Here is a 115,343-nt window from a genome sequence, read left to right on the forward strand (position 1 = left end):
TTTAGTGAAGAAGATGCACTGGCGTCTATGGCTGGCGAACCTGCGTTAGAAACGTCCGAGTCCGTTGAGCCAGAACAGGTTGAAGCCGACTTGCCAGCTGAGTCCGAAGAAGAGTTCAATTTTGATGAGCTCGATTTGCCAGAGTTCAGCGAAGAAGATGCCTTGGCGTCGATGGAAGAAGAGCCAGAATTACCGAGCTCTGAGACTGCAGATATAGAACCAATCTCCGGTGAGGATGAAGAGTTAAGTTTTGACGACCAAGATCTTCCAGAGTTCAATGAGGAAGATGTTCTCGCGTCAATGAACGAGGGTGCGCCAGAGAGCCCTAAGGTTGAAGCAGAGACATCGAGACCAGCTATTCAAGCCGATAACGATCATGATGCTTTGTTTGAAGTATTTGCGCAGCAAAACGGCTTTGATACTGACCCAGAAGTGCAGCCAACAGCGACAGAGGGTGAGCCGCTCAGTAATTTGGATGATGAATCATCAATGGCTAACCTTCTTGCGGAAGACGCAAACTCAGAAGTATTTGAAGGTAAACTAGACAGTGACACCATCGCAAGTGCAGGTATGGATTTTGAAACCATGCTTGATGTTGGAGATGATTGGGATGGCTTTAAACCCGCTGCTGATAACGTAAGTTCTACTGAAGAAGTGCCTGAGGACCAGCGTGATGTTTGGAATTCGAGTGATGCACTAAGTCAGCCAGAGATCGCGCAAGAAAACTGGGCAGAGCAAAGCGACTTGGATGACTTCGACCCGAAGAAAAATCAATTTATGACGATTGATGAATTGATGGCTCAGGTCGACAGAGAAGGTGGTGAGTTCGAAGAAGAAGACCTTAAGCTCGATGTCGGATTGAACGAGTTTCCAGATGTTATCGGCGAGATCGGCGATATTGACGTAGATAACAATGCTGAAGCGGCTGGGAAACTGGATTTGGCTAAAATCTATCTCGAGATGAACGATTCTCAAGGGGCGATTAAACTACTAGAAGAGGCGATTGTTTACGGTGAGGATGATATTCGCCGCGAAGCAAAAAGCCTGATTGACGCCATTAATGGCCGATAAACCGAAACAAAAGGGTAGCGTTTGCTACCCTTTTTGTGTCCCGTTAGTAGGATGCTACCTTTATGTCACCCTTGGTGAAACTGGCAACTTGAGGTGACTTGAGTATATACTTCCCGCCCCATTTTAGAGTTCGAAGGTTAAGATGAGAATCGCATTAGGTATCGAGTACAACGGTACAAACTACTTTGGTTGGCAGCGCCAAAGAGAAGTGAAAAGTGTCCAAGAAGAGCTAGAGAAAGCATTGTCCGTCGTCGCTAATCACCCAGTTGAAGTTCAGTGTGCTGGTCGGACAGACGCAGGCGTGCATGGCACGGGACAAGTTGTGCACTTTGATACCAACGTTACTCGAAAAATGGTAGCTTGGACCATGGGCGCAAACGCGAACATGCCAAGCGATATAGCGGTTCGTTGGGCTAAGGAAGTTTCAGATGATTTCCATGCAAGATTCTCAGCGACAGCTCGCCGTTATCGTTACATTATTTTCAATCATGCTTTACGTCCAGGCATCTTAAACTCGGGGGTTAGTCACTATCATGGTGAGCTCGACGAGAAAAAAATGCATGAAGCAGGGCAGTTCCTACTTGGCGAAAATGATTTTACGTCGTTTCGCGCGGCGCATTGTCAGTCTCGCAGCCCATTTCGAAACTTGATGCATCTGAACGTTACGCGCCATGGAAACTATTTGGTTATTGATATTAAAGCCAATGCGTTCGTGCATCATATGGTTCGTAATATCACGGGTAGCTTGATAAAAGTTGGACGTGGCGAAGAGAGTCCTGAATGGATCAAGTGGTTATTAGAAGCCAAAGATCGCAAACTAGCGGGTGCGACAGCGAAAGCGGAAGGTCTGTACCTGGTAGATGTAGACTACCCAGAAGAGTTTGGGTTACCTGAAGTGCCGATCGGTCCACTGTTTTTACCAGATAATTTGAACTAATTTTACAAACTTATTTCAAAATATCGGTAGTGTTTACATTGAATGTGAACGGAAAACATACGCTATTTACGATATCAAAAATAGGTACAACCAGTTTTTTATCTACAGTAGCTGCAAGATATGGTTTAATCCGTCGGTATTATGTCGAATTTATATCTTTCGCAATGAAGCGGAAGAGTTGAGAGAAAAGGTCTTCCATGAGTTGGCTTGAAAAGATTTTAGAGAAAAGCAATCTAGTAAGTTCACGCAAAGCTTCTATCCCAGAAGGTGTGTGGACTAAATGTACCTCTTGTGAACAGGTTTTATACCATGCTGAACTAGAGCGTAACTTAGAAGTTTGTCCAAAGTGTAACCATCACATGCGTATGAAAGCGCGTCGTCGTTTGGAAACATTTTTAGATGAAGGTAATCGAGTTGAATTAGGTTCTGAACTTGAGCCACAGGATAAACTGAAATTTAAAGATTCTAAGCGATACAAAGAGCGTATCTCTGCTGCACAAAAAAATAGCGGTGAGAAAGATGCGCTAGTTGTGATGCAGGGTGAATTGCTTGGTCTGCCGCTTGTGGCGTGTGCGTTTGAATTCTCCTTTATGGGTGGTTCAATGGGTTCAGTCGTTGGTGCTCGCTTTGTGAAAGCAGTGGATGCAGCCATTGAAAATAACTGTGCGCTTGTTTGTTTCTCAGCAAGTGGTGGTGCTCGTATGCAAGAGGCTTTAATGTCTCTTATGCAAATGGCAAAAACCAGTGCTGCGCTTGAGCGTTTATCAGAAAAAGGTCTGCCGTTTATTTCTGTTCTAACTGACCCTACAATGGGTGGTGTATCAGCAAGTTTGGCTATGTTGGGTGATATCAACATCGGTGAACCTAAGGCCCTCATTGGCTTTGCTGGTCGTCGTGTAATCGAGCAAACTGTACGTGAAGATCTTCCTGAAGGTTTCCAGCGTAGTGAGTTCCTGCTTGATCACGGTGCTATTGATATGATCGTTGACCGTCGTGAAATGCGTCAGCGTGTGGGTGGTCTTATCGCTAAGATGACTAACCACAAGTCTCCTTTGGTGGTTTCGGTTAACGAATCTCCAAATGAAGAGCCATATTCTGTACCAGAAGCGGACGAAAAAGGGTAAAGTATCAACTAACATAAAAACCAAAGAATTTAATGGTTAAAGTTAGATGACCCAAAACCCAATTCCTCAAGCCACATCTTCATTAGAGATGTGGCTTGATTATTTAGCAAATATTCATTCCTCAGCAATTGATCTAGGCTTAGACCGTGTCCAAGCGGTAGCAAACAAAGCCAATCTTACCAAACCAGCTCCAACCGTAATCACCGTTGCCGGAACCAATGGCAAAGGCTCAACGTGTGCGTTAATGGAAGCCATTTTACTTGATGCTGGCTATTCAGTCGGTGTTTATAGTTCTCCGCACCTGATTCGTTACAACGAGCGTGTACGCATTAATGGCGTTGACGTTGTAGATGCCAAGCACTGTGAAGCATTCGATTATGTAGAAAAGCAGCGTGGTGATGTTAGCCTTAGCCTCTTTGAATTCGGTACGCTTGCTGCGCTACGTATTTTCCAAGTAGAGAAAGTTGACGTTGTCTTACTTGAAGTAGGACTTGGCGGCCGTCTAGACGCCACTAATGTTGTTGACCATGATGTTTCTGTTATTACGAGCTTAGCGATCGATCATGTGGATTGGCTTGGTGATGACATCAATGTTATTGGTTTTGAAAAAGCGGGCATTTACCGTTCAGGGAAGCCAGCAATTTGTGGTCAACCGACGCCACCAGCGACCGTGGCGGCTCATGCTGACGATATTGGTTCTGAGTTCTTCCAAGTAGGTATTCAGTACGATTACCAACTAACTGATAATGGTTGGAAATGGAGCAGTGGGGCATTTGAGTTAGAGGATTTACCAATCCCATCGCTACCATTACAAAATGCAGCCACTGCACTGATGGCACTAGGGGCTTCGGAATTGCAAATCACTGACATAAATATTGTCAATGGCTTGAATAATGCGCGTTTGGCGGGGCGTATGCAAGTACTGCATCACGAACCTGAAATAGTCCTTGATGTCGCTCATAACCCGCACTCTGCTGAGTATTTGGTAGAAAGAGTGAAGCAACAATATCTGGGTAAGAATATCCATATTGTGGTTGCAATGCTGCATGACAAGGACATTAAAGCAACCATTGAAGCGCTAACTCCAGTTGCAACACAATGGTATCCAGCGTCGCTTACTGGACCGAGAGCGGCGACCGCTGATGAATTGTGCCAATACTTACCTGATGGGCAAGTTCATTTTGAAAACCCTGTTGACGCCTTCGAGAGTGCGAGAAGCCACGCAAAGGCAGGAGACGTTATTCTGGTGGTTGGCTCATTCCATACCGTCGGAGAGGTATTGGAACATTGGCAATCAAATAATAAATAAGTAAAGGTATTTTGATGGCAAGTAAATTCCAAAGTCGTTTAGTCGGCACCATCATTCTAGTCGCAGTCGGAGTCATTGTTCTTCCCGATGTGCTAGATGGTAAGAAACTGCACTACAAAGAAGAATTTGCCAGTATTCCTATCAAACCAGAACTTGATAGTGATGTGGAAAACTTCGAAATATTAGAGCCAGTGGAAGACGACATTACGTTACCGGATTCTCCGGTTGAAGCTGTAGTGCAAGAACGTGAGGATGCTCAAGTAGCCGTTTCTGAGCCCGAGCCAGTGCCAACATCTAAACCTGAGGTCATCAAACAACCAGAGCAAGTTGAGGTCGTCACTCGTCCTGTTCAAGAGAAAAATCAATATGAAGATTCAGCTTGGATCATTCAGTTGATGGCACTTAAGAATCACGAAAATGCTGTCGCGCTTGTCGCGGATTTGCAAAAGCGTGGTTATCAAGCTCACACAAAGAAAGAAAACGAGTTTACGAGAGTGATTGTTGGCCCTGATGTGTCAAAAAGTAAACTTGAACGACAAGTTCAAGAATTACAAAAAATTACAGGTTCAAAAGGTCAATTGCTTAAATTTAAGCCATTAAATCCATAAGAAAACGTTTGCGTCAGCATTTTTTCTGTTAAAATGCGCGCCAACTTAAGATGAAGAAAAGATGAATTGGATAGATTTTATCATTTTAGGTGTGATCGGATTTTCAGCTCTGATCAGTTTAGTTCGCGGTTTTGCTAAAGAAGCTTTGTCTTTGGTGATTTGGTTCGGAGCGTTTTTTATCTCCAGTAATTACTATGCCAAATTGGCGGTGTACTTCACCAACATCGAAGATGATATGTTTCGTAACGGAGCGGCGATTGCGGCGTTATTTGTCGCAACCTTGGTAGTTGGTGCAGTGGTGAATTACGTCATTGGTCAACTGGTACAAAAAACAGGGCTATCAGGTACGGACCGAATTCTCGGGATTGTATTTGGTGGTCTACGCGGAGTCTTAATTGTTTCTGCGGTGCTGTTTTTTATGGATGCGTTTACTGCATTCCCAAGCTCGGATTGGTGGAAAGATTCACAGTTGATCCCTGAGTTCAGCCGTATCATCGCCCCATTCTTCGAGCATTTACAAGCAACATCAAGTTTTCTGTCTGGCACTATCTAGTAGTGCCAGCTACTGTCGCAAATCGAGGATTAGGACATGTGTGGTATTGTTGGAATCGTGGGCACAACGCCTGTAAACCAGTCTATTTATGACGCGTTAACGGTGTTACAGCATCGTGGCCAAGATGCCGCTGGTATTTGTACCATAGAAAGCAATCGTTTTCGTCTGCGTAAGGCGAACGGTTTAGTCAAGGATGTATTTGAAGCAAGACACATGCAACGCCTGCAAGGCGAGGTCGGAATTGGTCATGTTCGTTACCCTACAGCAGGCAGTTCAAGCGCTTCAGAAGCTCAACCTTTCTACGTAAACTCTCCTTTCGGTATTACACTTGCCCACAACGGTAACTTGACTAACGCTAACGAAGTTCGTCAGAAGCTGTTTGAAAAAGATCGCCGTCATATCAATACCACTTCAGACTCTGAAGTATTACTAAATGTACTGGCGCACGAAATTGACTCAGTAAAAGGAAATGTCACGACCGAAGACGTATTCCGCGCAGTCACCAATGTTCATCGCACAATTCGCGGTGCTTATGCTGTGACAGCTATGATCATTGGTCATGGTATGATTGCATTTCGTGACCCACACGGTATTCGCCCGCTGTGTTTAGGTAAGCGTGAAGTTAACGGCAGAGCAGAGTACATGGTTGCGTCTGAATCGGTGGCATTGGATGCGGTCGGTTTTGATTTCGTCCGTGATGTTGCACCTGGTGAAGCGATTTACGCAACGTTTGACGGTGAGCTTTACACGAAGCAGTGTGCAGATAATCCTAAGCTGAACCCTTGTATTTTCGAGTTCGTGTACTTTGCTCGTCCAGATTCGTTCATCGATAAAATTTCGGTATACAGCGCTCGCGTTGAAATGGGTAAAAAGCTGGGCGAACGTATTCGTGAAGATTACGCAAACCTTGATATCGATGTTGTCATTCCTATCCCTGAAACGTCTTGCGACATTGCACTGCAAATCGCTCAAGCGATCGATATCCCTTATCGCCAGGGTTTCGTGAAAAACCGTTATGTTGGACGTACGTTTATCATGCCTGGCCAGCAACAACGTAAGAAATCAGTACGTCGCAAGTTGAATGCTATTCGTTCGGAATTCAAAGGTAAGAACGTGTTGCTGGTGGATGACTCTATTGTTCGAGGTACAACGTCAGAGCAGATTATTGAGATGGCTCGTGATTCTGGTGCCAAGAAAGTGTACATGGTCTCAGCGGCTCCTGAAGTTCGTTTCCCGAACGTATACGGCATTGATATGCCAAGTGCTACAGAGCTTATTGCCCATGGCCGTGACAACGATACAATTTGTAAGCAGATTGGTGCCGATGCGCTTATTTATCAACGCCTAGAAGATTTGGTAGAAGCTGTAGGTCTTGGAAATCAAGACATTACTCAGTTCGATACTTCCGTGTTTAACGGCGAATACGTAACGGGTGATATTGACCAACAATACCTAGATTTTTTAGATGGTCTTCGTAATGATGATGCGAAAACACAACTTGAAATCCAACAGGATTTAGCAAATCTAGAGCTTCATAACGAAGGCGCATAGGATGCGCTTTCTTAAGTCGTAAAAAAACCAGAGCTTTGGCTCTGGTTTTTTGTTTTCGCTATCTAGTTAGTGAATGTTATAAGCGATCACAAAGTCAATAAAGAGGCGAACTTTCTCTGGCAGGTGGTCTTTGTGGTTGTAAAGCATATAAATGTCGCGCGGGTTTGCACTCCAATCTGGCAGTACGCGTACCAAATCGCCGCTCTCGATGTACTCTTTGATCATGACATCTGGCATTAGTGTGATGCCTAAACCTTCGGAACAAGCACTGCGCACCACATTGAGCGCGTTTGCTTGAAAACGACCACGGTCAACATTCACCACAGACTCGCCTTTGCTATTAATCAAGGTCCACTTAATAAGCGGGTACCCTTTTAGCAATGAATGGTTAGAGAGCTCTTCTGCATGATGTGGCGCAGGATTCGAGGTTAGATAGTCAGGGCTTGCAACGAGAATATCCTTCACTTCGCCAATCTTACGCGCGATGAGGCTAGAGTCGCGTTGAGGTCCCACTCGAAAAATTACATCCCATTCAGTAGGGTCAAGCTTGTCCGCATTATTCTCTGTCGTTAGCTCAATGTTGATGTCCGGGTACTGCTTCATAAAGCTGTTGAACATCGGCATCATCATTCGTTTAGTTAAGTTGTAAGGCGCGGATATCTTAATCTTGCCGGATGCTCCTCGGCAGTCGTCAGTGATTTCCTCTGCTGCGGTTGTTAGCCTTTGTAGTAAAGGAGAGCACTCATGGTAAAAACGTTCCCCTGCTTCAGTGAGCGAAAGTTTGCGAGCATGACGGTTCAATAGTCGAAGATTGACAGAGTCTTCTAGCGCTTGAATGCGTCGGGTGATGGTCGCAACCGGGATCATGGTTTTTCGCGAAGTTGCGGTGTAGCTCCCATTTTCGACAACCAGTCGAAACAGGTTTAAGTCATCTAATTTCATATTTCCAGACACATTAAATTACCGATTACGGTTAATTTATAATTAACTTTGTGATCAAAGCTTGCTTTAAGTCAACATGTTGCATCATTTGAACACAGCAACCCTGTTTGAGTAAATACTGTTATACGCCGTAATATTTGTATTAATGCAGTTTCCGAGCTAAGTTTTATAACAAGGTAAAGCGGCCTCAGGTCTTGCTGTGACACGTTTTGCTGGAAGTAAACACAACAAAAATAATGACTTAATAATAAATCTGTTTTTTTGACTGAGCTTTGTGAGGGATAAAGGTATGTTTAAGACTCACAGTCAAACGGCAATGGTCTCGGCACAGGAAGTGATTAATCAAAAACTAATAATGTTGGTGGACGATGATCCAATATTTCGTAAAGTAACCAATGCCTATTTAGAAAGTCAGGGTTTTAAAGTAGTAGAAGCAGAAAACGGCCTAGAAGCGCTTCAACAACTCAGGGAATGCCAACCCGATCTTATCTTATGTGATTTATCGATGCCGGTCTTAGATGGTATCGAGTTCGTCGAAGAAGTTAGTCTCGAATACCCATATATGCCGCTTATCGTGGTATCAGGCACGGATGAAATGTCCGATGTCGCGAAAGCGTTGCGATTTGGTATTAAAGATTTTCTTCCTAAACCGATAGGTAATTATGAGCACCTATCTCAGGCGATAGAGAATACGCTAGAAGATACCGATAGCCACTTCTCAGAACAACGTGACTTTTCAAGTCAGTGGTTCAGGGTTGATGATGGTGGTGAAATCCCAGATGAACAAGAGCTGTATTGGCATCTGGAATATTTACAACAGAATCCGAGTGCGGCAAGAGATTTACTGCAAGCTCTATTGCCAGAAAAGGATGCTGCTCAGGGAGATTGGCGCTGCTCGTACCGTTTATTGCAATCGACGGATGTGATGCCCTTGGTTTTCGATTATCGTTGGTTAATGAATGGTCAATTTGCGTTTTATCTAGTTGATTCTGCTTCCCAAGCTAATGATGGAGTTGCGACGACATTGCTCGTTAGGGCATTGTTTGACGACTATCTCCGTAACTTGAAAAGTTTCAGTGCTGATCTCAAGGACATGGTAGGGATCATTGAAAAAGGAATTGAGTGTTCGGAGTGTGCGGGTGCAGTCAATGCTGTGTTTGGTGTCGCCGACCTCGCTTCATCCTCGGTCTCTATATTGCCTGCGGGTTTAGATAGCCATTGGTCTGACGGAAATACGAATCAACACATCGCAGCAGGTAACCGTTTAGGGGGAGGAAGTATGAAAAACTTCATCACCCGCGATTTACCGCTTAGTGTTGCAGGACAGTTATCTATCGGGTGTTTAGGTTCTTCAAGTTTTAGTTTAAGTATTACCCGGAAATCCCGACTAGTATAATTATGACTTGCAAACCAACAATAAGCAGCGTCCTGACGCTGCTTATTATCTTTTTAGAACCACCAAAACAACATACGTTTAGTTCAATAACCTTACTTTTTACTGGTGTTTAGATTTGGCTGTTTAATGTATAGTCAGCGCTTAAAACAATAATGACCCATTTGTGCAACGATAATTTAACGCTGTGCCTTGGGAGAAGCAAAGTCAACTAGTGAGAAGACACATCATGGCAGACAAAGATTTTAAAGAGCCTTATAATATTTTTTACTTTTTAGGTTTTATTGCAGTTCTTTTGATCCCAACACTTCCTGCAACGCTAACCTGGCTTCGTGTAATGAATGGTTACGCAGGCTTTTAATCTAGCAATTTTGTACCGGAGTTCACCATTCGTATTAAGCGTTACTTTTTCAATACTGTTGGTGGACTCTGTATTGTGCTCGGCATAGCCGGCATAGCCCTTCCACTGTTACCCACCACACCTTTTATTTTGCTTGCTAGCGCATGTTTTATGCGTGGTAGCCCCGCATTTCATCAATGGTTACATAACCACAAAACGTTTGGACCCATTCTCGACAATTGGCATAAGCATCGGGCTGTTACTTCAAAAGTAAAAAAGCGTGGTGCGATTTTTATTGCGCTTAGTTTCATGGTTTCAATCGTTGTTGTCCCCCTCGTTTGGGTAAAAATTGGTCTTTTAGTGATGCTAATCGTTTTACTCAGCTGGTTTATGCGTCTGCCTGTGATTGAGTTGGTTGCTGACCGAGAAGAAAATCACTAAGATTGTAGAGAATAGTGTGCCCGCTCTTCGAGTGGGCGTTTGTATTTTCAGCGCCTGTGACTTTTACGAAAATAAGCACATAGTGGTGAAAACCTATTGTTCGTTGCCCTCGTGATACTGCGATTAGAGAGGGTGATGAGCCAATCTAAGTAAATCGGTATTATGACTACAGAAACAATTTCACTGATCAAATCTAGCATCAAAAGCATCCAAGACTACCCAAAGCCAGGCATTCTATTTCGTGATGTGACGAGCCTTCTTGAAGACGCGAAAGCATACCAAGCGACGATCAACTTACTTGTTGAACGTTACAAAGATATGGGCTTTACCAAGGTTGTGGGTACGGAAGCCCGTGGCTTTCTATTTGGCGCGCCTTTAGCGCTTGAGCTAGGTGTTGGTTTTGTACCAGTGCGTAAACCAGGCAAGCTACCACGCCCTACTGTTGCTCAATCTTATGAGCTTGAATACGGCGTTGATACACTAGAAATCCATACAGATGCCATCGTTGAAGGCGACAAAGTACTGGTTGTCGACGATTTATTGGCAACGGGCGGTACTATTGAAGCGACGACTAAGCTGATTCGCCAACTGGGTGGTGAAGTTGAGCACGCTGCGTTCGTTATCAACCTACCAGAAATCGGTGGCGATAAACGTTTAGAGGCACTAGGTCTAAACGTGTACAGCATCTGCGATTTTGAAGGACATTAATACATTCAATGAGTTATTTAGCTTTAGCGCGAAAATGGCGTCCTAATCAGTTTGACCAAGTTGTCGGACAAAAACATGTCCTGACGGCGTTGGAAAACGCACTGGCGCAAAACCGTTTACACCATGCTTATCTGTTCAGCGGGACTCGTGGTGTGGGTAAAACGAGTATCGGTAGGCTGTTTGCCAAAGGCTTGAACTGCGAAACCGGCATTACCGCGACACCTTGTGGTAAGTGTGATACTTGTCGTGAAATTGATGAAGGTCGCTTTGTCGATCTTCTTGAAATCGACGCAGCATCACGTACTAAAGTTGAAGACACTCGTGAACTGTTAGACAACGTTCAATACAAACCTGCTCGTGGACGTTTTAAAGTGTACCTCATCGATGAGGTGCACATGCTATCGCGTCACTCTTTCAATGCGTTGTTGAAAACCCTGGAAGAGCCGCCAGAGTATGTGAAGTTCTTACTCGCAACAACTGATCCACAAAAGCTGCCTGTCACTATATTGTCGCGTTGTCTTCAGTTTCATCTGAAACCAATCAGCGTTGATGATATTCACCAGCAACTTGACTACATTTTGGGTCAAGAGCAAGTATCGGCAGAACCAAAAGCACTGGGTATGATCTCACATGCTGCAGATGGCAGTATGCGTGATGCTCTCAGCTTGACTGATCAAGCAATTGCTTTAGGTAACGGTGCGGTGCAAGCCGATATTGTCAGCCACATGTTGGGGACGATTGATACCGACCAAGCGATTCACTTACTAGAGTCAATCAGCAGCAAGAAACCTCAACAAGCTATGGATAAAATCCAACAATTAGCGGCAAATGGTGTTGAGTGGGATGGTTTGTTGCAGCAAGTCGCAACACAGTTACACCGAATTGCGATGTATCAAGCGTTGCCCGCGTCGTTAGACCGAGCACAACCAGATGCAGAGAAAATTGAGCTGTTGAGTAAAGCTCTAAGCCCGCAAGACGTTCAGCTTTACTATCAAATTGCATTGAAAGGTCGTGAAGATTTGACCCTCTCGCCAAATGGGCGAGTCGGTCTGGAAATGATTGTGCTGCGTATGATGGCGTTCCGCCCATCAAGTAACAGTGGGGCAAATGTTGTTTCCAGTAACTGCGAATCAGCTTCAGCCCCAGTTCAAAGTACCAGTCAACCAAAGGCTGCACCAGCTCAGACAGTAGCAGCTCCTCGAGCTCAGCAGCCGAGTCCAGCACAAAGCTCACCACAAGTGGCGCCTCAACCTTCATCCAATTCACAACCTGAATATCACGCGAGTGGATATGAGAGGGTTCCGCCACAGTATGATATGGCGCCGCCGATGAGCGAAAACCCTGCACCGCAGCATGAAACGCCACCTCAACAAGTGCAAGAGAGCGTTTCAACACCGGCGCGCGGTGGTCTAAGCGGTTTACGTCACCAATTACGTTCTCAGCGTCAAGGCCTACAACAGAACACTCCTCAAAATGGTGGCTCAAAAAAGCCTAAAGCGGCATCTGCACAACCAGAATCGGTTATCGACCGAGTAGCGCAATTGCATGGCAATTCCGCGCAGGTGTCGCCAAACTCAGCTCCGAAGTCGACGGAGCCACAAGTTGAGGAAGCGTATCGCTGGCGTCCAAGCAAGCCTGTTGAGACAAAAGTAAATACAAAACTGACACCTACGCAGCTCAAGCAGGCACTTGAGCATGAGAAAACGCCTGAAATGGCACAAAAGCTCATCGATGAGTCATTAGAACATAATGAATGGGCGAAGCTCATCAGCTTAATGGAGATCCCTAAGCTGGTAGAGCAACTTGCGCTAAACTCTCATTATAGTAAGCAAGGAACAACCGTTTCGTTACTATTGAGAAGCAGCCAAGCTCATTTGAATACTGATAGAGCTCAAGCCGAATTGCTCAAAGCACTTAATACCGTGTTAGGTGAAGAGTGCCACATGAGCATCGAAATAGGGGAGAGTGGAGAAACACCACTTGAACTGAGAGATAGGCTCTACCAAGAGAAATTACAGCAAGCGCTGAACAGTTTAGAAAACGATCCAAATGTTCAATTTATTGAACGTCGTTTTGCTGCAGAGCTTGATAAAGATAGTGTGCGCCCTATCTAATAATCGAATGGAATGGGGTTGAAAACCCAAAGGTATAACCCCATTAATTGATGCAACACCTCATTAAACCAGAGAGATAAACATGTTTGGTAAAGGCGGTATGGGCAACCTAATGAAGCAAGCCCAGCAAATGCAAGATCGCATGCAAAAGCTTCAAGAAGAAATCGCGAATATGGAAGTAACTGGCGAGTCTGGTGCTGGCCTAGTTAAAGTTACTATCACTGGTAGTCACAGCGTACGTCGTGTTGACATCGATGAAAGTTTGATGGAAGACGACAAAGAAATGCTTGAAGATCTGATCGCTGCGGCGTTCAATGATGCAGCCCGTCGTGTTGAAGAAACTCAAAAAGAGAAAATGGCTTCTGTAACTGGCGGTATGCAACTACCACCAGGTATGAAAATGCCATTCTAATCTGCTGATATTTAATTAAGCGGACTTTTAATGCGTACCAGTCATATGCTGGAACAATTGATGGAGGCCTTACGTTGTCTACCTGGGGTTGGCCCCAAGTCAGCGCAGCGTATGGCCTTTCATTTGTTACAGCGCGATAGAAAAGGCGGTTTGCAGCTTGCAGATGCGCTTAGTCAGGCAATGACAGAAATAGGTCATTGTACTGAGTGTCGAACCTTCACCGAAGAAGAAGTCTGTCACATTTGTACCAACCCAAAACGCCAAGAAAATGGTCAAATTTGTGTGGTAGAAAGCCCGGCAGACATCGCAGCCGTTGAAGCAACAGGCCAATATTCTGGTCGGTATTTTGTTCTTATGGGGCATTTGTCGCCATTAGATGGTATTGGTCCAAGTGATATTGGATTGGATGTCCTTGATTACCGCTTACGTCGCGGTGATATTACCGAAGTGATTTTGGCGACAAACCCAACAGTTGAAGGTGAAGCCACTGCCCACTACATCGCAGAGCTATGTAAAGAGCACCAAGTTGATGCCAGCCGCATCGCGCATGGTGTGCCTGTCGGTGGGGAGCTAGAGCTTGTTGATGGCACGACGTTGTCACATTCGCTATTAGGTCGACACAGAATTTAATAAAAAGCCGCTGAATTCAGCGGCTTTTTTGATTTTGGGAGTTAGGAACGATTAATCGTTCGATTCTTTACCAAGAAGATTTTTGTAGATAACCGCACCAAACACGCCACCCACAATAGGAGCAATCCAGAACAGCCATAGCTGAGAAACCGCCCAGTCACCCACATATACTGCGACTGCCGTGCTACGAGCAGGGTTTACTGACGTATTGGTGACAGGAATGCTGATCAGGTGAATGAGAGTCAAACACAGGCCAATTGCGATAGGTGCAAAGCCTTGTGGCGCACGTTTGTCTGTTGCACCCATAATGACAATCAGGAACATCATCGTCATGACAACTTCAGTCACAAGTGCAGCGATCATCGAGTATTGGCCTGGAGAGTGTTCACCATAACCATTGGCGGCAAAGCCAGAACCCACAACATCGAATCCTGCTTGTCCAGATGCAATAACGTAAAGCACGCCACCTGCGATAAGCCCGCCGATAACCTGTGAGATGATGTAGGGAGCAACGTCTTTTGTCTCAAAACGACCGCCAGTCCAAAGGCCAACTGTCACTGCAGGGTTCAAGTGACAACCTGAAATATGACCGATAGCAAATGCCATCGTCAGAACGGTTAAACCGAATGCCAAAGAAACGCCCAACAGACCAATACCCACTTCAGGGAAACCCGCAGCCAACACCGCGCTACCACAGCCGCCTAACACTAGCCAGAACGTGCCAAAAGCCTCAGCCAAATACTTATTCATGTTCTTTCCTGATCTTTAATTAAATGACCCGCTGAACATAGTCGAGAATTGTCAATAAATTGTGAGGGAGATCGCGCAAAAACCGCAAATGGAACGCTATGTGGCAAGAGTTCTCAAGGGTGAGATAAAAGGCTGAGGGGGGGAGTGCTAAATCTTGAGTTTGCTTTGATTACTGCCTCGGAGAGAAACAACCGAGGTACTAACTTTAAACGTGTGGTCTAGAGTCGCGTTACGTCAATTGTTCTAATTCAGTGATGTTGTCGAGTGCTTCTTGATTGGTGTTGCCGCATACAATCGGACACGGTTTAAAATCGTGACAGACTTTGGGGCGTTCAGGCTTACCAAATAGCTTGCACAAATTGTCGTCGTTGAGTTGCACACAACGAACACCTGCAGGTTTGCCCTTGGGCATTCCAGGTATTGGTGAAGAGATACTTGGCGCAATACAGCACGCTCCACATCCTAATCGACAATCCATAATGTAAACCTCTTAAAAATTAAGGGGGCAATTATGGTCATTTTGACGTGGATTGGAAGAGTGAAGAAAGAAAAAAATAAAAGGGCGCGCTTAACATTACGCTCCCTTTTTGGTTTTTTGCTTTTAAATCATCGTGATTATTTTAAGAAACGGTTATAAACAAACAACAGAATAAATGCGCCTAGTGTTGCGGTAATGATACTACCAATGTTGACGCCAGTTGCTCCGCCGAAACCGAGAATGCCGCCAAGGAAGCCACCGACAAATGCCCCTGCAATACCAAGTAACATTGTTGCAATCCAACCGCCCCCATCTTTTCCTGGCATGAGCCATTTAGCAAGTGCGCCGGCGATTAAGCCCAAAATAATCCAAGAAATAATACCCATGAAAACTCCTTAATGCCTTCTTGATCAATTGAGTAATGGAAACTTGTTTAAGGATAGAACAGTAAAACGAAAGTAGTTGAATATCTCCACCGTTATGTGGGAAGGATGCAAGATCTTCTCAAAACTTGAACTTTTGCGTTGAGAAGAGTATAAATCGCCCCCTAAATTCCCTTGGTGAGACCTGAAGTATGAGCACTCCATTTTGGCAAAGTAAATCGTTAGAGCAGATGACAGAAGAGGAATGGGAATCTCTCTGTGATGGTTGTGGCAAATGTTGTTTGCATAAGCTGATGGATGAAGATACCGATGAAATCTACTATACCAATGTGGCTTGTAGCTGGCTGAACAGTAAAACGTGTTCATGTAAGGATTACCCAAACCGTTTCACTTCGGGTGAAGAGTGCACCAAGCTGACCCGAGAAGACATCGACGATTTTACTTGGCTGCCACACACGTGCGCTTACCGTCTGTTGGCTGAAAAGCAGCCTTTACCAGAATGGCATCCGTTGATTACCGGCTCTAAGTCCGCAATGCATGCGGCAGGGGAAAGTGTCCGTAACAAAGTTGTTTACGAGATTGATGTGGTGGATTGGGAAGACCACATTTTAAATCATCCCAACCGTCCTTAGTCGAATAAAAACAAGCCTTTCATTGATTAAATGAAAGGCTTGTTTGCTATTGGGGCTCCCAACTTTGACGTCTCGCTAACGAAATGCTGCTCAGTTTATTATTTAGTGTTGTAAACTTAGGAGTATGATTTCAACGCTTTACACTTCTATTCCTGATTGTTTTGATCAGGATTGTTCCCTATGAGGTAAACATGACGTTTCATTTCCCCCAGAAACTGCGCCTGACATCTTGGGTGACATTATTCGCACTTGCCGTCATTATGTTCTCCCCAATCGCTGTTCATGCGACTGCTACTGACGATATCCAAGAGCCTTCTGCTGCCGAAATCTCGATTGACAACTTGAACCGAGAGATTGTGGATTTATCCCAAAGCCTCTCGCAAGCGAGTGGCGACGAGCGTGACGCCCTTCAACTGCAACTATTCCAAAAGAATGAAGAATTAAGAAGCCAGTTAGCGTCAGCGATTGAACGTGAAACTATCTCTCGCGACAAGCTGATCTTGCTAGTTAAAAAACAAGAACAATACTCTGAGGACGCGACGAACTATCTATCGGAAAAAATAAAGAAAGTCGTCGAGGATTTAAATAAGGCTAAGGATGAAGAGAAGCTTGCTCTTGTTAACGATTATCGAGAGCTACAGCGTTATCTTGATGTTAGCTTCGATTCGAGCTGGCAAAATCTCGCTTGGTTGAAGGAGCTAGGGGCCCAAAACGAGCGCGCAGAAGCGGAACTAAAAGATAAAATTGATAAACGTATGCGCTTACTGTCTGCTTCAATTGAGTACTTGAGTCAGCAAAGTGAGATCATTGGCTCCCAACTTTCGTCTAGCCCAGAGTCGGAAAAAGCGTCGTTGCAACTTAGTCAGCTCATTACTAAACAAAGGCTAAATATTGCGACAGAAAGCTTACGCAACCTGATTTCAATTGGTGATAAAGTCGGTTTAGAAACGTCTGAATACAAACGCCAAATTTTTGAAGTGACGGGTAATATCACCCATGATTTACTGAATACCAAAGTTGTGTGGTCAATACTGAGTCACTGGTCCAACTCGGCACTGGATTGGTTTGCCGAGAATGCACCGCAGCATATCTTCCAGTTGTTTGTTTTTGCGCTGATTTTATTGATCGCTCGCGGACTGGCTAAGTTAACTCGCAAAGTCGTCCGTAAAGCAGTTGCATCGAAAAACTTAAAACTTTCCCACTTGATGCAGGACTTCTTTATCTCGATGTCCGGCAAATTCGTGTGGGTGATCGGTATCATGGTGGGCTTATCTCAGCTTGGTTTGAACCTAGCGCCAATCCTAACCGGTTTCGGTATTGCTGGTGTGATTATTGGTTTCGCGTTGCAAGACACGTTATCCAACTTCGCGGCGGGTATGATGCTGCTTATTTATCGCCCATTTGATGTTGGTGATTTTGTGTATGCTGGCGGTGTGGATGGCAAGGTAAGCCATATGAGTTTGGTGAACACCACAATCCGTACGTTTGATAACCAAATTATTATTGTGCCTAACAGCAAAATCTGGGGAGATGTTATTAAGAACGTCACGCATGAACGCATTCGCCGCGTGGATATGGTCTTTGGCATTGGCTATGCGGATGACCTCTTAAAAGCGGAGTCAGTATTGTCTGATATCATTACCTCTCACCCTTCGGTACTTCGCACTCCAGAGCCAATGATCAAAGTTCATACATTAAATACGTCTTCTGTAGATTTTATTGTGCGTCCTTGGGTAAAAACGGATGATTACTGGGATGTATACTGGGATGTGACAAAAGAGGTGAAACTACGCTTCGACCGAGAAGGTATTTCGATTCCTTTCCCACAACAAGATGTGCATTTGCATATGGTGGAGAAGCAAGACGCTTAATCACAGGTCCCAACTAGTGAAAGGCACTCTAGATAGAGTGCCTTTTTTGATCTTCGGTTAGCGCTATAGTTACAGTTCGTTAAAGAACACCAGTTTAGGCTCGCATTCTAACAAGTTGTCGATCTGGCTAATCAAAAGAGCAAAGTGTTCTGTTTTACCATGAAGCTCAAATGCTTGTTGGTTTTTAAATTGCTCCTGAAAAACGAAGTGGCATGTATTGTCTTTATCTTGGAACAATTGATAACGAACGCAACCTTCTTCATTGCGAGTAGGTTCAAGCGCTCGGGTAAGTACCTCTTTCAACTCTTGTTCTTTTCCCGGTTGTGCATGAAAGGTAGCCGTCAAGTGAATCATAATGTTTACTCTTTTTGTTATAGGTAACGCCCTTGGCGTTGCAGGAACTCAATTTTGTAACCATCAGGGTCGGTTACAAAAAAGAACGTTGCTAAATGCTTTTGTTGATGGTCAAAGGCTTTGATGTCACCAGTTTCAATGCCGAGAGATTTAATGCGTTTGTGGGCTTGTTCAATGTCCTCCACGCTGACGGCAAGGTGGCCGTAACCTGAGCCGTGAGTGTAGGGCTCACTTTGGTCGTGATTGTGCGTCAGTTCCAATTCAAAGCCAGTTTCTTGGTTGGCTAGATAGGTTAGAGAAAAGCCATCAAAGATGTATTGATCAGCGACTTCTAGTTCAAGTACGTCACAGTAAAATTGTAGAGAGCGGTCCAGATCACTTACTCGGATCATGGTGTGAATCATTTTTGTCATAGGTACTCCTTGATAGTCCGCACAGGTTAGCGATTTCAAAAGGAGTCTGGGTAGTACTCTAGTACGACAAATTAGAAGATGCTCAAGGGTTTATAATACGGATGCATAGCCTAGGATGGTTATTGCTCGGTTGGTTGCTATTAACTGTTAAGTTGCGCAAGTGCTTGACGAGTGGTCTCTTGAGGTTGGCGGGCGTAAGTGAGGCAAGCGCATCGAAGTAAGGAGGCAAAGTTGTTCACTTCACCATTGTATTCGAGTGCTTCTTGATAAACAGTGCTTATGAATTTAGGAACCGTCATGTTTTGAGCACTAGCGATTTCCTCAAGAATTGTCCAAAAGCTCGCTTCAAGTTTTACACTGGTCGCGTGACCATCAATACGGATAGAGCGGGTGATGAACTGATAGTTGTCTTGGGGTTGCTTAGCAAAGATTTCGCACATTTTCTTTATTCATATAATTAAAGACCCATAATTATTGTGGTGTACGATTTAAAACGTCAACTGTTTTCATGCATAAAAAAACGCTCCCTTGCGAGAGCGTTGAAACATCACGAGTTGTGAAGTAAGTGCAAGTTGATTATTTAATTTGTTGCTTCAAGTACTCGCCTAGTTGCGAGTGGTGCATGATTTTTGATACCGGAAGGATAGTTTCTGCAGGTCCCCAAGCAAATACGTTGACAGGAGTATGCGTATGAGTACCCGTCCCCCATACTGTGTTTTGCTTTGTTGCATGCTCACGCGCTAGCAAGTTGCCACGGTCGTTGTAAGGAAAGAAAGCATCAAAGTCATTGATTGTCGGTACGTTCTCTTCGCTTAAGTATTTGTGTCCAGCGAGTCGGTATGGATTTGGTTTACTTGCTAATACGCGTTCTGCTTGCTCAGGCGTAATCGAAAAATCGCTATTTGCGTTCACGACTTCCGCAAACTTCTCTGGAGTTTGCTCTTTCTTATCAAGCGCTTGGAATTCACTGATCATGCCGTAGTAACTTTTCTTTTGGTTGTATAAACCATCGAGGATCTCGAACTGACCAAAGTTGAAGTTTGGCGCGTAATCCTGATTTTTGAATGCTTCGCCGTCGCGTTTTTGTGGTTTAGGCAAGTTTGCTGATGAGTAGCTAAAGCCAAAAGAGCCGGTTTCGTGGTCAGCAGTAACAATGATCAGGGTGTCATCACGGCCTTTTGCCCACTCATAAACTGAGTTTACCGCTTCATCGAATTTAAGCATTTCATGCAGCATCGTACCTGCATCGTTACTGTGGCCAGCCCAGTCAATTTGGCCGCCTTCAACCATCAAGAAAAAACCGTCTTTGTCTTTTGAAAGAATGTCGATTGCTTTGGTGGTCATTTCTTTCAGCGATGGCTGCGTGCGTTTTGGATCGTTTTTGCTTTGACTGTAGGCAATACCATCGCTCATGCCCGAGTAAGCAAAAAGTCCAAGTAATTTGTCACCTTTAGCTTGTGTGAGCATATCGCGGCTGAAAGCTAAGCTATAGCCTTGGTCTTGCGCTTCGGCAAGCAAGTTGCGTTCGTCTTTGCGTTTCGATTTTAGGTAGACATTACCTTGAGTGAGCTTTTCAAGTTGCTCGTATGTCTCTCCCTTGTCGTTTGTCGACTTTGGAATCCAATGACGAAGTCCACCAGACATCATCACGTCTACGCCTGTTTCGAGCATATCCGCCGCAATATTGTTTTCTAGGGAGCGATGTGGTTGATGAGCGGCAAATGCTGCTGGCGTTGCGTGGGTCATACGCGTATCAGAGACGAGCCCTGTCGCTTTACCTTTACTTTTGGCTTTTTCCAAAATAGTTTCGACATGGTTGCCTTGGCTATCAATGCCAATGACTTCAGAAGCGGTAGGGATTCCTGTCGCTAGCATCGTAGCTGAGCACGCAGAGTCGACGACAATTGCGTCTTCTGGATTGGTCAGTGATGATCCAATCACACCTTCTTGAGAGAGTTTGTATAACGCTGTGCTTTCGCCTTTGTAAACCGAGTTAGGTGCGTGTTTTGCGTAGGTCTCGAGTAAACCAACTTGTTGAGGACCCATGCCGTCGCCGATCATCAAAATGACGTTTTTGATTTCAGCTGAGAGTGCGTTGAAAGAGAGGGTAGATGCAGCCACTGCCGTAACGATTGGAGATACTAAGCGCTTCATTATATTTTCCTTGTTTATTGAAAGCGCAGGCATTAAAGCAATGATTTATGAAGGTTTTGTGTCGGTAATAAAAGTTTAACCAAATTGTCGTTTTTGTTTGGTTTTGCAGAAAAAATGAGTCGCTCTCTAACGTTCGTTAGTTTGGAAAGAAGAAAGCCCACAAACGTGGGCTTGGATTACGCTTAGGAGTTGAAAGCATGGACTAAAGTTATCCATTCAGTGCCTTCACAAGAAACCTAGTTTAGGGAGCAATAAACGAGCATGTATTATCGGGCCACAAGAGCGGTCGAATTCACTTACGTTTGCATCATATCGTTCTTTGGCTTATTAAATTATGGGCTGCAGTAAGTGTTTGGTTCAAATAGGATTTGTTGTCGTGACGATTATCAGACTGGTTATCAGACTAATGCCAGTATGATGCCACCAACGGTAAGTGCCGCAGAAAGGTATTGACCCGCAGAATATGAGCCATCCTCTTCTTTCTCGATTTTATCGGGGTGATCCATGCCAAGCGCACCATGCGTGAAAGATTCGACCTTTTCACCAACAGATTTATCTTCTGCTTCTATTTTCTTGCTGTCGTGCTCGATTTGTTGCAGAGCGGCAAGTAGCGCTTTGCCTTCGGTCGAAAGCGTCACCTTATTGTGTTCGACTTTCAGCGGCGAAGCACTAGTTTCTTCTTGTGCAATACTTGCTTGTTTAGAGGCGACAGATTGTTTGGCATAGCTATTAACAGAAGTGCTTCCTACTGGATTCATCGAATACTCCTTGGAACATCGACACTCGGTCACTGAGTGCGGGTAAAAAGCAGTTATATTTTTATCGGCGGCAAAGTTTATTTCTGAAGCTATTTGGATAAAAACAGGTCTGCTTTTGCCGCTTCTAGTTTCTATTGGTGATCATTAGCAAAAAATAGACCAGCAGGAAGCAGACCCTTGTCACTCGATGAACTCGGAGCGGTGTGATGATGCAACGCAACGACAAGGTAGTAACTTAAATTGAAGACCAGCTACTTACATTGAAGATCGTTATTGCGTTTAGTTAGATGTTGATATGCCGCCATGCGGTGAGCATCTTGTACATACCGTACTGGTGGTGCGAGAACCTCTAACTGATAGTCTGTATTATCAGAAAGCACGTTATCTGTTGGGCTAATTACAACCACTTTTAAGCTCGGGTTGCGGCTTAAGATTGATGCTGCCGTACCCAACCCTTGCTCGGTGTGAAACTTGCCTGCAACATGGACAACCTGAGCGCCTGGGTTGTCGTCTAGGTAGCTAACGATAGATTCCGCCATAGTTTCATCCCAAGTAACTTGAGCTGCAAACTGTTTTTCCGTCTGCTCTGGCTTACCGTGATGCATGGATGCCATGAACTTTTCTTTGTACGGACTACTACCAGTGTTGATGGCTTGTGCAATGAACATCCGCTGATCATCATCGAGCTTGTTAATGTAATCTAGCCCTTGTCGACCAATGCATCGGACAATGCTCTTTGGTGCATTTGCTGCAATGATCGGGAGATTTTTCTGCTTAGCAAACTCCACGAGAGGGCGATAGTCGCTTTCATAATTGGGCCAAGCGTTGGCTTGTTTCATTAAGTACTGTTCGCCGATCTCCCCACGTAGGTAAGCGTCAACAACAGGTTGTTTGTCGCGGGTAAATTGTTCCATAGATAACGCGAGTGAGCGGTCGTAGGACGTAAGTTGTTTGAGCATATCGGTTTGAAAGCGATGAACGCCGGCGTGTGTGTGCCATTCACCAATAAGAATGACATCTGCTTGTTGCAGCTCAATTGGCAGTTTGCTTAGAGCGATGTGCTCGCCAGAAGGGGTGTATAGTTGGTAGTCGTAAAAACTAGTGACTTCCGCTGAGGTTGCGTGAGAGTCGGTGTGCGTATATGAAGAGCAACCAGTAAGTAAGCCTGCAAAGAGCAAGCTCAAAGTAGAAAAGCGCATTGAAAAGCCTCCAAAAATGTCCGGATGATATTAATGGAGGCTGAGCAATGAATCAATATAAATGATAACTATTTGCGTTTGTTGTTTTTTTGACTTATTAATTGAGTGTTTTTTTGCGATATACACGCAACATAAAATCAGCCTCACATTGGAAAAGTGTAGCGGATTTCAACTCTTCACGAAGAGCATCGGTTGCTTTCCATGCGAATGGCGTCATTTGCAATAAATCGATTGCGGCTCCGTTTTTCAAGTCCATAACATAGTTAAGATGCTGCTGGTGCTCTAATTCAAACCCTTCAATATGTTCTGGTTCTTCATTGTGAAGACGAACTTCTTGATAAATGCGCTCACGCAGTTGGTATAAGTGGCGGCTAGCAGGAGTAACCGTGACAACAACGCCGTCGTTTTTTACAACGCGCTGCAGCTCCTCAGCTTTACACGGGGCATAAATGCGCAAAATGGCATCTAAGGATTCATTTGCGAAGGGAAGTCGGTGACTAGAAGCCACACTAAAGTTGCAGTGCGTGTAACGCTTCGCCGCGTAACGAATGGCAACTTTGGAAATGTCTAAGCCATAAATCGTGGCATGGTTCGCTTGTGTTTCTATCGTCTTTTGTACTTGATCTGTGTAGTAACCTTCACCACAACCAATATCTAATAATTGATGGGTGCTCCCCTCAGTGTATGTTGCACACAGCTGCGCCACTTCTTGGCGCATTGGGTTGTAGTAATCTCCTTCGAGGAATCGACGACGAGCTTGCATCATCTCTTTGTTGTCACCAGGATCTTTAGAACGTTTGTGGTGCGCTGGCATCAAGTTAACGTAGCCTTCTTTTGCTAAGTCAAACTGATGATTGTTTTCGCACTTAAACGTTTTTTCATTTAACGCTAGAGCTTGGTGGCATAGAGGGCATTGATAGTTCATGACGATCTCGAACAGAAAGTAGGGCGGCAAATTCTATCAAAAAGCATGGTCTCAAGTGAAACAAAAAGAGCCGACTGGGTCGGCTCTTATTAAGTATTAGTGGAAGAAGTCGACTTGCTCTTTCAAGTTTCGTGCTTGTTGTTGAAGTTCAATGGCACTTTGCGAGGTTTTTGCGCTCGTGTTGCGGCTTTCTCGGTTAAGTTCACTGATAGAATGGGCATTTGCTGCAATTTCTTGTGAAACTTGAGCTTGTTCTTCTGAAGTCGCTGCAATGGCGTCGGCTTGAGAGGCTATCGACTGCACTTGTACTGCGATGGCTTCTAATGCTGTGCCCGCGTCTTGTGCTTTGTCCAAGACCTGGTTTGCACTGCGTTGGCTGTCTGTCATCATATTAACTGCATTATGAGTCGACCCTTTTAGTTTCTCGATAATTTCCACGACATCCTGAACTGAGCTTTGGGTTCGGTGCGCAAGTGTGCGCACTTCATCTGCTACAACTGCGAAGCCACGACCTTGTTCACCTGCTCGTGCTGCTTCAATGGCGGCATTCAAGGCAAGTAAATTGGTTTGCTCAGCAATTTCATCAATCATTTTAGTGACGGTTTGAATACTCTCGCTATCGCGATTTACTTGCTCGATAGCCGTTGCTGATTGATCCAATTGATCGTTAAGTTGAGCAACGTCGATACATACGCCTTCAACAATCGCGAGACCAGACTGGCTATCGGTATTTGCTGAGCGTACGTTTTCCGCAATGCTTTCGACTTGTTGTGCGACAGATTGAGCGGAAGAGGCCATTTCTTCAATCGCTGTCACAACTTGCTCGACTTCTTGTTGTTGTCGGTCGGCTTGGGTCAAATTGCTATGTGCATCGTTGGCAACGCTGGTGGAGTTGCTCTCCACTAAGTCGCTTGTTGAACGGATCTTACCGACAAGTTCATTGAGCTGACTTGCCATACTGGCGACACCTGAGCTCAGGTTCGTAATTTCATTCTTTGATGCTTTACGAGACGCTGGGATGCTCAAGCTGACTTCGCCGCCGGCTAAGCGAGTCATGTATGAGTTTAGAGTCGTGAGAGGTTGTAAGCTGTGATTCAAGAAAAGTGTCAGTACAACAAAAGTAATGATTGCCGCTACCGAAGAAATGATGGCAATGAGTGTGAGAAGCGTGTCGCTACCTTTTGTAACTTCTTTGATAAACGTACCGCCTAGCAGTTTCCAGTTCCAACCTGGAACCTCTGTGTAGACAAGATACTTTTCGCCTACGTTACCTTGGTACTCGAAAGGGTAGCGAATTAATCCACTAGATTGTTCGAAAATCTGACCAAAAGGCTTGTGACCATTGTAGTCGGCGACTTCTAGTATTGACGAATCTGAGCCGCTTTTTGCTGGATGAAGTAGGTATTTACCAAGATTGTTTTCGTCGTTATCAACGATAATGGTGTAACCAGTGTCGCCCCATTTTATCTCTTCGAGTGCATCGAACAAGGTTTGTGTCGCTTGGTCTACTGGTAAGCCAATAAACGATAGGCCTGCTACCTTTCCTGTCGCATCTTTGATTGGGGCATAGTAGGTAATGTAGCGCTCGCCATACAATTTAATTTGAGCGTAATACGGTTGTCCTGCTTTAAGTTGCTGATAACCAGGATGGTTGATGCCTAGCGTGGTTCCGACCGCTCGTTGACCTTGTGGATCTTTTAGGGAGGTGGACACCCGAATAAAGTCGTCACCCAACGGTGCGAATAGCGTTGCTATAGCGCCGGTATCACGTGTGAAACTGTCGACCAACTTGGTGTCATTAATTAAGCTTTCACTGTATTGAGTGATGTTTGGTACTTCATGTCCCATGAAGTCAACCGTGTAATTTTCGACATAGACACCGGCAAGGTAGCCATTGCGAAAAGTAGATTCGAGGACTTTAGCGGTGTGCAGGTAAGCATCGAATTGGCCAGCAATGGTTTTTGCCATTGATTCTACTTTAGATTGGTGTTCTTTCAGTGTGCTTTCCAATAGAACATCGGAAGCGTTGCGGTAAACAAGCGCGGCAATACTGCTGAAAGCAATGAATAGGCACAAAGTGATCACCAGTTTCAACTGGAATCCGACACTTTGATTTCGGTATCTCTCTAACATAGACTAATTCCTGATATTTTTATTATTTATGAGTTTTGTATCGGTATGCTATCGGTTTATATGATCAATTTTTTTGATATTTATTAATGAAACCGTCAAAAGTGACCAGTAACCAATAAGTTAGTAAAGATAGGACCATCTAAGCAGAGCTTTTATTACAAAAAAAAGCCGGGTATCCCCGGCCTTTATATGGTGATTCTTACTGCGCTGAAATGACAGTGACAAGTTCATGTGTCTCACCTGGTTGGAGCGTTTGACCTTGCTCAATACTTGGTGCATGAACAGCAGACTCCACACACAACATGGTTTGATAACCATCGTCAGCCATGTCACCCATGCTTTGCGCACCTTCTGCCCAAGGGTTCCATAATACTGCTGAGTTGTGGCCTTGGTTGTGTACGCTTAGCGTACGATCCAATACCGGGTCTTTTACCAAAATTTTCGCTTCTGGTTGCGTGTAAACGCGATCAATCGTGTCAGTTAGTTGTAGAACATTACCACCTTGGCATACCGCATCAGCTTTCAAGCTATCAATGTACTCGGCACCCATGCCTGTCGTTTGTGCTTGCTTAATGTCTCCAACGTTTAGGTAAGTATGTAATGCGCCAGAGAAGGTCCAAGCCTCGTCATCAATGTTCATGACTTTGAGCGTCACTTTTAGCTCATCGCCCACTTCAATCACCAAACGAGCGTCAAACATATGGGGCCAAATATCGTGGATTTCTTCTGTCGGGAACAGAGCAAGTTCAACAATCACACCGTTATGGTTCTCACGATGTTCAACCAACTCCCATTCTGCGGTGCGGGCAAAGCCGTGAGCTGGAGCAGCAATACGCCCAAACCAAGGCCAACAAACCGGAATACCACCGCGAAGAGCAGCTTTACCATCGAAGACAGCTTTTTCGCTCATCCAGATCAGATCTTCTTGACCTACAGGCGTGAACGACACGACATGACCACCGTGTAGCGAGATGCCTGCCGTCGCTTTGTCATGAATCACGCGGACGATTTTTATCTGATCAACTTCAACGATAGTGACGTTATCAGATAGCACCGTTAGGGCTGGGAGAGTTTTTAAATCCATGTGTAGTTTCCTATCGCTGGGGGAGAGCTTTTAGACGCGCTTCGCACATTAAATGCAACATCGAGCCTGCATTCTCTCAAATTCCAGATACAAAAAAGGCGACTCTAGAGCCGCCTTTTCTTTAACGAAGTTATTCGCTAATTGCTAACTTTCTAATTACTTAGAGATGTGAGCGATTAGGTCTAGAACTTTGTTTGAGTAACCGATTTCGTTGTCGTACCAAGATACAACCTTAACGAATTTGTCAGTTAGCGCGATACCAGCTTTAGCATCGAATACTGAAGTGCAAACTTCGCCGATGAAGTCTTGAGATACAACTGCATCTTCAGTGTAGCCTAGAACGCCTTTTAGTTCGCCTTCAGAAGCTTCTTTCATCGCTTTACAGATGTCTTCGTAAGAAGCACCGTTAACTAGGTTAACAGTTAGGTCAACTACAGAAACGTTAGCAGTTGGTACGCGGAAAGCCATACCAGTTAGTTTGCCGTTTACTTCTGGAAGTACAACGCCTACAGCTTTAGCAGCACCAGTTGAAGATGGGATGATGTTTTGAGAAGCACCACGACCACCGCGCCAGTCTTTAGCAGAAGGACCATCTACAGTTTTTTGAGTTGCTGTAGTTGCGTGAACTGTAGTCATAAGACCAGATTCGATACCGAACTTGTCGTTAAGAACTTTAGCGATAGGCGCTAGACAGTTAGTAGTACAAGAAGCGTTAGAAACGATGTCTTGACCAGCGTAAGTGTCGAAGTTTACGCCGTTAACGAACATTGGAGTAGCGTCTTTAGAAGGACCAGTTAGTACAACTTTTTTCGCGCCAGCAGTGATGTGCTTACGTGCAGTCTCGTCAGTTAGGAAAAGACCAGTTGCTTCAGCTACAACGTCAACACCGATTTCGTCCCATTTTAGGTCTTCAGGGTTGCGCTCTGCAGTAACACGTACAGTTTTACCGTTAACGATTAGGTTACCGCCTTCAACTTCAACAGTACCGTTGAAACGGCCGTGAGTTGAGTCATACTTAAGCATGTATGCCATGTAATCTACATCGATAAGGTCGTTAATACCTACTACTTCGATGTCGTTGCGCTCTTGCGCTGCACGGAATACGAAACGACCGATACGGCCAAAACCGTTAATACCTACTTTGATAGTCATTATAGTTGCTCCACAACTTAATTTCTGATTAAAGATAACTGGTAGTAAAATTACAGAATCCAGTAAACATCTGCAAGTGATAATCGGACTTAACTTGTTTAAAGTCAAAAAAAAGCGACGCTTTTTTTAACAATTCTTTGCAAATGTACGTTTTTTAAACTTTTAACTGATTCTTCTGTAGCCCAGTTGGCGTAATATAACTGGTGAGATAAGTGCTCTTATCAAATTAATTACGCATGGTGTCCTGGTGAGAAAGTATGTGCTACAACTGTTAAGAGAAGCAAGTTTTTTGCTAAAAAAGTCAATACCAAGAACAGTAAATAAGGAGCCGAAAGTCGTGGAACAAAGCGGGAAAAAAGTGACGAAGTCAGATGAACAGTGGCGTGAGCAACTGTCTGATGAAGAGTTCCGTGTTTGCCGAGAGCAAGGTACAGAGCCTCCTTTCAGCGGTAAGCTACTGCATAATAAGGAAACTGGTGTTTATGCTTGTACTTGTTGTAATGCCCCTCTCTTTGTCTCTGATAACAAGTATGACTCTGGCTGCGGATGGCCAAGTTTTGATGCGCCTATCAACGATCAAGCGGTGCGCTATTTAGAAGATCTAAGTCACGGAATGGTACGTACAGAGATTCGTTGTGCAACGTGTGATAGCCATCTAGGGCACGTTTTTGAAGATGGTCCACAGACCACAGGAGAGCGTTTTTGTGTTAATTCTGTGTCGTTAATTTTCAACAAATCAGAATAATAACGACAAAATTGTGCTCGAGATTGTTTTATCCTTTCAGGATGATTCATGCTCAACAGTGATCTGAGTGTCGCTCGACTTAAATAAAAACTCCCGCTCATTGCGGGAGTTTTTCGTTTATATCTCACTGGGTATCATTGCTGGGGAATAGATACCTTTCTCTATGGCTTTCGCCACCGATTCGGCTAATTCATCCAACTGCTTATATCGCTCTGGATGACTGAAATTGAACATACGTTGGAGCTGCTTTTCATCAGCAAGCGGTACGTCGAATCTCTTCGCGACCATTGCCCATAGATACGCTTGCTCTTTGTCTCCAAGCCCCTGATGAATACTTGCCATTGACTTGAGAATGACCGGATTGATGTTGTCTTCATCAGATAAAGACAACGCGTTATTAAGAAGCTCCAGGGTTTTCTTGGTATCTCGGTTGGTATAAAAAGTGGCTAATGCATATTGCATCTCAGCATTATTTAATTGGGGAGACCCTTCCATTTGTAAAAATGCGCGCCGAGCTTGAGTATCTCCCGTTTGAGACCATAAAAAATACAAAGTAGCCGGGTCTTCTGAGCCTTTTAACTCGTTTACAATGCGCTCTAGCTCATCAATACTGTGTACCAATGCATTAAAGCGTTGTCTTTTGAGAGCACTTTGATCAATAGGGGTGATCTGGGAGGCGAGTTCTAAGCATTTCCTATATTCAGCGACCAGACCGTATTCGATGATTTGGTTTGCTTCCGATGGGTTTTTCAATTGCTCAAACCGATGCCAAACCAAATTTGTTCTTGGAATTCGACATTGGCCGTCATCCATATTGAGCTGCTCGCAACGCAGTTCTGGTGTTTTTTGGCACAACTCTTCGGTTGTCACGTTACCTTCAAAACAGCCCGATAGCACAAAACATGCGAGGCTGAGAAGTAACCAGTTTGTTTTTTTCATGGTTTTGCTTGTGATCCGTTACACCAATTCATTTTCGTATTCTTGACTCAATTTCTTAACCCGTTATGTTCTGTAAATAGAATGTAATAAGAAGGTACACTATGGACGCAGAACAACTATTACAAGCGATGACTCCAGAAGTTTATGATCGCTTAGTGTATGCAGTAGAAACGGGAAGATGGCCTGAGGGTACAACACTTTCTAAAGAGCAGCGAGATTCGTGTATGCAAGCTGTGATGTTGTATCAATCAAAACATAATACTGATGCGCAGCATATGACGGTTGCAGTCGGTGGTGAAATCAGTTTTAAATCAAAACAAGAGCTTAAAAAACAATTCAGCGGAGAAGAGAGCGATATTGTTCGTGTCAATCCGAACATTGATTAATCCTTTCGCCTTATTTCTCAAAATTTTATTATTTTGATTTTGAAAGAAAAAAGCCCAAATTGTATTGGGCTTTTTAGATCGTAGAAAGCTTGAACTTACAGGCTCATTTCACCACGCAGTACTTGTTGCATTCTCTCTTTTACTTCTTCGTAAGAAAGGTTTTGGCTTAGAAGGTAGTGTAGTTTTGCCAGCGCCGCTTCGGGCGTCATGTCAAAGCCACTGATAACACCAGAGTCTGCGAGAGCACAACCTGTGGCATATCCGCCCATATTCACTTTACCTGCCAAACACTGAGTTAGGTTTACGACAATAACGCCGCGCTCAGAGGCTTCTTTCAGGTGACCAAGCAGCTCAGGGTTCTGAGGAGCATTACCGACACCAAAAGTCAGAAGAATCATCGCATTCACGGGCTGACGAAGCGTGTTGCGGATAACTTCGTGTGAAATACCAGGGTACATGGTGATCACCCCGATTGGTTGTGGCGTGATGTTGTGAACCTTAAACTCACCTTCTGGTTGTGCACCAACGGTTACGCTGTTGCTAACTTGAATATTGATCCCAGCTTCCAATAGTGGAGGAAGGTTTGGTGAAGTAAAGGCATTAAAACCGTCTGCATGAGATTTTGTGCTGCGGTTACCACGCATCAATTGATTATTGAAGAACAAAGTTACTTCGTTGATCGGGTAGTTTGCCGCAATATGTAGCGCGTTTAATAGGTTTGCTTGGCCGTCAGAACGCAGCTCTGCGAGAGGGATTTGTGAACCCGTTACAATCACTGGCTTACCAAGGTTTTCAAGCATGAAAGACAATGCGGACGCTGTGTACGCCATGGTGTCAGTACCATGTAGGATAACGAAACCATCGTATTTGTCATAGTTGTCACGAATATCATTCGCAATCTGCTGCCAGTCAGCAGGTGTCATATCTGATGAGTCAATCAGAGGGTCGTATTCGTGGATGGTGTAATCCGGCATTTCAGGACGATGGAATTCGGGCATGCTTGCTAATTGCTTTTCCATAAAGCCAGCAACAGGCACATAGCCGTGGTCGGATTTTTGCATTCCGATGGTACCACCGGTGTAAGCGATGTAGATGTGTTTTCTAGTCATCGTTTTTTCTTTCGTGTAGGGGAACAGAGGCGGGGATTATATACCTAAATAACCTTGAGATGCGAGGCTATACGCACAGCATCAGAAAGTCATCTGAGGAGATGCAAAGCCTAATAAAAAGGGCACTTCAAGTAGAAGTGCCCTTTGTAATATTGATGGAAAAACTACTGCACTTGGCAGTTCAAACAAAATGCGTATTGACCTTTAGGATCGTTGAAGCTTTGGAGCAAGCTTGCGTCTTGTTCGAATTGTTGAGCTACGGGTTGAAGACTTTTTGGTAGCAAGCTTGTTGCATCAATACCTAGAGAGACTTTCACCTGTTTCATAAACTCTTGTAGAAATAGTTCAGTAGGTGAAAGAGGCTCTTCTACCCAGTAAATGCCGTAATCGGTTACGTTCGCTAGTTTCGCCGCTAGCTCTACAGCATCATCAAAGTCACCCATTTGATCGACAAGACCAAAGGATAGTGCATCTTGGCCAGTCCAAACTCGACCTTGAGCAACTTTGTCAACTTCCTCTAGAGACATATCGCGATTCTCGCCAACTAGAGAAATAAAGCGCTTGTAACCGTGTTCGATACCTAATTGGAACACTTGAGACGCGCCCTCAGAAAGGCCAGTGGTAATACCGTCACCTGAGAACGGCGATGTGCCAACGCCATCAGTATTAATACCTAACTTGCTAAAGCCTTTTTCAAACGTGGTGATGACACTAAATATACCAATGGAGCCCGTCAGGGTTGTTGGCTGAGCAACGATTTTGTCTGCGCTCATTGAAATCCAATAACCACCAGAAGCGGCCAAACTCGACATGGACACAACAACCGGCTTACCTGCTTGCTTCAGAGCTTCTACTTCGTTACGAATCACTTCAGAAGCAAAGGCACTGCCTCCTGGACTATCTACTCGTAATACGACCGCTTTCACTTTTTCATCATTGCGTGCTTGACGCAGCAAGCTTGCGACCGTGTCACCACCAACAGTTCCGCGAGGTTGTTGACCGTCCATAATCGCGCCACTGGCTAGAACAACGGCGATGTCGTGCTGAGGTAGTGTGTAATCGGGACGAATCGTTGCAAGGTAGTCGTAGTAACCAATCGCGTTGTAGCTGTCTTTGCCGTCACTACCAAACTGTTTTGCAAATAGAGTGCGAATGTCTTGGCGTGTCGCAAGTTCATCCACGAGCCCCAGTTTGACTGCGAGCTGAGCAATATCGCCATTTACAGACTTCATCTCGTTAATCAGCTCATCCATGGTTGGATTAAGCACTTTCGCATCAATGTTTCGGTTTGTTGTTACGTCATCAACAAAAGCACTCCACAATTGAGTAACCCAGCGTGTTGCTGACTCTTTCGCCGCATCGGACATGTCATCACGAATAAACGGTTCGATAGCGGATTTATAAGTACCTACGCGAAAAACATGAGTGGAAACGTCAAGCTTTTCAAGTAACGTTTTGTAGTACATTGAGTAAGCGCTGTAACCTTTAATCAATACACCACCATCAGGTGCCAGATAAACTTTGTCAGCGTAACTTGCCAAGTAATATTGGCTTTGGTTGTAGAAATCACCTACGGCGTAAACGGGTTTGCCTGACGCTTTAAATTCGTTCAACGCTTTCGCGATGTAACGTAGTTTCGTGAGATTTGTTTCTGGCATGTCTCGCAGTGCTAGCACTAATCCAGATACTTTAGGATCGTCTTTCGCGTAGCGAATAGTATCAACGATATCGAAAAGGACGTTTTCTTTCGGTAACTCATTACCCAAAAGGGAACCAGCAAAAGAGTCCATTGGGTTTACATAACGTCTTTGTTCGACAATTGGGCCTGAAAGGTTCATCACCAATGCCGATTCTTTTTCGACGACAGGTTGACCGTCTCCGGTATAAGTAAAGGCAAAGTAGAAAACGGCAATCATCAGCAAGAAAATTAGGTTTGCCAGTGCGAGTCTGATGAAAGTGATACTTTTCCATATCCCTTTAAATATCAAACCAATAAATTTGAAGAGTTTTTTCATCTTGTCTCCATAACGAGATAGTTACGCCGAGTCTAACAAAGTATGGGTTCTTATCTCTAAGATCTCAAAAGATAACATTTTTTTAGCTTATCACGACCACTCAACAATTGGCATATTTTCACACGAGATTGATCGGTGTTACAAAAATGTAAACGCTTGTTTGATTTTTTGGTTGAGCAGGCTTAATCTGGTCAGACCATGATAATAACAATGGATGTTAAGTGATGTCTGCCATGTACCCAAACCTATTAAAGCCACTGGACCTCGGTTTCACACAATTACGAAACCGAGTTCTGATGGGATCAATGCACACGGGCTTAGAAGAGCACAAAGAAGGATTACACAAGCTCGCTGCTTTTTATGAAGAACGCACGAAAGGCGGTGTCGGACTGATTGTAACCGGAGGTTTTTCTCCTAACTTACGCGGTCGTTTACACCCGTTGAGTGCTGAATTCAGCAAGCCAAAACATGCTAAAGCCCATAAAGTTGTGACAGAAGCGGTGCACAAGCACGGTGGTAAAATTGCGTTGCAAATTCTCCATGCTGGGCGTTATGCAATGCATCCATTCTCGCAAAGTGCATCTGGCATTAAAGCGCCAATTGCTAAGTTTGCTCCGAGTGAAATGAGCGACCGCCAGATAAAGAAAACCATCGACGCGTTTGCTAATAGTGCGGAGTTAGCACAGCTTGCTGGTTATGATGGCGTCGAGTTAATGGGCTCGGAAGGTTACTTGATAAACCAATTCTTATGTAAACGTACTAATATGCGTTACGACGAATGGGGTGGCAGCTATAAAAAACGTATGCGTTTTCCGCTAGAAATTGTTAAAGCGGTACGCAAGGCGGTAGGTGACAAGTTCATCATCATCTTCCGTCTTTCTATGCTGGATCTTGTCGAGCAGGGCAGCACTTTTGAAGACGTTATCGAATTGGCGAAAGCACTTGAAGAGGCTGGCGTCACGATTATTAATACGGGTATCGGTTGGCATGAGGCTCGAATTCCGACAATTGCGACTCAAGTACCACGCGGTGCGTTTACATGGGTTACGGAAAAAGTTAAACCTCACGTTTCGGTTCCTATTATCACTTGCAACCGTATAAATACGCCAGATGAAGCAGAACGTATTTTATCTTCAGGTCATGCCGACATGGTTTCGATGGCGCGCCCATTCTTGGCCGATCCTTACTTTGTTGCTAAAGCCGAACAGGAAAAAGCGCAGTTTATTAATACGTGTATTGGTTGTAATCAGGCGTGTCTAGATAACGTGTTTAAAGGTAAGCGCGCCAGTTGCTTAGTGAACCCTCTAGCGTGCTATGAAACCGAAATTGTTGTTGAACCAGCCTTTAAAAAGAAAAACATTGCAGTTGTTGGTGCTGGACCTGCGGGCTTGGCTTGTGCGACCACACTGGCTGAACGTGGCCATAAGGTTGATCTGTTCGAAAAGAACGACCGCATCGGTGGTCAGTTCCGTCTTGCGATGCAGATCCCTGGTAAGGAAGAGTTTCGAGAGACGATACGATATTTCGCTAACCGTATTGATGAAACAGGCGTGAATCTGCACTTATCGACGGAAGCGAACTATGACTTACTCACAGAATACGATGAGATAGTGATGGCATCGGGTGTTGAGCCACGTAAAGTCAATATTGATGGAATTGATAACCCAGAGAAAGTCGTCGACTATCAAACTCTCATTCGAGACAAAACGCCAGTCGGTGAGAAAGTGGCTATCGTTGGTGCTGGTGGCATTGGCGTAGATGTCGCGACCATGCTCACAGAGCCAGTTGGACAAACGTTGGATGACTGGTTGCATGAATGGGGAATTGACAAGGAGATGTCTCAGCCGGGTGGTTTATACCCTTACCCTGATGCGGTCAGCGATAAAGAAGTCTGGGTACTTCAGCGTCGTAAAGGTCGTGTAGGTAAAGGTCCGGGTAAAACAACAGGTTGGATCCATAAACGTACCCTTGAAAAACGGGGCGTACATTTAGTCGGTGGTGTGTCTTACGATAAAATTGATGATCAAGGTTTGCACATTCATGTAGACGGAAGCGCGCAGGTACTTAATGCAGACAAAGTGATCATTTGTGCTGGACAAGAGTCTGTACGTCCGTTTGAAGATAAATGGTCTGAACTTGGAGAGAAGATTCATATCATTGGCGGAGCTGACCATGCGGGTGAACTTGATGCTGTGCGTGCGATTCGTCAAGGTGTTAAATTGGCGGTAAAACTCTAGCCTTTTAATGTGTGTTTACCATAAAAGCTGCGCTTTGAGCGCAGCTTTTTTGTATAGAACTAGTCACTGATATCTGGCAGTTGTTTGGCCATTACCACGCCAGAAAAAGTAATAAAAGAGAACACTAACACCACAGCTGAAAGGCTCAAGAAGTTCGACATAACACCAAGAGAGCTCATTAGAAGCAGCATTATCCCAACCACTGTGTTACTCACGGCTACATAGCTCGTTCGTTTGTCACCTTCTGCGATATCAACTAAATAGGTTTTTCGTCCGACTCGTATTCCGTCGTGGGCAATACAAACACAAAAGTAAAGCAGAGGAATCACGAATAGGAAGCTTTGGCTAGCGGTGACCCATGTATCGTAAACAAATAACACAACACCAAGTAGCGCGCTCATCATTGCGCCGATGACCATCACACTGCGGCTAGAGCGATCGGACATTCTTCCCCAGAAAGGACCTGACACAAATGAGGCTAAGCCACTCGCAAACATAAAGAGAGCTAGCACCCAGAGCTGTCCACCCAGAGATTGCTGTGCCAGCACAACGTAGTACGGTGCACTCAGCGCAGAACATAAAAATAGTGTCCGCGTGATAACGAATCGACGAAAGGTCACGTCTGTCTTAAGTAACGCGAGTTGTTTAAATGCTTCGAGGACGCCATTTCGACCACCGTCTACCTCACCGGCATACTCATTAATTCGCGCATAGACGAATGCCGCGATGAGCCATATGACGCCCGCTAAGCCTAAACTCAGACCGTAAAAGCGCTCTGTCGGCTCTACGTCCCATAACCAGGCTAGTGCCAGAAGGCTCGCGAAAAGCAGCGTAACCAGGCCAGCAGCGCTTGAAGACCAGCCGTTGACTTGACCTCGTTGGTTTTTAGGGATGGTTTTGCCCAATATATCTTTTGATGCGACGGAATTTAAACCGCGTGAGAGGCTGAAGATCACAAGGCATGCAATCACACCATAACCCGCAGCTGCTCCTGTTAGAGTTAATGCGACCAATCCGATTGCAAATATGGAAAGAGCCTGCAAGATACTGCCAATTACCCAGACCCATTTTCTTACTGGAATGCGTCGGATGTAGTGCGCGATGCTAAGTTGTGGGATAAGGGATCCTGACTCACGAATAGGAACCAGCCAACCAATTAAGTAAACCGGAGCCCCGAGACTTTGTAGTATCCACGGCAACGTGACTTTAGGATTGATTAACGCATCGCCGACTTTCGTTAAAAACTGAGCGAGAATGATTTTAAGAAAGTTGCCGGGAACTTGATGACAAGCTGATTCAGGAATCGCCTTACAGGCACGGGCATCTTCGTCATTAACGATCTTTTCGTAAATGCTGTTTTGTTTGTCCTTGTTCATCAACCTGCCTATGTTCAACTTATTCATTTCGCGAATAAATTAACATTAAACCCAGATTGATGTTAAGTGAAGCACGTTATCAAGCCCACAGAAAACCGGTTGTTATTCGCAGGAGCAGATTGTGCTAAAGTGGCGTAAACAAAATAACAACGATATTCAATAAGGATTCTTTCATGGACGCTCTCGATCTTTTGCTCAATCGCCGATCTATCGCGAAGTTATCCGCGCCTGCACCAGAAGGTAAAGCTCTTGAGAACATCATTCGTGCTGGCCTTCGTGCGCCTGACCATGCGGGATTAACCCCTTGGCGTTTCGTTATCGCACAGGGCGATGGTTTGAAAAAACTGTCAGATATCTTGGTAAAAGCGGCAGAAGCTGAAAATAGTGATGAAGCGGTGGTCGAAAAGGTAAAGAATGCCCCATTTCGCGCACCAATGGTGATCACGGTGATTGCTAAAGTAACAGAACATGAGAAAGTACCAGCACTAGAGCAACACTTATCTGCGGGATGCGCTGTACAAGCGATGCAAATGGCAGCCGTAGCGCAAGGCTTTCAAGGGTTTTGGCGCTCAGGTAAGTGGATGTTCCATCCAGAAGTTCATCAAGCATTTGGTTTAGAAGGTGACGATGAGATTGTTGGTTTCTTGTACTTAGGCACGCCTGGTTGTACACCGATGAAAGTTCCTGAGCGTGACCTTTCTCAGTTTGTTGAATTTCTATAACTGAAAACTTAAATAAACTGACTGTTTATTTATACAGTTTTTCTTGATTTATTAGGGCTACATTCGTTAATGTGGCCCTAATTATATTTATTTCCAAAACGTTATGTCTCGTCTGTTTATTGCTGAAAAACCAAGCTTAGGCCGTGCGATTGCCGCTGCACTGCCAAACCCTCAAAAGAAAGATCAAGGATTCATCCGCTGTGGGAACGGGGATATCGTTACTTGGTGTATCGGCCATTTGCTCGAACAAGTCGAACCTGACGCTTACGATGAGCGTTATAAAAAGTGGAATATGGCAGATTTACCAATTGTTCCGCAGCAATGGCAGCTCAGACCGAGGAAAAGCGCAAGTAAGCAATTAACAGTGATTCGTATATTGCTCAAAGAAGCTAACGAAGTCATTCATGCAGGAGACCCAGATCGAGAGGGTCAGCTGTTAGTTGATGAAGTTCTGGACTATTGCAAGTTATCTAAAACCAAGAAGGAATCCACACAGCGTTTGCTGATTTCCGACTTGAACTTACCTGCGGTTAAACGCGCACTCAGTTCTATGCGCAGTAATCGCGAGTTTATCCCACTTTCAGTTTCTGCATTGGCCCGCTCTCGGGCTGATTGGCTGTATGGTATGAACATGTCTCGTGCTTATACCTTGCTTGGTCAAAAAGCAGGGTATCAAGGTGTTCTCTCGGTAGGGCGAGTGCAAACGCCAGTTCTTGGCTTAGTGGTGCGTCGTGATGAAGAAATCGAAAACTTTGTCCCGAAGGACTATTTTACCCTACATGCTCTGATCCCATATCAAGATGCCAATGGTACTTTTGATATTCGTGCTCGTTGGAAGCCAAGTGAGGCATGCAAGCCTTGGCAGGACGAAGAAGGTCGAGTGTTAAACCGTAAGTTGGTGGAAAATGTTGCAAACCGCATCGCAAATCAACCTGCAAAAGTGACGGAGTCGGAACAAAAGCAAACCAAGCAATCAGCACCATTACCTTATTCGTTATCTGCCTTACAGATCGATGCCGCGAAGCGCTATGGTATGAGTGCGCAACAAGTACTAGATACTTGTCAGGCATTGTATGAAAAGCACAAGCTGATCACTTACCCGCGTTCAGATTGTCGCTATTTACCGATGGAACACTACTCACAAGCAGGGACGGTGACAACTGCTATTGCGAATAACGCAAAAGAGTTGCAAGTTGCCGTTCAGGGAGCAGACTTAACATTAAAGTCCAAAGCCTGGAACGATAAAAAAGTGGATGCGCACCATGCGATTATCCCTACACCGAAGCAAGCTAATGTGAATGCGCTTTCCGGCAATGAGATGAAAGTGTATCAATTGATTGCGCGCCAGTACCTCATGCAGTTCTATCCGGCGGCGGTTTACGCAGAAGCGAAATTGGTTTTCGATATCGCTGGTGGTACGTTTGTCGCGAAAGGTCGTCAGTTAGTTTCGCCGGGTTGGAAAGCGCTAATGGGCAAAACTGACAAGGAAGATGAAGGTATTGATGCCGTGCCACCGCTACCCGAAGGCACCGTGTTAACTTGTCGTGAAGGGGAAATAAAAGACCGAAAAACCGAGCCACCAAAGCATTTTACCGAAGCATCGCTGTTGCAAGCGATGACCGGGATCGCCCGTTACGTTGCGGATAAAGAACTGAAAAAAATCCTTCGTGACACTGATGGGCTAGGCACGGAAGCGACTCGCGCTGGTATTTTGGACACGCTGTTCAAACGCCAACTGCTTACGCGTCAAGGTAAGTCAATTCTCAGTTCTCCTGCGGGAAGAGGTCTCATTCATGCCTTGCCAGAAGATTCAACATACCCTGATATGACGGCTCATTGGGAGCACCAGTTACAAGGTATGGCAGAGAGAAATCAAGCATATCAGCCGTTCATGCAAGCACTGGAACAACGCATTGATAGCTTGATGGCACAAGTAAAAGCAGGCCCTATCCCTGATTCATTACGTCATTTACCCAAGGTGGAACGTCCTGCGTTTAAACGTAAAAAGCGCAGTTATTCAAAGAATGGTGGCGCGACTAAATCTCGTGCAACCAAAGGTAAGCAGGCATAGGACAAGCGCGGTGTAATTAAACACCGCGCATGCTTGAAAATAGATTACTCGAACAGGTCACCGTGGTTTTGGATCGCGCCTCTTACTTCACCTTGAGTTAACACGCGTTTGTCCAGTACCTCTTTCACCTGGTTGCCCAAGTCAACTAATGTATCTCGATTCGCTTGAGTTTGGCGTTTACCAGCACTTCTCAAGCAGTAATTTAGTTCGTGCTCTTCGCTAAAATTAACCAAATCCCTATCTGCTGCCATCGTGCTTTCTCCTTATTTGTTCTACTTTTTCCTAAGTCTGGATTGGATGTAGATAAATTCAAGTTAGATTGCGTGAATTATGCTGGTGGATCACTGATGAACATTATGTTTGCCAACCAAGTCACGATTATGAAGCCTGGCTTTGATGGTATTTGGTTTAGTGATGGTTGTGTCTTAATGCTGCTACCAAGGTAACTCAGTACCATCGTAGTTAATAAATCGACCTGAAAGCTGCGGTGTGCTCAGCTCTATCACGTTCGCTAGGCCTTGCGCGGAGGTTTGCGTATCTATCAAAGCATTTGGCCCGCCCATCGCCGTTTTTACCCAACCAGGGTGAAGCGCTAAAACGGTAAATCCTTCAGGTGTTAAATCATTACTTAAGCTTTTCACAACCGAGTTAAGCGCCGCTTTCGATGAGCGATAAATATAACCGCCACCGGACGTATTTTCGGTCATGCTCCCCACTTTTGATGAGATACAAGCAATCTTTTTTATCTTGCCTTGTTGTAAGCGAGGGTAACAGTGCTCAACCAGTTTTAACGGTGCAATGGTGTTTACTTCGAAGGCTTTACGCCATTCTTCTACGTCAGTGTTTCCAAAGCCATATCCCTTGGGGCCGTAATATCCTGCATTATTGATGAGTAAGTCGATGGCAGGGAGTTTATCGGCAAGCTTAGCGACTTGTTCGTAGTGAGTGACATCCAGTTCGTGCAAAACCAAATTACTGAATTGTGAGGCTAGAGTTTGTAGTTCTGAACTGTTCTCTAAGGAACGGCTAGTAGCATGTACTTGGTGGCCTTGCTTCAGGTACAGCTCAGTTAAGCTAAGGCCAATGCCGCGATTTGCTCCGGTAATAAAGACGGTTTGACTCATACAAACACCTATGTTTTTTTGATTTCAGTTGAAAGTCATTGTGTTAGCTAAGCACAATAAAATCAACCAACCACCACGCACCAACAACAAGAGATGAAAATAGGGACAGAGCACAAAGAGAGCCAAACAGTGCGCCGAGAATAGCAAAGAAAGTAGAATTCATATGTATATTAAATTTAATTGATATTGAAAATTATTATCAATTAAATTGCGTTTTATTCAACCCTTGAAGTTGATACTATTTCGTTACCATTGTTATTAAGAATTTCTCATGCTGCCATTTATCTACCACCCGATTTATTCTCAACTTGAGTTGCCAGAGGGGCATCGTTACCCAATTATGAAATACCAGTACCTCTATGAATCGGTATTGGTGCATATAGAGAAAGATAACTGGAAAGAGCACGCGCAGTTTTTCCAGCCCGAAGCATTAACTGTTGGGGAAGTAAAACGTGTTCATGACGAGGAATACGTCGAGTTACTTGTTAGTGGAAACATGCCAGCTGCGAAGATGCGCCGAATAGGTTTTCCTTGGAGTGAGTCTCTCATTACCAGAACGCTAACTTCAGCAGCGGGCACGGCTCTGACCGCAAAAAAGGCACTTGAGTACGGTGTGGCCATTCATTTGAGTGGTGGGTATCACCACGCACACAAAGAGTTTGGCAGTGGTTTTTGTTTATTTAATGACTTAGTGATCGCGGCCAGGCAAGCGCTCGAAGTCGAGCATGTCGATAAAGTATTGATCATTGATAGTGATGTTCACCATGGGGATGGAACAGCAACTTTATGTGACGATGAGCCAGATATCATCACGCTTTCTTTCCACTGTGATAAAAACTTCCCAGCGAGGAAGCCTCAGTCTGACCTCGATGTGCCTTTGGTGCGAGGGACAGGTGATGAGGATTTTTTAATGGCGTTTAAAGAAGTGGTCGATATGGCACTTAATCTTCATCGCCCTGATTTAGTTATCTACGATGCTGGTGTCGATATACATCAAGACGATGAGCTTGGATATTTTGATGTGTCGACTCAAGGGATTTTAGAACGTGATAGATTTTTAATGCAAACAGTGAAATCTCGAGGTATCCCTGTCGCAGCTGTCGTTGGAGGTGGATATCGAACGAATCATGCTGACCTCGTCCCAATCCATTTGCAGCTTATCAATGCCGCTAAAGAAGTCTTTATTGATGAGTAGATACAACTAGATGTAAATATCAAATTGATTCAACACTGGAACGAACGAAAAGGGCATTAATTTTTTGTGGGTTCTTTCGGAGTGTGGCGGAGTGCTTAGTTGCGTTCAAGAAGTGGTAAGTGATTTGTACAAATCTTTTTAAGTCTGGAGATGCGAAAAAGCCCGCTAATTTCTTAGCGGGCTTTTTCTAAATGTGGCGGAGAGAGTGGGACGAATATGGGAACTGGCAACTTACTGTATTTACATAGTTTATTGTAATACAAAACAAACTGGATAAGACGACTCTTAGAATATGAGCCTGCCGAAATCTGAGATGCTTTGGGTTATGTTAAGCCTATATAGCACTTCATGGAACAGGACGATAAACTACCAAAACAGGAACCTGTTTTGGTAGTGTTTTGAGCTTAGAGTTTAAAGAACTTATTGTCTTGAGATAGCTCCATGATGATGTGCTGTTTATACTTAAGATAATCTTCTTGTTCTAGCTTATCAGACAGCATTGAGACAATATGTTGTCCCGAGAGTTGAATTGATTCATCAAACATTTTACGAACGTGTTGTATGTCGATTTCATCAATGGAATCGTGTAGTACAAAGTTAGGCCTCAATGCTTGCATATCACAAACTGTCTTGATGTATGCTAGATCAAACGTTACAACTTCGAGTCTCTTCAATCCACCCTCATTGTTTGATTCTACATCGTCAACATGTGGGGAACATTCACCTTTTTCTTGGTCTAGGTGAAGACTAAAGTTGTACTCAACACCATAGAAATCACGAGTGTAGACTTTGAAGTTTTCGATATATTTTTCTTCAAATGAGGTTACATTGCTCAGTTCTGTTTCCAACTCACTAGCCAACTCAGCTAATCTTTGTTTCTCAAGTATCAGTTTCGAATCAATATCATTTTTTTTCTCGATGATCGCTGTTAGTTTGGCTAACTCTTTATCAAGTGCACCGATTTCCTTCATCGTGTCTGATATCTCTTCTATTTTCTTTTTTGACTTAAGATCATCAAAAAGCATCTGTTTCTGATTTTTCAGTTGACCAAACTTGATAGTTGCTTGTTCATGCTTTTGTTGCAGCTTATCTAGCCCCAGGGAAACAAACTCTCGTTTGGTATTCAAAAGATGGTTATGGAAGGAGAGTGCTTGTTCATAATCATCAAGAGTAGATTCTATTTTTACCGATGCATACTCATAGATTGATCTCAGCTCATCAAGCAAATGATGCTGCTCATTGGTCTTTAGTATTTCATTGGTTTTATAGATGTTTTTGATTTTCAAATCTAATGAAAGAATCTCATCAGACAATGAGTTTTGTTCGTCATCAATCCTGTTAATTTTAGAAATGATCTCTAGCTTGTCGATACCTTTCTCGGATGATAATAAAGATTTTTCTAATTTAGTAATATCTTTCTTTATTTTGGATACTGAACCAACAATCTTATCTTGAGAAATGACACTATTGAACGCTTTTAGATTTCTTTCATAACTCTTGATTGTGGTCTTTAGCTTGTGGACTTTGGAAAGAATTTCGGTGTCATCAAAGTTGAATAGATAAAGAAAAACAGTATTAATGTCAGACTTAGAAGTGTTCCTACCGTTGTCAAAATTAACAGTCTTTGTCATACGGTGTTGTGTTGTTCTAAAAAACTTTGGAGCAAGTTTTCTGATAGTTGGTTTAGTAGAGTAGACGTTGAAAACACTACCCATAATGTGGGCAATGTATTCTTTACTTGTTACTTCGCGCCCATTCAAAATGTAGTTTTGCAGGTTGGTATCCGTAGAAAGTCTACGTTTGATTACGCTGTACTGATTGTCTAGACCAAGATATTCGAGAGACACGTATACTTCACTATTGGTGAAAAGCTGTTCAATCTCCTGTTTTGGCGTTTGAAACTCATCATCAATGTAAATTGGGCTAATAGAGCCATCAAACAAGTAATCAAGGATTCGTCCTAAAGTTGACTTGCCTACGCTGTTACCAGGTGCATCAGACTTCTTTTGGCTTGTAATGATGTTTAAGTTGTCTAAAAACGGTATCTCTCGTGTTTCTACACCGTCGATCTCTAAGAGAAATCTAAGTAGCTTCATTGATAAAAACCTCTTTGCTATCGTAGCCAATAGCAGAAATGATATACAGCCAATCCAGCGCCAGAATTATGTGGTCTACAGACACCGAAAGCTCTTTAGTACCAACTTTCATTAGTTGAGTTATCGTCATACGTTTTCTTTTGCGCTCATTAAGTTTGTTCAAGATAAAGCCACCAATGTAGAGCACATTCATCTCAGGGTGAGATCCTTTAGTTGGTAACATTGTTAGGACTCTCCAATACACAACATTCTACAAAGCCATGTGCAACGACAACGTTTAGGCCAATTTCCACTTGTTCTTTATATTGAGTTACATTGGCTGAGCTATAAACGAACTTTCTTAGCTGTTTGATTACATCGCTTATGATGTCGTCAGCGTGTTGTCGTACTTGCTCTATGTCAGGCTCAAAAGAATCAATGTCATACTTCTCCAGTGAATTGCAGTACATGCCATTCAGCAATTCCATTGCTGTTTGTTTTCCATTAATTATGTTTTGTTCTGCGAGAGTGTAGGCTCTTTCGATATGAGAAGAGTATGATTTGTACTGCAAGACAATACGACGCTTAGTTTTAAGCATGTTATGGTCGATTTTTTTAGCAACGTTAGCGGGAAAAGACCTATCACTTCTGTCTATTTTCACTCGTGCCGATGCTATATCACCAATGATAACGTTGATAATAGAGTCAACATTGTTTTCTGGAGACTCAATGTTGTAGAAGTCTCCTTCGACATTTTGAATGTCAAATCTTGTTTCACACATAGACAAGCCTATGACTCTTATTTATTGTAAATAAAGTCGCCTTTTATTACGCCTTGGTTGAAGTTGTTTTGACCATTTTGATGCACTTCTTGATAGTTATCACGAATATCGTTCTTTTCGATTTCCACGATCTTCTGTTCAAGAGACGTGTTTTTAACTTGCAAGGTATTGTATGAAACTTCCAATGATTCAAATTTTTGTTGAAGCGTACTGTTTTCGACCTTTAGAACATTATGAGATATGTTTAAGTCATCGAATTTCTGTGTAATCTTGGCCACATTGCTCTTTTGAATAAAAGCATATATACAACTAACAACAGTACAAACCCAGGCGATAGCTACAAAAACGGGGCTGCCAAACAGTCTCCAAAATTCTTCCATTTCTTATCTCGACTTCTAGACATATGAACTGGGCATTGTACAGTTCATATACACTTTGTTCCACATAAAGGTGTTTAGTTTATTAATATCTAAGAAGTAGTTAGTTGAGACATCAAAAGTATCTGAGTACTTTCGTTGCCCTCAATTGATAACAGGTAGGCGCTCTTCGTTCATTCAATCAACGAGTTCTAGAACGTAAACTCGTGCTACCTGATTTAGTTCCATAATCGAAGTCGTGATTGCAGTTAGATATACGGGTAAGCTTGATAGCGTGCACAAAGAAGTTATCGTATTAAAAACGCATTTGACTATTTGGAAAACAGTGAAGCATTTTTTGATAAAGGAGAGCCATGTCTTTCGGAACAATTTAAGTATTCGATAACTTTTAGTCCCCAAATAACCGAATAGCACCACATCGCGCGGTGCCGATTCTGAAAAATCATTGGACAATTTCTAGTGGTATTGTGTTCGTTCGGGTTAGCTCAGGTTGGTAAAAAATTGGAGAAGTTCGCACCAACTTTAACGCTTTTTACCACATATTGACCCAATCCAAATGGTTTTCTTCAAACACTTCAACGCCCTTTTGCCGTATACGGTCAATCCAATCTTCCGCTTTATTAACACCCACGCCGAAATGATTAACTGCGGCCTCTTTTAAAACTCGGTGTTCGTTGCGAATCGTAGTTGGCATCAAAGCACTGTCATCCGTATTAATACACACTGGGACAGAGCCACTGCGCAAACCATAGCTATTGAACTTACCACCTTTCTCCAACCAAGCTTCCTCTGGTGGATGCCAGCGATAAATAGGATGCTCGTGATAGTCTTTAAATCGGCCTATATAAATGTTCGAAGTTGGGCAAACTTCTAGAATGATCCCTTTTACAGCGTAACGCTCCATTAAAATATCTTGGATCGCTTCATAAAGCTTGATTTCAACTTCTGAGATAGAGTCAAAAAGTTGCCCTTGTTTTTCACCAAAAGTATCGCTTCCTTTTACTTCTGAACATACAGCGACAGTTCTTGTGTAATTGATTTCTTTTTTCTCATTCGAAAATAGATACTGACTCCACAGCTCTTTCTGCTCTGGTGAATGTGTTGTATCTAAGTTATCTTTATCTAATATCCAGTCCTCATTCAAAGAATGAGCCTTTAATACTTCATTACCTTTTTCATCGACTCCAAAATCCACATTTAAAGGGCAGTTCATTCTAAGCAACCAAGCTTTGTAGAGGTCGAAAGGCGACTGACTTTTGCCATAAATGATCTTGCTCCAAAATTGGATCTTTTGTTCAAGTAGTGGCAATACACCTGCAAATTGAGAGCTTAGTTGTAGCACCTCTATTGCTCTTTGGTGCGCCCACATTAGGTTATCTAGGTGTTCCCCTACTGGTAGGTAAGCGGTTTGCTGACGTTTTAACCATTGCCGTGGGGCTACACCTAAAGCTAGAGCATGGCCAATACGATCTCCTTGTTGGAAATCACAGAAAACCACAGCTTCATCTATATTTCGTAAGCCAGTTAAAAGGTGACTAAAGTCTTCACCTGCGTGTACTGTAAGGAAAGGTCTTTCAATACGTGTACCAAACATCCCTTGGCTAGAAAACTTGGCAGATCTTAAGACACGCAATGTAGGAGCGAACACCTCGATTGGCAGATGGTTTTCATTTCCTGCCACATCAAAACCTCGTATAGCTTTTCGCAGATCAAAGCTTAAGCTGTTTCCACTATCTAGCCCCATGAAAGTGCTATCTGCATGACTAACTGATCCCATAAATGACATCAGTGCTCTAGCCATCTTATGAAGCTGTTCCCGAATATCTTTTTGACGCTTATCTTCGCGCTTTCCAGATCTAGTAAAGTGAATGACAAAATGTGCGTTGCCAGCCGAATTATCGCTATACAGTTGCTCTAGTAACTTCCGTACATCAGGTCTTGCTTTTACCAATTGCCTGGAGTTAAGAAGAACATTGGGTCCAACCCTAAACTCACGAACCGTATTATTCATATCAGCACAGAGGGATTGTCTTGCAAACTGCACAGTATGATCGGAGTTAAAGCCCTTCCGAGATCTAAATCTAAAGAAATCGACAAATTGTGTCAGCCCTACGCCCGATACAATCATGTAATTGCGAAAGATATTGGAGAGACGTACAAACTGATCTAGCAATAAGTGTTCTTCAACGCCTTTATCAAGTAATAGTGCTACACAAAATTCAATCCAAGCAGTTGCATTATCATCTGTTCGAGAGATTGCATTCTTGGCAAGTTTTTGTGCAGGTGTATCAATATTACTTGTTTGTAAGAAAGCTACTCCTTCTTGTCTATTTGCAATTAGCGTTGAGTCTAGCAGAATAGCACTGTTATCAGCAGAGCGTTCAAAAAGTGACTGACAAAGCTTATTACCTAAGTTGTTCACCCAGTAAGGCAAGTCATCTTTATTCAGCTTGCCACTTTCAAAAGCTGAGTATTCGGATCTTTTAGGCCAGTAAACTTTCCCCTCAGATTTTTCAAAAAATAACGCAAAATTAATCAGTGAATTACCTGTGTGACCATGCCCTCCTAAATGGATATGGTTATCTGCGAACTTCTTTCTTACAGGTTTTTTATGCAACGCCACAGGACATTGCTGCTTGGCTATTGCATCCGAAATATTTTGTGCTGAAATATCATGTTTCACTATGAGGTCAACATAAGCCTGTGCAATCACCCAGCTACAATCAATCAATGATAAAAACGTAAGCCATTCGTCTAAATGCTCTGGCTTCACTTCAAATCTATCACCTTGCCACTCTAGAAAATAGCCAGCAAGTTGTGATAAGACTTGCTGAACAGTTAAATAGTCAAGCTCAAGCCAACTGTAAACCGCTTTAATATCGTCATCACGTAACGGATCTTCAAACAGAGACTGATAGTCTTTAATAAAATGATAATCAAAGTGTTTTGATAGCACAGCACTTTGTTTATGTTGAATAGCCCTATCAGAGCTTAGATACGAAGCATAGGCTGCGAGTTTTAAAGATAGTTTAATCATGATGTATACACATAGTGACGCATTATATTTAATGCTTTACCTCTATTCGTACTTCTTTTTGGCTCTATATCTGGATTATTATCAATTAATCTCACTACTTCTTTTGCCATCTTAAACGCCACATTATAATCGCTATTAAACCAATTAGTGAAATCGTCCACATTAAACCTATTGCTATGAGAATAACTCTTTGCTGAGGTAATTGCTTTATCAATTAACATATTGAATTCTTCAGTAGCTTGCTTAGGCGTTTGTTTCTTTTCTTTCCAAGGTAGTCTATAACTTGGTTTTCGGATAGTTTGATTATTGTCGCTCTTTGAAACGTTTATCTGAAAGATTGGATGCGTTGACAGTGCGTTGTAAAACAAATTGGCCAAAGCCGAGTTTTTGTGCTCACTATTCTTAACTTCTGAAATATTTCTTGTAATTGTTTTATCTACTCTAGAAAAGACTTCATTATTTCTGAGTGTTGTATAATTATCTGTTTGTGCTGTATTAGCTAAAACTACTTTAACATCATTCATCTGAATCAATGCAGCGTTATTAACTATATATTCAAATCGGCAAGCGAAATCACTAAGGTGTTCATCCTTATACTTCTCGTTAGTCACTTTAGTTTTTAGAAGACTAATCTGAGTAAAAACTTGGTTGAACATCTTTGCAAATATTGGCAATAGACTTAGCTGATCTATCTTATCGAAAAAATCGTTGTTATCAGAATGCCATTTTTTAATAGCAACTGAAAGCCACCTAGATGTTTTTTTATTATCATCCAGTTCTATATCATCACTATCAACTATAGGATCGTCAGATTTTAATGACCCTATATGCTTTGTGCTATTTAAAGAAAAAACACTATGCATGGGTACATCATTCATGATTCGTGCAATTTGAGACGAAAGGTTTATTCCATTAGAAATAAATGACAGCACTATCAATTCAAAAGCTCGACCTACGAATAATATTGGAGCAGTATTAGCCAATGTAGAGTAATAATTATTACTAGTATAAATATCCAACAAATAAGCATTGGGATTAGTTTCATTCTCTATTATGTTGTTGAATATATAAAATCGGTAACTATGATAATCATAGGGAGGCATCGAAGTTAAGGTTCTATCTGAATCTGAAATCTTACGTTCAATAAATATATTATTTTCAGCAGCACTAATCCTATCAGCAGCTTCTCTTTGAGTTGAATAAATATCTTTCTCAGCCCATGAATAAACATTATTCAATTGTAAGGCTGGATTAAATATTGGAAGTTCTTTTAGCGAGAATGTTTCTGAATTACGACGACTATAAGCTCTCAAGTAAGATAATGCATTTACATAGCCTTCCGCATCTTTCTTTACCTCACTATAAGAAAGATATCTCGACCACAATAAAAATTCATCTTTTTCACCTAAATATCCTAACGAAAAAGAACGAACCAATTGTGTTAAATCCCTTGCGGTTTCAGGAACAGGTAGCTCATTTGATTTTTGCTGACGATGAAGTAGAAAATAAAATTTCTGATAGAAACCTTCCAAGTATTCCGAGAAGTTTTTTTCTTCACCATTTTCTTTAACATTTAGCCCATTAATAATTCGTATTAAATTATTTAATGGTAAACGCATTTGAGCAGGGAAAACTTTTTTTAAATACTCATCAGATAGATCTTTTGCAAGCTCAACCCCTGACTTTTGTAATTTGTTATTAGAGTACTTTTTGTAAGCACGATGATCAAAATCAACATTAATCATCTGCTGATAAAGAGCAACGTCACCACTAACAATTGGGATGATATAGGGGCAACCCAATAATCTCCTTACATCATCAATAACTTCATGTGCATTCTGCAATGACATATCAACATCATCAATGGGTAAAACCAGTGCAGAACAAGAGAGTATTTTAATAGCTTCTTCAACATAACGATGGAAGTTTTTCTCTACTTGAATACCCGAGTTATAACGCAGAATTTTGTCCACACCAGAGTAGCCGTTAAACTCCTCTTGTTTTCCAAGAGATTCTGACAATGACTTGAGAGCGTTGTAGAAACTTGTACGTTCTGTAGAGTTTATATTGTGATCTGAACAATGCTCCTCAATTTTTCGGTAAATCTCGGCAACCACTACGTTAGCAAAGCTGTCATTATTCATCAGCATGGTTGGATCGATAACATCCAAAAAGCCGATGTCATTTACTAAGCTCTTCTCTGCTTTATGTTGCCATATTGGCTCTACATTACGTATAAATACCGTTTTACCTGAGCCACGTTCACCAGTTAGGAAAATTGAGTTATGTGATAGATTAGTCTTCTTTCGATCTTTTTGTCTCTGCTTACAGTACTTCTTAGCTGCCTCTAAGTTAATCGTTAGCTTATCTACCAAAGAATGCATCGCATCGCGCTGCCACAGCTCTCGCTCATTAGTAGATGTAATAAACAAATCATCATATTCGGGTTTATCTAAATCTAATAAAAAGTCTGACATTTTTTACACCTACTTCTTTAAACCTTTAATCCAACTCAACGCACCATCGTGCAATGCGGTGTAGTCCCCAACAATATCAGTAGGATACCAAACTAAATACATACTGATTCATTATCAAAATTTAGGCAAGTAACGAGTTGATTTGATGAGAAAAAAGTGACGCTAAGTCACTTTGAGGTATGAACGTGCCAGAACCGATTGGCCTGACACGAATGTGGACAAGTGTAAGTTACGAATTTTAGAAATTATAATAACTTGCATTATTTGATGTATCGAAAACTGCCTAGAATCTCAAGGGAATATCACGTCCAAATCACATAGATAGAACAATGAAACTGGTATAGTATTCCGATTGTTTTAGTCGGGATAACTTGATGTTTAAGAGTATAAAGTCAATAAAGAACTTCGGTATCTTCAAAGACACCAAAATGAATGCAGGTCAGCCATTCCTACAGTTTAACCTTATATACGGCTTTAACTATTCAGGTAAAACGACATTATCACGTATCTTCAGAGCCATGCAGCAAGGACACCTTCATGAAGATTTTGCAGGTGCCACTTTTACTGTTGAGCGTAATGACGGTGTATCGGTATCAAGTGCAGCATTAGACCCTATCAAAAATCTTCGTGTCTTTAATTCTGATTACATTAAGGACAACGTTAACTTTATTGATTCAAGCGTGAATCCAGTATTGATAGTTGGTGAACCTAATATCGAATTGGAAGCAGAGTTAAAACGCATAGAAGAAGTTGATGCTCCAGCCAAAGAATTAGAACGCGATCAGCATAAAAAGTTTGCCGACGATAAACAGGCTGAAAAAGATAATCGACTGAAAACGGTTGGTCAGGTGGTCAGTGCCTTGAACGTTTTAGGCGGTTCTACTTTTACACGTACAGGCGTTACCTCCTTATTGACGCAAGTTACAGCTGAAGACTTAAAGACAGACAAAGAACTTGACCAACTGATGGATACTGCACGTTCCAAGCAAGCAGATACTGTGCCTCCTGCATCCATCAGCATCCCTGATATAACGACGTTATTGGGAAAAATAGAATCTATTCTGGTGGAATCTGTAACCCGTACAACTATCGAAGAACTTGAAGCCAATGCTTCTCTTCGTAAATGGGTTGAAGATGGTCTGAAACATCATCACGAACCAGAGAAATGCCACTTCTGTAAAAACCCTTTGAAACAATTACGTATTGACGAACTTAATGCGTATTTTTCTGATTCCTACAAAAATTTATCAAAAAAAATTAACCACACGATCAAGCAAGTACAAGACATTAAATTAAAGCATTCTACTCCTAAAGCAACCAACCTATATTCAGACTTACAGCAAGACTATGATTTACTTATTGAGCAAATTCAGCCTCTAGATGAACGAGTTACTGGTATTAAGAATTCACTTATTGAAGCCTTGGAAGATAAGCGTGAACGTATGGAAGAAGTTGTTCCATTTTCACCATCAGATTATCCAATGCCTGATGTGTCAAAATTAATGTGGATGTTAAATGGGTCAATAAAAGAGCATAATCGCCGTTCATTACAGCATGGAGCCGAACAAACCAAAGCGCGTGATGCAATTAAACGCCACTATGTTTATGTTGAAACTAGTGAATACGATCATCCAGAAGCGATAAAACAAATTAAAGCGTTCAATGATGAGTACCAAGCCACCCAGACTGAAATTACCCGCTTGAATACCCGAGCAAGGGAGATCAAGGCTGAACTTCGCAATGTTAAGCAAGGGGCTGATAATCTGAATGATAACCTTCGGTTGTATTTCGGTAAGACTGACATTGAGATCCAACCTATTGGTGAAACCTACCAGTTCGTGCGTGAAGGGCGACCAGCAAAGCACCTATCTGATGGTGAACGAACGGCTATAGCATTCGCATATTTTATCACTGAACTGGAAGATGAATCTTTGAGAGACACGAAGCCGATAGTGTACTTGGATGATCCGATTTGTAGTTTAGATTCGAACCACATTTACAATGTACTTGGGATTATTAAAGACAAACTGAATCATGAAAAAGTTGATCAGTTGTTTATATCAACGCATAACTTCGAATTCTTCAACTTGGTGAAGACATGGTTTGATTACTACAAACTGGTTAAACGTGATGGTGAGGTTGTCAAACCTAAACGAGCTGAGTTCTACTTAGTAAACCGAAAGCAGAATGCTTCAATGGTAGAGCAATTACCTAAAAAATTAAAAGACCACAAATCTGAATACGCCTACTTAATAGCTAAGATAAAAGAAGCCGTACGAAACCCAGAGCGATTTGATGCTGTATCAGTTCAAGCATATGTACGAAAAATATTAGAGGTCTATTTTACTTTTCGATTCAATAAGCCATTCAGAGCAAATAACAATAGTTTCTTAGAAAGGCATTTATTAACAGGGATAGAAAATTCTTCTGCTAAAGCTACAACTTTGTATGAGTTCATAAATGATCGTAGCCATGCACAATCTATCTCTTTTGGAGTAGAGCTACCTGATGCCCTACAAGCACAATTGCAAGGTGTTTGGGACATCATTGATGAAGCAATTCGTACGAATGACAAACCACACTACGATGCATATTATGCTTAGTTGATAACTATATCTCCCGTTAGAAAGCCACCAAAACTAATGTGGGCGGCTTTAAAATGGGCAAGACACACTGGCCAAACCGTAAAGGTTTGTTGATAATTTTTGCCAATGCAAATATTGACTAATTGCCCAATATCAAACTCATAAAGGGGAACAAATGAGTCAGAACAGAACTCTCCAAAGGGGTCCTGTCAGTTCTGATTAGACTAGACCTAATCAAAATAAGTTTATATATCCCGTTATGATCAGACATCCTCTGTTCTTCATCGTTAAAAAGATTCCATGCATCAATCTCAATCTCTGTAAGACAATCTAAAGAGTTATTTGTTAAGGCGGTAGTAAATTCCACTACATGGTCTTTTTAACACTCCGAATTTGACATTTCGAGATAAACAGTTACTTAATCCTACAAGAGTACAATAGGAATATCCCTCGCGTTTCTGCAAACATAAATCTATTACCTATCAAATCTGTGCAATATTTCAGTACTGTTTTAATATCCATAACCGCTAACCTAATAAGTAACCATTAAAGGGAACAATAGTGGACTTTATTGTCTACTTAATGACTTTAACATCTCATATACTTTAATTAGGCTTTCTTAAAGCATGGGGAACATTTATTGATTTTGTGTCTCTGAACATGGCAACCATGACGTGACTAGAACTTAGACACTAAAACTTAGACACTAAAACTTAGTTTCAGGTCATTCTAAATAAACACTTGAAAGCATGTGAAAATTCTTAACATATGTTTCTAAATAATATTTTATTTGCTCTAAATACAGTCAACGTTAGAATCGAGCTTTACCCCCACTAGGGGGTAGAAATTAGTTTACCCCCTAGTGGGGGTAAACTAAATTGAAAATAATAGTTGACGAATGCGCTATCATGGTAATAAATGCTAAATCATATGCAATAGCATATCTGTTCACCACACTACACGATAAAATTCCAATGTTTTCTTCGTTTAATGAGGCGGATAACTAGCTTGTCTATCATTTTTTTTGAGAACAATTGATAATTAAAACATCTGTTAATATTTAAATTTGTAATATTAAAATTTAGAGGGTTTATTTATTTGTTGGTTTTTATTTTTTGTTTGTTATTTATAAGTAAATGATATTTTTGATTTTTTAATTAATTTAAAATTATATTAAAAAATGTATTCATTTAAAATTTATTTTATTGAATTAAAAGTAAAGAATAAATCATGACTTATAAATAGATAAACATATAGTTGTAACCTTGAAAAATATTAATAATGAATTTTAATTTGGTTGTTACTTTAATCATCACTAAATTCAGGTGGGTTTATGAAACGCCAAACTAACACTGAAGATTTAATAATTGAAATTTGTCTCAAACCAAATGTACCTCTAAATATTATGTTTATCATGGATATGATTTCTGAAAATGATTTAAGAAATTTAATCATTGAAAAACCTTAAATTATTTTGGTTTGGAGGAAACTATGAGATTTGTAGCTTATTTAAGAATATCATCTTATTCACAAAGAGAAAAAGGTGACTCAATAGATGGCCAGCGTGAATATATCCAACGCTGGGCTAAAAGTAATGGCCATGAAATTGTGCATTGGTATGTTGATGAAGCGGCGAGTGCTTTCAAAGGAAGGCGATTTGTTTTTGATGTAATGCTGCATGAGCTATCTGAACAGATTATCGATGCTAATGGAGTCGTGGTGTATAGCCTATCCCGTTTTTCTAGAAACTTAAAGAATCAGCTTTTGGCTATGGAAGTTTTGGAGAAAAAAGGGATGATTTTGCAGTCTGCAAGTGAAGCTTTACCTAGTGAGCCTTCTAGTTTTAAATTTATGACTAACATATTGGGCATACTACATGAACACCAAAGCCGAGAAAACGCTGCTGTCGTATCTGACCGTTTGCGAGATACAGCAAGAAAAGGCTTCCATACAGGTGGACCATTACTTTTTGGTTATCAGTCAGTTAGCGTTAAAGGTGACACATCGAAAGAGCGTAAAAAACTTGTTGTAAAAAGTGATGAGGCAGAAGTAGTTAAAGAGATCTATTCTCTTTCAGATATAGGTCTTAATGGTAAGGGGTTAGGTGTAAAAGAAATAGCAAAGATCTTAAATGACAAGAAGATCACTAATAGAGGGAAAAGGTGGAATAAAAACACCATTCATCGGATATTAACGAACTCTGCCTATAAAGGAGAATTTGAATTTGGTAAAACCAAAAAAAACGAACCAGGTAAGAACATAATAAAAATCCCAGTGCCAAAAATCGTTTCAAAAGAATTATATAATAGAGTGCAAAACAAGTTGTCCCAGCGTCAAGTTGCGTATAACAATGTAAAGTCATTACGCTCTAGTTCATTATTGACAGGAACTCTTAGATGTCCAGTTTGCGGTTCGACGATGGTTATATCGACTGGAAAGGGTGGTAAATATAAGTACTACCAATGCAGCCTGCAAGTCAGACAAGATCCTAAGCTATGTTCATCAAAGCGTCTTCGCAAAAACGAAGCAGATAATGCCTTGAGAAAAGCTCTGTTAGAACATGTGTTTACTTATAAACACTTAGCAAGTATCTATAATGATACTTTGGAAATTGTTAAGAATAAGAAAAAAGTTAGTGATGAAAAGCTAAGACCGATTAGAAATCAAATCAGCTCACTAAAGACCAAAGTTAGAAACTTGGTAGACCTTATAGCTGACGGGAAAATTGAGCCTAATCCTGCAATAAACCGTAACATGGATGAATACAACGCTCAGATTGCCCTTTATGAGGAAAAGCTGGATAGTTATAAATCACTAGCATCAATACCCATCAAACGCTTTGGAAAAGCTCAAATTAGTTCGTTCGTGGACAATGTGCAACAATACGTGAAGGAAGCGAATGATGAGAAACTAAAGCAATTTTTGTTAGCGACGATAACAGAGGTAACAATCACCGAGCAAAAAAAGCTAGTGCTCAAAGGGAGTAATTTAACTCTACTATACCTTATTTCAAATGAAAAAGTGGGAACCGATTATTCGGTTCCCACTTTCGTCACTATATGGCGGAGAGATAGGGATTTGAACCCTAGATACGCTATTAACGTATGCCGGTTTTCAAGACCGGTGCTTTCAACCACTCAGCCATCTCTCCGTTGTTGAGGCGCATAATATAAGGCTTTGAAAATGTTGTAAACCCCTAGTTGAACTGATTGGATGTTTACTGCGCAAATTTGTGGTTTGTGTTGTTGAAATAAACAAAAACTCCCCAAAAAGGGGAGTTTGAATAGTATATGGATTGCTAGGTATTAATCGTTTTTAGAATAAAAACGCTGTAACTCAGTTAAACCTTGCATCAAAACTGGCAACTTCGGTGCATCATCTCGAAGTCGTTTGTAGTTTTTGTCATACAGCTTGTAGTTGCCAAACTTATCGATCACTGTGGTTTGTGAGCTAGTAATTAAGGCAAGCTCGCGAGTATCGCCCGCCAAGATCCAGCGACGACGACTTTCATCGAATAGGTTGCGACCACTACTGTAATCATATGGGTTGGAAGATACGCCGAGCATATCTTGCAACAGTGTAACTGAGAGGTCCAAGTGACTTGTGCTGTGATTAAATTCGCCAGCCAGCATTCCAGGCCAATGGATAACCATCGGAACTTGTAATTGATAACGGCTGTAGTTGCTGTTTGCTCCCCAGCTGTTCGTATTGGTTTCGTTAAATTCACTACCGTGATTAGAAGTGATGATTACGATGGTGTTTGTCAGTTGTCCCGTCGTTTCCAGTTCATCAATAATACCGGCGATAGTTCTATCCGCCGACTTCACTGCATATTCATAAGCTTTTTTGAATCGCTCACTTGCAGGCATTTCTTCGTCATTATTTGAAGGAATCGATTCAAAATTATCAACGGTGGTGACTTCGATGTAACTAAACCATGGCTGACTTGCTTTCTCTGCTAACCATGTATTCCAGTTTGCGATAGATTGTTTATCGGTATGAGCTTGCGTGCCATCTAGGTCTTCCGCTAAGTTCAAGTCGCGGAAAATAATTTCTGAGTAGAGATCATCTTCAAACCCACTGCCACTGAATAAACCAAAGTTGTAGCCCTGATCTTTCAGTACATCGAGCAATACTGGGGAAGCACCTTGCGCCTTGATGCTTGATGCATAACTGGTCGGTAAGCCATAGAACAAACCAAAGGCCCCGTATGTATCATTACTTGAGCTGTAATGATTACGGAAGTTCTGATTGTTTTCAGCAAACTCATAGAGGTTAGGCATCTCTTCTTGGTTCAGCGCATCCGCTCGTAAATTGTTTATGCTGATCATCAACACATTGAGCTTATTAACTCGGCGGTTAAACTCAAGCTTTTCAAGAGGGTAGTTGACTAACTCTACGTTGCCTTCGTTTTCTGCCAAACGTTTTAGGTATTCCTCACGGTCAAGTAGACCATGTTTTTCCATAAAACTCTTCGCCGTCATCGGGTAAGACAAAGGGAAGTTTGAACGCTGGCTAGTAATTGGGTTGTAAAAATACGCATCTGCCCAAATGTAAACCAAATGGCTGGTCATAAAGCTGAGGAAAAAGACGGCCGCGAGAGGGCGTCCTACGTGCTTATGAGATAGTTTGCGCTGTTTTCGCCATACCCATTCGGATAGTGCGAGTTGAATAAGGAAGATCAGCGGCATCACAACAAATAAATGTTGTAGGTCAGTGCTGAGCGCACTTTTGTCTTCGCTGAATAGTAACTCCCAGACAACGGGAGTTAAGTGCAAATTGATCGACTGATACGCTTGGGTATCAATTAATAATATGGTTTGCCCAACGGTTGCGAAAATCACTGCCACCAAACGGAACAATTTCCGCGATGGCAGGATAAACGTCAACGGGAATAGAACAAGCAAGTAAAGTGCGAAAACTAGAAAGCCAAAGTGACCAACCCAAGAAACCGCCAGATAAAACTGACCAAGTAACGTCTCGGGCCAAGGAGACTGAACAATGTAGCGTGTGCCTATCAACATCGACGCAACGATATTGAAGAATGCAAACCAGTGACCCCAACCAACTAGTCGAGATACACGTTCGCCGTATGAGTTTCCGCTGTCTACCATGTATGTGTTCTATTGTCCGTGATTAGTGTGTTTTTGGTGTTTCTAAAGAAGACATCAGCGCCTGAGCAAATTTTTCAGCAATCGCTTTGCGTTGTGAAGCAGCAACACGTTGATTTAAGACATTGGTTGCGATATTTCCGGCAATCATTAGCGTCAACTCAGGAGAAGCAGCATGTTTTTCAAGAACTGTTGCTACTTCAGCAAGAATTTTTTCTACTTGCTCGTCAGTATATTTAGATGTAATCGGCATAAAGACTCTAATAATGATAGTAAAAGCGGCTTATGATAACCTACAATGCCCATCAACTAAAACCTTGTAGCAAGATAAAATCACTATGAGTCTTCATCTTTCAAACGTTATTCTGCATCAACTGTGCAAAAACGATCAGGACGAGCTGGTTGTAAACTTTCGTCCAGCATCATTAGAGAACGATGCATCTACAGAAAACTTAGTCGCAGAGCTTCACCGAGTATTCCATTCTAAAGCTGGTAAAGGTTTTGGCGCTTTCCAGTCAGACAGCGAATTTCAATTTTGGCTTCAAGAAATGCGCAAAGGAGAGCGAGATTTTTACGACTTCTCACAAATTAGTGCAAATCGCTTGAAAGAAGAGTTGATTAAGTACCCATTTGCGGATGAAGGTATCTTGGTTTTCGCAGAGTATCAGAGTTTAGCAACGGACTACTTGTTCATCGGTATCTTACCAATGAATCAGAGTTTAAAAGTGACCGAAGGTTTGGACATCAGTGCGACAGATTACTTAGATATCACCAAAATGGATATTGCCGCACGCATCGACCTGTCGAGCTACGAGACCGACAAGGAATCCAATCGTTATCTGCAATACATTAAAGGACGCGTTGGCCGTAAAGTGGCGGACTTCTTCCTAGATTTTCTGCAAGCGGATATTGGCTTAGATACTAAACAACAAAACTTAGTGTTGATGCAGGCGGTGGATGATTTTTGTGCTGACTCGAAGCTAGAAAAGCAAGAAGTGAACGAGTACAAGAAACAAGTTTACGACTACTGCAATGAGCAAATTAAATCCGGTGATGAAGTTCAAATCTCAGAGCTTTCCGGAGAGCTTCCTCAAAGCCAAGATGGCACGAGCTTTATGGATTTCACCAAAGAGCAAGGGTACGAACTTGAAGAGTCTTTCCCAGGTGATCGTGCGACGGTTCGCAAACTGACTAAATTTGTTGGAGCTGGTGGTGGTTTGAATATTAGCTTCGATAGTCTCTTACTTGGCGAGCGTATTTTTTATGATCCAGAGACGGATACCTTAACGATTAAAGGGACGCCTCCAAATCTAAAAGATCAGTTAAGTCGCAACTAAAATCATATCGTTAAATAAAGAGAGCAAACGGCTCTCTTTTTTTATGTGAATAAGAAACATCCATAGTATATGCTTGTAATTAATGGAGATATGCGAGGGGCAAGTGTTGCTGAAGCTAAAAGAAGGAATACGGCGGTTTGTTTGGTTCTGGTTCGTTTTGTGGTGTGTTTTAGCACTTGGCATTTGGCTGCAAGCCAAACAAACGATTCAAACGATTTCGACTGTAAATGAGTTAGGAAGTAAAGTTGAAGAAGTCAGGCACTTTTTTAACTTCGATCTGCCTTACCGTGTTAAACACGTCGACCAAATTTCACTGAAACTTCAGTTGGCTTATGCAGTTCGCTTACAGCTTGAAAGTGAGTTTTCTGAAGGGAAAATCACACCAGATATCACTCAATTGCTTTATACGACCGACCGATTTTTAGAAAGTGCTCGAGCTTTTGTGAGAAGTGACAGTGAATTGGTTTCGTTAGCAGAACAGTTACGAAGCAGCCGTGCTCGAACAGAAAACTCTGAGCAAATTCAGGCAATGTACTATCGCTTAGGTGCGCTTGTTTTTGAGTCTGTCTTTAGTGACTCTGCAACGAATAGCGATACTTACCGTGACTTAGACCGACTTTTTATTGAATCAGAGACGCTCTCTCCCGAAGAGCGAAGCGCTCTTCAGCGCCAGCTTGCTCAAACCTCAAGCGCACTATCTGCTCAGGCACAGGGCAGTTATTTATCTAATCAACTGCTTAATCCAGATTTCCCGAACCAGTTAACTTCGATAAATGAGCAGTTGGAACAGAAGCTAATGACTTTTATTGTTTGGCTGTCTGTAATCAGTGGTTTGCTCCTTTTCCTCATTTCATGGGGAGCCTTCTCCCCAAAAACGATTCAACCGATACCACTACCCAGAACCGATGATAAAAAGTCAGAGCAAGTTGGCGATGATGAAAATGGAGCTAACACTGTTCCCTCAGCTCAGTCAGAAAATTTTCAAAACGTCCAAATGAACGAAAAAAGTTGTAATGAGGTGAATTCATCACAAGTGGAAGTAGTGGAACGTGAGCCGTACATAGATATCAATAAAATGTTAGATTCTCTGTCTGGTGACGAGGGCGCTGTGCGGATGTTACTGGAGGTCTTTATTCAGGACCACTCTGGCGATGGCACTAAAATGTATCAGCTGTTAGAAGAGGATAAAGAGCAAGCGCAAAGAGCCGCACACAGTCTTAAAGGGGTCTCAGGGAGTTTAGGTGCAATGCCATTGCACTGTATTTCGGGTGATATTGAACTGTTGATTAAACAAGGGCAAAAAGTGCCGGAAGAGAAGTTGGCATGTTTAGATGATGTCCTAAAACAAACCATACTTTTTGCTAATAATGTTCTCAATAGTGAAAAGATAACAGAAGCGCTAACAGATTGATATTGCTCTGACTTAATGTCATAAGAGTTGAGGTAATAAAGGCTCGAACTATATGACTTAGTTCGCTTTATTCCTGTTCTATACAATTTGTTAAAGGTGTTTTCATGTCCGTTCGCCGAATGTCTTCAATGATGTTGATAGGGCTGGTTATGATGCTTTCAGGGTGCTCCCTGCTCGAAGTCAAGATCGAGAGTCAAACCGTCCCTCTTACCAAACAAGAGCTCAATATGCGTCTTTTGACTCGTGAGTATGCGCAGCAGTTTTTTGCTCAGGTTGAGCAAGCAGCAGATGCACTACACGAACAATATGATCCTCATGATAAAGTTCATCAATCTTATATTTTACTTTGGAAGATAAATGCTGAAGAAGGCATCCAAGCTTCTGCATACCAAGTGTCCCCAATGGCTGCACTGATTGATACATGGACTTTCACGCTACAAATGGAACAGTTTTTTATTACCGCTTCTGGTAATGAGCTCTTTGCGTCTGATGAGGCCAAGTTAGTTTCCGTTTATTTAGCGAAAGAGGTAGATAAACTGGCTCAATCTTTATTGAAGAAAGAAGCATACATCAAGACACAAACGTTTGTTGCAGAGTTCGCCAAGCAGCATCCATTCGCTGATTTAAGCATGATTAGGACTCCGGCTTACCGTAGGTGGTTAGATGCAAACCAAATTAGCGAAGAGGAAGCCGTTACAACGCTAGGCACGATGCCAGAAGCACTCGGGGATGTCTCTGATCGTCTAAGTCTGGTATCAGAGCAGACACCAAAAATTATGACGTGGAAAGCGCAGTTGTTGGCCTTGAATAGCTCTGCCAGTATCGAAAAAGTCAATGCGGCGCTCAATAGTTTGCAAGTTACCGCTGATTCGATGAGGGATTTTATCGATAACAACCCAGAGTACATGCGTTATTTGGCAGAACAAATGGCGCTGGAGTTACAACCTTTGGTTGACGATATCGATCAAAGGACGGAGGCGCGTTTATCTCAGTTGGGTGAAGAACGCCAAGCTATAGAGCTGATGGTTGCCAGAGAGCGCCAAGAAATCGCACAGATCATTACCCATGAGCGCGAGAAGTTTGCTCAAGATATGGATCGAGTGTCGCAAGAGGTTGTGAATCTCGCAATGACTAAGCTGATTGAACTTGTCAAAAGTACCATCATCTACTTTATTCTGTTCATTGCCGTTATATTCTTTGCACCGCTTGGCTTGGGCTATTGGTTTGGGAAGCGTGCAGCCGTGAAAACGCTAGTCAAACAAAGCTAACGATTTGTTTTGGAAATAAAAAAAGAGCGCTTTAAAGCGCTCTTTTTTAGTATTGAATTCGAAAGGGAGGTTCTTCCTATCTCTGCGAAGTTAAGCGGTTTGCTGCTTTAATTCGCCTTCAGCTTCTTCAACTGCTTCTGCTGTTGGTTCGCACTTATCAACAAACCAACCCATGTAAGAAGTGAAGATCGTTACGATGATACATACAAAACTCAGCCACATGAACGGGGCATAAGACAGTGTAGCAACACCCAAAATACTGGCCATGTAGATACCGTTGTCACTCCAAGGGACCATACCTGAGGTTAGCGTGCCGCCAAATTCTGCGTTACGAGACAAATTCTTACGTTTGTAGCCTAGACGGTCATAGTTCTTCGCACAGATTTTTGGGGTCAGGATAAGTGAAACGTACATCGCTGAACCAAATACGTTGCCCATAAAGGCCGTACCAATTGTGCTTGTTGCCAATGAACCTGCACTTTGAACGCGTTTTTCAAACAGCTTCGCGATAGTCTCTAGCACGCCTACTTTATCTAGTAGACCACCAAAACCAAGGCCAAATACGATAACCGCTACCGACCCAAGCATTGAAGACATGCCGCCACGGTTAAGGATTGAGTCAATGAAATCTACGCCAGATGAGATTGCAAACGGAGCCCAAGCCGTGTTGAACGCGGTTAGGAAATCGACATCTTGGATCATCACTGCCCAAATAATACCTAGCAGAGAACCAAAACTGATCACTGGGAATGAAGGCATACGCATCGCTAGAAGTGACAATACGATGATCACAGGAACAAATGAGTAAGGGGTGATGTAGAACTGTTGTTCCATCGCTTTAATGACAGAGTCTACCTGGCTCATGTCAACTTGACCTGCGTAGTGGAAGCCAAATGCAGTAAACATAATGCCTGTAATAATGTAGCTAATGAGTGCTATCGGCAACATGCCTTTAATATGTTCCATCACTTCAACGTTAGACATAGATGAAGCAAGGATTACTGAATCCGATAGAGGCGACATTTTGTCACCAAAGTAACAGCCTGAAAGTACGGCACCTGCAGTGATTGGTGCAGGAACACCAAGACCTTGACCGATACCCATCATTGCAATACCTGCCGTGCCAGCCGCACCCCAAGACGTGCCAGTCGCTAGCGCAGTCAATGAACAGATGATCATGGTCGCGAGCAAAAAGATGGAAGGGTGGATTGCTTTAAGGCCGTAGTAAATAATGGTTGGAACAATACCACCAGAGATCCAAGTACCTACAAGCGCGCCAACGGCCAAAAGGATTAAAACGGCTCCAAGTCCATTGGAGATGCCATTTAGTGCTGCTTTTTCCAGATCTTTATACTGATGGCCAAGCTTTATGCCCAATATCATGACAATGAACCAACCGATGTATAGCGCTAGCTGAATCGGTAGGTCTAGCTTGGCTGTGAACGAAAATGCCAGCAGGAGAAATAAACCGAGCGAGATAAATACCTGTATCAAGCTTGGTAGGCGTGGTGTAACTTGCTTCATATGTGCCTCTGTCAATCTTGGAGCAATAGAGGAAGGCGCTCCTTGTTGTAATCGCGCATAACATACATTAACAAAAATTATATTTCGAACATTTGGTGTTTTATCTTGATGTTCGTCGGTAAAAACGTTTGCTTGTGAAATTAACTGTTAGTTTGTTTTAACTTTTTTGGTTTTAAATGTTGTGTAATGTGAAATTATTGTGCTTCATGTGTTATTTTCTCATTGAGTGGTAAGACCAATTAGGGGGCTAAAGTGCTTTCCCTACTTGAAAAATGGTTAAAACCGCAAACCAAACACTAAAAAATCTCGTGTAACCCGGTTTTTCAGAGGAAAAGGTTAAAAAACGCGCTTATTTACAAAATAGGGGTTGAGATTTTGCTGTGAAAAATTAACTATGGGGTAGGTTTTTTAATACATGGAGAGTTAATACGATGAGAGTTGGTTTAGTTGGTTGGCGCGGTATGGTTGGTTCAGTCCTTATGCAGCGTATGGTTGAAGAGAAAGACTTCGACCTAATCGAACCAGTATTCTACAGTACTTCTCAAGTTGGTATTCCTGCTCCTAACTTAGGAAAAGACGCAGGCTTACTGCAAGACGCATATGATATTGAAAGCTTAAAACAGCTTGATGCGGTAATCACCTGTCAAGGTGGTAGCTACACAGAAAAAGTTTTCCCTGCACTTCGTCAGGCTGGTTGGAAAGGCTACTGGATTGACGCGGCCTCCACGCTACGTATGGCTGAAGATTCGATCATCACACTTGATCCAGTGAACTTAAAGCAAATCCAACAAGGCATCCACGGTGGCACGAACACATTTGTCGGTGGTAACTGTACGGTTAGTTTAATGCTAATGGGGCTAGGTGGTCTATTTGAGAAAGGCCTTGTTGAGTGGACAAGCGCAATGACTTACCAAGCCGCATCTGGTGCTGGTGCGCAAAATATGCGTGAATTGATCTCGCAAATGGGCGTTATCAATGATTCTGTTAGCTCTGAACTTGCAAACCCATCAAGCTCTATCCTAGATATTGATAAGAAAGTTGCGGATACAATGCGCAGCGGCTCTTTCCCTACCGATAAGTTCGGTGTGCCACTAGCTGGTTCGTTGATCCCATGGATCGATGTGAAGCGCGATAATGGTCAGAGTAAAGAAGAGTGGAAAGCGGGCGCTGAGGCGAATAAAATTTTGGGTTCTCAAAGTTCACCTGTCCCAATTGACGGTACCTGTGTGCGTATTGGCGCGATGCGTTGTCACTCTCAAGCACTTACTATCAAGCTTAAACAAAATGTACCAATGGACGAAATCGAAGAAATCATCGCCACTCATAACGATTGGGTGAAAGTGATTCCTAACGACCGTGACATCACTGCTCAAGAGCTAACGCCGGCAAAAGTTACGGGCACAATGTCTGTACCAGTGGGTCGTCTACGTAAGATGGCAATGGGTGATGATTTCCTAAATGCTTTCACTGTTGGTGACCAACTGCTTTGGGGTGCTGCGGAGCCATTGCGTCGTACTCTGCGAATTATTCTGTCTGAGAAAGCATAATCACATCAATCCTTTATTTGATGACAAAATAAAAGAGCTCCTTAGGGAGCTCTTTTTTCATGCGTCGTCTTCCGTTCGAACGACTCTTTTGTCTGGATCGGCCAGTTCACTACCACAATGTTTACAGTAAATTGCGTCAGAGTCGTGCCCTGCGTGGGAGCAGTTTGGGCATTTCACCAATACTTTGTGCGATTGCATCTCTTGGTGCAGTTCGGCAGTGAAAATACCTGTAGGTACCGCCAAAATGGAATAACCCAGTAACATGGTGAGTGATGCAAGCCCTTTACCTAGGTCTGTTTGGGGGACCAAGTCACCATACCCAACCGTTGTGATGGTCACGATCGCCCAATAAATACTTTTAGGAATGCTAGTAAATCCGTTTTCAGGTCCTTCAATGATAAAAATCAACGAGCCGAAAATCGTTACCATAATGGCGACGGAACTAAAGAAGATAAAAATCTTTCTGCGCGCCATAAGCAGTGAACGTAAGAGGATATTGGACTCTTGGAGGTATCGGACTAACTTGAGTATGCGGAATATTCGCATCACTCGCAGCGCCCTGATCACACCCATAAACGAAGCGGATGGGAAGAAGAGTGCTAAATAAGTGGGCAAAATCGCAAGTAAATCGACGACACCATAAAAACTCTTTGCGTAGGCGGCAGGTTTGGGGGAGCAATAAAGCCTTAGAAGGTATTCAATCGTGAATAGGCCAGTAAATGTGTATTCAATAAACTTCAGCTCTTTTTCCCACTCGGCACGAACGGAGGGTATCGAATCTAACACCAGTACGATTAACGAGCTGATGATCGCGATAATGAGAGCAATATCGAACGTTTTACCAGCTTTGGTATGAGTACCAAAAATGGTGACATATAGAGTATGTTTAAGAGAGTCAGTCGTCATGACAAAGCGATCCATTGTTGAATCGCTCTATCATACAATTTTATAGAAACTCAGGCTAATCCTGGAAATAAGTTGCGTAAGCCATTCGCAATGAACTCTATGCCAAGCGCGCCCAATATCAAACCCATGATACGAGTAATGACGTTGATTCCAGTTTGACCTAAAAATCGTACGATCAATGGGGCAGAGCGGAACAATAGCCATGAACAAAGGCAGAACAAACCAATCGTAATACTAATGCCCACGGTATCGAACATGCTTGGGTAGCGTGCACCATAAACAATAGTCGAACTGATTGCACCAGGCCCTGCCATTAAAGGCATTGCAAGAGGGACCACACCAATCTGTTCACGACTGACGTATTCCGTTTTCTCTTGTTTGTTCTGCTTATCTTCCCCCAGTTTACCGCTCATCATCGAGAATGCGATGCTAAGTAATAGCAACCCGCCAGCGACACGAAACGAATCCAGAGAAATACTGAACATGTCTAACAGTAACTGACCAGCAAAAAGCGAAATGATCAGGATGATCGCAACAGCCACATTTGCTGTTGTTGCCGTATTGCGCTTTTCGTCTGGTGTCATATGCCCGGTTAGTGACACAAACACAGGCATGATACCAACAGGGTTTACTGCGGCGACCAAACCGAGAAAAAACTGCAAGAAGATAGCAAGTTCAAAAGTTTGCATGTTGCGTACTCATCAAAGTTCACATTAGTGAAAAGGAGAAGGGGTAATTTGGGCGTAATGTAAGGCAAAAGTTAGGTTGTAAGAAATGAAAAAAACTAACGCATTCCCTGCCATTTAAGTGAGAAAAACTAATTCTTTAATAAACTGTATCTAATCTGGAAAGGAAATGTTACGTATAAAGTTGCTGATAAATTGCACTGTTTTACATAAACGTTAACATTCGCACATTTTTGATAAAAACCAAGGTGGTTTGTAGAGAGATGTATTCGGTTCGATATACTCTCAGTAGCACAAAGAATTGGGCCTACATGTAATTTTGTTGGTCAAAAATGAAACTTTTTTACAGGTTGTTGTAGTTTCTTTTATTTATTTGTCCATTTGCTTCTTTTTTACTCAATAAAAAATGAAAGTTAATTTATTTGTTTATCAGTGATTTATGTCATTTTGGTGTGATGAGGCACCACTTTGGTAGTATTTAGGTGGTGAGAACTGATCCAAGTCAATTTTTTTCACACTCTGAAATATTATACTCAGTCCTGAAAGCAATTTACTAAGACGTTTGTTTTCTAAGTGACTGATAAACAGTAAAAACGATAAGTAATAGCCTTAGTAAAAAGTTTTTAATATTTGTTAATTTTAGGAGATTCCCTATGCCTGTAACTAATATGGCTGAACTAGATGCAATGGTTGCTCGCGTTAAGAAAGCGCAAGAAGAGTTCGCTACTTACTCTCAAGAGCAAGTAGATAAAATCTTTCGTGCAGCATCGCTTGCAGCTAACCAGGCCCGTATCCCGCTAGCTCAACAAGCGGTAGAAGAATCTGGTATGGGTATTGTTGAAGATAAAGTAATCAAGAACCACTTTGCTTCTGAGTTTATCTACAACAAATACAAAGACGAACAAACGTGTGGCATCTTAGAAGAGGATGACAACCTAGGTACTATGACTATCGCTGAGCCTGTAGGCATCATCTGCGGTATCGTACCAACGACTAACCCAACTTCTACAGCGATCTTCAAATCTCTAATCTCTTTGAAGACTCGTAACGGTATCATCTTCTCACCACACCCACGTGCGAAAAACTCAACTAACGATGCAGCTAAACTCGTTCTAGATGCAGCAGTAGCAGCAGGCGCACCAAAAGACATCATCGGTTGGATCGACCAGCCTTCTGTTGAGCTTTCAAACGCTCTAATGAAACACGATGACATCGCTCTTATCCTTGCAACTGGTGGTCCAGGCATGGTTAAAGCCGCTTACTCTTCTGGTAAGCCAGCAATCGGTGTAGGTGCAGGTAACGTTCCTGTTGTTATCGATGAAACAGCAGACATCAAACGTGCTGTTGCTTCTATCCTTATGTCTAAGACTTTCGACAACGGTGTAGTATGTGCTTCTGAGCAAGCTGCAATCGTAGTTGATGAAGTATACGACGAAGTGAAAGAGCGTTTTGCTTCTCACAAAGCGTATGTCCTAAGCAAAGCAGAAGCTGATAAAGTTCGTAAAGTTCTTCTTATCGATGGCGCGCTAAACGCGAAAATCGTAGGTCAGCCAGCAGCAGCAATCGCTGAAATGGCAGGCGTTAAAGTTCCAGCAGACACTAAAGTTCTTGTTGGTGAAGGTCTGGGTAAAGTATCTCACGATGACGCATTCGCTCACGAGAAGCTATCTCCAACTCTAGGTCTATTCCGTGCTGACAACTTCGAAGACGCGGTTGCTCAAGCGGTAACTATGGTTGAGATTGGTGGTATCGGCCACACATCTGGTCTTTACACTAACCAAGATACTAACGCTGATCGTATCCGTTACTTCGGTGACAAGATGAAGACAGCTCGTATCCTAATCAACATCCCGACTACTCACGGCGGTATCGGTGACTTGTACAACTTCAACGTTGCGCCATCTCTAACGCTAGGTTGTGGTTCTTGGGGTGGTAACTCTATCTCTGAGAACGTAGGTCCTAAACACCTAATCAACAAGAAAACTGTAGCGAAGCGAGCTGAAAACATGTTGTGGCATAAACTACCTAAGTCAATCTACTTCCGTCGTGGTAGCCTTCCAATCGCACTGGGCGACCTAGAAGGTAAGAAACGTGCATTCCTAGTAACTGACCGTTTCCTATTCAACAACGGTTACGCAGATGACGTAGTAAGCCTACTAAAAGCTCAAGGTATGGAAGTTCAAACATTCTTCGATGTTGAAGCTGACCCAACACTGTCTGTAGTAGAAAAAGGTGCGGCTCAAATGGCTAGCTACCAACCTGACGTTATCCTAGCGCTAGGCGGTGGTTCACCAATGGATGCAGCGAAAATCATGTGGGTAATGTACGAACACCCAGAAACTCACTTTGAAGAACTAGCAATGCGCTTTATGGACATCCGTAAACGTATCTACAAGTTCCCTAAAATGGGTAAAAAAGCTGAGCTTGTATGTATCACTACAACTTCAGGTACTGGCTCAGAAGTTACTCCATTCGCGGTTGTTACTGACGACAAGACTGGTGCTAAATACCCACTAGCTGACTACGAAATCACGCCAAACATGGCAATCGTTGATGCGAACCTAGTAATGAACATGCCTAAGTCTCTAACAGCATTTGGTGGTTACGATGCAGTAACTCACGCTCTAGAAGCTTACGTATCAGTTCTTGCTAACGAATACTCAGATGGCCAAGCTCTTCAAGCACTTAAGATGCTAAAAGAGTACCTACCATCAAGCTATGCGAACGGTGCAAATGACCCAATCGCTCGTGAGAAAGTACACAACGCAGCTACTATCGCTGGTGTTGCATTTGCGAACGCATTCCTAGGTGTTTGTCACTCAATGGCTCACAAACTGGGTGCTGAGTTCCACTTGCCACACGGCCTAGCTAACGCACTACTTATCTCTAACGTGGTACGTTACAACGCGAACGACAATCCAACTAAACAAACTGCGTTCTCTCAATACGACCGTCCACAAGCACGTCGTCGTTACGCTGAAGTTGCTGACCACCTAGGCCTAAGCCAAGAAGGTGACCGTACTGCTCAGAAGATAGAACGTCTACTAGCATGGTTGGATGAACTAAAAGTTAACCTAGACATCCCAATGTCTATCCAAGCGGCAGGTGTTGCTGAATCAGATTTCGTAGCGAAACTGGATGAGCTAGCGGTAGAAGCGTTCGATGACCAATGTACTGGTGCGAACCCACGTTACCCTCTAATCAGCGAACTTAAAGATGTATTGATGGCTTCTTACTACGGTAAAGCATTTGTTGAAGGCGAAACTTTCGAAGGTACAACTGTTATCAAGAAGAAAGCAGACCAAGAAGCAGCAAAAGCAGCACCTAAAGCAAAGAAAGAAAAAGCTGACGCGTAATTAAAAAATCGAGTGAGCAAGGTTTTCGCTAGCACGGAACCTTAATCGGGAAAAGGTTAAAGCCCCAGTCAAATGACTGGGGCTTTTTTTATTTTGGTGCAGGAGTTACATCTGGCTTGGGAAAACAGAGTTGCTGTGTATGCTTACACTTCGGTCGCAACTACTCGGCCACTGAAGTATTCATTCGCGACGATGTATGCTGTGTTGCGGACTAGTTCGTCTTGGATCTCAGCCCAGTGCCTCTCGTTGAGCTCTTCTTTTGTATGATTTACCGAGGGAATAACGCCGCCCACTCGAATGTTGAATGGTGTGAGTTCTTTTGCCCAGCTGTGAGTAAAACCTGACACCAACGCCGCCATGCTTTCAACTCCCGTAAAGTCTTCATGGTTGTCATGAGAAATGACGTTAACAATGACGCCTTTCTTGTTTCTGGCTCGAAAGCGCTCTGCTCCTACTTGGCCGTAGGTATAAAGGAAGCGTGCCGCAGACGACAAGTGATCAATGTAAGTACTCATTGGTTCTGGCGCCATTAAACCAGGCATAGGAGAGCTGGTCCAGCAATTAACAATCACATCTGGTGTCGCACGTAGCTGTGATTCTATCTGGTCAAACAATAAGTTAATGGACGTTGTGTTATCACTACACACATTCATCGCATACACTTTGTCAGTGAAAGCGCTGATTTGCTCATAGCTCGCTCTCAAAGCGCTAGAATTTTGGTCACAAAGAATCAACGTTGCTCCAAGGTGAGCAAAGTGATTTGCGCAGGTTCTTCCTATAACCGAGCCTGCAGACGTGACGAGAATAATTGATTCTTTAATATCCATAGCACCTTCACTGTATCCATATGTGAAAAACAATACACCAGTGGTTTGTGCTAATAGCATGGTTGAAATTCGTTGGGTTCAGTGTGAAAGGCTTCAAACTAACGCTTTCGAGTGAGGACTATTGTGCGGTAATTTGTAAGACGTCACATTTCTGACGTGTAGGTATTGCAAGCTATTGTATAAAAAGCAGATCTCTATGCTTTAGCTTGAATTTGATGCTGACGTTGAGCCGTCACTAGCTGATTATATAGCCCAGCATCTGGGATGAGTTGTTTGTTGCGTTCGCCCAATCTGCGTCGCTCATGACCAGATAGGTTGTGATAAACCTCCTCTGGTAGGTTGAATGTGTCTTCAGGCAGGTAAGTCAGCGCATCTGGTTTTAGGTAATGGCTCAGCTTTGCGGAAGGCAATCCTGCATCGTGAAACTGTTTCGCTTGTTCAGCTGCGAGTTCATAGCTGCTGCTATCAGAACGAAGAGCTTGAGGTTGTGATAAACCCAATTGTTGGCGAAGAATACTGTCACTGGTGATGACTTCCTGGACCTCTTCAACCGGGACCACATCGCGAACATCATTAGAGAACATAGACAGAATCAGCGAGAAATCCGCACGACGACCTTCGTGTACGGCATGGTTAATACCATTACCGAACTGAAGTTCGTTGATAATTGCAGCTTTGTCTAACGTATGAATTTGCATGATGTTCCTCGCTCGATGCTCTTTTAACGGCGTGGATAAGAAGAACTTTAGTAAAAGAGGGAATTATTTAAAGGTGCTAGGGAAGGCGAAACAAAAAAGCCCGCTAAATAGCGAGCTTTTGAATAAGACTAAATTGAACTTAGGGGGAAGTATATTACTTCGCTAGGTTCTCAGCTACGAAATCCCAGTTTACTAGAGCCCAGAAGCCGTTCATGTAATCAGGACGTACGTTGCGGTAATCGATGTAGTACGCGTGTTCCCATAGGTCAACAGTTAGAAGTGGTGTTGTACCTTCTTCTGTTAGAGGAGTAGCAGCGTTAGAAGTGTTAACGATCTCTAGAGAGCCGTCAGCTTTCTTAACAAGCCAAGTCCATGAAGAACCGAAGTTGTTGATTGCTGAGTCAGTAAACTTCGCTTTGAATTCTTCAAAAGAACCGAATGCTGCGTTGATAGCGTCTGCAACTGCGCCAGTTGGCTCGCCGCCCGCATTTGGAGCAAGACAGTGCCAGTAGAACGTGTGGTTCCAGATTTGCGCTGCGTTGTTGAATACGCCACCAGTAGAAGTCTTGATGATCTCTTCTAGAGTTTTGCCTTCGAACTCAGTACCAGGGATAAGACCGTTAAGCTTAACAACGTAAGTGTTGTGGTGCTTACCGTGGTGGTAGTCTAGAGTCTCTGCTGAGATGTGTGGTTCTAGTGCGTCTTTCGCGTAAGGAAGAGCTGGTAGTTCAAATGCCATTACTCGATTCTCCATTGATTTGAAAGGATGACCTTTCGATTGCTTCCAGTGTTTTTTATAGCTATGTCGCCTTTAAGGCTGACTTGCTAAGTATTTTAGCAAGTTTTTACTTTATTAAAACCCCGATATGAAAATATTTTAAGAGGTTAGCAGTGGTGAAGTGCTGCATTGCTCGCCAATGAGCAACCTAAAATTAAGCCTTATTAATTATATGGTTTTTATTCTGTCGTTATTGAGTAGAATGTGGCAAATAAATAAAGTTCAAACCCATGAATGAGGAAGCGATGGAAACTATCGACAAAATCAAACAGCAGATCTCTGAAAACTCAATCCTGCTGTACATGAAAGGATCACCGAAACTACCTAGCTGTGGTTTCTCTTCTCAAGCGTCACAGGCACTAATGGCATGTGGTGAGAAGTTCGCTTACGTAGACATTCTGCAAAACCCAGATATCCGTGCTGAGTTACCAAAGTACGCGCAATGGCCAACTTTCCCTCAACTATGGGTTGAAGGCGAGCTTATCGGCGGTTGTGACATTATTCTAGAAATGTTCCAAAAAGGTGAACTGCAGCCTCTAATCAAAGAAGCAGCAGCGCGCGCTGAAGATCAAGCTGAGTAATTCGTAAATACTCACATTTAGCGATAGAATACGAAGGAGCCGTACTGGCTCCTTTTTCTTTTTAGGTTAGTGGAATGAACATAAAGCTTTGTTCTGACTGCCTATCTCGTAAACCTCGCGAAGCCATGTAAAGTCCGCCTAGTGTATACAAAAACTTCAATATGCATTTTAATGCATTTTGGCGCGTAATTACGATGTATGCCGCCATCTATTTCGTAAAGTCGTTTTCAAACATCATTGCTTACAGGTCTTGACAAGGGAGTTGCTACAAATGGTATTTGGTTAAGGAATTACACTAAAGGCAATTTAAGTCCCCCAGAATTTTGAGGCCAACTTATTTCGGTACAAAATGCACTCGAAGAGTAAGCCCCATCATAAATCGGCATTGGACGCTAAAAATCAAGTTTTGGAAGGATTATGACAGTTTACAAGATAATAGATAATTTAAGAGAATTTCAAACGATCTGCTCTGGTCCCGATGAAATCGCTAGCCAGTTAGGTGACTTCGACTATTTTGAGAGGATCTTGTTACAGGCAATTAAAAATCAATCTCTGCAAGATATTTGGAAGCCTGTGGAGGTAAAGTTTCAAGATGTATTTAAGTACAATTCTCTATTGCCTGATATTAGTTTGTGGGCGCGAACATATCTTGTTTTATCTCCGAGGGCATATGAAATATTGAATGCTTATCTAACTGAACACGGAGAGTTTTTACCTGCTAACTACCAAGGTGGGCAATGGTATTTATATGCATCACTGACTTTTGGACAAGAAAACAAGAGAAAGTGCGTAGAAAAAATCGCATATGGGAGCCGAGATGGGTTAGATACCCTTGTTTTTATTGACGATGATGTTAAAGACAAAATGGTTTTCAAGTCTCGGCTAGAAGGAGCGGGCACCTTGTACTGTACAGATAAGTTTAAGGCTTTGTGTGAACAAAATCAGCTCAATGGCATCATGTTTTCTTCTAATTTGACAGATCCATTTAATTAGTGATTTTTATTAATATGAAAATACTATTTCTCTGATACTGGGGTTTGGAAGCACTGTAATGGTCGACGAGAAAATTAGCTTTCTCCTCTAAAACGCAGCTTTTTTAGGCCTGTTTCCTTCATGAAGAATGATTTGAAAAGTAACTTACCCATAGGTGGCTCCTGGTAGTAAAACATGAGGAGTTGATAGATTAATGACGGTTTATAAAATTTTCGACTGTCACAATGAATATAAAATCGTGAGCACTACGCCTAGTTCTGTAGCTAGGCAGTTAGGTGACATTGATTTAATAGAAAAAATCGTTGTGCAGCCATTAGAAAACTTTTCTTTCAAAAGTATATGGGGTGAAGTAGATATTGAGTTTGAAGATGTTCTCAAGAAAGACTCATTACTTCCTGATATCAGTTTATGGTTACGGGTTTTCTTAGTGCTTTCCCCTAAAGCTTATGCATCTTTAAAAGAGCCATTGAGCAAAGTAGGCGAGTTCTTATCGATTCGTTATAAAGGAGAGGAATGGTACCTGTATACACCGTTGGAGTTTGGGCAAGAAGATGAAGATAAGTGCGTCCAAAAAATTGAATATGGCAGCTTAGCAGGTGTAGAGGTGTTAGTATTTAATGAAAGCGACGTTGCAGAAAAGGTTGTTTTCAAGTCAAAGATGCTAGGAGCGAGCTTTCTGTATTGTACTGAACATTTTAAGAGTTTGTGCGAACAAAATGAGCTAGGTGGGCTAGAGTTCTCAGCTGACAGACTTGTTTATCTAACCTAAGATCTACAATGAAACTTAACACGCCTCGTATAGACTGGCTTTAGAGCGAATTATTAAGATAAAGCAGTTTTTCAACTTATGAGACTGTATAATTACTCCGAGATTTTGAAATGATTTTAAAGGTTTAATTATTAAAGTGGATATAAAGCTTTACTACGTGCATGACCCAATGTGCAGTTGGTGTTGGGGTTACAAACCAACGCTGGATAAACTAAAACAGCAACTGCCAGGTGTGATTCAATTTGAGTATGTGGTTGGTGGTCTTGCGCCAGATACTAATTTACCGATGCCGCCCGAGATGCAACAAAAACTCGAAGGTATTTGGAAGCAGATTGAGCGCCAGTTAGGCACTAAGTTTAACTACGATTTCTGGAAGCTTTGTACGCCAGTTAGAAGCACTTACCAATCTTGTCGTGCGGTTATTGCAGCGGGCTTTCAAGACTCTTATGAGCAGATGCTAGAAGCGATTCAGCATGCGTATTACTTACGTGCGATGCCTCCTCATGAAGAAGCCACTCACTTGCAACTAGCGAGAGAAATTGGCTTGAATGTTCAGCAATTCAAGAATGACATGGATGGCTCTTTCTTAGAGGGTGTGTTCGAAGATCAATTGAGCCTTGCAAAGAGCCTAGGTGTGAACTCTTACCCTAGCTTGGTTCTTAAAATTAACGACGCTTATTTTCCGATTGCCATCGATTACCTGTCGACAGAACCAACCTTGAAGCTGATTCGTGAGCGTATTATTGACAATATGCCAGCGCAATAACCACAGTTATGAATAACAAAAAGCCGCTCATTGAGCGGCTTTTTCGTAACTAAATGTATATCCATCCAAACGATAGTATTAAAGCACCATTGCTGCAATCCAACCAAAGATGATTAGAGGGATATTGTAATGGATAAAGGTTGGAACGACTGTTTCCCAAATGTGCTCATGTTGACCGTCGGCATTTAGACCAGATGTAGGGCCTAATGTAGAGTCAGAAGCTGGAGAGCCTGCATCACCTAACGCAGCCGCAGTACCTACCAGTGCAATCGTTGCCATCGGCGAGAAGCCGAATGCTAGCGCAAGAGGCACATAGATAGTTGCAAGGATTGGAATCGTAGAGAACGATGAACCAATGCCCATTGTTACCAACAGACCAACGATCAGCATCAGTAGTGCAGCTAAAGGCTTATTGTCACCGATGCTGGTTGATAGCGATTGTACTAGTGTTTCAACACCGCCAGTTTGCTTCATTACTGCTGCAAAACCTGCCGCTGCAATCATGATGAAGCCAATCATTGCCATCATGTGTACACCTTTAGTGAACACGTCGTGCGTCTCTTTCCATGCAATAACGCCGCCGAAAGTAAACACCATAAAGCCAGCTAGAGCACCGATAATCATTGAACCCGTGTAAAGCTGAACACCCAATGCAGCGACAATACCAAGTGCCGCAACTAAGATGTGCTTTTTATTGATGACATGATCGGTTTCGTCAACGACAGTCAACTCAGTTTCTTTGTAGACACGCGGTTTACGATAGCTAACAAAGATAGCCAGTAATAGACCAAACAGCATGCCTGCACCTGGCAGTAACATGGCGGTTGGGACTTGGCCTGCAACCACGTTTTCCAAACCGTTGTCATGTAGGTTCTTTAATAGAATGTTGTTTAAGAAAATACCGCCGAAACCAACAGGTAAGATCATGTAAGGTGTGATCAAACCGAAGGTAAGAACACACGCGACCAAACGTCGGTCGAGCTTAAGTTTCGCGAATACGCCCAAAAGAGGTGGAATCAAAATTGGAATAAAGGCGATATGGACCGGAATTACGTTCTGAGATGACATCGTGACAAGCACTAACGCCACCAACACGGCGTACTTTAAGCCAGTAGTGGAAGCGGAGTTTTCTTTACCATTTAAGCGCTTGATAACACTTTTGGCCAGTAGATCCGTGATGCCTGATTTCGAGATGGCAACAGCGAAAGTACCTAACATGGCGTAGCTTAGCGCGATAGTTGCACCGCCACCTAGACCACTTTCAAATGCGGCAACCGTATCCCCAAGGCTCATGCCTGCGACTAGGCCGCCTACGATGGCACTAAACGTGAGGGCAACCACCACGTTTACGCGCATCAATGCTAACACGAGCATGACGCACACTGATATAACGACAGGATTCATACTTTTCCTAATATGTTGTGTTTACTTATTATTCTTCGTCGACAAGCGGCCAACCGCCGAGGGCCTTCCATTTGTTGACAATACCGCAGAATAATTCTGCTGTTTTTTGTGTATCGTAAAGCGCAGAGTGTGCTTCACGGTTATCAAATTCCATCCCGGCTGTTTTGCATGCTTTAGCGAGAACTGTTTGGCCATAAGCAAGGCCACTTAATGTAGCCGTATCAAAAGTAGCAAAGGGATGAAAAGGGACTCTTTTTAGTTTACAGCGTTCATTTGCTGCATTTACAAAACCCAAGTCGAATGCTGCGTTATGAGCAACCATAATTGCACGTGAGCAATCTGCGGCTTTTTGTTCTTTGCGAATAAGCTTATAAATTTCCTTTAGCGCCTCTTGCTCAGAAACAGCACCACGAAGAGGGCTGAAAGGGTCACGAATACCATTGAATTCAAGCGCTTCTTTTTCTAAGTTAGCGCCTTCAAATGGCTCCACATGAAAATGAATGGTGGAGGCCGGATGCAACACGCCATGTTCGTCCATTTTCAACGTAACGGCACAGATTTCTAAAAGTGCATCAGTTTGAGCATTGAAACCAGCGGTCTCAACGTCTACTACCACAGGGAAATAACCACGAAAGCGTTTTTTCAAGGTTAGAGCTTCATTTTCTAGTGTCATGTTGGCTTATTTTTGTGTGACGAAGGCTGCATTATTGCAGATTATACCGATGAGAAAAACCGCAATTTAAGAGAAAACCGGAATTCTATTTTGCATCCAATCAATAAGTTTGTATTGCATATTATGTAGACGTTTATTCGCCATACTTTGCATCATGTAAACCGATACAACATGAGGAAGTAAAACGCTAAGTGGCGGTTAAGGTGATTGGAACACGGTGGCTCACATTAATGGCAGTGTGACAGATAACCCTATATTGGCGAGATTTTTGCATGCCGGTTGAAGTAATTTTATTGATGCAAATTGACGGCAACAGACTGCCGTTTAAGAGACAGTATTAGATGAAGAAATGGCTGATTACCAGTGGTGTTGTATTTTCGTTGTTTAGCACAAGCAGCTTCGCTTTGATGGGCAAACGTTATGCTGCAACTCCACAGCAATCTCAATGGGAAATGGTGGTCAATACACCATTAGAATGTCAGCTTGTACACCCCATTCCAAGCTTTGGAGATGCGGTATTTTCATCTCGTGCGAATAAAAAAATCAATTTAGACTTTGAGTTAAAAATGCGTCGTCCGATGGGAGAAACACGTAACGTCAGTCTCATTTCTATGCCGCCACCTTGGCGGCCAGGTGAACACGCCGATCGAATTACAAACCTAAAGTTTTTTAAACAGTTTGATGGTTATGTCGGAGGGCAAACAGCATGGGGCATTTTGTCTGAGCTGGAAAAAGGCCGTTATCCGACTTTTAGTTACCAAGATTGGCAGAGCCGAGATCAGAGAATTGAAGTCGCATTGTCATCAGTACTATTTCAAAACAAGTACAACGCGTTTAGCGACTGTATTTCCAACTTATTGAAATATAGTTTTGAGGACATTGCTTTTACGATTTTGCACTACGAAAGACAAGGTGATCAGTTAACCAAGGCTTCTAAAAAGCGTTTATCACAAATTGCAGATTATATCCGACATAATCAAGATATCGATCTCGTGCTGGTGGCGACGTACACAGATTCAACCGATGGTAAAAGTGCGAGTCAAAGTTTATCAGAGCGACGTGCAGAGTCACTTCGTGATTATTTTCAGTCTCTAGGGCTACCGGAAGATCGAATTCAAGTGCAAGGGTACGGCAAGCGTCGTCCTATTGCAGATAACGGTTCGCCAATAGGAAAAGACAAAAACCGCCGAGTCGTGATATCTCTAGGGCGAACCCAAGTGTGATGCATATAAAAACGCCGAAGCTGAAAGCTTCGGCGTTTTTGATTTATTGACGTTGTTCATAATATTTTAGTGGTATTTTGCCAAGCACCTTTCGGTGATTCCTGCTGTATAATTTGAATGTTAGTTTAAGCGGAATTTGGCAATGACTTCGCAATTGGTTGCGGTATCTATTTTTTCAACCTGTTTGGCAATAGCTGGATTAGGGTGACGCTTCATAAAGTCTATCAACGCCTTAGTACAGCATCCTATCGAGTCGATAAAGCTTGCACACTCTTTATTTGGGCATTGTGGGATAAGTGTTAAGACCTTCTCAGAGGCCAGTTGAAGGTATTTGAGTTCATAGTCAGTATCTCCAGCCCAACGCCAGAACTGAGCTAAGTTATGACAAGAAATCACAGAAATTAATAATCGCTCGTCCGCCTCAATTTCCACACATTCGCTGATATCTTCACTCAGGCTTAGGGCTTGCTGGTAATGAAGAATGCTGCGAACAGGGTCATCTAGTTGAAGTGCCGTATCGGCTAGAAGTGTGTGTTTTTCCCATTCACTGATCATTATCGTAATCCCGCATATCGAAGTTGCGGATAAATCTAAACGATAACTATTATCAAGTAAAGGGTTTTGTTTATAAAAGGACAGGCAGATCGCAGACCTGCCTGTAATCGGAGTTCAACTTGCAGTACAAGTGATTATTAGAAGTGCCGCTTAGCCTTCAAGACCTGATGAAGCTTGCTTGTTTTGAATAAGCTCAATCATATAACCATCTGGGTCTTTTACGAATGCAATGTGCGTGCTTCCGCCTTTTACTGGACCTGGCTCACGCGTCACATTACCGCCCGCCGCTTTGATAGCGTCGCAAGTTGTGTAGATATCATCAACACCAATGGCGATATGACCAAAAGCGGTACCTAAGTCATACTCAGTTTTACCCCAGTTGTAAGTCAGTTCGATCACTGCACCTTGGGATTCGTCACCATAACCAAGAAACGCTAGCGTGTATTCGTACTCTTTATTTTCGTTAGTACGAAGCAGCTGCATGCCCATAACTTCAGTGTAAAACTTGATGGATTTGTCTAGATCACCTACGCGAAGCATAGTGTGGAGAATTCGACCGTTTGACATTTTTTGCTCCTAGCTTTGATTTACAAATAGCGTTAGCTATCTGGGTATACTTTCTCTTTATATTCGCACAAATCTTCGATAATGCAGCTACCGCAGCGAGGCTTTCTTGCTACGCACGTATAACGACCATGAAGAATGAGCCAGTGGTGCACATCGAGTTTGAACTCTTTTGGCACAACTTTTAATAGCTTCTGCTCGACATCATCAACCGTTTTTCCCATCGCAAATTTAGTGCGATTCGACACGCGATAAATGTGCGTATCGACGGCAATAGTTGGCCAACCAAAAGCGGTGTTGAGCACGACGTTTGCGGTCTTGCGACCTACGCCTGGTAGCGCTTCTAACGCTGCACGATCTTCAGGAACTTCACCATTGTGTTTTTCCAACAAGATCTTACAAGTCTTGATTGTGTTTTCTGCCTTTGAGTTAAACAAACCGATGGTCTTTATGTATTCTTTTAAGCCATCGACTCCCAAATCAAGAATGCTTTGAGGTGTATTCGCTACAGGGAAAAGCTTGTCGGTGGCTTTATTGACGCTTACATCGGTTGCTTGAGCTGATAGTAATACAGCGATTAGCAGCTCAAAAGGGGAGCTCCAGTTAAGCTCAGTTTGAGGATTCGGATTGTTTTCTCGTAATCGCTCAAGAATTTCGATTCTTTTTATTTTGTTCATTGCTGACTTCCAATACCGTCTCTGCGGTTTATGAAAAAGGCTCCTATGACAGAGCCTTATCTTGTTATGCGTTAGTGACGCGAGCACGTTCTATGGTTGGTTTTTCTTCTTTTGGTTGACGTGCCTGAATTGAATTATCTATGACATTTTTGAGCGCTATCAACAGCCCAACACCGATAAATGCACCAGGTGGGAGAAGCGCTAACAGGAAGCTATTGTCAAATTGGAAAACTTGAATCCGTAGAGCTGAAGCCCAGTCTCCTAGGAGAAGGTCTGCTCCGTCGAATAGTGTGCCATTACCAATTAATTCGCGCATGGCACCTAAAACAACCAAGACGCTCGTCATACCAAGGCCCATCCACAAACCATCTAGCGCAGCGGGTGCAACATCATTTTTTGACGCGTAAGCTTCTGCTCGGCCAATAATAATGCAGTTCGTTACAATCAGAGGAATAAAGATACCTAGAGACAGGTACAAACCGTACGCATAGGCATTCATTAACAACTGAACGCAGGTAACGAGTGAGGCAATGATCATAACGAATACAGGTATACGGATCTCTTTTGGCACATAGTTACGGATAAGAGAAACTGTTACGTTGGATCCAACTAGCACGAGTAAGGTTGCAATACCAAGACCTAATGCATTGGTTATCGTGGAAGAAACCGCTAGCAGTGGACATAAGCCCAGCAGTTGTACGAGAGCGGGGTTATTACTCCACATACCGTTTTTCATCAGTAATTTATTCTCATTCATTACTGCTCTCCTTCACAGCCTAACGGCTGGCTAAGAATGTCTTCACGAGATTGGTTTACGTAGTTAACGGTATTTCGCACCACTTTTACGACGGCTCTTGGCGTGATCGTTGCACCAGTAAATTGATCGAAATCGCCGCCATCTTTACGAACTTTCCACGAATTCCAATTGTTTTCCGTGACTTGTTTTCCTGTAAAGCTCAGGATCCAGTCGGTGACACGAAGATCGATTTTATCGCCCAGACCAGGGGTTTCTTGGTGGTTTAGGACGCGTGTCCCCAAAATATTGCCCTGATTATCAATCCCAGTAATCACTTTTATCTCACCATTGTAGCCATCTGGCGCGATAGATTCTATTGCGATTGCTGTTGGTTCACCATTCTTCGTGGCGAGGTAGGCTGGCATCGCACGTAATGTCCCCAGATCTGGAGACGTGACCATTGTACAAGCTTGCGTGAGTGCGTTGTCATGCATGTTTTCTGGAATGACTTGATTCAAAACAGAAAGTAATTGTTTTTGCTCTTGTACCTTGATTTGGTCTTTTGTTAGGTACTGAGTAAGGGCGACTAATCCGGTTGTTGCACATGCAAATATCGCGAGTGTCAGACCATTTTTTCTAATAGCGGTTAACATGTTTACCTCAGTGACCGTAAGTTCTAGGTTTGGTGTAGTAATCGATCAGTGGCACACACATATTTGCAAGCAACACTGCAAATGCAACACCATCTGGGAAACCGCCCCAACTGCGAATGATAAAAACCAAAGCACCAATAAGCGCACCGAAGATTAAACGTCCTTTGACGGTGGTAGACGCCGAAACGGGATCGGTTGCAATAAAGAATGCGCCAAGCATGGTTGCACCAGATAACAAGTGTAAAATTGGCGACGCAGTTTCCCCTGGCGTCAGCAACGTGAACACTAGGCTAAACAGAGTCAGACTCGCAAGGAAACCTGCTGGAATATACCATTGGATGATACGCTTTTTGATCATGACTATGCCGCCAAGAAGGTAAGCAAGGTTTACCCATTGCCAACCAATACCACCTAAGCCATCAAATATCGGCTGCGACATTACTTCGCTTGGAGTGGCACCTGTAAGAATGCCAGTCTTAAATGCATCAAGTGGTGTCGCCATTGTCACACCGTCAACACCTGAGCGAACTTGCTGAAGTGATAAGCCGTCGTAATCATAGCCCGTAAAAATTAAAGAGAGTGTATCTGCAAAATTTACATGATCAGGTATGAGTGATGTCGGTGCACTCCAACTCGTCATTTGTACTGGGAAAGAGATCAACAAGACCACATAAGCGACCATTGCAGGGTTGAATAAGTTTTGTCCAAGGCCACCATAGAGGTGTTTAGCGATTACTATCGCAAAAATAAGCCCGATCACCATAATCCACCACGGAGACCATGGTGGTATAGCAACGGCTAACAACCAAGCGGTAACTATTGCACTGTTATCACGTAGCGCTCTCATTGGTGAGCGTTTACGACAGATCATGACTAAGGCTTCAAGGGATACAGCGACTGCAATGGCAAAAATCAGCTGAATCAGCGTACCCCAGCCAAAGAAGTAGGTTTGAGCTACTAAACCTGGAAGTGCGCAAAGTGCCACCCATTTCATTAAGTCTGGCGTATTACGACGACTGTGGGTATGCGGTGAACTGGCAATAAAAAACGACACTACTCGTTCTCCTCAGTATTATTTTTATTAGCTTCTTGTTGCGCTTTGCGTGCCTTCGCGCGCGCAATTGCTGCGGCAACCGCGGCTTTCTTCGGATCCACTTCTGGTTCTTCAGAAGTTGCGTCTTCAACAGGCTCAGTTTGCGTTTCTTGCTTCGCTTTACGTGCTTTGGCACGTGCAATGGCAGCTGCCACGGCGGCTTTTTTCGGATCTTCGGTTTGCTCGGCAGGTGCTTCAGCTTCTTCCGCTTCAGCTGAGTCTGCTTGCTTCGCTTTGCGCGCTTTGGCACGTGCAATGGCAGCGGCAACTGCGGCTTTTTTCGGATCGTCGGTTTGCTCGGCAGGTGCGTCAGCTTCTTCCGCTTCAGTTGAGTCTGCTTGCTTCGCTTTTCGCGCTTTGGCACGTGCAATCGCAGCAGCCACGGCGGCTTTTTTCGGATCGTCGGTTTGCTCAGTAGGTGCTTCAGCTTCTTCCGCTTCAGTTGAGTCTGCTTGCTTCGCTTTACGTGCTTTGGCACGTGCAATCGCAGCAGCCACGGCGGCTTTTTTCGGATCTTCGGTTTGCTCGGCAGGTGCGTCAGCTTCTTCCACTTCAGTTGAGTCTGCTTGCTTCGCTTTTCGCGCTTTGGCACGTGCAATCGCAGCAGCCACGGCGGCTTTTTTCGGATCGTCGGTTTGCTCAGCAGGTGCGTCAGCTTCTTCCGCTTCAGTTGAGTCTGCTTGCTTCGCTTTACGTGCTTTGGCACGTGCAATGGCAGCAGCAACCGCGGCTTTCTTCGGATCGCTGTCTTGCTGTGCAGACGTTTCCGATTCTACAGATTCAGTTGAATCTTCTTGTTGTGCTTTTTTCGCTTTAGCTCGGGCGATGGCGGCCGCAACTGCCGACTTTTTATCATCAGCGTTATTGTCTGGCGTTTCGCCTTGTTCTTTTTGCGCTTTCCGTTCGCGAGCAAGACGTTTGCGCTCTTCGCGCAGTTTTGCCATTTCTGAGTTATCAGGTTCACTAGAGCCTGCTTTAGCTGCTGCCGCTTGTTTCGCCTTCGCTTTGGCAATGGCTGCCGCTACGGCTGGTTTTACTGCTGGCTCTGTTTTTTCTGTGGTTTCTGTCTTTTGAGCTTTCACTCGTGCGATTGCTGCTGCTATCGCATCATCGCCGCCAGAAGACTTCATCTCTTTACGGCGCTGATCGGCAGCTTTCTTGAAGCGATTTTCACGTTCTGCTTTTTCGCGTTCCATACGCGCTTTTTTCTCTTCAAAACGCAGTTTTGCTCGCTCTGCAGCTTCCGCTTCTTGTGTTCTAGTTCTAATTTCTGCTTTCGCTTGGCGGTAGTACTGTACGAGCGGAATTTCACTTGGACATACAAACGCACAAGCGCCGCACTCGATACAATCCTTTAAGTTTAATTCTTCGAGTTTGTCATACTCTTCAGCTTTTGCATGCCATTGCAGTTGTTGAGGCAGCAGCGAAGCAGGGCACGCTTCTGCACATTGGCTACAGCGAATACATTCCATCTCATACTGGTGCGGAGAGATCTCACGACGAGTCGGAGCAAGGATACAGTTTGCTGTCTTGGTAATCGGCACTTGGGAGTGAGGAAGGGTAAAGCCCATCATTGGCCCACCCATAATTAAACGCTGTAACTTCTTATCTGCTTTATAGCCAAACTCATCCAACAGTGCTTGTACTGGTGTCCCTAACAATGCCCAAACGTTGCGTGGTTGTTTGAAGGTTTTACCAGTGAGAGTCACGATGCGCTTTATCATCGGTTCACCGTCGATGACTGCGCGTTTTATAGCGTAAAGAGAACCAACATTCTGAACCAAAATACCAATATCGGCTGGAATCGCGCCACTTGGTACTTCTTTATTGGTTAAAATTTTGATCAGCTGTTTTTCACCGCCAGAAGGGTATTTAGTCGGGATAACGCGAATAACGATATCTTTGTTTATAGCCGCAGCTTCTAGCGCTTTGATTGCTTCTGGCTTGTTGTCTTCAATGCCAATAATCGTGAGCTTTGGTGTCAGGATATGTTCGACAATTTCGATACCTTGAATAAGCTCTTCGGCATGTTCTTGCATGAGCTTGTCATCAGACGTGATGTATGGCTCGCACTCTGCTGCATTAACGATAAGAATCTCGGTACGAGCAAAACCTGATTGGATTTTTTTTGCAGTAGGGAAGCCTGCGCCACCCATACCAGAAATACCAGCGAGACGAATAATATCAATCAGTGCGTCAGGGGTTTCTTGTTGGTAATCTGCGACGGGGTTTCTTTCACACCATGCATCTTTCCCATCAGGCGTGATGACTGCGCACAACTCACTTAACCCAGAAGGGTGCGCGACAGTTCGTGGCTCAATCGCGGTGAGCGTACCTGATGTTGGAGCATGCACTGGAACCGTAAAGCCGGTCTCCGATTGCGTTAATGGCTGACCTTTTAATACGTAGTCACCTTCGGCAACCAGTAGGTTACCCGCTTTACCAATGTGCTGTTTTAGCGGCAATACAATTTCTGACGGGATAGCCGCATGAGCGAGTTCAGTTTTGTTGGACTGCTTTTTATTTTCTGCCGGATGCACACCACCTGGGAAATCCCAAAGCGCGCCTGTACGAATTTGTTCAATCAAAGACAACATGTGAAACCTTACTTAATTGAATCTTTCACGTTCGCTGCATTGTCGGCAGCATCCGTAATGTTAAGTACCGGAATGGAGTGAAGTTGCCACTTCCAGCTTTCTGTGGTCGTTGCCACAGGAATCATTTCAATACAATCAGTCGGACATGGGGCAACACACAAGTCACAGCCCGTACATTCATCTTTGATTACGGTATGGACCGCCTTTGTTCCGCCTACAATTGCATCCACCGGACACGCCTGAATACACTTAGTGCAGCCAATACACATGTCTTCATGAATAAACGCAACGGTTGGAATTTTGCTGTCGAGATCGTGCGCAGATTCTTCTGGCTCAACACCCATTAAGTCGGCGAGCTTTTCGATTGTTGCCTGACCACCAGGGGGACATTTGTTTATGTGGTCGCCATTTGCAATTGCTTCAGCATAAGGGCGGCAACCAGGGTAGCCACATTGACCGCATTGAGTTTGCGGTAAAATGGCGTCGATTTGATCCACAATAGGGTCCGCTTCAACTTTAAAGCGAATAGAAGCAAAACCAAGTATCGCGCCGAAAATCGCAGCCAGAACCGCTAACGCGATAATCGCAATTAAAATCGTACTCATCGCTTACTTCACCAAACCTGTAAAGCCCATAAAGGCGAGTGACATTAAACCTGCTGTAATCATTGCTATTGATGCACCTTTAAAAGGTACAGGAACGTCGGCGGCGGCTATGCGCTCTCGCATGGATGCAAAAAGTATCAACACCAATGAGAAACCAACAGCGGCGCCGAAGCCGTAGATGATCGATTCAATAAAGTTATGGTTTTCATTAATGTTAAGAAGTGCCACGCCCAATACTGCGCAGTTTGTTGTGATCAGCGGTAAGAAAATGCCAAGCAAGCGATAAAGCGTCGGGCTGGTTTTGTGCACAACCATTTCGGTGAACTGCACCACAACGGCTATCACCAAAATAAAACTCATGGTTCGAAGGTACTCAATACCTAGTGGACGAAGGATGTAGCTTTCCACTAAATACGCACACACTGACGCGAGTGTTAGCACAAAAGTTGTCGCTAAGCCCATACCTATTGCTGTTTCCAGTTTTTTGGACACACCCATGAAAGGACATAGGCCCAAAAACTTCACCAGTACAAAGTTGTTCACCAGCACAGTGCCGACCAACAACAAAACATATTCGGTCATAGTTATTACGTTCTTAAAATCCGATCTTGATATTATCGTGTTTTGTGACACCAATAACAACCAGTGAACGATGTGGTTTTACATACACGATGGAAAAATAGTCGTCTATTTGATCTATTTTGATGAATCAATAAGAAATTGAATCGTTTGCTGAATGTATTGTTAGCGAGAGGATACTACCTATTAATTTTCATCTAATGTGTGATTTTAAAAAAAGCCCGCCTCTCCCAGGTAGAAAAGAGAGGCGGGCAATGTATATTTACAAGCTAATTATTTAAACTTTCTGAGTGCTTGATGGACTGTGTTTATATCTTACTCGTGAAGGTACGAGTGATGACGTCTTGCTGTTGCTCTGTCGTTAGAGAGTTAAAACGTACCGCATAACCAGACACTCGAATCGTCAACTGAGGGTATTTCTCTGGATGTTCAACCGCATCCAATAACATCTCTCGGTCTAGAACGTTGACGTTAAGGTGTTGACCACCTTCAATCGCAATGCCCTCGTTGCTTGCTTCGTGATGGAAGTAACCATCCATTAGCGCAGCTAGGTTCTTCTTCTGACTCAAGTCATCTTTACCCAATGCGTTAGGCACAATTGAGAAAGTGTAAGAAATACCATCTTTAGCGTAAGCGAACGGTAATTTAGAAACCGATGCCAGAGACGCAACCGCCCCTTTTTCATCACGACCGTGCATTGGGTTTGCACCCGGTCCAAAAGGCATACCTGCGCGACGGCCATCTGGTGTATTACCCGTTTTTTTACCGTAAACCACGTTAGATGTGATTGTTAAAATCGATTGAGTTGGCACTGCTTCGCGGTAGGTGTGCATCTTCTGAATTTTCTTCATGAAGCGCTCAACTAGATCACAAGCGATGTCATCAACACGGGCATCGTTGTTACCAAATTTTGGATAATCACCTTCGATTTTAAAATCAACGGCGATGCCATCTTCATCACGAACGGGTTTCACGGTTGCGTATTTAATTGCTGCTAAAGAGTCTGCAACAACAGACAGACCTGCAATACCACACGCCATCGTGCGGTGCACGTCGCGATCCATCAATGCCATCAGTGATGCTTCGTAGCTGTAACGGTCATGCGAATAATGGATGATGTTCAACGCTGTGACGTATTGCGTTGCTAGCCACTCCAACATATTGTCGAAACGAGGCATCAAAGCGTCAAAGTCGAGAATTTCATCTTGAACTTTGTCCACTACCGGACCCACTTGCGCTTTCGATTTTTCATCGATACCACCATTGATGGTGTAAAGCAGTGCTTTTGCAAGGTTGGCACGTGCACCAAAGAATTGCATGTGCTGACCAACAACCTGCGGGCTCACACAACAGGCAATCGCGTAGTCGTCATTGTCGAAATCAGGACGCATTAGATCGTCGTTTTCGTATTGAACCGAAGAGGTATCAATCGACACTTTTGCAGCATATTGTTTGAACGCTTCAGGCAATTGCTCTGACCAAAGAATCGTCATATTTGGTTCAGGAGCAGGGCCCATAGTATGTAGCGTATGTAAGTATCGGAATGTCGTTTTAGATACTAGTGTACGGCCATCAACACCCATACCTGCCATGGCTTCGGTTGCCCAGATTGGGTCGCCAGAAAACAATGAATCGTATTCTGGTGTGCGTAGGAAGCGAACCATGCGTAGCTTCATGATGAAGTGGTCAATCATTTCTTGCGCTTGTGATTCATCAATCAAATCGTTTGCGATATCGCGCTCTAGATAGACGTCTAGGAAAGTCGAAGTACGGCCCAGTGACATTGCTGCGCCGTTTTGCGATTTAACCGCCGCTAGGTAGCCAAAGTAGGTAAATTGGATCGCTTCTTGTGCTGTTTTTGCAGGTAGCGACATATCAATGCCGTATTTCAGACCCATTTGACGAATGTCTTCAAGCGCTTGAACTTGATCGGCTATTTCTTCGCGAAGACGAAGTGTTTTCTCAAGATCGTTGCCTTGTTCTAAGAACGTTTGTGTTGAATTGTATTGTTCTTTTTTGTCTGCTTTTAAGAAGTCGATACCGTATAGGGCGAGACGGCGATAGTCACCAATGATACGACCACGGCCATAAGCATCAGGAAGGCCCGTGATGATGCCGGATTTACGACAGGCTAGAATTTCTTTGGTGTAAAGGTCGAAACACGCTTTGTTGTGAGTTTTACGGTATTCAGTGAAGATTTTTTCAACCGTTGGATCCAATTCGCGGCCATAAACTTCGCACGAGTTTTTTACCATGCGAATCCCGCCATTGGCGATGATTGCACGTTTTAGCGGTTGATCAGTTTGTAAGCCAACGATCTTTTCCAGATCTTTGTTGATGTAGCCTGCATCGTGGGAAGTGATTGTTGAGGGCAAGTCTGTGTCAAAATCAATAGGGGCGTGTGTGCGGCTTTCTTGTTTTATGCCTTCAAGCACTTGGTTCCATAATGCTGAAGTGGATTTGCTAACCTCGGCTAAGAAAGACTCGTCTCCCTCATAGGGTGTATAGTTTTTTTGGATGAAGTCACGAGTGTTGACAGAGTTTTGCCATTCACCAGCAGTAAATCCAGCCCATGCATCTAGCATGTCAGTTGTCGGAATAGTCATAAGTAAATCCCTAAGTTATTGATAATTAGAATGGAGGCGACGAGTAGGACGGAACCATTCTTAACCCTTTTAATCGTATGGATTTATTTGGCATGAGTAAAATGAATGCTTTTCATTTTTTCAATGATTAAATTGCATTAATAATAGATTCAATTGGTTATGATTGTTTTTTGCTAGAAAAGAGACAGAATTAAATGTGTGGTACTGTGAGAACACTATCTATGACAATGTTATGAGTTCTGTAATTTGAACTTATTTCGGTGTGATTTTATGACGCCTAGATTGGCTTAGATTTCATGGCGATTAAGATACAAAAAAAGCCGTGTCTTGCGACACGGCTTTTCTATAATCTGGCTCCTCCTGCTGGGCTCGAACCAGCGACCTGCGGATTAACAGTCCGTCGCTCTACCAACTGAGCTAAGGAGGAATTGCTTTGCTTGAAAGCGGGAAGAATCTTACCGAGCACTCAAACTACTGTCAACAGTAAAAAAATACATTTTTAGCAAAAAATATTGATTTAAGGGCTTTACTTTTCTGTATGGCTTGCCAGTAAAGGCTCGAGGTTAGTTATCCACTAAATTTGTGGATAAGTATGTTGATGAGATCTGGGTAAAGAAAATTGATATGCAACTAAGTTTTTATTTAATGAATTTTTAGTCGGAGTTATGCGTAAAATAAGCAAATAAAACAGAGATTTATCGATGTTAATCAAAAGGTATTCAAAGTGGATAAAAATCAATCTTTTGGGGATAAGAAAGTTTTAAGCTAATTTTTGGGGAAAAGTTGTGGAAACTATAATGTGAAGAATGTGTGTGGCTCTTCAACTAGGGCGAAGTACTATATCAGAGTCACTTTTGTATGGCTATAGCATTCTAGACAAACAAGAAAATTTATTAACAATGATGGTTAAATTCTCGATAGACGTAGATTTCATTAGCTAAGGTGTATATATATACAGCCTTAGCGCAGTAAAATTGAGGAAGGGTATGAGTAAAGTCTATGAATTGGTCTCCGATTATCAGCCGTCGGGCGATCAACCAGGAGCGATCAATCAGTTGCTTGAGGGGCTCGATGCTGGGCTAGCACATCAAACATTGTTGGGGGTCACAGGCTCAGGTAAAACCTTCACACTAGCGAATGTGATTGCTCAAGCCCAACGACCTGCAATATTACTTGCGCCAAACAAAACGCTTGCTGCTCAGTTATATGGTGAGATGAAGTCATTCTTTCCTAATAATGCGGTTGAGTATTTTGTTTCTTACTATGATTACTACCAACCTGAAGCATACGTTCCCACAACAGATACTTTCATTGAAAAGGACGCTTCGGTTAACGCCCACATTGAGCAAATGCGACTGTCTGCCACTAAAGCTTTATTGGAACGGAAAGACGCTATTATCGTTGCTTCGGTTTCAGCTATCTATGGTTTGGGTGATCCGGAATCCTACTTACAAATGATGCTTCATTTGCGACGTGGAGATGTGATTGATCAGCGTGATATGCTTCGTCGCCTAGCGGAGCTCCAATACTCGCGCAATGACGTTGCATTTGAGCGTGGCCAATTCCGTGTTCGAGGTGAAGTGATTGACATCTTCCCAGCCGAATCAGACCAAGACGCTGTGCGCGTTGAGATGTTTGACGATGAGGTGGATTGCATCAGTGTGTTCGACCCATTGACAGGCGTGGTCAAACAACGAGACTTGCCGCGCTATACCATCTATCCCAAGACGCACTATGTCACGCCAAGAGATCGCATTCTTGAAGCGATTGAAAATATTAAAGTCGAACTAGAAGTGCGCAAAAAGCAGCTTCTAGATAACAACAAGCTACTGGAAGAGCAGCGAATTAGCCAGCGCACTCAATTCGATATCGAAATGATGAATGAGTTGGGCTTTTGCTCCGGTATCGAAAACTATTCTCGTTATCTCAGTGGACGCTCGGAAGGTGAGCCGCCACCAACCCTGTTTGACTACTTACCTCATGATGGCTTGTTGATCATCGATGAATCTCACGTGACAGTACCGCAGATAGGTGCCATGTATAAAGGTGACCGTTCGCGTAAAGAAACGCTGGTGGAGTTTGGTTTCCGGTTACCTTCAGCTTTGGATAATCGTCCACTGAAGTTTGAGGAGTTTGAAGCACTAGCGCCACAAACGATTTTCGTCTCTGCTACGCCCGGAAATTACGAACTAGAAAAATCGGCGGGTGATGTGGCGGATCAAGTCGTTCGTCCAACAGGCTTGCTTGACCCTGAGTTGGAAGTTCGCCCAGTAGCGACCCAAGTCGACGACCTATTGTCTGAGATCCGTATTCGCGCTGCTAAAGATGAACGAGTTCTGGTTACAACACTGACCAAACGAATGGCTGAAGATCTCACCGAATACCTTCACGAACATGATGTTAAGGTACGTTATTTACACTCAGACATTGATACTGTTGAGCGTGTGGAAATTATCCGTGACCTTCGTCTTGGGGAATTTGACGTGCTGGTGGGAATAAACTTATTGAGAGAGGGCCTGGATATGCCAGAGGTCTCGTTAGTTGCAATTTTGGATGCGGATAAAGAGGGCTTCTTGCGGTCTGAACGCTCACTCATTCAGACCATTGGTCGTGCTGCACGAAACATCGAAGGTAAGGCGATTTTATACGCTGACCGAATCACCAACTCAATGAAAAAGGCGATGGATGAAACTAACCGTCGTCGCGAGAAGCAGGAAGCGTACAACGAAGAAATGGGTATTTCGCCACAAGCGCTCAAACGAAATATCAAAGACATCATGGAACTTGGCGATATCACTAAGTCTAAACGCCAGCGTAACACTAAACAGGTACCATTATCGAAAGTGGCGGAGCCTTCGCAAACTTACGAGGCACTGTCCCCTCAGCAGCTAGAAAAAGAAATCAGTCGACTGGAGGCAGCGATGTATCAGCATGCGCAAGATTTAGAATTTGAGTTAGCGACACAAAAGCGTGACGAGATTGAAAAACTACGAGCGCAGTTCATCGCAAATAGTTGAACAAACTTACCGATTTAACTATCCAAGCATTTTAGGTCGCTTGTAAAAAAAAGAAGCCAATAGGCAGTCGGGTCTATTGGCTTGTTTTGTGAACATATCGTTCACTAACAACGTCAGTTGGCTAGGTGACCCGAGGGGTCACTATCGTTACAGCATGGTTTGTGCCACTTTTTAAATAATTGATATTATTTTTGAATTTTTTCCTTTGCCCATAATTTAGCTAATGTTATTTGCAAAATGCAAAGCGTAATGCGATTATTGTTTAAAACACAACAAAATAATAGCTAGGTTATGCAACAAAAACCCGAAGGCCCAAAGTCTCGTTACCTTTTAATGGTCGAGGACACCGCATCTGTTGCGGCTCTGTACCGCTCATACCTGACACCGCTTGGCATAGATATCAATATTGTCGGCACAGGTAGGGATGCCATTGAGAGCCTAAATCATCGAATTCCAGATCTTATTTTACTCGATCTCCGTCTGCCAGATATGACGGGGATGGACGTTTTACATGCCGTTAAAAAGAGTCATCCCGACGTACCTATAATCTTTATGACGGCGCATGGTTCTATCGATACCGCTGTCGAGGCCATGCGTCATGGCTCACAAGACTTTTTAATCAAACCGTGTGAAGCAGACCGTTTACGTGTCACGGTTAACAATGCCATTCGTAAAGCGACCAAGCTAAAAAATGAAGCCGATAATCCAGGCAATCAGAGCTATCAGGGGTTTATCGGCAGTAGCCAAACCATGCAGCAGGTTTACCGTACGATAGATTCAGCGGCGAGCAGTAAAGCGAGTATTTTTATCACAGGTGAAAGTGGTACTGGTAAAGAGGTATGTGCCGAGGCTATTCACGCAGCAAGTAAACGTGGTGACAAACCTTTTATTGCAATTAACTGTGCTGCAATTCCAAAAGATTTGATTGAGAGTGAACTGTTTGGTCACGTAAAAGGGGCCTTTACTGGCGCTGCGAATGATCGTCAAGGTGCTGCTGAGTTAGCGGATGGCGGCACACTTTTTCTAGATGAGCTTTGTGAGATGGACTTGGATTTACAAACCAAGTTGCTACGATTTATTCAAACGGGCACATTCCAAAAAGTGGGTTCCTCAAAAATGAAGAGCGTGGATGTGCGCTTTGTTTGTGCCACTAACCGTGATCCCTGGAAAGAGGTACAAGAAGGTCGATTCCGTGAAGATTTGTACTATCGTTTGTATGTCATTCCTTTGCATTTACCGCCTTTACGCGAACGAGGCGAAGATGTTATTGAAATTGCATACTCACTGTTAGGTTACATGTCACACGAAGAAGGAAAAAGCTTCATACGTTTTGCGCCTGATGTCATCGAGCGATTCAACAGCTATGAGTGGCCGGGTAACGTTCGTCAGTTACAAAACGTGCTACGCAATATCGTTGTTCTAAACAACGGTAAAGAGATTACGTTGGACATGTTACCGCCACCGTTGAATCAACCGCTTGACCGTCCGTCGTCTGTGGCTAAATTAATTGAGCCGAAAGCGATGACCGCATCTGAGATTATGCCATTATGGATGACGGAAAAAATGGCAATCGAGCAAGCGATTGAAGCATGTGATGGCAATATTCCTCGAGCGGCGGGATACCTTGATGTCAGTCCGTCGACGATTTACCGCAAGTTACAGGCATGGAACGGCAAAGAAGAGCGGCAAAAAGTATGAGTGTAAATGTATTAAATCAGCAAAAAATAGATGAACTGTCGATGGAAATTGGCAGTGACAACGTACCTGTACTGTTCGATATCTTCCTAGGAGAAATGGATACCTATATCGAGAACTTATCCAAACTGCAGGGGGCAGAGCGATTAGCTTACTCAAAAGAAATCAGCCACGCGTTGAAAAGTAGTGCTGCGAGCTTTGGGGCAGATCGCCTTTGTGAACTGGCGATGTCCATAGACAAAAAAGCGAAAGCCGGTGAGTTGACTGTGGAGTCTGAGGAGTTAGAGGCTATGTTCGATCTTTTGCACGAAACTCGAGATGCTTATCGCTCTTGGCGACAGTAACTATTTATTCCTATTAACCATTTTTTCTTAGTAAACATCTGTTCTTACTGGATGCCTGAACTAAAACCCTTCGATGACAGAAGGGTTTTCATTATCAATAAACACCTTGAAAGAGGGCGCTAGCCAGGTAACGCGCTCTTAAATAGAAAGTTGTAGCTGACTTTCAATCGCTAGCTTGAGCTTGTTTCTATCGTGACGCCAGTCTCGGTTAGAGGAGGCGAGTGACTCCGTCACTACATTCCATTGACTTAAGACGTCTTGCTCGGTTTTCTCTGCTAGAACCACGTCTATTTTTCTTCCTTGACAGGCACGTTCACACCATTCTAATTTTTGAGCCATCGTCATTCGTCCCGCTGGGCCGTATTCTGGACTCAGGTTAGCAACAAAAATGACTTTTGCTTTTGTGTTTGCTGCAATCGCTTTGCCGAGTTCAGGCAGCAATAAAGGAGGCATGATACTAGTTAAAAAACTGCCAGGGCCAAGAATAATCGCGTCCGCTTCCGCCAAAGCTGTGATGGCTTCTTTGGTAGCAGGCACTTCTGGTGAAAGATCCAAACGTCGCAAGTCTGCTTTCATTTCGTCGACATTTGTTTCTCCCGTAACCCACTTCCCATCTACGGATAACGCGGAAAGATCCGAAGGGTGTTCGGACATAGGAAGGATGTTAACGTCGACTTTTAACATATTGCGAATCAGATTAATGGCATCTAAAGGTCTGACCGATAAGTTATCGAGTGCAGTAAGCATCAAATTACCAAGATTATGACCATCAAGTTCGCCAGTGCCTTTGAAGCGATATTCAAACATCATAGAACTGATCGAAGGCTCTGTAATGAGCTGATTAATACAGTTACGTGTGTCTCCCCAAGCGATTCCTCCTTGGCAGTGACGAATTCTTCCTGTTGAACCACCATTGTCAGTCGTGGCAACAATCCCAGTTGCATTGCCGCCAAAATCTCGTAATGCGGCCAGCATTCGACCTAAGCCATGACCACCGCCAACAGCGACCACTTTTTTATCTGTGTAGATATTCATTATGTTCTTCTAATAATCTAATAAAAAACGGCTACAATTTATCTTAAGGAGTGTCTTAAAGGTACTCACTTAGCGGTAAATTGTGTCTCTAGAGAGTTTTTTATCACTCAAGTCTGGATTCCATTACAAATATTAAGTATTTTACACCGCAAAGCTATCAGAGATTTCATATCTCTGGTTGCCATAACTCCGAGCTCACTATTGCTAAGTCCTTGGATAAGCGTTTTGAGCCAGTGGCATACTGTCACAAGGGCATGATTGGAAATGGCCATGCCTCCCGTGTTTGGAAAGGTGTTCCGTGGCGCAACAATTCGAAGACAAATTTCATCGTAAGTTTTATTACTTGCGTCTGTCTGTGACCGACGTATGTAATTTCAAATGTACCTATTGCCTTCCTGATGGCTATAAGCCTTCGGGCAATAAAAACTCGTCTTTTTTATCTCTCCCTGAAATCAAACGGGTCGTAAAAGCATTCGCTGATTGTGGCACGTCAAAAGTGCGCATCACTGGTGGTGAGCCTAGCTTACGCAAAGATTTTACCGACATTATCCATTCAGTAGCGGCGACGCCTGGCATTCAAAAAGTTGCAACGACAACCAATGGCTATCGCATGGCAAAACAAGTCGCAGATTGGCGTGAAGCGGGTTTAACCCACATTAATGTCAGTGTGGATAGCCTTGACCCGCGTATGTTTCATCAAATCACAGGTGAAAATAAGTTTACTGAAGTCATGAATGGTATCGAACGTGCGTTCGAGGTCGGTTATGAGCAAGTAAAAGTTAATGTGGTGTTGATGAAAGATCTGAACCATCACGAGCTGCCAGCGTTTCTTAACTGGATAAAAGATCGTCCAATCCAACTGCGTTTCATTGAGTTGATGCAAACGGGTGAGATGGATGAGCTATTTAATAAGCACCATGTATCCGGAGTGGCAATTCGTAACCAGCTAATTGCAAATGGTTGGTTGCTGAAAGTGCGCTCGCATAATGATGGTCCTGCGCAAGTATTTGTTCATCCTGATTACAAGGGTGAAATAGGTCTTATCATGCCTTATGAAAAAGACTTTTGTGAAAGCTGCAACCGACTGCGCGTTTCTGCGATGGGTAAGCTGCACCTATGTCTGTTTGGAGACCATGGTGTAGAATTGCGTGATCTTTTGGAACGTGATGAGCAAGAGAGTGAGCTTATTGAACGTATCCAGGCGCAGTTACAAACCAAGTCGGTAAGCCATTTCTTGCATGATGGCAATACTGGTATGACGCCACACCTCGCGTCTATCGGCGGCTAACTTCATTCAACTTTTAGAGCGAGCTTAGTGATAAGCTGGCTCTAACTTTTTCCGAATCGATACCAAGCGTATCAAAGCTAATTAAGAGAATAGGTGAACAAATGGGTCACGCTGAAAGCAAATTCCAACCTGCAAATATTGCCGTTCTAACGGTATCTGACACTCGTACTGAAGAAAACGATACCTCTGGTCGTTACCTAGCTGAGCATGCTCAAGAAGCGGGTCACAACGTAGTAGACAAGCAAATTGTTATTGATGACATGTACAAGATCCGCGCGATTGTTTCTCAATGGATTGCTGATGAAAGCGTACAAGCGATCATGATTACTGGCGGTACAGGTTTCACCTCACGTGATAGCACGCCAGAAGCACTTAAGCCTCTATTTGATAAAGAAGTTGAAGGTTTTGGTGAGTTGTTCCGTATGGTGTCGTACGAAGAGATCGGTACGTCTACCATTCAGTCTCGTGCGATTGCAGGTTTTGCTAACCACACCGTGATCTTCGCAATGCCAGGTTCAACGGGTGCGTGTCGTACAGGCTGGACAAAAATTATTAAACAGCAGTTGGATGCAAGTCATCGCCCTTGTAACTTCATGCCACACCTATCTGTATAACCTTTCCTAAAAGCGAAGGAAAAACAATGACCCAATTTACACATATCAATGCTTCTGGCGAAGCAAACATGGTTGACGTGTCAGCAAAAACGGAGACGGTTCGTGAAGCTCGTGCTGAAGCATTTGTTCACATGGCCCCAGAAACACTTCAACTGATTGTCTCTGGCCAGCACCACAAAGGTGATGTATTTGCGACGGCTCGTATTGCTGGTATTCAAGCTGCGAAGAAAACCTGGGATTTGATTCCACTTTGTCATCCGCTACTACTCTCTAAAGTTGAAGTTCAACTGGAAGCTATCGAAGCAGAAAACAAAGTTCGCATCGAATCAGTATGTAAACTTGCGGGTAAAACTGGTGTGGAAATGGAAGCGCTCACGGCAGCTTCCGTTGCTGCTCTAACGATTTACGATATGTGTAAAGCAGTACAAAAAGACATGGTCATTGGTCAAGTTCGTCTACTAGAGAAAACGGGTGGTAAATCTGGTCACTTTAAGGTGGAATCATGATTAAAGTACTTTTCTTTGCTCAAACTCGCGAGCTGATTGGCATCGACAGTGTCGAGTTAGACGGGCCGTTTGAAACGGTTGAATCAATTCGTGCACATCTAGTGGAAGAAGGCACTAAGAAAGATGGCAAGTGGGATTTAGCGCTCGAGCCAGGAAAGCTACTTGCTGCAGTGAACCAATCCATCGTCCCTCTGGATACACAAGTAAAAGCAGGTGACGAAGTTGCGTTTTTCCCGCCGGTAACTGGGGGTTAAGATGGATTCTCGTGTTTCTGTACAAATTGAAGACTTTTCGGTTGAGCAAGAATATCAACGTCTATCTGAAGGGACGGCTGCCGGTGCTGTCGTTACATTCGTTGGTAAAGTTCGAGATATGAACCTTGGGGATAATGTCATTGGTTTACATCTAGAGCACTATCCGGGGATGACAGAGAAGAGCTTGAGCGACATTTGTGATCAAGCTGAGTCTCGCTGGCCACTATTAGGTGTACGCGTGATTCATCGCGTCGGAGACATGGATAGCGGTGATCAAATTGTATTTGTGGGCGTTTCCAGTGCGCACCGCGGCGCGGCATTTGATGCGTGCGAGTTCATCATGGATTATCTGAAAACCCAAGCTCCATTTTGGAAAAAAGAGCGTACGACGAATGAAGATCGTTGGGTTGAGTCGCGCGACACCGATCATCAAGCTGCACAGCGTTGGGAAAAATAGAACTAACCCGCATTCTAGTGAAAAAAGCTAAGTGCTAATGGTACTTAGCTTTTTTTGTATTTATCTTCATTGTATTGCTCACTTTGTTTCAATATTTCCTATCTTTTGTCTGGTGATATTCTTCACAATAAAAGTTTTTTGCCCAATATATAAACAATTATTTGTTAGACTTGATTTGTCATAAATGTTAAATGATGTGTAAATATCTAGCATAAGATGCTAGTAAATGGTTTAAACTCAGATTAATCGAAAGTTTCGCCTGTTAAATGTCGCTTCTGGTCTTTATTTGGCTGGTGAATGCTTTGGGGTTAGAGTTTACTGCTAGATATGTGTGGTTTAGTCAGCATTATTGGTTTTTTTGCTACATTTTTATGGCAAATTACTTCAATGATTGCTAATGTGTGCCGCAGTCTTTGTAAGGTTTTAGACTTTTGTGCTCAGAAAGTGCACTAAAAAAATCTAAAACTCTGACCGTTCCAGGCCCTTACAAAGAAGTCATGGATGCTAACGAAAAAATTTGGAGTTTTACGCATGTATAAGAATAAAATCACGCGCGCTTTATTTATTGGTGCTGGTCTTTCTCTCGCTCTAGCTGGTTGTGGTGAAAAGCCTGCGGAGAAACAAGCTGCTGAGCCTGCTCCGGCTCCAGCCCCTGAAGCTAAATCTGATTCTAAAGAGCCAAAACTTGCTGCTGTTCAAGAATTGGTGCGTGGTAACGGTACAGAAGTTGCGACAATAGACCCTCATAAATCTCAAGGTGTTCCAGAATCCCACGTGATTCGCGATCTTCTTGAAGGCCTTGTAAACCAAGATGCGGACGGTAACACTATCCCTGGTGTTGCAGAATCTTGGGAAACTGAAGACAACAAAACATACACTTTCCACTTACGTGAAGACGCAAAATGGTCAAACGGTGATCCTGTCACTGCAGGTGATTTCGTTTACAGCTTCCAACGCGCAGTCGATCCAGCAACCGCCTCTCCATATGCTTGGTACATGGAATACACCAAGATGAAGAACGCAAAAGACATTGTTGCGGGTAAAAAAGATAAGAGCGAGTTAGGTGTTAAAGCGGTTGACGATCACACGTTAGTGGTTGAGTTAGATACTGCAGTACCATATTTTGTAATGATGATGGGCCACACGACAGTGAAACCTGTTCATCAAGCAACTGTTGAAAAGTTCGGCGATCAATGGACGAAGCCAGAGAACTTTGTAGGTAACGGTGCTTATGTTGTTGACAACTGGGTTGTAAACGAGCGTTTGGTTCTAAAACGTAACGAACAGTACTGGGACAACGAAAACACGACGCTTGACCAAGTTACTTTCCTACCAATCGAGAACCAAGTAGCGGAAATGAACCGCTTCCTAGCGGGTGAAATCGACTTCACGAACGAGCTGCCTACAGAGCACTTCAAGCGTCTGAAGAAAGAGCACCCACAAGAAGTGTCTGTAACCGGTAACTTATGTACTTACTACTACATCTTCAATACGAAGAAAAAGCCGTTTGATGATGTTCGTGTGCGTAAAGCGATTTCTTATGCGATTGACCGTAACATTGTGACTGATGCGATTTTAGGTCAAGGTCAAAAGCCAGCTTACTTCCTAACACCTGAAATTACGGCAGGTTTCAACCCAGAAATTCCTGCATACGGCAAAATGACGCAAGAAGAGCGTAACGCAGAAGCTGCGCGTCTATTGGAAGAAGCGGGTTACGGCGCAGACAACCCTCTTGAATTTAACCTTCTATACAATACATCAGAGAACCACAAGAAACTTGCGGTTGCACTGGGTTCAATGTGGAAGAAGACGCTTGGTCTAGACGTTACGCTAGAAAACCAAGAGTGGAAAACTTACCTATCTACCAAAGATTCTGGCAACTTTGAGGTTGCTCGTGCAGGTTGGTGTGGCGACTACAACGAAGCTTCATCTTTCCTAACGCTGATGATGAGTAATAACACTACTGGTGGTATTCACTACGACAGCAAAGAGTACGATGCGATCATGAACAAAGCATTTGCTTCAACTTCTGACGAAGAGCGTCAAGCGCTTTACCTAGAAGCAGAGAAGTTGATGGCAAAAGATATGCCAATCGCACCTATCTACCAGTACGTGAAATCACGTCTACTATCACCGAAAGTTGGTGGCTTCCCAATAAATAACGCGGAAGACAAGATTTACTCTAAAGATCTCTACATCACAGAGTAATTCGTAACTCGATAGAACTATAAAAATGAGGCTCTACATGTGAGAAATTGCATGTAGCGCCTATCTTTAGTCCAAAAGAATTGGACGACTTCTTTAATTTAACTGTCACAGACTGAAAGAGTGAGTTTATGCTTAAATTCATCGCAAAAAGGATATTTGAGGCGATCCCAACAATGTTGGTTTTGATCACCGTATCTTTCTTTCTTATGCGCTTTGCACCGGGAAACCCTTTCTCGACAGAGCGTCCATTGCCACCCGAAGTAATGGCAAATATCGAAGCTAAATATGGCTTGGATAAACCTGTATTTGAACAATACACCACGTATTTGACCAATGTTATCCAAGGTGATTTCGGACCGTCATTTAAATACCTTGATTACTCAGTAAACGAGCTGATCGCGGTTGCCTTACCTGTTTCGGCTAAAGTGGGCTTCATCGCCTTTATCTTTACTTTGATAATGGGGGTTACCGTCGGTACCATTGCTGCGCTCAAGCAAAATACTTGGATTGATTACACCATTATGTCGACTGCGATGCTTGGTGTCGTAATGCCATCCTTTGTATTAGCGCCTGCGCTTATCTACATATTCTCGCTTCATTGGAATATCTTCCCTGCGGGCGGTTGGCAAGATGGTAGCTGGCAGTATTTAGTGCTTCCTGTTATTGGTATGTCGCTACTGTATGTTGCTACCTTTGCTCGTATCACGCGTGGTTCGATGATCGAAACCCTAAACAGTAACTTTATTCGTACGGCACGTGCTAAAGGTCTAAGTTACCGTTATATCATTATCAAACACGCTCTTAAGCCGGCACTTCTCCCTGTTGTTTCTTACATGGGCCCAGCTTTCGTAGGTATCATCACCGGTTCCGTTGTTATCGAAACCATTTTTGGTCTGCCTGGTATTGGTAAACTATTCGTTAACGCTGCGTTTAACCGTGACTACTCGCTAGTAATGGGGGTAACCATTCTGATTGGTTTCCTATTCATTCTATTCAACGCGATTGTAGATATTTTACTTGCGATGATTGACCCGAAAATTCGCTACTAACAGGGACGTTTGGTTATGTTAACGAAAAAAGAAAACCTAGAAGCGATTGAGAAATTCTCCGAAAACTTGGAGATTGAAGGTCGCAGTCTTTGGCAAGATGCTCGTATCCGTTTCATGCGCAACAAAGCGGCGATGGTGAGCTTATTCCTTCTTGTTCTAATGACGTTGGCGGTTATTATCCTGCCAATGATCGCTCCGTACACATTTGATGATACTGACTGGTACGCGATGCACGTTGCACCGAATGCTGACCATTGGTTTGGTACTGACAGCTTAGGCCGTGATTTATACGTGCGTACGCTAATTGGAGGTCGTATTTCGTTGATGGTAGGTGTTATGGGTGCATTTGTAGCGGTACTGATTGGTACGCTCTACGGCGCAGCATCTGGTTTCATCGGCGGTAAAGTTGACCGCGTAATGATGCGTATTCTAGAAATTTTATACGCGGTACCGTTTATGTTCCTGGTGATTGTACTGGTAACATTCTTCGGTCGTAACATCATGCTGATCTTCGTTGCGATTGGTGCTATCGCATGGCTAGATATGGCGCGTATCGTACGTGGTCAGACTCTTAGTCTACGTAGCAAGGAGTTTATCGAAGCGGCACATGTGTGTGGTGTAACCAACTGGAAAATCATTACTCGTCATATCGTACCGAACGTACTGGGTATTGTAGCGGTATACTCTACGCTGCTTATCCCAAGTATGATTCTAACGGAATCATTCCTATCATTCCTTGGTCTTGGTGTTCAGGAACCAATGACAAGTTGGGGCGCTCTTCTACAAGAAGGTGCACAGACAATGGAAGTAGCAATCTGGCAGCTGGCATTCCCAGCAGTGTTCATGGTTGTGACGCTATTCTGCTTCAACTACGTTGGTGACGGCCTGCGCGATGCGCTGGATCCAAAAGACAGATAATTAAAAGATAAGATTAAGGAAGCAATGATGAGCTTATTAGATGTCAAAGATCTGCGCGTCGAATTCACCACGCAAGATGGTATCGTAACCGCAGTAAACGATTTGAACTTTTCTCTAAACCAAGGCGAAACCTTAGGTATCGTTGGAGAGTCGGGATCAGGTAAATCTCAAACCGTATTCGCAATCATGGGCCTTTTGGCTAAGAACGGTATTATTTCTGGTAGCGCAAAGTTTGAAGGCAAAGAAATCCTAAACTTACCAGAAAAAGAACTGAACAAAGTGCGTGCGGAACAGATCGCAATGATCTTCCAAGACCCAATGACATCACTGAACCCTTACATGAAAGTGAGTGATCAGTTGATGGAAGTGCTTATGCTGCACAAAGGCATGGGCAAAGCGGAAGCATTTGAAGAATCAGTACGCATGCTGGAAGCGGTAAAAATCCCTGAAGCGCGTAAGCGTATCACGATGTACCCGCATGAGTTTTCAGGCGGTATGCGTCAGCGTGTAATGATCGCGATGGCGTTGTTATGTCGTCCTAAACTGCTTATTGCCGATGAGCCAACAACAGCACTTGATGTGACGGTACAAGCACAGATCATGGACTTGTTGAATGAGCTGAAATCTGAGTTCAACACAGCGATCATCATGATCACGCACGACCTTGGTGTGGTTGCAGGTTCGTGTGACAAGGTGCTGGTGATGTATGCAGGCCGTACTATGGAGTACGGTAACGTAAACGAAATTTTCTACAATCCAAGCCATCCTTATGCGGAGGGGCTGCTGAAGGCGATTCCTCGCCTCGATACTGAGGGTGAAATTCTGCCGACCATTCCTGGTAATCCACCAAACTTGCTTCGTCTACCGCCGGGCTGCCCTTATCAAGAGCGCTGTCACCGTGTGATGGATCGTTGTAAGCGCGAGGCGCCAATTCTGACACCATTTGGTGATGGTCGTCAGCGTGCATGTTTTTCTGAATGGGAGGCTTGGAACAAATGAACGCAGTAGACAAAAAACTAATTCTGGACATTTCTGAGCTGAAAGTTCACTTCAGCATTGCCTCAAAGTCGGCATGGCCGTGGTCAAAGCCTTCGAGCCTGAAAGCGGTAGATGGCGTGAACGTTCGACTATACGAAGGGGAAACGCTTGGTGTAGTAGGTGAATCAGGTTGTGGTAAATCGACGTTTGCTCGTGCCATCATTGGTCTGGTTGAAGCTACTGACGGCCAAGTAGTTTGGTTGGGTCAAGACCTTACTAAAATGAAAAGCGTTCAGCGCCGTGAGACGCGTAAAGAAATTCAGATGATTTTCCAAGACCCATTGGCATCGCTGAATCCGCGTATGACTGTTGGTGATATCATTGCTGAACCTCTTGAGACATTCTATCCAGAACTGTCTAAGCAGGAAGTGAAAGATCGCGTTAAAGAGATGATGGCGAAAGTTGGCCTATTACCTAACGTGATTAACCGTTACCCACACGAGTTCTCGGGTGGTCAGTGTCAGCGTATCGGGATAGCGCGTGCGCTTATCCTTAAGCCTAAGATGATCATTTGTGACGAGCCAGTATCGGCGCTTGATGTATCTATTCAAGCTCAGGTTGTTAACCTGCTTAAAGAGATTCAAAAAGAGTTAGGGCTTTCTCTGGTATTCATTGCGCATGACTTGTCTGTCGTTAAACACATTTCAGATCGCGTTTTAGTTATGTATTTAGGTAATGCCGTGGAACTTGGCGAGGCCGAGGCTCTGTTTGCTGATCCTAAGCACCCATATACGCGTGCGCTGATGTCTGCGGTTCCGATCCCGGACCCGGATATTGAGCGCAATAAGAAAATCCAAATGCTAGAGGGTGATCTTCCTTCACCTATCAACCCACCGTCGGGTTGTGTATTCCGCACTCGTTGCCCACAAGCAACCGAAGAGTGTGCGAAGACAAAGCCAACCATTTTAGGTAATGACGTTCACGCGGTATCTTGTTTACACGTTAGTGTATAAATTCAGCCTGTGACGGGCTTAAGCGCGACACCTTCATCGGGTCGCGCTTTTTTTATGTGTCTGATTTATACATTCGAATTTCTTGAACATGATGTCCTAAGTTCGATGATTCTCTGTTTGATAGGAAACGCTAATATAGACACAAACAGAACGAGAGGAGAGCAATCATGGGTAAGTTGGTTGAAGGTGTTTGGCAAGATGTCTGGTATGACACAAAATCAAATGGTGGCAAATTTGTGCGCGAAGATGCCGGATTCCGTAACTGGGTTAAAAACGACCCTGATGCGGAGTTTACACCAGAGTCCGGTCGATACCATTTGTATGTCTCTCTTGCTTGTCCGTGGGCACATCGAACCCTCATTTTCCGCAAGCTGAAAGGTTTAGAACCACATATTGATGTCACGGTCGTTTGCCCTGATATGCTCAGCCAAGGTTGGCAAATGGGGCTTCCTGAGCCATTGTTTGGTCACACGCGCATGTATCAAATTTACACGCAGGCCAAACCCGATTACACGGGCCGCGTAACCGTGCCTGTACTTTGGGATAAAAAGACCAATACTATTGTGTCAAACGAGTCGTCAGAGATCATTCGTATGTTTAACTCGGAGTTCAATGCGTTAACAGGGAATCGCGACGACTACTATCCAGAACATCTAAAACACGTTATTGATGAGTGGAACGATTTTGTTTATCCGAATGTCAACAACGGAGTGTATCGTTGTGGCTTCGCGACTACGCAAGAGGCGTATGAAGAAGCGTTTGATTCTTTGTTTAATGCATTAGATAAAATCGATGCTCACCTAGCTACGCATCGTTACTTAGCAGGGAACACAATTACTGAGGCGGATTGGCGTTTGTTTACGACTCTTATTCGTTTTGATGCGGTGTATGTGGGGCATTTCAAGTGTAACAAGCAGCGCATCGCAGACTACGAAAATATACAAGGCTACTTAAAAGAGTTGTATCAAGTAAAAGGCGTCGAAGATACGACGGATTTCTATCACATTAAACGCCACTACTACTTCAGCCACACTGGGATTAATCCGACGCAAGTTGTACCAAAAGGGCCTGATTTAGACCTAAATACTCCTCATGGAAGAGAAAGGATTGGCTAGTTTGCTGCTTCCATCGCAAATGAAAAAGTACTTAACGGTTAGCAATGCCGTTAAGTACTTTTGTGTCATCTAAATACCGGGAGTAGGAAGTTTACTTTTTCATTCATCGCCACCTTACTTAGCGCGTACGATGTCCATCACTAGCTTTCCGTCCACTTTTACAGGACCGTCCTCTTTAGCGCCGAGCGTATACTCAAACACACCAGTCTTCATGCCACCTTTCTCTCCGTGGACCATTAACATCAGCATATCGCCTGATTCTACTGGTTCCATCAAAATTGCATTTACGTTTTCATTCTTTCCCATTTTTAACGGAGCGTAGCCGATAACAGGACCAGGCTTCATTGATTCGTCTGTTCGGTGGACAACCATCCACCCATTGTCATCAGCATGAGCCATTTCAGCGGTCACCGTTCCTCCGGACATATCTTGATCGACGCCTTTAATACTCGGGGCGGAAAAGCTGAATGAAGAAAAACTAATCAGAAACGCAGCTAAACCAAACTTTATCAGTGATGTATTGATGAAATCCTTCATATATATTCCTTAGCAGTCAATGAGTTTGTGTATTGCAGTAGCTTTTACGTATTTCCTAGCAAAAAAGTTTAGCTAAAACGTAAATAATGCCGATAAATTGAACAGGGACCGTGCTGGTTTGGAGCCAATGCATTTTTGGGAGTGGGTCAATCGGTGTAAGAACAAGCACGAGCAATGTCGATTAGGTATGGGGGGCGATAGGGAGAAAAGCTTTGTGCACCAGTAATTATAGGTTGTGCAGTGATTGGTACAAAAAACAAATAAGTGTTCTGGCCAGCAATAGAAAAAGCCCTCGACGAATCGAGGGCTTTGCATCTATATCCAACTAGATGTCAGAAGCGATTATTTAGCTTCTTGGTCTGCTTGGATAGCTGTTAGAGCGATGGTGTACACGATGTCGTCTACTAGCGCGCCACGAGACAAGTCGTTTACAGGCTTACGCATACCTTGCAGCATTGGACCGATAGATACTAGGTCAGCTGAACGTTGTACCGCTTTGTAAGTCGTGTTACCCGTGTTTAGGTCTGGGAATACAAATACTGTCGCTTTACCTGCAACTGGAGAGTTTGGTGCTTTAGAAGCAGCAACGTTTTCCATAATAGCAGCGTCGTACTGTAGAGGACCGTCAATGATAAGATCAGGACGTTTCTCTTGAGCCAGTTTTGTTGCTTCACGTACTTTATCAACGTCTGCACCCTTACCAGATTCACCAGTAGAGTAAGAGATCATTGCAACGCGTGGTTCGATACCAAATGCTGCTGCAGAGTCAGCAGATTGGATAGCGATTTCAGCAAGCTGTTCAGCAGTTGGATCTGGGTTGATTGCACAGTCACCGTAAACCAGTACTTGATCAGGCAGAAGCATGAAGAATACTGAAGATACGATAGACGCATTTGGTGCCGTCTTGATGATTTGGAACGGAGGAACGATAGTGTTCGCCGTAGTGTGAACAGCACCAGAAACTAGGCCGTCAACTTCGTCGTTCTCAAGCATCATTGTGCCTAGGAATACTGAATCTTGTAGCTTCTCACGAGCCACAACTTCAGTCATGCCTTTCGCACCGCGCAACTCAACTAGGCGAGCAACGTAGTTTTCACGAACAGCATCTGCATCGATGATGGTTACACCAGTACCTAGCTCAACGCCTTGTTGAGCCGCTACGCGACGGATTTCATCTGGGTTACCTAGAAGTACACAGTCTGCAATGCCGCGTTCAGCACAGATTGCCGCTGCTTTAACTGTGCGTGGTTCGTCACCTTCTGGAAGAACGATACGCTTACCTGCTTTACGAGCAAGTTCAGTTAGCTGGTAACGGAACGCTGGTGGGCTTAGACGACGAGACTTCTGAGTGCCTTCAGTCATAGACTCGATCCAGTTACCGTCAATGTGGCCAGCAACGTGTTCGTTGATGAACTCGATACGCTCTTTATCGTCTGCAGGTACTTCGATGCTGAAGCTCTGTAGGTTTAGAGACGTTTGCCAAGTGTTACCTTGTGCTTTGAAGATAGGTAGACCAGTGTCGAATGCTGGTTTACATAGGCCTTCGATTTCGCTAGGGATATCGTAACCGCCAGTTAGCAGTACTGCACCAATATCCACACCGTTCATTGCAGCAAGAGAAGCAGCAACGATAACATCAGGACGGTCTGCAGAAGTAACAAGTAGAGAGCCCGGTTTGAAGTGCTCAATCATGTTTGGCAGAGAACGTGCACAGAAAGTGATGCTCTTGATGCGACGAGTGTTGATGTCACCTTCGTTGATGATATCTGCTTTCAGGTGTTTAGCCATGTCGATTGCACGAGTCGCAATCAGATCAATGCTCCATGGCACACAACCTAGTACACGAATTGGAGAAGTGTTAAAAATTTCCATCACTTTCAATTCGTTTTGTTTCGCGCTGTCTGCATCGTCAAAGATTTCAGATAGGTCAGGGCGAGTACGGCCAGCTTCGTCAACAGGAGCGTTTAGCTTGTTGATGATAACACCAGAGATGTTTTTGTTTTTAGTGCCGCCGAAGTTAGAACATGCTACTTCGATACGCTCTTTCAGTTGCGCAGGGTTATCTGTACCTGGAGTCGCAACTAGCACGATTTCTGCACCAAGTGTTGCCGCGATTTCCGCGTTTACTTGGTTTGCAAATGGGTGCTTACGAGTAGGTACAAGACCTTCGATTAGCGTAACGTCTGCGTCTTTGTTGATTTGGTTGTAACGTTCAACAACGGTTTCTAGCAGCTCGTCCATGTTGTCGTTACCGATTAGGCTTTCAGCAACAGACATCGCCATTGGTTCACCGATCTTCATATCGCTGTTACGACCAACGATAGTTGAAGTCAGATCTGGCTGATCACCACCTGAACGTGGCTGACAGATTGGCTTGTAGAAAGAAACTTTAACGCCTTTACGCTCCATAGCGCGAAGAACACCCATGCTAACGCTTGTTAGGCCAACGCCTGCGCTAGTAGGGATAAGCATAATAGTACGAGACATTCGTAGAGTACCTTTAGCTATTTGGGGGATAAAAGCTCAACTCTTATTCCATGAAGCTCGAAGAATAGGAGTTGAGCCCCTAAGAAATTCGTTTGAATGAAAATCTGGCTAGCCGAGTGGCTAGCCAGGAATTCAATTAAAGACCTGTCAGGCGAGCAGTGTCTTCAGCGATGACTAGCTCTTCGTTAGTAGAGATAACCATTGCAGGGATACGGCTGTTTTCAGTCGTGATAACGCCTTCGCCGCCGAAGCGAGCTTTAAGGTTAGCTTCGCTATCTACTTCGATACCGAAGATGCCAAGACGGTTTAGAACCATTTCACGGATAGGGCCAGAGTTCTCGCCGATACCGCCAGTGAAAGTGATTGCGTCTAGACGGCCTTCCATTGAAGCAGTGTAGCCAGCAACGTATTTAGCTAGACGGTGGCAGAACACGTCCATTGCGCGTGTTGCTTCTTCTTTTTGACCGTAGTTGTCTTCAACGAAACGACAGTCAGAAGTCACTTCAGTTAGACCTTGAAGACCAGACTCTTTAGTTAGCATCGTGTTGATTTGATCAACAGAGTAACCTAGAGCGTCGTGTAGGTGGAAGACGATAGCAGGGTCGATGTCGCCACAGCGAGTACCCATTACCAGACCTTCAAGTGGAGTAAGACCCATAGAAGTGTCTACAGATTGACCGTTCTTGATCGCACATACAGATGCGCCGTTACCTAGGTGACAGTTGATGATGTTTACTTCTTCAACTGGTTTGTTTAGTAGGCCTGCAACTTCACGAGTGATGAACAAGTGAGAAGTACCGTGCATGCCGTAACGACGGATACCGTGTTCTTTGTATAGGTTGTATGGAAGAGCGTATAGGTAAGATTCTTCAGGCATAGTTTGGTGGAACGCAGTGTCAAATACAGCAACGTTTTTCAGCTCTGGGAAGTTTTTCTTAGCCGCTTCGATACCGATGATGTGAGCAGGGTTATGAAGAGGTGCGAATGTTGCAGCGTCTTGAATACCTTTTAGAACTTCATCAGTAATTAGTGCAGATTGAGTGAACTGCTCGCCGCCGTGAACGATACGGTGACCGATTGCGCCTAGGTTAGCTTTAAGCTCTGGCTTAGAAGCAAGAATAGTTTCTACCATAAACGCTAGTGCTTCTTCGTGAGCTGCACCATTGCCTAGTTGAGCTTCGTGCTTGCCATCAAGTTTCCACTTGATGCGAGCTTCAGGAAGGTGAAGACACTCAGCAAGACCTGACAAGTGCTCGTCGCCGTTCTCGGCATCAACAACGGCAAATTTAAGAGAAGAACTACCGCAGTTTAAAACTAAAACTAGCTTAGACATGTATGACTACCTGTTATTCGTCTGATAAAAAAATCAGTTAAAGAATGAAAAATTAATCACAAGAATAGCCGATACCCAGAAGGCTGCGTACTAATCCTGGTCAAAAATTGTTCTAATTCCATATAAAGAAATAGTGATGAACCCTTCCATCACTATGATGCGATCCGTGCAGATAGATATCTCGGAGTTGCTTAAATTGTAAATAACAGCAACAATGAGATTGAGGGTCTGCAAAGGATAGCGATAATAAGCAATGATAACAAAAAAAATTTGAAAGAATATTAACTTTCATCAATTTTTTGTACCTTCAGTTGAAATGTTCAACTATTTTTTAGTGAGAGAGCGGTATGAGTAATAAAGTCGGATTGATCCATAGCCTGAAAGATGGCCAGAATTACATGGAGATCTGGCCGGTTCGTAAAGAGCTAAGCGCCATATTTCCGGAACAGCGTATCATTAAGGCGACTCGCTTTGGCATTAAAGTCATGCCGGCCGTTGCTGCGATCAGCGTACTCACTCAAATGGCATTCAACAATTACCACGCGTTACCTCAATCCATTGTTGTCGCCTTGTTTGCGATTAGCTTGCCACTTCAAGGCATTTGGTGGCTTGGTGCTCGATCCAACACGAAATTGCCGCCTTCTTTGGCCTCTTGGTATCGGGAGTTGCATCAAAAAATTGTGGAAACAGGTTTTGCATTAGAGCCTGTCAAAGCTCGCCCTCGTTACAAAGAGCTTGCGATAATACTGAACCGAGCGTTTCGCCAGCTCGATAAATCGTCATTAGAGCGTTGGTTCTAATTTAAATTGTTTGAAATGGAGTGTGCACTGGCCGCTCCATTTTTGATCCTGCCTCTATTACCTACTTTGACGGTCGTTGATGAAGCGAGCGAAGCTTTGTTTACCAAAGATTCTTTCCGGATGAAGAAGTCCCCCCGATCACAAATGTTGCTTTAGTGTTAAATCTTTCTTTTCTTTACTAAGACTTAGTAGTAATAATAAAAACAAGATGCGCAAGAAGTGCACAGTTATATGAACACAACAATACCGCCTTCAAACATTTGAATTCACGAGTCGATACACATATTGAAAGCTCGTGAAACAAGGACGAAGTCACATCAAGGAGTTATGATGAAAACGAAACGTTTATTAGCCACTGCCGTTCTATCAGCTACTGCTATTTTTTCTTCTACCAATGTACTGGCCGCCACTGCAACTGTCGCAGTTTCACAGATTGTCGAACACCCGGCGTTAGACGCGACGCGCCAAGGATTGCTTGATGGTTTGAAAGCGAAAGGCTACGAAGAAGGCAAAAATCTAGAATTTGATTATAAGACCGCACAGGGTAATCCAGCGATTGCGGTGCAAATTGCCCGTCAGTACGTCGGCGAAAATCCTGATGTGTTAGTTGGCATCGCGACACCTTCGGCACAAGCTTTGGTGTCGGCTACTCGCTCTATTCCTGTTGTCTTTACTGCGGTAACAGATCCGGTTGGTGCGAAATTGGTTAAGTCGATGGAAAAACCAGGCAAAAACGTAACTGGCCTGTCTGATCTTTCACCCGTTGCTCAGCATGTCGATCTCATCCAAGAAATTCTTCCTCAGGTGAAAAGCATCGGGGTTGTATTTAATCCCGGTGAAGCTAATGCCGTGACTTTAGTTGAATTACTAAAAGAAAGCGCAAAAGCAAAAGGCATACAAGTGGTTGAAGCGACCGCACTAAAAAGTGCTGATGTTCAGTCTGCGACTCAAGCGATTGCAGCGAAATCAGACATTCTTTACGCCCCAACAGACAATACAGTTGCAAGTGCGATTGAAGGGATGATTGTTGCAGCGAATCAAGCGAAGAAACCTGTATTTGGTGGCGCGACGTCGTATGTCGAAAAGGGTGCAATTGCAGGCTTAGGTTTTGACTACTACCAGGTTGGTGTACAAACCGCGGATTACGTGGCGGCGATTCTTGATGGTCAAGAACCAGGCAAGCTGGATGTAAAAGTCGCGACGGGCTCTGACCTTGTAATTAATGAAAGCGCAGCATCTAAGCTCGGTATCAAGCTGCCAAGTTCTGTGATTGAACGTGCGACAAGCATGCAATAAGTAACGCTTTTTGGGGTTAAGCCTGTCACGTTGGTTGATAGAGGCTTGCCCCAAAACTGATACTCTCCAGATTTCTCGTGTAAAGCATTCTGCTAGAGAGGAAGGGGAGTATACGTTAGAAGTCTTAAGTTCAGGTTGGTATTAGCCAGCCTGAGCATGCAGAAAGGAGCAGTTATGTCTGCATTTGCTTTTTTTGGTGCACTCGAAATTGGCTTGATTTATGGCCTAGTCGCTCTGGGTGTGTATCTTACGTTCCGTGTTCTCGATTTCCCCGATTTGAGTGTGGATGGCAGCTTTCCAATGGGAGCGGCGGTGGCTGCAACGGCGATTGTCGCAGGTATTAATCCTTGGCTTGCGACAATAATGGCGATGATAGCTGGTAGTATGACGGGGTGGGTAACCGCTTTTCTGGCTGTTCGGTGTGGTATTTTACACCTGTTAGCTTCCATTCTTACCATGATCGCTGCATTTTCAATTAATATTCGTATTATGGGCAAACCTAATATGGCGTTGCTTGGAGAGGGTACTATTCTCACTCCGTTTGAAGCATTGGGCGATGCGATGTTTATTCGCCCTCTGGTTGTTGGGGTCTTAGTTCTTCTGTCCGCTTTCTTTGTCATTCGCCTGCTGAACAGCGACTTTGGTCTTGGTTTACGAGCCACGGGTGTGAATGCGCGTATGGTTTCTGCGCAGGGGGCGAGCACTGGCTTTTATACCTACTTTGGCTTGGCTTTATCCAACGGGTTTGTGGGATTCGCAGGCGCGTTGTTTGCACAAACGAACAGCTTTGCGGATGTGACCTCTGGCGTGGGCACCATTGTCGTTGGTTTGGCAGCTGTGATTTTGGGGCAGACCCTTATTCCCGGGCGCAAGATTTGGGTTGCGGTATTTGCGGTCATCATCGGTTCGGTACTTTATCGCCTTGCAGTGGCTTTCGCTTTGAGCTCTGGCATGTTTGGTTTACAAGCTTCAGACCTCAACCTGGTTACCGCAGTATTGGTGGCTGTGGCGCTTATTGCTCCAAAGCTAAAACAGAGCATGAGAGCGAAACAACGCGTTACTGATGCTAAACAAGCGGCATCAAAAAATGGTTCTGGGGAGGCATTATGATCGAACTAAATAATATTCAGGTCACGTTCAACCCTGGGACGATTTTGGAAAATCGTGCATTGAAAGGCGTCTCTTTAGAGGTTCCAGAGCATCAATTTCTTACCGTGATTGGTTCTAATGGCGCAGGAAAATCGACGTTGCTTGGTGCGGTGACAGGTGAGACGCCGATGATAGGTGGTCAGGTTATCATTGACGGCAAAGACGTCACCAAGCAGACGGTTGCCCAACGTGCGACGCAATGCGCCCGAGTGTTTCAAGATCCATTGGCCGGGACTTGTGGTGAACTTACGATAGAAGAGAACATGGCTCTAGCGCACATGCGTGGTAAAAAACGCAGCTGGGGGTTGGCGCTCTCTACTAAACGTCGCAAGCTGTTCCAAGAGCGAATTAGCATCCTCGGTCTTGGTTTAGAAGACCGCTTGGGCGATAGCATTGGGTTGCTGTCTGGTGGACAACGACAAGCCGTTAGCCTTGTGATGGCGACGTTATCGGAGAGCAAGTTGTTATTGCTTGATGAACACACGGCTGCGCTTGATCCTCGTATGGCGGCGTTTGTTATCGACTTAACTAAACGTATTGTCGATGAGTTCGATTTAACAGTGATGATGGTGACGCATTCGATGAAAGACGCATTAGCATGTGGCGATAGGACCGTAATGCTTCACCAAGGTGAAATTGTGCTTGATGTGGCTGGAGAGCAGCGCGCTAACATGCAAGTACCAGACTTGTTGGATATGTTCTCCAAAGTGCGTGGTGAAGAGCTGGCAGATGACAGTCTCTTGTTGAACTAAGCGGTATCCGACAAGTCACTACGCCTACTAAGTGTGATCCTCCTTGAGAAAATTGGCTGATATGTCAACTCGCAAGGAGGATTTCTTGTCTCTAATTCTTCAATAACATAGTGGCATATCCGATGACGAGGAGTGCCCATAATGAACCTGCCATTTATTTTTCATAGTCAAACTATTGATGGTTTAGCTTTTAATGACGAGCAAGTTACAGTCAGACTGAAAACCGAGACATTGGATTTTGATTCCGTCTATGTGCGTATTGAGCCGGACAACGAAGAATATCTGGTCGACATGGCTCAAGTAG

General features: G+C 43.5%; 103 protein-coding genes, 2 tRNA genes, 1 pseudogene and 1 riboswitch (1 of these 107 cut by a window edge). Of the genes and pseudogenes, 54 read left to right on the forward strand and 52 right to left on the reverse strand.

The annotated features are described in order from the left end of the window. From R8N46_RS10220 to purF, 7 genes are all read left to right on the forward strand, one after another. Positions 1–1,071 (forward strand): FimV/HubP family polar landmark protein (locus R8N46_RS10220; protein ID WP_318114627.1); only part of this gene is annotated, 1,071 nt, incomplete at its 5' end. Between the two features lie 142 nt (positions 1,072–1,213). Continuing rightward, positions 1,214–2,008: a tRNA pseudouridine(38-40) synthase TruA gene (gene truA, locus R8N46_RS10225; protein WP_318098462.1), complete on the forward strand. Its 795-nt coding sequence runs from the start codon at positions 1,214–1,216 to the stop codon at positions 2,006–2,008. Positions 2,009–2,205: 197 nt separating this feature from the next. Continuing rightward, positions 2,206–3,132, forward strand: coding sequence for an acetyl-CoA carboxylase, carboxyltransferase subunit beta (gene accD, locus R8N46_RS10230; RefSeq protein ID WP_005380583.1), 927 nt, complete (start codon positions 2,206–2,208; stop codon positions 3,130–3,132). Positions 3,133–3,178: 46 nt separating this feature from the next. Then, the gene (gene folC, locus R8N46_RS10235) at positions 3,179–4,441 is read left to right on the forward strand and encodes a bifunctional tetrahydrofolate synthase/dihydrofolate synthase (protein ID WP_005380586.1); all 1,263 of its coding nucleotides are present in this window, start codon (positions 3,179–3,181) and stop codon (positions 4,439–4,441) included. 14 nt (positions 4,442–4,455) lie between these two features. After that, positions 4,456–5,049 carry an SPOR domain-containing protein gene (locus tag R8N46_RS10240; protein WP_005380588.1) on the forward strand — a complete coding sequence of 198 codons (594 nt, stop codon included), beginning with the start codon at positions 4,456–4,458 and terminating at the stop codon, positions 5,047–5,049. 61 nt (positions 5,050–5,110) lie between these two features. Continuing rightward, positions 5,111–5,602: a CvpA family protein gene (locus R8N46_RS10245; RefSeq protein ID WP_005380590.1), complete on the forward strand. Its 492-nt coding sequence runs from the start codon at positions 5,111–5,113 to the stop codon at positions 5,600–5,602. 36 nt (positions 5,603–5,638) lie between these two features. Then, positions 5,639–7,153: an amidophosphoribosyltransferase gene (purF, locus tag R8N46_RS10250; protein WP_005380592.1), complete on the forward strand. Its 1,515-nt coding sequence runs from the start codon at positions 5,639–5,641 to the stop codon at positions 7,151–7,153. A gap of 66 nt (positions 7,154–7,219) precedes the next feature. Here the strand turns inward: purF and R8N46_RS10255 are convergent, their stop codons facing one another. Beyond that, positions 7,220–8,095 (reverse strand): LysR family transcriptional regulator, encoded by an 876-nt coding sequence (locus R8N46_RS10255; RefSeq protein ID WP_005384959.1) that lies wholly within the window; start codon positions 8,093–8,095, stop codon positions 7,220–7,222. 289 nt (positions 8,096–8,384) lie between these two features. On the opposite strand from R8N46_RS10255, the gene R8N46_RS10260 reads away from it, so the two are divergent. The 7 genes from R8N46_RS10260 (at position 8,385) to recR (ending at position 14,133) form a co-directional block, all read left to right on the forward strand. Further along, positions 8,385–9,491, forward strand: a complete 1,107-nt coding sequence (locus R8N46_RS10260) for a response regulator (protein ID WP_005380606.1) — start codon at positions 8,385–8,387, stop codon at positions 9,489–9,491. Positions 9,492–9,717: 226 nt separating this feature from the next. Continuing rightward, positions 9,718–9,849, forward strand: a complete 132-nt coding sequence (locus R8N46_RS10265; protein WP_005380608.1) for a hypothetical protein — start codon at positions 9,718–9,720, stop codon at positions 9,847–9,849. A 33-nt stretch (positions 9,850–9,882) separates the two neighbouring features. After that, complete coding sequence (locus R8N46_RS10270; protein WP_080276930.1) at positions 9,883–10,269, forward strand: YbaN family protein; 387 nt, start codon at positions 9,883–9,885, stop codon at positions 10,267–10,269. A gap of 162 nt (positions 10,270–10,431) precedes the next feature. Beyond that, entirely contained in the window at positions 10,432–10,977 is a 546-nt protein-coding gene (gene apt, locus R8N46_RS10275) for an adenine phosphoribosyltransferase (RefSeq protein ID WP_005380615.1), read from the forward strand. An 8-nt stretch (positions 10,978–10,985) separates the two neighbouring features. After that, positions 10,986–13,091 carry a DNA polymerase III subunit gamma/tau gene (gene dnaX, locus R8N46_RS10280; RefSeq protein ID WP_115386219.1) on the forward strand — a complete coding sequence of 702 codons (2,106 nt, stop codon included), beginning with the start codon at positions 10,986–10,988 and terminating at the stop codon, positions 13,089–13,091. Between the two features lie 82 nt (positions 13,092–13,173). Beyond that, entirely contained in the window at positions 13,174–13,503 is a 330-nt protein-coding gene (locus tag R8N46_RS10285) for a YbaB/EbfC family nucleoid-associated protein (protein WP_005380618.1), read from the forward strand. Positions 13,504–13,533: 30 nt separating this feature from the next. After that, positions 13,534–14,133, forward strand: a complete 600-nt coding sequence (recR, locus tag R8N46_RS10290; RefSeq protein WP_005380619.1) for a recombination mediator RecR — start codon at positions 13,534–13,536, stop codon at positions 14,131–14,133. 51 nt (positions 14,134–14,184) lie between these two features. Here recR and aqpZ read toward each other — a convergent pair whose 3' ends face one another. The 3 genes from aqpZ to R8N46_RS10305 all read right to left on the reverse strand — a co-directional run bounded on the left by aqpZ (position 14,185) and on the right by R8N46_RS10305 (position 15,747). After that, entirely contained in the window at positions 14,185–14,883 is a 699-nt protein-coding gene (gene aqpZ, locus R8N46_RS10295; protein WP_115386218.1) for an aquaporin Z, read from the reverse strand. Between the two features lie 229 nt (positions 14,884–15,112). Then, positions 15,113–15,361 carry a YkgJ family cysteine cluster protein gene (locus R8N46_RS10300; RefSeq protein ID WP_017820793.1) on the reverse strand — a complete coding sequence of 83 codons (249 nt, stop codon included), beginning with the start codon at positions 15,359–15,361 and terminating at the stop codon, positions 15,113–15,115. Between the two features lie 137 nt (positions 15,362–15,498). Continuing rightward, the gene (locus tag R8N46_RS10305; protein ID WP_005380625.1) at positions 15,499–15,747 is read right to left on the reverse strand and encodes a GlsB/YeaQ/YmgE family stress response membrane protein; all 249 of its coding nucleotides are present in this window, start codon (positions 15,745–15,747) and stop codon (positions 15,499–15,501) included. 188 nt (positions 15,748–15,935) lie between these two features. Here R8N46_RS10305 and R8N46_RS10310 point away from each other — a divergent pair, with 188 nt between their 5' ends. Further along, positions 15,936–16,376, forward strand: coding sequence for a YcgN family cysteine cluster protein (locus tag R8N46_RS10310; protein ID WP_005384948.1), 441 nt, complete (start codon positions 15,936–15,938; stop codon positions 16,374–16,376). 191 nt (positions 16,377–16,567) lie between these two features. Next, positions 16,568–18,247 carry a mechanosensitive ion channel family protein gene (locus R8N46_RS10315; RefSeq protein WP_115386217.1) on the forward strand — a complete coding sequence of 560 codons (1,680 nt, stop codon included), beginning with the start codon at positions 16,568–16,570 and terminating at the stop codon, positions 18,245–18,247. Between the two features lie 69 nt (positions 18,248–18,316). Here R8N46_RS10315 and R8N46_RS10320 read toward each other — a convergent pair whose 3' ends face one another. The 10 genes from R8N46_RS10320 to gap form a co-directional block, all read right to left on the reverse strand. Next, complete coding sequence (locus R8N46_RS10320) at positions 18,317–18,601, reverse strand: putative quinol monooxygenase (protein ID WP_005384942.1); 285 nt, start codon at positions 18,599–18,601, stop codon at positions 18,317–18,319. A 17-nt stretch (positions 18,602–18,618) separates the two neighbouring features. After that, complete coding sequence (locus R8N46_RS10325) at positions 18,619–19,014, reverse strand: VOC family protein (protein ID WP_005380685.1); 396 nt, start codon at positions 19,012–19,014, stop codon at positions 18,619–18,621. A 140-nt stretch (positions 19,015–19,154) separates the two neighbouring features. Then, positions 19,155–19,454, reverse strand: coding sequence for a ribbon-helix-helix domain-containing protein (locus tag R8N46_RS10330; RefSeq protein WP_005384938.1), 300 nt, complete (start codon positions 19,452–19,454; stop codon positions 19,155–19,157). A 136-nt stretch (positions 19,455–19,590) separates the two neighbouring features. Then, positions 19,591–21,168: an alkaline phosphatase gene (locus R8N46_RS10335; protein WP_318098461.1), complete on the reverse strand. Its 1,578-nt coding sequence runs from the start codon at positions 21,166–21,168 to the stop codon at positions 19,591–19,593. A gap of 398 nt (positions 21,169–21,566) precedes the next feature. Continuing rightward, entirely contained in the window at positions 21,567–21,926 is a 360-nt protein-coding gene (locus tag R8N46_RS10340) for a hypothetical protein (protein ID WP_005380688.1), read from the reverse strand. A gap of 251 nt (positions 21,927–22,177) precedes the next feature. Beyond that, positions 22,178–23,125, reverse strand: coding sequence for a ChaN family lipoprotein (locus R8N46_RS10345; protein WP_115386216.1), 948 nt, complete (start codon positions 23,123–23,125; stop codon positions 22,178–22,180). Between the two features lie 97 nt (positions 23,126–23,222). Beyond that, on the reverse strand, positions 23,223–24,050 hold the full coding sequence (rlmA, locus tag R8N46_RS10350; RefSeq protein ID WP_005380691.1) for a 23S rRNA (guanine(745)-N(1))-methyltransferase: 828 nt from the start codon (positions 24,048–24,050) through the stop codon (positions 23,223–23,225). A 96-nt stretch (positions 24,051–24,146) separates the two neighbouring features. Further along, complete coding sequence (locus tag R8N46_RS10355) at positions 24,147–26,183, reverse strand: methyl-accepting chemotaxis protein (RefSeq protein ID WP_033907353.1); 2,037 nt, start codon at positions 26,181–26,183, stop codon at positions 24,147–24,149. A gap of 199 nt (positions 26,184–26,382) precedes the next feature. Next, the gene (locus tag R8N46_RS10360) at positions 26,383–27,267 is read right to left on the reverse strand and encodes a D-hexose-6-phosphate mutarotase (RefSeq protein ID WP_025767193.1); all 885 of its coding nucleotides are present in this window, start codon (positions 27,265–27,267) and stop codon (positions 26,383–26,385) included. 156 nt (positions 27,268–27,423) lie between these two features. Further along, positions 27,424–28,419, reverse strand: coding sequence for a type I glyceraldehyde-3-phosphate dehydrogenase (gap, locus tag R8N46_RS10365; protein ID WP_005380697.1), 996 nt, complete (start codon positions 28,417–28,419; stop codon positions 27,424–27,426). 337 nt (positions 28,420–28,756) lie between these two features. Between gap and msrB the strand changes: the two genes are divergently transcribed. Then, positions 28,757–29,164: a peptide-methionine (R)-S-oxide reductase MsrB gene (gene msrB, locus R8N46_RS10370; protein WP_005380698.1), complete on the forward strand. Its 408-nt coding sequence runs from the start codon at positions 28,757–28,759 to the stop codon at positions 29,162–29,164. Positions 29,165–29,281: 117 nt separating this feature from the next. Here msrB and R8N46_RS10375 read toward each other — a convergent pair whose 3' ends face one another. Further along, entirely contained in the window at positions 29,282–30,103 is an 822-nt protein-coding gene (locus R8N46_RS10375; RefSeq protein ID WP_017635821.1) for a DUF2989 domain-containing protein, read from the reverse strand. A 101-nt stretch (positions 30,104–30,204) separates the two neighbouring features. Between R8N46_RS10375 and R8N46_RS10380 the strand changes: the two genes are divergently transcribed. Then, positions 30,205–30,489 (forward strand): YeaC family protein, encoded by a 285-nt coding sequence (locus tag R8N46_RS10380; RefSeq protein ID WP_005384924.1) that lies wholly within the window; start codon positions 30,205–30,207, stop codon positions 30,487–30,489. A gap of 95 nt (positions 30,490–30,584) precedes the next feature. Here the strand turns inward: R8N46_RS10380 and ansA are convergent, their stop codons facing one another. Both ansA and sppA read right to left on the reverse strand, forming a co-directional pair. Continuing rightward, positions 30,585–31,598 carry an asparaginase gene (gene ansA / locus R8N46_RS10385; protein WP_017635822.1) on the reverse strand — a complete coding sequence of 338 codons (1,014 nt, stop codon included), beginning with the start codon at positions 31,596–31,598 and terminating at the stop codon, positions 30,585–30,587. A 164-nt stretch (positions 31,599–31,762) separates the two neighbouring features. Then, positions 31,763–33,613 (reverse strand): signal peptide peptidase SppA, encoded by a 1,851-nt coding sequence (gene sppA / locus R8N46_RS10390; protein WP_005380705.1) that lies wholly within the window; start codon positions 33,611–33,613, stop codon positions 31,763–31,765. A gap of 224 nt (positions 33,614–33,837) precedes the next feature. On the opposite strand from sppA, the gene R8N46_RS10395 reads away from it, so the two are divergent. Beyond that, positions 33,838–35,850: an NADPH-dependent 2,4-dienoyl-CoA reductase gene (locus tag R8N46_RS10395; RefSeq protein ID WP_181881300.1), complete on the forward strand. Its 2,013-nt coding sequence runs from the start codon at positions 33,838–33,840 to the stop codon at positions 35,848–35,850. A 59-nt stretch (positions 35,851–35,909) separates the two neighbouring features. Here the strand turns inward: R8N46_RS10395 and R8N46_RS10400 are convergent, their stop codons facing one another. Continuing rightward, complete coding sequence (locus R8N46_RS10400; RefSeq protein WP_115386215.1) at positions 35,910–37,226, reverse strand: MFS transporter; 1,317 nt, start codon at positions 37,224–37,226, stop codon at positions 35,910–35,912. Positions 37,227–37,399: 173 nt separating this feature from the next. Here R8N46_RS10400 and R8N46_RS10405 point away from each other — a divergent pair, with 173 nt between their 5' ends. Together R8N46_RS10405 and R8N46_RS10410 are read left to right on the forward strand one after the other, a co-directional pair. Further along, complete coding sequence (locus R8N46_RS10405) at positions 37,400–37,948, forward strand: NAD(P)H nitroreductase (protein WP_005380711.1); 549 nt, start codon at positions 37,400–37,402, stop codon at positions 37,946–37,948. Between the two features lie 103 nt (positions 37,949–38,051). Next, a complete protein-coding gene (locus R8N46_RS10410; protein WP_318098460.1) occupies positions 38,052–40,019 on the forward strand; it encodes a DNA topoisomerase III in 1,968 nt (655 codons plus the stop codon). A 44-nt stretch (positions 40,020–40,063) separates the two neighbouring features. Here R8N46_RS10410 and R8N46_RS10415 read toward each other — a convergent pair whose 3' ends face one another. Then, complete coding sequence (locus R8N46_RS10415; protein ID WP_005380717.1) at positions 40,064–40,270, reverse strand: hypothetical protein; 207 nt, start codon at positions 40,268–40,270, stop codon at positions 40,064–40,066. A gap of 183 nt (positions 40,271–40,453) precedes the next feature. After that, entirely contained in the window at positions 40,454–41,143 is a 690-nt protein-coding gene (locus R8N46_RS10420; RefSeq protein ID WP_017635826.1) for an SDR family oxidoreductase, read from the reverse strand. 271 nt (positions 41,144–41,414) lie between these two features. On the opposite strand from R8N46_RS10420, the gene R8N46_RS10425 reads away from it, so the two are divergent. Then, positions 41,415–42,338 carry a histone deacetylase gene (locus R8N46_RS10425; RefSeq protein WP_053304185.1) on the forward strand — a complete coding sequence of 308 codons (924 nt, stop codon included), beginning with the start codon at positions 41,415–41,417 and terminating at the stop codon, positions 42,336–42,338. Positions 42,339–42,742: 404 nt separating this feature from the next. Here R8N46_RS10425 and R8N46_RS10430 read toward each other — a convergent pair whose 3' ends face one another. The 6 genes from R8N46_RS10430 to R8N46_RS10455 all read right to left on the reverse strand — a co-directional run bounded on the left by R8N46_RS10430 (position 42,743) and on the right by R8N46_RS10455 (position 51,086). Further along, positions 42,743–44,434 carry a DUF2326 domain-containing protein gene (locus R8N46_RS10430; protein WP_101944947.1) on the reverse strand — a complete coding sequence of 564 codons (1,692 nt, stop codon included), beginning with the start codon at positions 44,432–44,434 and terminating at the stop codon, positions 42,743–42,745. Next, positions 44,421–44,657: an ABC-three component system middle component 6 gene (locus R8N46_RS10435; protein WP_101944946.1), complete on the reverse strand. Its 237-nt coding sequence runs from the start codon at positions 44,655–44,657 to the stop codon at positions 44,421–44,423. The genes R8N46_RS10430 and R8N46_RS10435 overlap by 14 nt, the downstream gene beginning before the upstream one ends. After that, positions 44,644–45,195 carry a hypothetical protein gene (locus tag R8N46_RS10440; RefSeq protein ID WP_101944945.1) on the reverse strand — a complete coding sequence of 184 codons (552 nt, stop codon included), beginning with the start codon at positions 45,193–45,195 and terminating at the stop codon, positions 44,644–44,646. The genes R8N46_RS10435 and R8N46_RS10440 overlap by 14 nt, the downstream gene beginning before the upstream one ends. A 17-nt stretch (positions 45,196–45,212) precedes the next feature. Continuing rightward, entirely contained in the window at positions 45,213–45,575 is a 363-nt protein-coding gene (locus R8N46_RS10445) for a hypothetical protein (RefSeq protein ID WP_101944944.1), read from the reverse strand. A 529-nt stretch (positions 45,576–46,104) separates the two neighbouring features. Beyond that, complete coding sequence (gene rdrB, locus R8N46_RS10450) at positions 46,105–48,609, reverse strand: antiviral RADAR system adenosine deaminase RdrB (RefSeq protein ID WP_318098459.1); 2,505 nt, start codon at positions 48,607–48,609, stop codon at positions 46,105–46,107. After that, positions 48,606–51,086: a hypothetical protein gene (locus R8N46_RS10455; RefSeq protein WP_318098458.1), complete on the reverse strand. Its 2,481-nt coding sequence runs from the start codon at positions 51,084–51,086 to the stop codon at positions 48,606–48,608. Before R8N46_RS10455 ends, rdrB begins: the two co-directional genes overlap by 4 nt. Before the next feature lie 374 nt (positions 51,087–51,460). Between R8N46_RS10455 and R8N46_RS10460 the strand changes: the two genes are divergently transcribed. The 3 genes and pseudogenes from R8N46_RS10460 to R8N46_RS25750 all read left to right on the forward strand — a co-directional run. Beyond that, positions 51,461–53,689: an AAA family ATPase gene (locus R8N46_RS10460; RefSeq protein ID WP_318098457.1), complete on the forward strand. Its 2,229-nt coding sequence runs from the start codon at positions 51,461–51,463 to the stop codon at positions 53,687–53,689. Between the two features lie 1,315 nt (positions 53,690–55,004). Then, positions 55,005–55,139 carry a hypothetical protein gene (locus R8N46_RS10465; RefSeq protein WP_258508714.1) on the forward strand — a complete coding sequence of 45 codons (135 nt, stop codon included), beginning with the start codon at positions 55,005–55,007 and terminating at the stop codon, positions 55,137–55,139. A gap of 23 nt (positions 55,140–55,162) precedes the next feature. After that, a pseudogene (locus R8N46_RS25750) lies at positions 55,163–56,212 on the forward strand (recombinase family protein); the annotation flags it as partial. Between the two features lie 519 nt (positions 56,213–56,731). Here R8N46_RS25750 and R8N46_RS10470 read toward each other — a convergent pair. The 3 genes from R8N46_RS10470 to R8N46_RS10480 all read right to left on the reverse strand — a co-directional run bounded on the left by R8N46_RS10470 (position 56,732) and on the right by R8N46_RS10480 (position 59,035). Beyond that, a tRNA-Ser gene (locus R8N46_RS10470) sits at positions 56,732–56,822 on the reverse strand. Between the two features lie 154 nt (positions 56,823–56,976). Continuing rightward, positions 56,977–58,785 carry a DUF3413 domain-containing protein gene (locus R8N46_RS10475; protein ID WP_005380721.1) on the reverse strand — a complete coding sequence of 603 codons (1,809 nt, stop codon included), beginning with the start codon at positions 58,783–58,785 and terminating at the stop codon, positions 56,977–56,979. 22 nt (positions 58,786–58,807) lie between these two features. After that, positions 58,808–59,035 (reverse strand): YejL family protein, encoded by a 228-nt coding sequence (locus tag R8N46_RS10480; protein ID WP_005380722.1) that lies wholly within the window; start codon positions 59,033–59,035, stop codon positions 58,808–58,810. Positions 59,036–59,120: 85 nt separating this feature from the next. Between R8N46_RS10480 and yejK the strand changes: the two genes are divergently transcribed. From yejK to R8N46_RS10495, 3 genes are all read left to right on the forward strand, one after another. Continuing rightward, positions 59,121–60,119 (forward strand): nucleoid-associated protein YejK, encoded by a 999-nt coding sequence (yejK, locus tag R8N46_RS10485; RefSeq protein WP_005380723.1) that lies wholly within the window; start codon positions 59,121–59,123, stop codon positions 60,117–60,119. Positions 60,120–60,201: 82 nt separating this feature from the next. Continuing rightward, the gene (locus tag R8N46_RS10490; protein WP_031812878.1) at positions 60,202–61,530 is read left to right on the forward strand and encodes an Hpt domain-containing protein; all 1,329 of its coding nucleotides are present in this window, start codon (positions 60,202–60,204) and stop codon (positions 61,528–61,530) included. Between the two features lie 104 nt (positions 61,531–61,634). Further along, positions 61,635–62,798 (forward strand): chemotaxis protein, encoded by a 1,164-nt coding sequence (locus R8N46_RS10495; RefSeq protein ID WP_115386214.1) that lies wholly within the window; start codon positions 61,635–61,637, stop codon positions 62,796–62,798. Positions 62,799–62,888: 90 nt separating this feature from the next. Here R8N46_RS10495 and nhaC read toward each other — a convergent pair whose 3' ends face one another. After that, positions 62,889–64,322: a Na+/H+ antiporter NhaC gene (nhaC, locus tag R8N46_RS10500; RefSeq protein WP_005380726.1), complete on the reverse strand. Its 1,434-nt coding sequence runs from the start codon at positions 64,320–64,322 to the stop codon at positions 62,889–62,891. Between the two features lie 431 nt (positions 64,323–64,753). On the opposite strand from nhaC, the gene asd reads away from it, so the two are divergent. Next, a complete protein-coding gene (asd, locus tag R8N46_RS10505) occupies positions 64,754–65,869 on the forward strand; it encodes an aspartate-semialdehyde dehydrogenase (protein WP_005380727.1) in 1,116 nt (371 codons plus the stop codon). Positions 65,870–65,926: 57 nt separating this feature from the next. Here asd and R8N46_RS10510 read toward each other — a convergent pair whose 3' ends face one another. Beyond that, positions 65,927–66,790 (reverse strand): ion transporter, encoded by an 864-nt coding sequence (locus R8N46_RS10510; RefSeq protein ID WP_005380728.1) that lies wholly within the window; start codon positions 66,788–66,790, stop codon positions 65,927–65,929. A 35-nt stretch (positions 66,791–66,825) separates the two neighbouring features. After that, entirely contained in the window at positions 66,826–67,464 is a 639-nt protein-coding gene (locus tag R8N46_RS10515) for a YchE family NAAT transporter (protein WP_005380729.1), read from the reverse strand. A gap of 650 nt (positions 67,465–68,114) precedes the next feature. Here R8N46_RS10515 and adhE point away from each other — a divergent pair. Continuing rightward, positions 68,115–70,817: a bifunctional acetaldehyde-CoA/alcohol dehydrogenase gene (gene adhE / locus R8N46_RS10520; protein WP_005380731.1), complete on the forward strand. Its 2,703-nt coding sequence runs from the start codon at positions 68,115–68,117 to the stop codon at positions 70,815–70,817. 143 nt (positions 70,818–70,960) lie between these two features. Here the strand turns inward: adhE and R8N46_RS10525 are convergent, their stop codons facing one another. The 3 genes from R8N46_RS10525 to sodB form a co-directional block, all read right to left on the reverse strand. After that, positions 70,961–71,704 carry an SDR family oxidoreductase gene (locus tag R8N46_RS10525; RefSeq protein ID WP_005380732.1) on the reverse strand — a complete coding sequence of 248 codons (744 nt, stop codon included), beginning with the start codon at positions 71,702–71,704 and terminating at the stop codon, positions 70,961–70,963. 134 nt (positions 71,705–71,838) lie between these two features. After that, positions 71,839–72,342 carry a VC2046/SO_2500 family protein gene (locus tag R8N46_RS10530; RefSeq protein WP_033907342.1) on the reverse strand — a complete coding sequence of 168 codons (504 nt, stop codon included), beginning with the start codon at positions 72,340–72,342 and terminating at the stop codon, positions 71,839–71,841. Positions 72,343–72,496: 154 nt separating this feature from the next. Next, on the reverse strand, positions 72,497–73,081 hold the full coding sequence (sodB, locus tag R8N46_RS10535) for a superoxide dismutase [Fe] (RefSeq protein WP_005396533.1): 585 nt from the start codon (positions 73,079–73,081) through the stop codon (positions 72,497–72,499). Between the two features lie 284 nt (positions 73,082–73,365). Between sodB and R8N46_RS10540 the strand changes: the two genes are divergently transcribed. The 4 genes from R8N46_RS10540 to R8N46_RS10555 all read left to right on the forward strand — a co-directional run bounded on the left by R8N46_RS10540 (position 73,366) and on the right by R8N46_RS10555 (position 76,229). Continuing rightward, complete coding sequence (locus R8N46_RS10540; RefSeq protein WP_017635833.1) at positions 73,366–73,701, forward strand: Grx4 family monothiol glutaredoxin; 336 nt, start codon at positions 73,366–73,368, stop codon at positions 73,699–73,701. A gap of 417 nt (positions 73,702–74,118) precedes the next feature. Beyond that, positions 74,119–74,694, forward strand: coding sequence for a hypothetical protein (locus R8N46_RS10545; RefSeq protein ID WP_053349607.1), 576 nt, complete (start codon positions 74,119–74,121; stop codon positions 74,692–74,694). A gap of 193 nt (positions 74,695–74,887) precedes the next feature. Next, on the forward strand, positions 74,888–75,463 hold the full coding sequence (locus tag R8N46_RS10550) for a hypothetical protein (RefSeq protein ID WP_065274720.1): 576 nt from the start codon (positions 74,888–74,890) through the stop codon (positions 75,461–75,463). A 136-nt stretch (positions 75,464–75,599) separates the two neighbouring features. Further along, positions 75,600–76,229, forward strand: coding sequence for a DsbA family protein (locus tag R8N46_RS10555; protein ID WP_053304219.1), 630 nt, complete (start codon positions 75,600–75,602; stop codon positions 76,227–76,229). Between the two features lie 78 nt (positions 76,230–76,307). On the opposite strand, the gene R8N46_RS10560 is transcribed toward R8N46_RS10555, so the two are convergent. Then, a complete protein-coding gene (locus R8N46_RS10560; protein WP_025767202.1) occupies positions 76,308–77,633 on the reverse strand; it encodes a Na+/H+ antiporter family protein in 1,326 nt (441 codons plus the stop codon). A 28-nt stretch (positions 77,634–77,661) separates the two neighbouring features. Continuing rightward, positions 77,662–78,306 (reverse strand): ribonuclease T, encoded by a 645-nt coding sequence (gene rnt, locus R8N46_RS10565; protein WP_005384888.1) that lies wholly within the window; start codon positions 78,304–78,306, stop codon positions 77,662–77,664. Positions 78,307–78,647: 341 nt separating this feature from the next. Here rnt and motY point away from each other — a divergent pair, with 341 nt between their 5' ends. Next, on the forward strand, positions 78,648–79,529 hold the full coding sequence (motY, locus tag R8N46_RS10570; RefSeq protein ID WP_005384887.1) for a flagellar protein MotY: 882 nt from the start codon (positions 78,648–78,650) through the stop codon (positions 79,527–79,529). A 120-nt stretch (positions 79,530–79,649) separates the two neighbouring features. Here the strand turns inward: motY and R8N46_RS10575 are convergent, their stop codons facing one another. The 11 genes from R8N46_RS10575 to R8N46_RS10625 all read right to left on the reverse strand — a co-directional run bounded on the left by R8N46_RS10575 (position 79,650) and on the right by R8N46_RS10625 (position 90,621). Next, entirely contained in the window at positions 79,650–80,084 is a 435-nt protein-coding gene (locus R8N46_RS10575; RefSeq protein ID WP_005384886.1) for a DUF2753 domain-containing protein, read from the reverse strand. Between the two features lie 150 nt (positions 80,085–80,234). After that, entirely contained in the window at positions 80,235–80,651 is a 417-nt protein-coding gene (gene gloA / locus R8N46_RS10580) for a lactoylglutathione lyase (protein WP_017635317.1), read from the reverse strand. Positions 80,652–80,683: 32 nt separating this feature from the next. Continuing rightward, positions 80,684–81,325: an endonuclease III gene (gene nth, locus R8N46_RS10585; protein ID WP_005380743.1), complete on the reverse strand. Its 642-nt coding sequence runs from the start codon at positions 81,323–81,325 to the stop codon at positions 80,684–80,686. A gap of 64 nt (positions 81,326–81,389) precedes the next feature. Then, positions 81,390–82,082: an electron transport complex subunit E gene (locus R8N46_RS10590; RefSeq protein ID WP_005380745.1), complete on the reverse strand. Its 693-nt coding sequence runs from the start codon at positions 82,080–82,082 to the stop codon at positions 81,390–81,392. Beyond that, positions 82,082–82,714 carry an electron transport complex subunit RsxG gene (gene rsxG, locus R8N46_RS10595; RefSeq protein ID WP_005380747.1) on the reverse strand — a complete coding sequence of 211 codons (633 nt, stop codon included), beginning with the start codon at positions 82,712–82,714 and terminating at the stop codon, positions 82,082–82,084. Before rsxG ends, R8N46_RS10590 begins: the two co-directional genes overlap by 1 nt. A 7-nt stretch (positions 82,715–82,721) precedes the next feature. Then, positions 82,722–83,768: an electron transport complex subunit RsxD gene (gene rsxD / locus R8N46_RS10600; protein WP_033907336.1), complete on the reverse strand. Its 1,047-nt coding sequence runs from the start codon at positions 83,766–83,768 to the stop codon at positions 82,722–82,724. Further along, complete coding sequence (gene rsxC, locus R8N46_RS10605; protein ID WP_115386202.1) at positions 83,768–86,404, reverse strand: electron transport complex subunit RsxC; 2,637 nt, start codon at positions 86,402–86,404, stop codon at positions 83,768–83,770. Before rsxC ends, rsxD begins: the two co-directional genes overlap by 1 nt. 8 nt (positions 86,405–86,412) lie before the next feature. Beyond that, entirely contained in the window at positions 86,413–87,009 is a 597-nt protein-coding gene (gene rsxB, locus R8N46_RS10610; RefSeq protein ID WP_005380760.1) for an electron transport complex subunit RsxB, read from the reverse strand. 3 nt (positions 87,010–87,012) lie between these two features. After that, positions 87,013–87,591 carry an electron transport complex subunit RsxA gene (gene rsxA / locus R8N46_RS10615; protein WP_005380762.1) on the reverse strand — a complete coding sequence of 193 codons (579 nt, stop codon included), beginning with the start codon at positions 87,589–87,591 and terminating at the stop codon, positions 87,013–87,015. A 305-nt stretch (positions 87,592–87,896) separates the two neighbouring features. Beyond that, complete coding sequence (gene pflB / locus R8N46_RS10620; protein ID WP_065274718.1) at positions 87,897–90,194, reverse strand: formate C-acetyltransferase; 2,298 nt, start codon at positions 90,192–90,194, stop codon at positions 87,897–87,899. Between the two features lie 351 nt (positions 90,195–90,545). Further along, a tRNA-Asn gene (locus R8N46_RS10625) sits at positions 90,546–90,621 on the reverse strand. 559 nt (positions 90,622–91,180) lie between these two features. Here R8N46_RS10625 and uvrB point away from each other — a divergent pair. The 3 genes from uvrB to luxU all read left to right on the forward strand — a co-directional run bounded on the left by uvrB (position 91,181) and on the right by luxU (position 95,250). After that, positions 91,181–93,211, forward strand: a complete 2,031-nt coding sequence (uvrB, locus tag R8N46_RS10630; protein ID WP_115386201.1) for an excinuclease ABC subunit UvrB — start codon at positions 91,181–91,183, stop codon at positions 93,209–93,211. 291 nt (positions 93,212–93,502) lie between these two features. Continuing rightward, positions 93,503–94,909: a quorum-sensing sigma-54 dependent transcriptional regulator LuxO gene (gene luxO, locus R8N46_RS10635; RefSeq protein ID WP_005380768.1), complete on the forward strand. Its 1,407-nt coding sequence runs from the start codon at positions 93,503–93,505 to the stop codon at positions 94,907–94,909. Further along, positions 94,906–95,250, forward strand: coding sequence for a quorum-sensing phosphorelay protein LuxU (luxU, locus tag R8N46_RS10640; RefSeq protein ID WP_025767208.1), 345 nt, complete (start codon positions 94,906–94,908; stop codon positions 95,248–95,250). Before luxO ends, luxU begins: the two co-directional genes overlap by 4 nt. Before the next feature lie 138 nt (positions 95,251–95,388). Here the strand turns inward: luxU and R8N46_RS10645 are convergent, their stop codons facing one another. Then, positions 95,389–96,285 carry a YvcK family protein gene (locus R8N46_RS10645; RefSeq protein ID WP_115386200.1) on the reverse strand — a complete coding sequence of 299 codons (897 nt, stop codon included), beginning with the start codon at positions 96,283–96,285 and terminating at the stop codon, positions 95,389–95,391. A 175-nt stretch (positions 96,286–96,460) separates the two neighbouring features. Then, positions 96,461–96,595, forward strand: a riboswitch (molybdenum cofactor riboswitch). On the opposite strand from R8N46_RS10645, the gene moaA reads away from it, so the two are divergent. The 11 genes from moaA (at position 96,584) to R8N46_RS10700 (ending at position 106,685) form a co-directional block, all read left to right on the forward strand. Then, positions 96,584–97,573 carry a GTP 3',8-cyclase MoaA gene (gene moaA / locus R8N46_RS10650; RefSeq protein WP_017636052.1) on the forward strand — a complete coding sequence of 330 codons (990 nt, stop codon included), beginning with the start codon at positions 96,584–96,586 and terminating at the stop codon, positions 97,571–97,573. It overlaps the preceding riboswitch by 12 nt. Before the next feature lie 101 nt (positions 97,574–97,674). Continuing rightward, positions 97,675–98,187: a molybdenum cofactor biosynthesis protein B gene (gene moaB / locus R8N46_RS10655; protein WP_005388935.1), complete on the forward strand. Its 513-nt coding sequence runs from the start codon at positions 97,675–97,677 to the stop codon at positions 98,185–98,187. Between the two features lie 26 nt (positions 98,188–98,213). Next, positions 98,214–98,693, forward strand: coding sequence for a cyclic pyranopterin monophosphate synthase MoaC (gene moaC, locus R8N46_RS10660; protein ID WP_005380779.1), 480 nt, complete (start codon positions 98,214–98,216; stop codon positions 98,691–98,693). Next, entirely contained in the window at positions 98,690–98,947 is a 258-nt protein-coding gene (gene moaD, locus R8N46_RS10665; protein ID WP_005388938.1) for a molybdopterin synthase sulfur carrier subunit, read from the forward strand. Before moaC ends, moaD begins: the two co-directional genes overlap by 4 nt. A 1-nt stretch (position 98,948) precedes the next feature. Beyond that, positions 98,949–99,404 (forward strand): molybdopterin synthase catalytic subunit MoaE, encoded by a 456-nt coding sequence (moaE, locus tag R8N46_RS10670; protein ID WP_017821374.1) that lies wholly within the window; start codon positions 98,949–98,951, stop codon positions 99,402–99,404. Between the two features lie 531 nt (positions 99,405–99,935). Beyond that, on the forward strand, positions 99,936–101,612 hold the full coding sequence (locus R8N46_RS10675; RefSeq protein ID WP_053349674.1) for an ABC transporter substrate-binding protein: 1,677 nt from the start codon (positions 99,936–99,938) through the stop codon (positions 101,610–101,612). Between the two features lie 128 nt (positions 101,613–101,740). Beyond that, a complete protein-coding gene (oppB, locus tag R8N46_RS10680) occupies positions 101,741–102,661 on the forward strand; it encodes an oligopeptide ABC transporter permease OppB (RefSeq protein WP_005380786.1) in 921 nt (306 codons plus the stop codon). Positions 102,662–102,676: 15 nt separating this feature from the next. Then, a complete protein-coding gene (gene oppC, locus R8N46_RS10685; RefSeq protein WP_213972420.1) occupies positions 102,677–103,579 on the forward strand; it encodes an oligopeptide ABC transporter permease OppC in 903 nt (300 codons plus the stop codon). 27 nt (positions 103,580–103,606) lie between these two features. Continuing rightward, on the forward strand, positions 103,607–104,578 hold the full coding sequence (locus tag R8N46_RS10690) for an ABC transporter ATP-binding protein (RefSeq protein WP_005380792.1): 972 nt from the start codon (positions 103,607–103,609) through the stop codon (positions 104,576–104,578). Next, a complete protein-coding gene (gene oppF, locus R8N46_RS10695) occupies positions 104,557–105,570 on the forward strand; it encodes a murein tripeptide/oligopeptide ABC transporter ATP binding protein OppF (protein WP_005387265.1) in 1,014 nt (337 codons plus the stop codon). Before R8N46_RS10690 ends, oppF begins: the two co-directional genes overlap by 22 nt. 167 nt (positions 105,571–105,737) lie before the next feature. Beyond that, entirely contained in the window at positions 105,738–106,685 is a 948-nt protein-coding gene (locus R8N46_RS10700) for a glutathione S-transferase family protein (protein ID WP_053349611.1), read from the forward strand. Positions 106,686–106,799: 114 nt separating this feature from the next. Here R8N46_RS10700 and R8N46_RS10705 read toward each other — a convergent pair whose 3' ends face one another. The 3 genes from R8N46_RS10705 to R8N46_RS10715 form a co-directional block, all read right to left on the reverse strand. After that, the gene (locus R8N46_RS10705; protein ID WP_005380804.1) at positions 106,800–107,222 is read right to left on the reverse strand and encodes a hypothetical protein; all 423 of its coding nucleotides are present in this window, start codon (positions 107,220–107,222) and stop codon (positions 106,800–106,802) included. Positions 107,223–107,564: 342 nt separating this feature from the next. Further along, complete coding sequence (pta, locus tag R8N46_RS10710) at positions 107,565–109,709, reverse strand: phosphate acetyltransferase (protein ID WP_005380805.1); 2,145 nt, start codon at positions 109,707–109,709, stop codon at positions 107,565–107,567. 136 nt (positions 109,710–109,845) lie between these two features. Next, complete coding sequence (locus tag R8N46_RS10715; RefSeq protein WP_005380807.1) at positions 109,846–111,042, reverse strand: acetate kinase; 1,197 nt, start codon at positions 111,040–111,042, stop codon at positions 109,846–109,848. 347 nt (positions 111,043–111,389) lie between these two features. On the opposite strand from R8N46_RS10715, the gene yfbV reads away from it, so the two are divergent. From yfbV to malZ, 5 genes are all read left to right on the forward strand, one after another. Then, the gene (gene yfbV, locus R8N46_RS10720; protein ID WP_005380809.1) at positions 111,390–111,842 is read left to right on the forward strand and encodes a terminus macrodomain insulation protein YfbV; all 453 of its coding nucleotides are present in this window, start codon (positions 111,390–111,392) and stop codon (positions 111,840–111,842) included. Between the two features lie 330 nt (positions 111,843–112,172). Next, the gene (locus tag R8N46_RS10725; RefSeq protein WP_115386199.1) at positions 112,173–113,138 is read left to right on the forward strand and encodes an ABC transporter substrate-binding protein; all 966 of its coding nucleotides are present in this window, start codon (positions 112,173–112,175) and stop codon (positions 113,136–113,138) included. A 174-nt stretch (positions 113,139–113,312) separates the two neighbouring features. After that, positions 113,313–114,248 carry an ABC transporter permease gene (locus R8N46_RS10730; RefSeq protein WP_115386198.1) on the forward strand — a complete coding sequence of 312 codons (936 nt, stop codon included), beginning with the start codon at positions 113,313–113,315 and terminating at the stop codon, positions 114,246–114,248. Continuing rightward, positions 114,245–115,039 carry an ABC transporter ATP-binding protein gene (locus R8N46_RS10735; protein ID WP_005387275.1) on the forward strand — a complete coding sequence of 265 codons (795 nt, stop codon included), beginning with the start codon at positions 114,245–114,247 and terminating at the stop codon, positions 115,037–115,039. The genes R8N46_RS10730 and R8N46_RS10735 overlap by 4 nt, the downstream gene beginning before the upstream one ends. A 141-nt stretch (positions 115,040–115,180) precedes the next feature. Then, positions 115,181–115,343, forward strand: partial view of a maltodextrin glucosidase gene (malZ, locus tag R8N46_RS10740; protein ID WP_025767213.1) — the beginning only. 1,664 nt of this gene lie beyond the right edge of the window; 163 of the gene's 1,827 nt are visible here — the first part of the coding sequence; the start codon lies at positions 115,181–115,183; its stop codon lies beyond the right edge, outside the window.

It is taken from the genome of Vibrio sp. 1874, assembly GCF_033344395.1.
In the GTDB taxonomy this organism is placed as follows: domain Bacteria; phylum Pseudomonadota; class Gammaproteobacteria; order Enterobacterales; family Vibrionaceae; genus Vibrio; species Vibrio alginolyticus.

Excerpts from the sequence above, each read along its gene's own strand:
- R8N46_RS10735 (WP_005387275.1), top strand. The coding sequence starts at position 114,245 with ATGATCGAACTAAATAATATTCAGGTCACGTTCAACCCTGGGACGATT.
- moaB (WP_005388935.1), top strand. The coding sequence starts at position 97,675 with ATGGGTCACGCTGAAAGCAAATTCCAACCTGCAAATATTGCCGTTCTA.
- rdrB (WP_318098459.1), bottom strand. The coding sequence starts at position 48,609 with ATGATTAAACTATCTTTAAAACTCGCAGCCTATGCTTCGTATCTAAGC.
- R8N46_RS10575 (WP_005384886.1), bottom strand. The coding sequence starts at position 80,084 with ATGATCAGTGAATGGGAAAAACACACACTTCTAGCCGATACGGCACTT.
- R8N46_RS10430 (WP_101944947.1), bottom strand. The coding sequence starts at position 44,434 with ATGAAGCTACTTAGATTTCTCTTAGAGATCGACGGTGTAGAAACACGA.
- R8N46_RS10320 (WP_005384942.1), bottom strand. The coding sequence starts at position 18,601 with ATGATTCACTTGACGGCTACCTTTCATGCACAACCGGGAAAAGAACAA.
- truA (WP_318098462.1), top strand. The coding sequence starts at position 1,214 with ATGAGAATCGCATTAGGTATCGAGTACAACGGTACAAACTACTTTGGT.
- luxU (WP_025767208.1), top strand. The coding sequence starts at position 94,906 with ATGAGTGTAAATGTATTAAATCAGCAAAAAATAGATGAACTGTCGATG.
- nth (WP_005380743.1), bottom strand. The coding sequence starts at position 81,325 with ATGAACAAAATAAAAAGAATCGAAATTCTTGAGCGATTACGAGAAAAC.
- sodB (WP_005396533.1), bottom strand. The coding sequence starts at position 73,081 with ATGGCATTTGAACTACCAGCTCTTCCTTACGCGAAAGACGCACTAGAA.
- R8N46_RS10420 (WP_017635826.1), bottom strand. The coding sequence starts at position 41,143 with ATGAGTCAAACCGTCTTTATTACCGGAGCAAATCGCGGCATTGGCCTT.
- R8N46_RS10530 (WP_033907342.1), bottom strand. The coding sequence starts at position 72,342 with ATGCAAATTCATACGTTAGACAAAGCTGCAATTATCAACGAACTTCAG.
- moaE (WP_017821374.1), top strand. The coding sequence starts at position 98,949 with ATGGATTCTCGTGTTTCTGTACAAATTGAAGACTTTTCGGTTGAGCAA.
- yfbV (WP_005380809.1), top strand. The coding sequence starts at position 111,390 with ATGAGTAATAAAGTCGGATTGATCCATAGCCTGAAAGATGGCCAGAAT.
- oppF (WP_005387265.1), top strand. The coding sequence starts at position 104,557 with ATGGGAGGCTTGGAACAAATGAACGCAGTAGACAAAAAACTAATTCTG.
- R8N46_RS10545 (WP_053349607.1), top strand. The coding sequence starts at position 74,119 with ATGACAGTTTACAAGATAATAGATAATTTAAGAGAATTTCAAACGATC.
- nhaC (WP_005380726.1), bottom strand. The coding sequence starts at position 64,322 with ATGAAGCAAGTTACACCACGCCTACCAAGCTTGATACAGGTATTTATC.
- R8N46_RS10490 (WP_031812878.1), top strand. The coding sequence starts at position 60,202 with ATGGAGATATGCGAGGGGCAAGTGTTGCTGAAGCTAAAAGAAGGAATA.
- R8N46_RS10475 (WP_005380721.1), bottom strand. The coding sequence starts at position 58,785 with ATGGTAGACAGCGGAAACTCATACGGCGAACGTGTATCTCGACTAGTT.
- R8N46_RS10690 (WP_005380792.1), top strand. The coding sequence starts at position 103,607 with ATGAGCTTATTAGATGTCAAAGATCTGCGCGTCGAATTCACCACGCAA.
- rsxA (WP_005380762.1), bottom strand. The coding sequence starts at position 87,591 with ATGACCGAATATGTTTTGTTGTTGGTCGGCACTGTGCTGGTGAACAAC.
- purF (WP_005380592.1), top strand. The coding sequence starts at position 5,639 with ATGTGTGGTATTGTTGGAATCGTGGGCACAACGCCTGTAAACCAGTCT.
- R8N46_RS10525 (WP_005380732.1), bottom strand. The coding sequence starts at position 71,704 with ATGCTATTAGCACAAACCACTGGTGTATTGTTTTTCACATATGGATAC.
- accD (WP_005380583.1), top strand. The coding sequence starts at position 2,206 with ATGAGTTGGCTTGAAAAGATTTTAGAGAAAAGCAATCTAGTAAGTTCA.
- rsxB (WP_005380760.1), bottom strand. The coding sequence starts at position 87,009 with ATGAGTACGATTTTAATTGCGATTATCGCGTTAGCGGTTCTGGCTGCG.
- R8N46_RS10380 (WP_005384924.1), top strand. The coding sequence starts at position 30,205 with ATGGACGCAGAACAACTATTACAAGCGATGACTCCAGAAGTTTATGAT.
- luxO (WP_005380768.1), top strand. The coding sequence starts at position 93,503 with ATGCAACAAAAACCCGAAGGCCCAAAGTCTCGTTACCTTTTAATGGTC.
- R8N46_RS10675 (WP_053349674.1), top strand. The coding sequence starts at position 99,936 with ATGTATAAGAATAAAATCACGCGCGCTTTATTTATTGGTGCTGGTCTT.
- R8N46_RS10360 (WP_025767193.1), bottom strand. The coding sequence starts at position 27,267 with ATGGATTTAAAAACTCTCCCAGCCCTAACGGTGCTATCTGATAACGTC.
- R8N46_RS10515 (WP_005380729.1), bottom strand. The coding sequence starts at position 67,464 with ATGCAAACTTTTGAACTTGCTATCTTCTTGCAGTTTTTTCTCGGTTTG.
- ansA (WP_017635822.1), bottom strand. The coding sequence starts at position 31,598 with ATGACTAGAAAACACATCTACATCGCTTACACCGGTGGTACCATCGGA.
- R8N46_RS10510 (WP_005380728.1), bottom strand. The coding sequence starts at position 66,790 with ATGGATCGCTTTGTCATGACGACTGACTCTCTTAAACATACTCTATAT.
- motY (WP_005384887.1), top strand. The coding sequence starts at position 78,648 with ATGAAGAAATGGCTGATTACCAGTGGTGTTGTATTTTCGTTGTTTAGC.
- R8N46_RS10435 (WP_101944946.1), bottom strand. The coding sequence starts at position 44,657 with ATGTTACCAACTAAAGGATCTCACCCTGAGATGAATGTGCTCTACATT.
- R8N46_RS10730 (WP_115386198.1), top strand. The coding sequence starts at position 113,313 with ATGTCTGCATTTGCTTTTTTTGGTGCACTCGAAATTGGCTTGATTTAT.
- R8N46_RS10425 (WP_053304185.1), top strand. The coding sequence starts at position 41,415 with ATGCTGCCATTTATCTACCACCCGATTTATTCTCAACTTGAGTTGCCA.
- R8N46_RS10480 (WP_005380722.1), bottom strand. The coding sequence starts at position 59,035 with ATGCCGATTACATCTAAATATACTGACGAGCAAGTAGAAAAAATTCTT.
- moaD (WP_005388938.1), top strand. The coding sequence starts at position 98,690 with ATGATTAAAGTACTTTTCTTTGCTCAAACTCGCGAGCTGATTGGCATC.
- recR (WP_005380619.1), top strand. The coding sequence starts at position 13,534 with ATGCGTACCAGTCATATGCTGGAACAATTGATGGAGGCCTTACGTTGT.
- pta (WP_005380805.1), bottom strand. The coding sequence starts at position 109,709 with ATGTCTCGTACTATTATGCTTATCCCTACTAGCGCAGGCGTTGGCCTA.
- R8N46_RS10330 (WP_005384938.1), bottom strand. The coding sequence starts at position 19,454 with ATGTGCGAAATCTTTGCTAAGCAACCCCAAGACAACTATCAGTTCATC.
- asd (WP_005380727.1), top strand. The coding sequence starts at position 64,754 with ATGAGAGTTGGTTTAGTTGGTTGGCGCGGTATGGTTGGTTCAGTCCTT.
- R8N46_RS10300 (WP_017820793.1), bottom strand. The coding sequence starts at position 15,361 with ATGGATTGTCGATTAGGATGTGGAGCGTGCTGTATTGCGCCAAGTATC.
- R8N46_RS10410 (WP_318098460.1), top strand. The coding sequence starts at position 38,052 with ATGTCTCGTCTGTTTATTGCTGAAAAACCAAGCTTAGGCCGTGCGATT.
- R8N46_RS10325 (WP_005380685.1), bottom strand. The coding sequence starts at position 19,014 with ATGACAAAAATGATTCACACCATGATCCGAGTAAGTGATCTGGACCGC.
- R8N46_RS10550 (WP_065274720.1), top strand. The coding sequence starts at position 74,888 with ATGACGGTTTATAAAATTTTCGACTGTCACAATGAATATAAAATCGTG.
- R8N46_RS10445 (WP_101944944.1), bottom strand. The coding sequence starts at position 45,575 with ATGGAAGAATTTTGGAGACTGTTTGGCAGCCCCGTTTTTGTAGCTATC.
- R8N46_RS10465 (WP_258508714.1), top strand. The coding sequence starts at position 55,005 with ATGAAACGCCAAACTAACACTGAAGATTTAATAATTGAAATTTGTCTC.
- R8N46_RS10265 (WP_005380608.1), top strand. The coding sequence starts at position 9,718 with ATGGCAGACAAAGATTTTAAAGAGCCTTATAATATTTTTTACTTTTTA.
- sppA (WP_005380705.1), bottom strand. The coding sequence starts at position 33,613 with ATGAAAAAACTCTTCAAATTTATTGGTTTGATATTTAAAGGGATATGG.
- gloA (WP_017635317.1), bottom strand. The coding sequence starts at position 80,651 with ATGTCAAACGGTCGAATTCTCCACACTATGCTTCGCGTAGGTGATCTA.
- R8N46_RS10415 (WP_005380717.1), bottom strand. The coding sequence starts at position 40,270 with ATGGCAGCAGATAGGGATTTGGTTAATTTTAGCGAAGAGCACGAACTA.
- R8N46_RS10645 (WP_115386200.1), bottom strand. The coding sequence starts at position 96,285 with ATGAATATCTACACAGATAAAAAAGTGGTCGCTGTTGGCGGTGGTCAT.
- R8N46_RS10255 (WP_005384959.1), bottom strand. The coding sequence starts at position 8,095 with ATGAAATTAGATGACTTAAACCTGTTTCGACTGGTTGTCGAAAATGGG.
- R8N46_RS10345 (WP_115386216.1), bottom strand. The coding sequence starts at position 23,125 with ATGCGCTTTTCTACTTTGAGCTTGCTCTTTGCAGGCTTACTTACTGGT.
- R8N46_RS10705 (WP_005380804.1), bottom strand. The coding sequence starts at position 107,222 with ATGAAGGATTTCATCAATACATCACTGATAAAGTTTGGTTTAGCTGCG.
- oppB (WP_005380786.1), top strand. The coding sequence starts at position 101,741 with ATGCTTAAATTCATCGCAAAAAGGATATTTGAGGCGATCCCAACAATG.
- apt (WP_005380615.1), top strand. The coding sequence starts at position 10,432 with ATGACTACAGAAACAATTTCACTGATCAAATCTAGCATCAAAAGCATC.
- R8N46_RS10310 (WP_005384948.1), top strand. The coding sequence starts at position 15,936 with ATGAGCACTCCATTTTGGCAAAGTAAATCGTTAGAGCAGATGACAGAA.
- rnt (WP_005384888.1), bottom strand. The coding sequence starts at position 78,306 with ATGACACTAGAAAATGAAGCTCTAACCTTGAAAAAACGCTTTCGTGGT.
- rsxG (WP_005380747.1), bottom strand. The coding sequence starts at position 82,714 with ATGTTAACCGCTATTAGAAAAAATGGTCTGACACTCGCGATATTTGCA.
- gap (WP_005380697.1), bottom strand. The coding sequence starts at position 28,419 with ATGACTATCAAAGTAGGTATTAACGGTTTTGGCCGTATCGGTCGTTTC.
- R8N46_RS10305 (WP_005380625.1), bottom strand. The coding sequence starts at position 15,747 with ATGGGTATTATTTCTTGGATTATTTTGGGCTTAATCGCCGGCGCACTT.
- R8N46_RS10245 (WP_005380590.1), top strand. The coding sequence starts at position 5,111 with ATGAATTGGATAGATTTTATCATTTTAGGTGTGATCGGATTTTCAGCT.
- R8N46_RS10460 (WP_318098457.1), top strand. The coding sequence starts at position 51,461 with ATGTTTAAGAGTATAAAGTCAATAAAGAACTTCGGTATCTTCAAAGAC.
- R8N46_RS10560 (WP_025767202.1), bottom strand. The coding sequence starts at position 77,633 with ATGAATCCTGTCGTTATATCAGTGTGCGTCATGCTCGTGTTAGCATTG.
- R8N46_RS10355 (WP_033907353.1), bottom strand. The coding sequence starts at position 26,183 with ATGTTAGAGAGATACCGAAATCAAAGTGTCGGATTCCAGTTGAAACTG.
- dnaX (WP_115386219.1), top strand. The coding sequence starts at position 10,986 with ATGAGTTATTTAGCTTTAGCGCGAAAATGGCGTCCTAATCAGTTTGAC.
- R8N46_RS10285 (WP_005380618.1), top strand. The coding sequence starts at position 13,174 with ATGTTTGGTAAAGGCGGTATGGGCAACCTAATGAAGCAAGCCCAGCAA.
- R8N46_RS10395 (WP_181881300.1), top strand. The coding sequence starts at position 33,838 with ATGTCTGCCATGTACCCAAACCTATTAAAGCCACTGGACCTCGGTTTC.
- R8N46_RS10375 (WP_017635821.1), bottom strand. The coding sequence starts at position 30,103 with ATGAAAAAAACAAACTGGTTACTTCTCAGCCTCGCATGTTTTGTGCTA.
- rsxC (WP_115386202.1), bottom strand. The coding sequence starts at position 86,404 with ATGTTGTCTTTGATTGAACAAATTCGTACAGGCGCGCTTTGGGATTTC.
- R8N46_RS10240 (WP_005380588.1), top strand. The coding sequence starts at position 4,456 with ATGGCAAGTAAATTCCAAAGTCGTTTAGTCGGCACCATCATTCTAGTC.
- rlmA (WP_005380691.1), bottom strand. The coding sequence starts at position 24,050 with ATGAACTATCAATGCCCTCTATGCCACCAAGCTCTAGCGTTAAATGAA.
- folC (WP_005380586.1), top strand. The coding sequence starts at position 3,179 with ATGACCCAAAACCCAATTCCTCAAGCCACATCTTCATTAGAGATGTGG.
- R8N46_RS10335 (WP_318098461.1), bottom strand. The coding sequence starts at position 21,168 with ATGAAGCGCTTAGTATCTCCAATCGTTACGGCAGTGGCTGCATCTACC.
- R8N46_RS10405 (WP_005380711.1), top strand. The coding sequence starts at position 37,400 with ATGGACGCTCTCGATCTTTTGCTCAATCGCCGATCTATCGCGAAGTTA.
- R8N46_RS10315 (WP_115386217.1), top strand. The coding sequence starts at position 16,568 with ATGACGTTTCATTTCCCCCAGAAACTGCGCCTGACATCTTGGGTGACA.
- adhE (WP_005380731.1), top strand. The coding sequence starts at position 68,115 with ATGCCTGTAACTAATATGGCTGAACTAGATGCAATGGTTGCTCGCGTT.
- pflB (WP_065274718.1), bottom strand. The coding sequence starts at position 90,194 with ATGACTATTCCGACAACTGACATGCTAGATGCATGGGCTGGATTTACT.
- yejK (WP_005380723.1), top strand. The coding sequence starts at position 59,121 with ATGAGTCTTCATCTTTCAAACGTTATTCTGCATCAACTGTGCAAAAAC.
- R8N46_RS10590 (WP_005380745.1), bottom strand. The coding sequence starts at position 82,082 with ATGAATGAGAATAAATTACTGATGAAAAACGGTATGTGGAGTAATAAC.
- R8N46_RS10540 (WP_017635833.1), top strand. The coding sequence starts at position 73,366 with ATGGAAACTATCGACAAAATCAAACAGCAGATCTCTGAAAACTCAATC.
- moaC (WP_005380779.1), top strand. The coding sequence starts at position 98,214 with ATGACCCAATTTACACATATCAATGCTTCTGGCGAAGCAAACATGGTT.
- uvrB (WP_115386201.1), top strand. The coding sequence starts at position 91,181 with ATGAGTAAAGTCTATGAATTGGTCTCCGATTATCAGCCGTCGGGCGAT.
- R8N46_RS10400 (WP_115386215.1), bottom strand. The coding sequence starts at position 37,226 with ATGAACAAGGACAAACAAAACAGCATTTACGAAAAGATCGTTAATGAC.
- R8N46_RS10725 (WP_115386199.1), top strand. The coding sequence starts at position 112,173 with ATGAAAACGAAACGTTTATTAGCCACTGCCGTTCTATCAGCTACTGCT.
- R8N46_RS10715 (WP_005380807.1), bottom strand. The coding sequence starts at position 111,042 with ATGTCTAAGCTAGTTTTAGTTTTAAACTGCGGTAGTTCTTCTCTTAAA.
- oppC (WP_213972420.1), top strand. The coding sequence starts at position 102,677 with ATGTTAACGAAAAAAGAAAACCTAGAAGCGATTGAGAAATTCTCCGAA.
- R8N46_RS10440 (WP_101944945.1), bottom strand. The coding sequence starts at position 45,195 with ATGTGTGAAACAAGATTTGACATTCAAAATGTCGAAGGAGACTTCTAC.
- R8N46_RS10340 (WP_005380688.1), bottom strand. The coding sequence starts at position 21,926 with ATGAATCCAGTAGGAAGCACTTCTGTTAATAGCTATGCCAAACAATCT.
- R8N46_RS10495 (WP_115386214.1), top strand. The coding sequence starts at position 61,635 with ATGTCCGTTCGCCGAATGTCTTCAATGATGTTGATAGGGCTGGTTATG.
- R8N46_RS10700 (WP_053349611.1), top strand. The coding sequence starts at position 105,738 with ATGGGTAAGTTGGTTGAAGGTGTTTGGCAAGATGTCTGGTATGACACA.
- R8N46_RS10260 (WP_005380606.1), top strand. The coding sequence starts at position 8,385 with ATGTTTAAGACTCACAGTCAAACGGCAATGGTCTCGGCACAGGAAGTG.
- R8N46_RS10455 (WP_318098458.1), bottom strand. The coding sequence starts at position 51,086 with ATGTCAGACTTTTTATTAGATTTAGATAAACCCGAATATGATGATTTG.
- aqpZ (WP_115386218.1), bottom strand. The coding sequence starts at position 14,883 with ATGAATAAGTATTTGGCTGAGGCTTTTGGCACGTTCTGGCTAGTGTTA.